Consider the following 115,343-nt stretch of genomic DNA (forward strand, 5'->3'; position numbering starts at 1 on the left):
TGCCTACTGCCGCAGCTATACTTACTGCGCCAATTATAGCCAGCGCCTTTTTATTTCGCTGCCACCACTCTGTGCTTGTTTTATACTTTGTTTGATGTGGCCTCCGGATAAAACTGTAGACGCTGCTTAAGTTGTAGGTAAACAAAGTTGACAGGAAAACAAACACGGCCATCGGCAACGAGATAGGTAACCCCGCCAACTTATAGGTTTCGATGGTAAGGCTAAAGGCGCAACAGGATATAAATACGCTGCTGTATACAATGCCGCCCAGCAATTGCTCTGCCAGTTGCGGCTGGCTTTTATACTTACCAGTTATACCTATGTGTTGGTTTTGCGCCATTACCTGCAATTACGCAACAAATACTGCGCGTGTCAAACTACGTAATAAAAACAAAAAGCCTGGCACAGGAAAACTCCCACACCAGGCTTTTACAGGAAAAGTATTTTTGTTACAGCGTCTGCACCTTCTTTGGCTCGCCAAATGTAGCATTGTAAAGCTCGATGCTTTCCTGAATGATCTTGTAAGCGTGCTCACGACCCAGGAATTGCTCCACGATAACTTCTTTGTGCTCCAGTTTCTTATAGTCTTCAAAGAAACGGCGCATCTCCAGCAATGTGTGTGGCGGCAATTCTGAAATATCATTGATGTGGCGCACCGACATATCGTTGTAAGCAACTGCGATGATCTTGTCATCTTCTTCGTTGTTATCGATCATCTGCATCACACCAATCACTTTTGCATCAATCAGGCACATAGGCTGTACATCAATCGAGCAAATTACTAAGATATCCAAAGGGTCTTTGTCGTCGCAGTACGTTTGCGGGATAAAGCCATAGTTAGCAGGGTAGTTAACTGATGAGAAAAGCACACGGTCAAGCTTGAGCATACCGCTATCCTTATCCAACTCATACTTTGCCTTCGATCCTTTTGGAATCTCAATTATTGCGGTTACCACTTCGGGAGCTTCATCGCCGTAGCTCACGCTATGCCATGGGTTGTTGTTCTCCATATTCTCCATTTTAAAAAAATTTAATTGCGCCGTCTTATCTCTCTTCTTCAGGCACTATGTTTATTTCATGTATTGTTGTAATGGTTGCCCTACGCTTCCGTTTGGCTCCTGTATATACAACCAGGAGGCAATGGTAGGGGCAATATCTGTTACTTTAGTTTCAATAGAACTTTCTCCTGGCTTTACATTCCAACCATACCATACTAGTGGCACGTGTGTGTCGTAATTGGAGTAGGACCCGTGTGTAGTTCCGGTTGGTTTTCCAGAGCCGTACCCTTCAAACCAGGCTGGGCTCAAGACCAGTACTACATCACCACTTCTGGATGGATAAAACCCGCGCTCTACGCGACCTAAAGCTCCACCAGCCCAGCTTGTAGTGGCAAGGCTTGACCCTGTTACAGCCCGCTCCACCTGAGGCAGCTGAATAACATACTCTGCTACCCGCTGCTGCACTTCGCTTAAAGGCAACTTCTTACTATCTATCAGCTTTCTGTTTAGATAAATCTGCTGGTTCATGTAACGCTCTATCCAGGCTCCCTTGCCATAAAGCTTGGTTAAATAATTCTGAACAGAGTCTTTGACAATAGCTGAGGTTGAAACGCCTGCAGGTACTTTATACTCTGTTAGGTAAGCTGGCACGTGCGCTGCACCATGATCAGAAGTCAGGAAGAATAGCACATTGCCAGCTCCTACTTCAGCCTCTATTTTATCAATCATATCCCCTAACTCACGGTCAAGCCTCAGAAATATGTCCTGCGCCTCAATAGAGTTTGGTCCAAAAGTATGGCCTACATAATCTGTAGTAGAGAAACTTACCGTTAAAAAGTCTGTATGCTTGCCTTTTCCTAGGTTTTCGCCTTTCAGAGCAGCTAGTGCGAAATCCCTGGTTATAGTGTTACCACCTGGTGTTGAGCGCAGCAACTCAAAACCCTTTTTTCTTATTGCTGGCAGGTTATGCGGGAATACCGGTTTATCTTCGCCTGATAATTTACCTTCCCACGGCATGTCATCTGCTGTACTCTCTGTATACTGCTCAATCGGCAACATGGTATTCCAGACCTGGCTCAGGTACTGATCCGGGTATTGCTGCTGGTTAAACTCCTGCACCCAAGCCGGTAACTCGCTTTTATAAAAAGTACTGGTTATAAAATATCCGTTCTCCGAATCAAACCAGTAGGCGCCATTTGCAAGATGCCCCGCCGGAAGTATAGAACCTCTGTCTTTTAGTGCTACCCCAATCACTTTAGAGCCCATATTGGTAGCCAACTTGAGTTCATCTGTGATAGTGGTTGTTACCATATTGGCTGGCGACATTTCACCTGCATCAGAGGTGCTGCCAACTGTTTTTACATTCTTATCCTCTGTACAGTATATTACCTTGCCCGTGTTTCTGTCGTACCAACTGTTGCCTACTATACCGTTCAAAGCTGGCTCGCTGCCTGTATAAATAGAAGCATGGCCTGGTGCCGTATAAGTGGGCACGTAACTGTAATGTGTATTCTTGAAGTTAAAACCTTTGCGCAGCAGCTTTTTAAAACCATTGTCGCTATACTTGTCCCAATACCGATACAGGTAATCATAGCGCATTTGGTCTACTACTATTCCTACTATAAGCTTTGGCCTGTTCAGATCTGTAAATGCAGTACCTTGCTGGCTACTAGCTGGTGTAAGTTGGGCTGGTTTTGTACAGGCGCTAAGCACGACAACCATTACAGCAGCCGCTTTCACCCATACTTTTACCTTTGTTAAGTCTTTAATCTTCATTGGTTTGATGTATACTTACTACAAATATAACATGCACTTATTTTAAAATGCCTGTTTATTAACTGTTGTAACTTAAATTTTTCAATTTGATAACAAGCAGCAGTAGTACTAATACAAAAAAGAAGCAGCGCCCACCTGATTGATGGGCGCTGCTTTATAAAGTTTCTTGCTCTTCTTATTTTGAAGCCAGAGCCTCTGCACCACCCACAATTTCCAAAATCTCTTTTGTAATTGCAGCCTGGCGCGTCCTGTTGTAGGTAAGCTTCAGTTCTTTCAGAAGTTCGCCTGCGTTTTCTGTTGCTTTGTCCATCGCAGTCATTCGGGCACCGTGCTCAGAGGCATTAGACTCTAAAACAGCTTTGTATACCTGAATTTTCAGCGATTTAGGGATCAGCTCCTGAATAATTTCTTCTTTGGAAGGCTCAAAAGTATAATCCACTAACATAGCAGAAGCGTTCTCCTCAGCTGGCTTCTCTTCCAATGGCAGGAACTGCTCTATCTGCACCACCTGTGTCGCAACGTTTTTAAACTCATTGTACACAAGGTCGATCTGATCAAATTGTCCTTTTGCAAAACCATCCATGGCATACTCAGCAGCTCCACGTACCGTATCAAAAGACAGGTTTGAAAAGACGCCTGTAAAATCACCATTTACATTGTAGCCTCTTTTCTTTAAAGCTTCAAGCGCTTTACGACCGATAGCTAGTATAGTAACGTTGCCAGCTGCCTGTTGCGCGCTATACTTTGTTTCGATCAGAGAGACAACGCCTTTTATGATGTTTGAGTTAAAAGCACCAGCCAAGCCACGATCAGAAGAAACAGCAATGATCAGAACTTTTCCTACGTCACGCTTCTCTGTGTATATATTTGTTACTGAACCCTCTGCCATCGAAGACAAATTGGTTAGTATACCGCCAAGGCGCTGAGCGTAAGGGCGCATACGCATGATATTATCCTGTGCACGTCTAAGCTTAGCAGCCGCCACCATTTTCATGGCTTTTGTTATCTGCTGCGTAGATGAGATGGATGTAATGCGACCTCTAACCTCTTTTAAACTTGCCATATTGTTGTTGCTATGAGCATAAATCAGGGGTTTACAGCTTAAACTACAAACCCCTGATCATTTAATCAGACTATTTTTTATATCTACCTGATACTTCTCTAGCAACCTGCTTGATTGTATCTGTAGTTGCATCATCTAACTTACCAGTTTTCAAAGCGCCAAGTACGTCACCATGCTGGGCACGCATTGTAAGAAGGAAGTCTTTCTCGAAGTTTCTAACCTCAGAAACAGGAACGTTATCCATCAGACCGTTTGTAGCGCAGTAGATAATTGCTACCTGCTCTTCTACAGATACAGGAGAATACTGTGCCTGCTTCAGGATCTCCAAGTTACGACGACCACGCTCGATGGTAAGTTTAGTTGCCGCATCAAGGTCAGAACCGAATTTAGCGAAAGCCTCTAGTTCACGGAACTGTGCCTGGTCAAGCTTAAGCGTACCCGCTACTTTCTTCATCGACTTGATCTGAGCAGAACCACCCACACGAGATACTGAAATACCTACGTTAATAGCAGGACGGATACCTGAGTTGAACAGGTTAGTCTCAAGGAAAATCTGACCATCCGTAATCGAGATCACGTTTGTTGGGATATAAGCAGAAACGTCACCAGCCTGCGTCTCGATAATTGGAAGGGCGGTAAGTGAACCACCACCTTTAACCAACGGACGAAGCGAATCCGGTAAATCGTTCATGTTCTTTGCAATCTCATCAGATGCGTTAATCTTAGCGGCACGCTCTAATAAACGAGAGTGCAGATAGAATACGTCACCTGGGTAAGCCTCACGCCCTGGAGGTCTTCTTAAAAGAAGAGACACCTCACGGTAAGCTACAGCCTGCTTAGAAAGGTCATCGTATACTACCAGCGCAGGGCGGCCTGTATCACGGAAGAACTCACCAATAGCAGCACCTGTAAATGGCGCGAAGAACTGCATAGGAGCCGGATCAGAAGCTGAAGCGGCAACAACTACAGTATAATCCATGGCTCCACCTTTCTCAAGCGCCATAACTACCTGCGCAACAGTAGATGCCTTTTGGCCAATAGCCACATAGATACAGAACACAGGCTCGCCTCTCTCGAAGAACTCACGCTGGTTCAGGATAGCGTCAATGGCAACAGCTGTTTTACCAGTCTGGCGGTCACCGATGATCAACTCACGCTGACCACGGCCGATTGGAATCATTGAGTCAATCGCTTTGATACCAGTCTGCAACGGCTCGTTTACCGGTTGACGGAAGATTACACCTGGTGCTTTACGCTCAAGTGGCATCTCATATAATTCACCCGCAATTGGGCCTTTACCATCAATAGGCTGACCAAGTGTGTTAACCACACGGCCAATTACACCTTCGCCAGCTTTGATAGAGGCGATACGGTTTGTTCTTTTAACGGTAGCTCCTTCTTTGATCTCGCTGTAGTCACCAAGCAATACGGCACCTACGTTGTCCTCTTCCAGGTTCAGAACGAGTGCCTGAAGTCCGTTCTCAAACTCTAATAGCTCACCAGACTGTGCTTTGGACAGGCCATAGATACGAGCGACACCGTCACCCACTTGTAGTACAGTACCAACTTCTTCCAGTTCTGCCTCAGAGCGGAAGTTTGATAGCTGCTCTCTTAATATGGCTGATACTTCGTCAGGTCTTACTTCTGCCATGATTATAGTTTATTAATGTATGGGTTGTCTTTGAATTCATTTCTCAGCTTGCGAAGGTTATTTTTCACAGAACTGTCTATTTGTTTATCACCTACTTTAAGCACAAAGCCGCCGATAAGCGATGGGTCAACGATCTCCTTTAATTGAATCTTTTGACCATACTCCGCCGCCAGCTTGTTTATTAACTGCTCACGTAGTGATGCTGTAAGTGGCAATGCGGATGTTACCTGCGCCTTAACAATACCTTTAATGGCATTGTACTGTTCCTCGAAAGAAGCAGCGATAAACTCCAGGTGAGATTCACGCTGTTTACGAGCTATTATGCTGAAAAATGCCAGCGTAAGCTCCTGCACCTTTCCTTTGAAAACTCCGTTCAAGATTGCCAGCTTTTTGTCTGGCTTAACTACCGGGTTTTGAAGCAACAGTTGAAAATCGCGGTTCTGAGAAACTACTGTTGCTAACAGCTGCATATCGCTATGCACTTGCTCCAGTATACCTTTCTCATTCGCCAGTTCAATCAGCGACTTCGCGTATCTGGAAGCAACTCTAAATTCTGACATAATGCTTGTTTATGATGCAGCACTTCCTTTCGGTTACGCCGCCATTAGATTCTTTTAGTTAAGCGTTACTTCACGGATATAATCCTCAGCCAGCGTTTGCTGTGCTGCCGGATTGCTAAGCTCTTTTCTCAGAATGCGCTCAGCAATATCAAGAGAAAGTGCAGCAGCCATGTTTTTCACTTCTGTGATAGCAGCACGCTTTTCGTTTTCGATTGCCTCACGAGCTTGCGCTATCATGCGGGCACCTTCTTCGTTTGCTTTGTTTTTAGCTGACTCTACAAGTGCATTACCGGCATCAGAAGCTTCTTTTAAGATTCTGTCACGCTCCAAACGTGCTTCTGCTAAAAGCTTCTCGTTATCTGCCTTTAAAGACTGGATCTCAAGCTTTGCTTTTTCAGCAGCGCTTAACGCATCTTCAATAGATGCTTCACGCTCATGAAGCGCCTTCATGATTGGCTTCCAAGCAAACTTAGCAAGCAAGAACAGAACAATCAGAAATGTTACTAGCTGCCAGAAAATTAGACCGATACCTGGGGTTACTAACTGCATTGTTTATTTTGTTAGAGAAATTGGTTCTGTTTTAAATAGTCTCGATTTTACTCTGGCAGACGAGCACCTTTTACTGCCTTAAACTACTTTTAATCTCATCGTCCGGACCATTCGTCCGGACGTGAGATTAACAAAAGCTTTAATTAGCCTTTGAAAGAGATTAACAAGCAAACTACCACACCGAATAGTGCAACACCTTCGATAAGGGCGGCCGCGATAATCATGGCAGTCTGGATTTTACCACCAGCCTCAGGCTGACGAGCGATAGATTCCATGGCAGAGCCACCGATTCTACCGATACCCAAACCAGCGCCTAGAGCTACTAGACCAGCACCGATACCGGCACCCATGATAGCTAAACCAAAATCGGTAGTCGCTGCTTGAAGCAAAAGAGCTAATAACATAATAGTAGTTATATAGAGTTAAAAAATAAAAATTCAGAATTAATGAGCTTCACCGTGTGCATGCTCGTCGTGGTGATGCTCTTCTACAGCGCCACCGAAATACATCGCAGACAAAAGGGTGAAGATGTAAGCCTGCAATAGCGCCACGAACAACTCCAGGAAGTTCATGAAGGTAGCAAACGCCACACTCAAAGGACCTACAGCAATGCTCTCGAAAATAAAGATCAAGCTAAACAGGGAAAGAATGATAATGTGACCTGCCGTGATGTTTGCAAAAAGTCGAACCATCAGGGAGAACGGCTTGGTGATGATACCGATTAACTCAACAGGTATCATGATAGGCGCCAACCATACCGGAACCCCAGGAGTTGCAAAAATGTGACTCCAGTAATTTTTGTTACCGCTAAACACAGTTATTAGAAGCGTGAAAGCCGCCAACACAAGTGTAACTGCAATATTACCAGTTAAGTTAGCACCACCTGGCATCAAACCAAGCAGGTTATTAAACCAGATAAAGAAGAAGATTGTAAGCAAGTATGGCATATAGCGCTCATACTTTGGACCAATGTTCGCCTTTGCGATTTCATCACGGATAAAGATAATGATCGGCTCGAAAAACGACTGCATACCTCTTGGAGCTTTGCCAGCGTTCTTCTTGTAGGAAGATGCAATGCTAAAGAACACAAAAAACAAGAGTGCCACACTAACAAACATGGAAGCCACGTTCTTGGTGATCGAGAAATCATACAATCCAGAGTAATCCGCTATAGACTCTCCCTCAGCATTAGCCTTATAAATGTGGCCATGCTCCATTACATAACCATTATAAGGCACTACATCATGAGCTTCGTTGTAGAAATTGCTTGATGAAAACACATTCACCTCTCCGTTATCCACCAGTATTACTGGCAAATAAAGAACTACACCATCTGCAAAATGCCAAGTATAATCATCTGCGATGTGATGCGTTATCATATCGCCTGGCTTAAACTCGCCGCCTTCTGCCGGTTCAGCAGCATGAGCCGCTATTGTTAAGAAGGAAAACAGTAAAACTAATAACTTCTTCATTAAGAGAGATTTAGAAACAGATTTTATAAAGCAAAGCCTTATTTTTGATCCTGCCTTTTCAAATTCGGGCGCAAGTTAGCCAATAAGCTGTAAATTTCAAACCCGGTAAATAGAAAATAAAACACAAAGAAGTTTAAAACAAACTGCAGTTCATTTTCCGAAAACAGATACACATATATAAATATCACAGCTATACTCAATATCATTCTAAAGCCCATCGAGCCGAAATAATAAAGCTGAAAATTATCCTCATCATAGCTGATGCCCAGCCTGCTAATATAAAATGTGCCGGCAGTAACAAGTATGAAAAATGCAAAGATGTACCATACGTACGTATGTAAAATTTGATCGCCGGTAAAGTATAAAAGAGCACCTGTAAGCATGCCAAGCAGTCCGGAGAAAAGGAAAAGATTTTTAATAAAATTCACGAAATCTATTTTTTATTAAGTGACAGAATAACCAAAACCATTGTTGCTACAACCGCTACAACTAAAAGTATAATCGTAAACCAAGGGTTCTGCGTCTGGAAATGCTCATCCAGCTTCATTCCTGCAAAGGCTGCCAGCACCATGGCCCCAATCATCTGAAATGCCAACCCAGAGTACTTTAGATAAGGTTTTATGTTATCCCCTTTTGGCTTTTTAGGCGGCGTTTCTTCTGGCATTTTCCTGCTGATTTTTAAACCGATGCGAAATTACTTCTTTTTTGCGAGCTTAGCGCACCACCCTGCTGTATCTTTTGTTACACCCAAAGGCACGCACCGCTTTTCATAGGATAATATCCGGCGGCTGCGCCTGAAACCAAATGTGGTTTTGTATAGTTCAAATAGCTGCTAAAGGCCTGGTTAGTTTTTCTATTGGTAGATTATTGTATTTTTGTATAAGTAATGCACCATACTTAGAAATTAACTTAATAGCAGCATTATGTACAGCACGAGCAAGCTATACTTTACAACATGCCCGTTACGTTTATACTTAAATTAAAGTACACAAACCTTCGCCCCTGACTTAACTTGAATAAGCAACTATTTTACTTGTACTTTCTTCTGGTTGGGCTTTTGCTGGCAGCCTGCTCAACAGAGCGTAAAAATCCTATCAGCAAAACGTATCATAACACCACCGCCCGCTATAACGGTTATTTTCTGGCAAAAGAGAAAATGAAAGCCATTGAAAGTGGTTTGATAGAGGGGATGCAGCATGACTATAACCAGGTGCTGCCTATTTACCCACGCCTCGACTCTACTACAGCCAATGCACTTGCCGCAGACCTGGAGGATGTAATCAAGAAAGCTTCTTTTCCAATACAGTACCACAAAAACAGTAAGTGGATAGACAACTGCTATATTCTGATAGGCCAGGCAAACTTTTACCAGCTAAATTTTGCTGAAGCCTCCCGCACTTTTAAGTATGTGAACTCTACGAGCAAAAATGCCAACGACAAGCACGAAGCTTTGGTGTGGCTTATGCGCTCTTTCCTGCAAACCGGCGAAATGGACAACGCCCAACAGGTATCTGAGTACCTCCGGAAGGAGCGCCTGAATAAAGACAATGCCCGTGAGTTATACTTGGCTCGCGCGCAGTACCACCGCATGCTAGGCGACACCGCTGCTGTAATCGAGAATCTGGCTTACTCTTTACCCAACTTTGAGGATAAAGATGAAGAGTCGAGGATCAGGTTTACGCTTGCACAGTTTTACCAGCTAACAAACAAAGACCAGGAAGCCTATAAGCAGTACAGCAAAATACTTCGCCGCAATCCCCCCTATGATCTTAGCTTTTTCAGTAGGCTATATATTGGCCAGGTATCGGAGCTTGAAGACAAGCAGGATACTGAGCGTATTGCCACCTACTATAAGAAGCTCCTGAAGGACGATAAGAACACCGAGTACCGCGATAAGATTTATTATGAGATGGCGCAGTTTGCGCTTCGCCAGCAAAACTATGCTAAAGCCTTAGATTACTTAGAGCAATCCCTAAGAACACCAGGCACGCTCCAAAACCAGAAAGCGTACAGTTATGTGCTGGCCGGCGAAATATATTTTGACAACCTGAATAAGTATAACCTGGCCGCCGCTTACTATGATAGCGCTACGCAAGTATACCCTAAAACAGCTTTAGAGTATGAGGCCGTAACAGAGCGCCGTGATATACTGGCAGACTTTGCCAAACAATTTGCCACCATTCAAACGCAGGATAGCTTGCAACAGCTAGCCAGAATGGGAGAAGCAGAACGCACGGCTTACCTGCAGCAGCTTATACAGCAAAAGGAGGAGCAACGGCAACAGGATTCGGCAAGGCAGGTAGCAATGGCTCAAAATGCGAACAGGCAAAACGCTGATGATAACAGAAACAGGCGCAACAATAATAACACCAGCTTGCAGGATAACACGACTGTTGGTGGCGTCTGGTATTTTGATAACCCCACCGCTATGGCATCGGCGAGATCGGAGTTTGTGCGCCGCTGGGGCGACAGGCCCCTGCAGGACTTCTGGCGCATACGTGCCCGTGGCGAGAACACTACCAACCAGGCAGAAATTGCACGTGCACCGGTAGCGGCACCAGAACAGCAAATGAGCACAGCAGAAAGGACGCAAATGCAGATGCAACAGTATCTGAAAGAAATTCCTTTATCTACCGCTGATCTTATGCGCTCAGAAAAAGAAGTAGAGGACGCCTATTTTAAGCTGGCTAACATTTACAGCCAAAAACTTCGCAATCCTGAAAAGGCAACCGAAACATTTGAAACCCTAATCAAACGCTTCCCTAACTCGGAGCATACCGCAGAGGCTTACTACAGTTTATACTTATTGTATGGCAAAGCCGGCAACCAAGAGCAGCAGCAAGTTTATTATAATAAGATAAAGCAAGTTTACCCAAACACTACATTTGCCCGCCTGGTAGACGACTCAGACTTTATGTCTAAAAATGCCGCTGATAACTTAAAGGCCCATGTGCTTTACGATTCAGCTTATAGTTACTACGAAGCTTACGAGTACAAACAGGCTACAGCGCTTTTAAACCAATTAGTGAGCCAGTACCCGCTAAACGATATTCCGGATAAAGTGGCATACCTGGAAGCGATGATAATAGCACGTACACAAAAGCCCGATGCTTTCCGCAGCCAGCTCACTCAGTTTAAAGCCAGGTATCCTAACAGCTCGCTTTTGCCTAAGGTAAACCAGTTGTTAGCTACCTACCAGGACCTGGAACAGAAAAACCTGTTGCGGCAGGAAGCTCCGGAAGCGCCTGCAAACAACCACTCTGCTGGCAACTTGAGTCCGGAAGAAAAAGTTAGCACGGAGATTGCTTCTACAGCCGTGGCATCAGCGGCAAAACCTGAGCTGCAAGCAGCAGGCAAAGGTGTTGCTACAGAAACAGCTTTGCCTGCTGTACCGGAAAAAGAGCAAACTGCTGCCATAAGCGCAAAGCCTGAACAAAATGCTGTAGCAGCCCCCGGTGATTCAGTTGAGCTACCGGTTCCAACAGCCCCTGCTGTAGACCCTATGGCTTACACAGCCGGTGCTGATTCCGCTTTTTATGTGGTATTGCTGTATCCAGCAGATGCACCTGCTTTTAAGGATGTGCTACCTAAGTATGAAAAGTATAATAGCACTTACTATAAGGCGCAGCAACTTAGCTTAGAGTCTGTTCATTTTTCAGATGAGAAGCACATGCTCGTGATGCAGTCTTTTCCGGATGCAAAGCAGGCACAGGCATTTAATGTAAAACAAAAAGCGCCTCAGTCCCCGATAGGTAGAATTAGAGGTGTAGAATTCGTTACCTTTGTTATTTCGTCTGCGAACTACCAGAAGTTCCTGCAGAAGAAGGACCTGGACACATACCTGACTTTCTTTAAAAACAATTATTAATACATGACTACGCGTCAAAAAACGGTTGAACCACAGAAAAGGTCTTATTACCCTAAAATTGCCACAACGCTTTGGGTGGTATTTCTGGGTGGCTTTGCTACACTTATACTTTATATATACGCGGTAAGTATAAACTTCCTGAACCTGTTTGGGGAGCTGCCCAATATGCGTACACTCGAAAATCCTAAAAGTGCCTTATCTTCTGAGCTGTACTCTGCTGATAATGCCATACTTGGAAAATACTTTAGAGAGAACCGTACGCCAATTGAGTACGATGACCTGCCAGAGAACTTTATCAATGCACTTATCGCAACAGAAGACGTGCGTTTTGAGGAGCATTCTGGTATAGACCCTGAGGCAATGGCGCGTGTAGCCGGCTCTATTATGATTGGCAGCTCGAAAGGGGGTGGTAGTACACTTACGCAGCAGCTTGCAAAAAACCTTTTCAAAACGCGTGGCGAGGATCTGAATAACGGAGTACTGAACGATGTGCCTGGCCTGCGTACACTTATCCATAAGACTAAAGAGTGGATAATGGCGGTTAAGCTGGAAAAGTCTTATACTAAAAAGGAAATCATGCTGATGTATCTCAACATTTTTGAGTTCGGCAGCAATGCTTTTGGTGTTGAATCAGCAGCTAAGACGTTCTTTAATAAAAAACCAATAGACCTGGAGGTGCATGAGTCTGCCGTTTTAGTAGGCTTGTTTAAAAACCCAAACTTCTATAGCCCGAAATTTAACCCTGAAAACTCGAAGCACCGCCGCAACGTGGTTATGTCGCAGATGGTGAAGTATGGGTTTATGACGGAGGAGGAGTATCAGCAGCTTAAAGAAAAAGACATCAAGCTTGATTACCGTGTAGAAAACCAGAACGTTGGCTTAGCGCCATACTTCAGAACTGAAGCAAGCAAGTTTTTACAGCAGTGGTGCCGCGAAAATGGCTACGACCTGTATGCCGATGGCCTCAAGATTTATACTACCATCGACTCACGTATGCAGAAGTACGCTGAGCAGGCAATGGAAGAGCACATGAAGGCGCAGCAAAAGCTTTTCTTTGAGCATTGGAAAGGCCGTAACCCTTGGATTGACCGCAACAACCAGGAGATTAAGAACTTCCCTGAAACGGCTATTAAGCGAACAGATCGTTATCGCCGGCTAAATGCCCGCTTTGACGGCAACCAGGACTCTATCAACTACTACCTGAACAAAAAGATACCGATGACGATCTTTAGCTGGGATGGTGAAAAGGATGTGGTTATGAGCCCTATGGACTCTCTTAAGTATTACAAGCATTTCCTGCAGGCTGGCTTTATGGCCATGGAGCCGCAAACCGGCCACATTAAAGCCTGGGTTGGTGGTGTAAACTATAAGCACTTTAAGTATGACCACGTAAAGCAAGGCGCTCGGCAGCCTGGTTCAACGTTCAAACCGTTTCTTTATACTGCAGCTATAGAAAACGGATATTACCCATGCTACGAAGTTATTGATACACAAGTATGTATTCCATTACCTGATGGAAACATGTGGTGCCCGAACAATGCCGACAACAAGTATAGTGGGCAGAAATTCACCTTAAGAAAGGCTTTGGCTGAGTCTGTTAACTCTATCTCTGCTTACCTGATAAATAAATTAGGTGCCGAAACACTTGTGCAAACTGCCAAGCGCATGGGTATTAGCACTCCCCTGGACCCTACGCCATCATTGGCTCTGGGTACAAGCGATGTAACCCTTTTTGATATGGTAGGCGCTTATGGCACCTTCGTGAATGGAGGTACTTGGGTGGAGCCAAACTTTATAACGCGCATAGAGGATAAGCATGGCAACGTAATCGCAGATTTTGCTCCTAAAACAGTTGAGGCACTTAGCGAAGAAACTGCTTACCTGATGGTGCACATGCTTAAAGCAGCTGCTGAGCCAGGAGGTACCGCATACTATGGATTGCGCCACAGAAACGGACTTAAAAATGAAATGGGTGCTAAAACAGGTACAACTCAAAATCAGTCTGATGCGTGGTTTATGGGCATTACGCCAAATTTAGTTGCAGGCACCTGGGTTGGAGGCGAAGACAGGTCTATTCACTTCCGTACAATTGCGCTAGGTCAGGGTAACAAGTTGGCAATGCCTGTTTATGGCTCTTTTATGCAAAAAGTATATGCTGATAAATCGTTGGACGTTTCGAAAGCTGCCTTTCCTAAACCTTTAACGCCTTTATCTGTAGAATTAGATTGTGCAAAGTATAACCAAGGTGTGAGAGTTGACTCAACGATGCAGGACGAGTTCCTTAACTTACCTACCCAAATAGACTTTGACGCTGAGATCTAATTATGATATTTTATGCCAGCAAACGAGAAGCTGAAGGAACAGATATCGCACCTACCCCATAAACCTGGAATTTACAAGTTCTTTGATGACAAGGGTATTATATATGTAGGCAAAGCGGTTGATATAAGGAAACGTGTGAGCTCTTACTTCAACCGCTCTGCCCAACACAACAAAAAGACACTTAAGCTTATCTCCCAGATAAAGCGCATAGAGTTCACTATAGTTGATACAGAGGCCGATGCTTTTCTGCTGGAAAACAATTTAATAAAGCAGTATCAGCCTAAGTATAACATTTTGCTTAAAGACGGAAAAACATATCCGTATATAAGCATCCTGAATGAGCGGTTCCCAAGGGTTATAAGCACCCGCAACAAGATCAACGATGGCTCCCGCTATTTTGGGCCATACCCTAGCGTTACCACTATGAACGTGGTGTTAGACCTGATCCGGACGCTTTATCCGCTGCGCACCTGTACTTACAACCTCTCTCCCGAGAACATTGCTGCTGGAAAATTTAAAGTTTGCCTGGAGTATCACATCGGCAATTGCAAAGGCCCATGCGAAGCTTTAGAGGATGAGACACAGTACAACCACTACATTTCGCAGATAAAGAATATACTTTCAGGTAACTTATCTGTTGCTAAAAACTACTTTAAAGAGAATATGGCCGCCGCCGCTGCCGATTATCAGTTTGAGCTGGCGCACCAGTATAAGCAGAAGCTGGATATGCTCGAAGACTTCCAAACAAGGTCTACAGTAGTTAGTAACACACTCACTAACATCGATGTATTCAGCATTACCAGTAACGAGCAATGTGCTTTTCTTAACTACCTGAAGGTGATGAACGGCTCTATTATACTTACACAGTCGCTGGAGATACAGAAGAAGCTTGAAGAAGAGGATACAGACCTGCTCGCCTCTGTTATCGTGCAGTTGCGCCAGGAGTTTGAAAGTACTTCCCGGGAGATCATTACCAACCTTGAAGTAAAATTGCCTCTAGATGGCATCACAGTTTCACAACCACAAATAGGAGATAAGCGGAAACTGGTTAACCTCTCGCTTAAAAATGCAATGTACCTGCGCAAAGAACGTGAAGGGCGACAGGAAAAAAACAGGGACTTAACCGACCAGCGTGAAATACGTGTGCTGGAGACGCTGAAAAAAGACTTGCGCCTGACCGAACTCCCGCGCCAAATCGAGTGCTTCGACAATTCAAATTTCCAGGGTGATTATCCGGTGGCCTCCATGGTATGCTTCAAAAACGGCAAACCTAGTAAAAAAGACTACCGCCACTTTAACATTAAAACCGTTATAGGAGCCAACGATTTTGAATCAATGTATGAGATTGTGACTCGTAGGTACAAACGCTTGCTCAACGAGAACCAGCCCTTACCACAGTTAATTATCATTGATGGCGGTAAAGGGCAGCTAAGCATGGCTGTTAAAGCGTTAAAAGACTTGAATATCTATGGCAAAATTGCTGTGGTTGGTATCGCGAAAAGGCTGGAGGAAATTTTTTATCCTGGCGATTCGCTTCCTTTGTACATTGATAAAAAGTCGGAGTCCCTTAAACTGATCCAACGCCTCCGCAATGAAGCTCACCGGTTTGCCATCACCTTTCATCGGAGCAAGCGCGATGCCGGAACTTTAAAGACTGAACTTACTGAAATTAAGGGGATTGGTACTACAACAGCAGAAGCTCTGTTGTTAAAGTATAAATCTGTAAAGAAGCTAAAGGAACTCTCTCATCAGGAGCTGGTACAAGAGGTAGGCAAGGCTAAAGCTGATATCCTTCACTCTTACTTCAGTTCTTCTCAAACGACTTCCTGATTTTAGCTTCATCTCTATACTGCTATAATAAGCATGATAGGCTATGATACTCTTGTATAACGCATGGATCCTACGCAAGTATGTTCATACATACTACTGCAGTACTTTTATACTTTACTCTGCTTTTATGAAGTTTTTGGTTACAAAAAAAGGCGACCTTTTCAGGTCGCCTTTTTTATTGAGATGTTTTTCTAATTAGTAGCTCCACAAGCTATACTCATACTCAATTAATGCTTCAGCAGCATTCTGAGCAGCAAGTAAGCCTTTTTTACCAGCTCCATAGATAGACGCTAAGTCGTTATCGCCAGGATTAGAAATTTTGCTTATGTATGAGCTGAACAACCACAAGTCAAAAGCATCTGAAAGATTCTTGTGCTGTGCATCATTCTGAGCATTATACCAAATAGCTACATCCGGGTTGTTGCGGAATACTCTTACCAGATCGCTCATCTTAAAACTTGCCACCGTTTGCTCAAATCCTAATGGGTTAAGCGTTGAAGGCACTTTAAGGCTGATCGTTTGGATGTCGTGATACATGCGCGAACGCTTTTTATCAAACACAACATTTTCCTTTAACTCCAGCAGGTACAGCTGCTTTGGCAGGTACTCGTTGCTTATAGGAGCAGCGTTACTAGTTGCATTAGTACCAAGTGCAGCTCCCCAGCCATCATCTTCCTGCGCGGGCTGGCCAAAACCAGCTGCAATTTCTTCCTCGCTCAGCTGCTCTCCTGATTCTTTCGGAGTCATGTTCGCTAAAAATTCTTCACGTGTGATAGGTGTGCTTACAGAATCGCTTCTGTAGGCAACCAACTCTCCGCTTTTTACAGCATCGATGATAACCTTAGTAATTTCTCTATTCTGAGAGAACATTGGTTTATTCTGCTTCTCACGTAAATCTATCTTGCGCCATACTGTCTTTTTAAACAGTACATCATGCTCTGGAATAGGTCTGGCTGAAGGATTGCTTGTTGCAGTAGTGGATACCTGCTGTGCCATGGCACCTACAGATAACATAATGCCTGCTGCTACACCTATTACTTTAACTAATTTCATACTCCTTATAATATTCGATTTTAATTAAGAGGAACAATAAAGTTTCCGTCTCCTGTTTTTGCATCTACAGCTTCACCTCTGTAATTAAGGCGTTTCACGTCCACCACTTCTATAACCACTCTATCGCCTTTAGCTGCTTTAGCTGCAAAGTTAGATAAGTTAGCAGTTGGGCCGTTAAATTCGCCTGATTCAATTGGTGAGTTGCCTCTTACCAGGTATGCCTTCCACTTTGTTACTCTATAACGTGCTTCGTTAGGTAATAATTGTTTAAAGCCTTCGTCTGCTACAGCTTGTATCTCTACTGATCTAATTGATTGAGCAGGAACACCGCGTCTAACATCGATTGGGCGGCCATTTACCAACGGCACAAGCTCTGGCTTAGGCATTGGTCTTACCTTGAATTTCTCAGCACCAATGGCGTTACCACCGCTGCTAACATTTATAGTAACCTCAGTTGAGTTAGGTATAATCGTTACCATACCCTTTTTAGCGCCTTTTATAGCTGATCCGCCGCTAGCAGAAAAGCTTGGGTCGTAAATTGCCCCTAACGCAGGAACCTGGATGTTAAGCTCGTTCGCGCAACCAAAGTATAATGCCTGTACAGCAGCTGACTGCACCTGAATTACTGGCTTAGCTACAATATACTTCTCCTCAACAGGGAAAGTCTTCTCTTCACCGTTCTGGTTGATTACGATTGTGCCTTTCCATGTTTGCTCAGAATTACCGTCAGCATCATAGTTAGAAGCAGAAGCAGTAAATTCTACTTGTCCTTTGCCATCTACTACTTTAACTGGCTTACCATTGTGGTACATAACCGGTGTAATCGCATCAGAAGAAGCAGCTATAAACATATCTGCTTTATACTTTGTACCAGCCGCTACAGTCTTTGATTCTGCACGGGCCATCGCAAATATCTTCTCAAATTTGATGATATCTGCACCAACCTGCTGCGCTAGTTTCTGTAATGCATCAGCTTCATACTTCAGTACTTCGTTTTCTTTCTGAGATAGTACAGCTAATGCTGCTACCAAAGGAGTTTCACCGAAGTTTAACTCAGCAAAGTCTTTATTCTTCTGCGTCTTGTCGTTTTTTGCTACAACGTCATCCTTACCATCATTCGCTAATTGGTCAGGAGTGTTCGGGTTGTACTGCTTCAGGAACTTAGCATATTTGTTAAGTTTATCCTTCAGCTCATAAGCTTTACCACTATTCTTATTGGCTGCTCCAATCATCATAATAGCAACCTTATCCTCACCACTTGGGTTAGCGTATTGGTTAGGGTCATCTTCGCTTCTACCGCCAGTTTTATCAACAAGCTCTTTTCTCAAGCCTCTGATATATTCCACCATTTCTGATGTTTGCTGACGTATCTCCTGTGCGTTTTTTAGAACACGCGCATCGTTGGCTCTGTTACCACCTTTATCGACTGCGTTCCTAATATTTGATAGAACACTAGCGTTATCTGTTACAGTTTTATCATTCACTCCCAACAAACTTTCGTCCAGGAACTGAAACTTTAACAGGATAGCCGAGTTCACTTGCAGGGCCAGAAGGGCGGTCAGTACAAGGTACATCATACCGATCATCTTCTGCCGTGGTGTCTCTTTTCCTCCAGCCATTTTATACTATTTTTACTGTTGTTTTCTTGTTGATTTAGAACTTCTGAAAGAATTAGCTACGCATAGCTGACAGCATGTTGCCATACACCGTGTTTAACGAGTGCAGGTTCTGCGTTAAGCGTGAAACTTCATCCTTAAATTGCTCTGTATCTTTGCTGGCATCAGTTAAGTTTTCCATGGCCATAGTCAGGTTACCATAGAACTTGTTCATGGCCTTCAGGTGGTTGTTTGCATCCTGAAGTTCCATTTCGTAAACAGCGTTAAGAGCACCTAAGTTTCTGGTCATGTCCTGAATCTGGTTGTGGTACTCTTTTGCATCTACTGTAGATCCTGCCATGTGAGATAGTGCCTCAGCAGTAGTAGCATAAGCTTTGTTCATGTTATCCAGCTGATCTGCTGCTGCTCTTACACGTAGTGTGTAATCCTGCGTTGCTGCAGTTGCCTGACTCATATCTGCTAGCTGAGCAGTAGTTTCGCTTAGTCTGTTTAAGCCTAATCCAAGGCTGTTGATAGTGTCTGGTGTGATGTCTGCATCACGCATCATATCATCCAATTTTCTTGTTAGAGATGCTCCTCCTGATACATTTGCAGTTGCTGGCACTAAGCCCTCTCCTGCATAATCATCAGCTAACTGAGGGTATACTCTAGCCCAATCTGGATCATGTGGTTGTGGCTGGAAAGCACTTAGGGCAAAGATTACAGCCTCAGTACCCAGACCCACAATTAGCATTATATCCGCACCTGCCCAGTGCTGTATTTTAAATAATGCTCCGACAATTACGACAGCAGCACCAAGGCCATACACTTTGGGCATTAATACGTCGTATAAAAAGCTGCGACCTTTAGCTTTACTCATTTTGTTTTCTAATTAATTAAGTGAACGATTGGATTGTTGGGTTTTGGAAATTAGGGTTGTATTAAAAATTTGGTATTATCTGAATTCTCTACCTGAAGATCTACCTAAGTAAATCATAGCATTACGGAAACCGATGAATGAACGGGCTGAATCCTGGTATTCGAAGTTACGCGTACCTGTTTCCAGGAAGTAAGCAATGTCTTTCCATGATCCACCTCTAACAACTTTACGCGGCTCGTTGTCATCATTGTATACTGGGTTCAAATCCCATACTACCGGAACTGAAGCGTCATAATAGGCATCTTCGCACCACTCGGCTACGTTACCTGCCATATCATATAAACCAAAGTCGTTCGGGAAGTATTGCGCTACCGGAGCTGTATAAACAAATCCATCGCTGTAATAGTCACCACGACCAGGCTTAAAGTTTGCTAATAAACATCCTTTACCGTTACGCAGGTACGGGCCACCCCATGGGAAAACCGACATATCGCGGCCACCACGTGCAGCATACTCCCACTCTGCCTCAGATGGCAAGCGGAACTTTGGCATCGGCGCACGGCCATCCTCTTCGTTTGCCTGGTTCTTCAGCTTAGTTCTCCAATCGCTGAAGTATTTTGCTGCAAACCAGTCTACACCTACAACCGGGTAGTCATCAAATGCAGGATGTGAAAAATAATATTCCATCAGGGGGTCGCCCATGTGGTATGTAAAGTCTTTTACCCAAACAGTTGTATCCGGATAAAGCTGAGTCATCACAAACTCTTCTCCTAACACATCTATCGAGTCTTGCACCATTACCTGGATAAACTGGCGGTACTCATTATTTGTGATTTCGGTCTCATCCATGTAAAAGCCACTAATAGTTACCTGCTTGTTCAGGTTGGCCATAGAAGCTGCTATATCCTGATCTGCCTGCCCCATGTGGAAAGTACCTCCTGGACAAGGCACCATACCATAAGGTATCTCCTGTGCATTGTAGTCCGGACGGTCATCCACCCCCACAAGGTCACCCTGTGGTCCTCTTCTTAGTCCACAGCTTGCAAGCAGTACTACCGCCAAAGCGAAGGAAGACAGCTTAAATAGTTTGTTCATAATGAGTAATAAAAAAGTAAATTTTTTCAGTAATATTAATTTAGTACACTTTTTCGAGCGTAGCAAATATAAAAGGTTTAACAACAATAAAAAAACAATTCAACTCGACACGTATTTATTATTTTTTAACGCCGTAATAAACTGATTATTATTGTACTGTAAACAATTTTTACCCTGTACTTTTTCAAGAAGGGAACTTCACCCTGCAGCTCTTCCTTATATTTTGTCTATCTGGAGAAGTTATAGCGCGGCGTACGTACCGGCGGCTTAAATCTGATTACTGGCTCCGGGAGCCTGTAGTTTACCATAACCTCGTGCGAAGTTGGGGCCTTAGCCTCGCGGTTAAAGGTAGTAAAATCAAACGCGTAACCCACTCTCAAAGCATTCTCCTGAAATAGTGACAATCCTATTAGCGCACTAACAGCTTCTTTGTGCCGATAATTCACTCCGGCCCAATATTTTTCACTATAAATGAATCTGGCGCCTGCATCAAAGGAAAAAGTTTCGGTGTCGTGTTTCAAAAGTACCGTCGGAGTGGCTACCAGCTCGTTGGAAACTGGCAAATTGTAACCTGCTGTTACATAAATGTGATTCTCTCCCAGGAATTTACCCGTGCCGGTGTTTGCAGAGTCAGCGAATTCGTATTGCGCTTTCAGAAGATTAGTAACGCCACCTCCTGCATAAAATGTTTCTGATTCGTACCACACTCCTGCACCTAAATCATACTTTGTGTCGGAGGTATTATATGGTACGCTTGGGTCACCTTCGTCAATCGCCCTATATCTCCCTTTCTTTATATTGTTCAAATTTCCTTGTACGCCTAAACCTAGCTTATTGTCTCCGATATTAATATGAAACGAGTAAGAAAGTGCGGCAGAGAGGAAAGTTGTGTTTGCAATTTTATCGCGCATCAGGCTTATTCCCAACCCGCCATGCAGCAACCTCACAGGCGTGTGCGCTGTCAACAGCAGGGTCTGAGGCGAGCCTCCATCATCAAAGGTTGCATCATACCCCAACCATTGGTACCGATATAAAGACATGATTTCTGGCCGATTTGTGATGCCGGCATAAGCCGGGCTGATTTGCATACCGTTAAAACCGTAGTGCGTAAACTGCGGTTGCTGCTGGGCCCATACCGTAGTCTGGCATATCAGCATAAGCAACAAGACGGGTAGGAGCTTTCTCATAGGCAGTTAGCAAGAAGGCAAGATTTTGTAACGGTGTACAGGCAGCTTAGGACCAAATATAGTTATTAAACGTTAAAACGCAAAAGCTAGTACATCGTGATAGATACTAGCTTTTGCGTTTTATAGTATGTAAAACAAAAATAAAAGTTACGTTTAGCCGCTTACTTTTTTGCTTCTTGCTTTTGCTGGTTCTGAATGTACACCTCAATAGCGCCCGTCATAGAAGGGGCATTCGGCATTGGCGCTTCTATATCCAACTCCAGGCCTGCATCTATAACTGCCTTTGCTGTAGTAGGCCCAAAAGCAGCAATACGGGTATTATTTTGCTTAAAGTCTGGGAAGTTGATAAACAAGGAGCTTATACCTGACGGACTGAAGAATGCAAGGCAGTCATACGTTACATCATCCAGATCAGATAAGTCGGCTGCAACTGTCTTATAGATAATTGCCTCCGAATGCTTGATCTTGTTTGCCTGTAAAAATTCAGGAATATCCTCTTTGCGGATGTTTGAGCATGGAAACAGGAAAGTCTCGTTCTTATGCTTTTTGATCACCTCGAAAAGGTCCTTAGCTGTTTTCTCGCCTACAAACAACTTGCGCTTGCGCAGCGTTATATACTTCTGAAGATAATACGCCGTTTGATCAGAAATACAGAAGTACTTCATGTCTGCAGGCATCTCTATCTTGCTTTCCTGGCAAATTCTGAAAAAATGATCTACTGCATTGCGGCTAGTAAAGATAATGGCTGTATGCGACAGGATATCCACTTTATCTTTCCTAAACTCTTTAAAAGGTACCGGTTCAACCTCAATGAAAGCTCTGAAGTCAACATCAATGCCATACTTTTCGGCAATGGATAAGTATGGTGAGTTCTCGGTAGTAGGCTGTGGTTGTGTAACCAGAATGCTCTTGATAGGAACCTTGTGTCTTTCAGGGTTTGCGCTTCCCTTTGCTTTACTCTCAGCCATATAATAAATGCGGTTATTTATACTTTCACCTGCTTAACTGCCGCAAATTGTGCTTTTAGAAGCTAAACACGATTAATTTCAGCACAACTGCCAGCGGAATTACTTCTGTGGCGCAAAGGTATGAAAATAAATGCAAATTTAGTACAGTAGCTTTCTTATTTACAGCCGCAAATACCCTGAGTACAGTTAGCAGTAACAGCAAAGACACCAGTATATTAGATACAAGCAATATAATTTCTGGTATAAATGCATTCATAGAAAGATACAATAGCATCACGAATGGCAGAAAAACACCAAGAAAAAGCAGGGTCTTGATAAACTCTCTGTACTGCAGCACAACCACTTCTTCAAGGCCAAAAATAAATGCCATAAACTTCAGGAAAAGATACTTCATCAACACGAACAAGAATATCCCTAAAGTATAAATGCCCACTTTGGTGGTTATGTTAGCCTCGGAAACCGGAAGCAGGCGGTTAAACAGGCGTATGTGCTGCACGTTGGTATGTATGGCTGCAATAAGCAACGCCATCGATAACGAGAAGGCAAGTATAAACAGGATGCTCGACCACGAACTGATTGGCTTGGCAAGCATGCCTTCATCAAGTTTGCTATTGCGTCCGCTACTCCTGATATCGAACAAAGACTGAAACTCTGCCGGGTAATTAATTCTTAGCCAGCCGTACATAAGCCCGATCAGGAGCAGAATGATTATAAAAGCATTTTGATTAACATACTCTCGTATTCTTAAAGGCAAAGGCCGCCGGACTGATTCGTTTTCCTGCCCAACACTTTGCACGTCGTTATAAAACCCTTTTACATTAGGTTGCTGTGCTGGATGCCAGACTGTAAGCAGCATTTTTCCATCTACAGGCTTTATGGCAGCCGTGTGCTCTGAAATGTTTAACCTGTAAGCAGCCGAAGAATCTGCTTTAAAAATTAACTGGTTGTTTAAGAAAACGCATAGATTTTGCTGGGCTACAAAGCCTATCCGGAAGGGCTGCGACGGCACAACCGTAACCCATTGGTGCAGCGCATGCTTTTCTGAATGCACAGCCGCCACGTATGGCACCAACTCCTGTGCGTCGGCATCATACACCAGCCACTCTGCTGTAAGGGCATTGTTCTGCTCCAAAGGCAGCACCTGTGCATCTGCTTTCGGTAAAAAGAAGAGCGTAGCAACAAATAAAAGTATAAGGTACAGGCAGCCTGCTTCAGGCCTTGGAAACACTCTCAGCACCACGTGATTTATAAATTCCTAAAACTATACTTAACAGCGCCGAGAATGCCAGCAATACCAGAAAAACATTCAGGCTACCCCAATGCCCGAAAAGCACTACAAATAAGATAACTATAATATTGATTGCAGCAAGCGTAAGTACTGTGCCCACCTGCGAGAAACCCATACTTAAAAAGTGGTGGTGGATGTGGTTCTTATCTGGCACAAAAGGAGAGATTCCTTTTAAGATACGGGTTATAAAAACTCGGATTGTATCAAAAAGTGGCACGAACAAAATACCTAGCGCTACGGAAGGGGCCGCTGGCACTACACGCATCTCAATAAACTGTATAGCCAGCACAGAAAGTATAAACCCGCAAAGCAAAGAGCCTGTATCACCCATAAAGATAGTTGCTTTATGGAAGTTGTACCGCAAAAAGCCCAATATACCTCCTACAAGGCAAAATGCAACTGCAGCATAATTACCGTAGGCCTCGCCACCATATAAGTAGAAGTAAACGCCAAAGGTGCTCGCAGCTATTACAACAAGCGTTCCGGCCAAGCCATCTAAACCGTCTATCAGATTGATTGCATTGGTTATGCCGATCACAACAATAAAGGTAAAGGCATAACTGGTCCCTATTTCTAGTTCTCCTACGCCAAATATTCCCTGAAAACTTGTCACCCTTATATCGGCCATAAATATCACAATGCCTGTTGCCAATATCTGCACCGCAAATTTCTTTAAGGCAGATATGTTGATCAGGTCATCTTTAAGGCCTATAAAGAACAGCATGATGCAACCAGCCAACAACTGCTGCACGCCATTGTTAAGGTCGGCAAAGATTGTGAGTGCCGACATAAAGCCAGCAAACATAGCCCCACCGCCTAGCCTTGGTGTTAGCTCGGCATGCACGGTGCGCCCATTAGGCCGGTCAAGTATGTTTTTTAAGTGCGCTACCCTAATAATGGAGGGCACAGCAAATATGGCAATTAAAAACGCCCAGCTGGATGCAAGTATAAGGGGTAAAAGTCTCTGATCCATATGATTTGGGACAGGCTAATGCAGCACTTTAAATTAAACTAATTAACATTACACCCTAAAAGGGTGCTTAGGTAGCCGAGCAATGTGGCAGTATATACGTTAGCGCCCTTGCTTAAGAATGCAGCACACCCTGTAGCTGAAGCAAGGCTATATCAATAAGGTTTTCTTCTTTAACTGAGTCAGGCACGAAGACAAACTTCTTGTCATAGATTTGCCTCTGCACATAGTAGCTAACCCAGTACTCGTTATTTATATGAAATATAGCCGGATCGATAGGCTCTATTTGCACCGAGCTTTTAGGCTCTACCCGCTCAAACATATGACGAAGTACGGATGTTTTTACTTCGTTGCCATCTATTACGCCGTAGCCCTTAGAAGTTATAAGTACATTTTCCAGCGGAAACGGGTTGTTATTAAGCAGGTAAACATCCCACGTGGCCTCGCCCAAATCGTTTGTTTTAGTAGCAATAGCTACAGCTATTCCTTCTACTGCTCCAAAGTCAATATCTTTTTTCATTTACGCTCTGTAATCTCCGCCTCAAATAAAGTGGCTATATGTTTTTTAAGTTTTTCCTCTACTTCTGCCATGTCCAGCTCATAACCAAGTTCGCGGGCCAGAGAAGTTACTTTTTTGTCAGAAATGCCACAAGGAACGATATTGTTAAAATAATCAAGATCTGTGTTTATGTTGAAGGCAAACCCGTGCATGGTAACCCAACGGCTGCATTTAACGCCCATCGCACAGATTTTGCGTGGGTTTACCTGTGCCTCATGGTCAAGCCATACCCCTGTAAGCCCTGCAATGCGGCCGGCATCGATGCTGTAATCGGCCAGGGTAAGTATAACTGCCTCCTCTAGCAGGCGCAGGTACTTGTGTATATCCGTAAAAAAGTTCTCCAGGTCTACTATCGGGTACCCTACAATCTGGCCGGGGCCATGGTAAGTAATATCGCCGCCACGGTTTATTTTGTAATAGGTGGCGCCTTTGGCCTTCAGGCCTGCTTCATTTAGAAGCAAATGCTCTTCGTGACCGCTTTTACCCAATGTGTATACATGCGGGTGCGAGCAAAAAAGCAGGTAGTTTGGTGTTTTAACCTGCTCCTCAGGGTCCGCTTTCCTGTTCTGCACTTTCAGTTCGAGCACACTCGTAAACAACTTATCCTGATAATCCCAGGCCTCTTTGTAGTCAATTAGCCCCAGGTGCTCAAACTGTATTTCTTTATTTTGTAACACAAGCGTATACGTTAAAGTTATAGCGGCATTTATCTCTTAAGCATACATTGATGGCCGCAAAGGCAGCAGCTTCATTTAACCTTAACGGAACTATTAAGTATAAATTTTATACTTTAAGTGGCTTAAAGCAGCTGCAGCTATATGTTTAAAACATAGACTTTTACTCATATACCAGTATTGGTAGTGAATTGAATCTAAGTTCGGTGCAAATTACAAGATTTAGATGGCATCTCAAACAAACGCTCATATAAGAACCGGCCAAAACGGCGAGCAAACAGCAGCAGCTTATTTAATCGAGCTTGGATACACCATACTTCAAAGGAACTACAGGCACAAAAGAGCGGAGATAGACATTATAGCACAACAGGATGACGTGCTCGTTTTTGTAGAAGTTAAAACCAGAACTTCCGCCACGTTTGGTTATCCTGAGATGGCAGTAAGCACCAAAAAAGAAGTGCAGTTACTTGCTGCAGCAGAGGAATACATTTATCAGACTGGTTGGGAAAAGGAGATACGATTTGACATCATAGCGATTACTTTAAGTCCGCAACTCGAAGTGCACCACATCATGGATGCCTTTCATTAACGCTGCGCCTGAGAGCGTTTGTCAAACTTATCTTTCTCGTAAACAAGTGTGCCGTGGCGGTCATACTCCTTTATCAAGTATGGCTCAAAGGGTTTGTCATAAGCTGTTTCAGGATATTGAAACTCGTAATGGCGGCGGCCTCTAAAATCGTAATGCTTTATCCAAACACCCACTTTTTTGCCTTTTTCATACTTGCCGGTCCACTCAACTTCTCCGTTATCATAAAAACGGTAGTAGGTACCCTGCACCTCGCCATACTCGTACGGCATTACTTCTTTTATCTTCTTGCCACCGTCGTAGTATGTTACCAGGGCATCGCGCTGAAATCCTTTATCAAAGTGCTGCTTGTTTGTCAGGATGCCTTCTTCGCCTCTTCTGTAGTTTTCCCAACGCAAATGCTTGGTGCCAATGTAGTAATATCCTTCCTCCACGGTATCATCGCCTATCTTTTTCATGTAAGGCCCGTGCAACACTTTGTATCGGTTATGGTCTACCTCGTCGGCGCTGGTGCGGTAAATAACTTTCTTTTTGGAGTCGAAATAATATTTTAACGGAGCATACGGGTTAGGCTCTTTGTGCACAGGCAGGTAACTAAAAGTTTCAATCTCTTCCCGGGAGCCACTTCCTCTTTTCACAAAGCCACGGCTAACTTTTTCGCCCATAAAGTAGCGCTTGCTGCGTTTCTTTTTGCGCTTCTTCTCTTTTTCTTCGGCTTTATCGCTCAGCAGGCTGGCATCCAGAACGGGAGCAGCAGTATCAGCAGCGGCTATGGCATTGGTTTTAGAGCTCTCTTTTAAGCGAGCCTGGTTTAAATGGTAATCGCTGTTCCATTTAGGTTGCCCACAACCGCCCAATGTTAAAAAACAAGCGCCTACAGCTAACAAAAAAACTAAGCGTACCGAATGCCTCATACTTAGTGCGAACGAGTAAATGGGTGAGTAGATGACAACAAATTAATTTAACGCCAACCCAGGAGTAAACCTGTTTATGCCTGAAAGTATAACGTAAAGATGAACATATTTTATATAGCAACCATAGTAATTGCACCTATAACTGTGTAGGGCTGCTGATAGTTTCACGCAGCAGCGCAGCCAAATAAAAAAGGCAGCGCCCTGCGGGCACCGCCTTAATATGGTAGGTATATATTTAATTCTCTATTCTTTGTCGATCAGCTCGAAGCTGCGCTTTACAAACGCCGTAAGCGAAGCTCCGGACAGCATGTTCTGCGACAGCAAAGCCAAGTCGAATGCCTGGCGCGCAATGCGCGGCCTGTTCTCTTCTTTGGCATTTAAAACACGCTGGTTCAGGCTGTGGTTAGCGTTAATAGTTACATTGTATGTGTCTGGCATATCACCCATAAACATCATACCGCCACCGCCTGTTTTGCTCATGTCTTTCATGCGGCGCATAAATTCTGGCATCGTAATTACTACCGGCGCATCGTCCGGCGACATAGGCGCAACCTCTACTACCATATTCTTATTATCTATAGCAGTTTCGTAGATGCCTTTCAAGTCTTCCTTCTCCTTGTCGTTCAGTACGCTTTCCTTAGCATCGTCACGCTCAATCAGCTTATCTATCGTTTCAGAATCAACACGCTTAAGCGTAGTCTTCTCCAGCTTCTGCTCCATCATACCGATAAAGTGGCTGTCAATCATCGTGTCCAGCTTCAGCACATCGTAACCACGGTTTTGAGCTGCCTCCACAAATGCATGTTGCTTGTCGGCATCAGTAGTGTAAAGCAGCACCAACTGGTCGTTCTTGTCTGTTTGGTTAGCTTGCGTCAGGGCTTTATACTCTTCTATAGTAGTATACTTACCGTCCACGTTCTGCAGCAACACAAAGTCCTTGGCTTTTTCATAGAACTTGTCGTCGCTTAGCATGCCATACTTCACAAACACATTAATGTCGTCCCAGTTTTTCTCAAACGTTTCACGGTCTTTCTTGAAGATGTCATTCAGCTTATCCGCTACCTTTTTGGTGATGTAGGTATTGATCTTCTTCACACTAGAATCAGCCTGCAGGAACGAACGGCTTACGTTCAGCGGAATATCCGGCGAGTCGATTACACCGTGCAGCAGCATCAGGAACTCAGGCACTACGTCTTTCACCTCGTCGGTGATAAACACCTGCCGTGAGTATAGCTGTATTTTGTTGCGCTGCAGCTCAAAATCGTTCTTGATCTTAGGGAAGTATAAAATACCTGTCAGGTTAAACGGATAATCTACGTTTAGATGGATCCAGAAAAGAGGCGCCTCCGAGAACGGGTAAAGTTCTTTGTAGAAGTTTTTGTAGTCTTCGTCTGTTAGTTCAGATGGCTGCTTTGTCCAGATTGGGTTTGGGTTGTTGATCACATTGCCCTCGAACTCTACCGCAACCGGCAGGAACTTACAGTATTTCTCAAGTATAGTACGGATACGTGCCGTCTCTAAAAATTCTTCAGAGTCCTGGGCTACGTGTAGTATAATGTCGCTACCACGGCTTTCTTTTTCTGCTGCTGTGATAACAAACTCTGTGCTGCCGTCGCAATCCCAACGCGCCGCCTCTGTGCCCTCCTGGTATGATTTCGTTATGATTTCTACACGCTCGGCCACCATAAAGGCAGAGTAGAAGCCCAAACCAAACTGCCCGATGATCTGATTTTTATCGCCACCGGTTTCTTTATAGCGCTCCACAAACTCCGATGCACCCGAAAATGCTATCTGGTTTATATACTTCTTGATCTCCTCGGCTGTCATACCGATACCATTGTCAGAAATGGTAATGGTTTTGGCATCCTTGTTTACAGACACCACTACTTTCAACTCGCCCAGGTCGCCTTTATACTCTCCGATAGAGGCCAGGCGCTTCATTTTTTGCGTGGCGTCTACGGCATTACTTACCAGCTCGCGCAGGAAAATCTCGTGATCAGAGTATAAAAACTTCTTAATGATCGGGAAAATATTCTCGGTGTGGATCGAAATACTACCTCTTTCTTCCATATTTATACTTTAAGGTTATGAATCTGCTTTTATATAGTTTACAAGGTGGCTTTCAAAACCTGTTCCATAGTTTTACAGCTGCTAATTCTGTGACAGGTTGTCATAATTTTTTCATGTCTGCTGCGGCAACATGCCGTAAAGGTCAATTTTTATGATTATAATTGACACATCGGTTTAAACCTAGCGCCACATCCTGACTCTAAGGAAGACCGTAAACGAATTGATTTGGAATTTAAACTGCCTTTGATTTAGTTGTATACTATAGGGTGAACCACTATCTGAGACATATCGCTGTGTTGCTGCTCCTGCTCTTTGGAAGAGTAATGGTGCCAGACGCGCTGTTGCTGGAACTGCACGGACACACGCATACGATACATCCGGAACACACCGACACACACAAAGCGCAGGTTGGCCAAAAGCACTCGCATTGCCCGGTAGAGGACCTCTTTGGTGCGCCTTACCAACCGGCGGCAAATCTTGTTGCATTCAAACCTGTTGTTCATACAGCTACTTACATGGTGCATTACAGCAGCAACTGGCATGGCACCACCTTACACAATGCCTCACTTCGGGGGCCACCTCTAGCTTAGTTTTTAGCGCCACCATGTTATAGTACCTGCTTTTGATGAAGCAGGTGGCTTTATACATGTATTACCTTAAACCTAACGTTCCGGTCTGGGATATGCTATTGGCATAGCACTAGTCTTAAAAGAGCGATGGCAACCTATCCAGGCTGCTATACTAGTATTGCTAAAACTAAAGTAGTGTTTATAACTATCCGACACATTTTAAAATATCCGGTGCTGGCCATTTTGCTTGCTGTGGCAGGCATGCAACCATTGCTGGCGCAGCATACAGACCCGGTCCCGTCTGGGCCTGTTGATGCGGCTACAGAACAAGACTGCGGCCTAACCATTTCGGGCAAGATACTGGACCACGACACGCGTGCCACGCTGATAGGAGCAACTGTGTATATCCCTCAGTTAGATAAGGCTTCCGTTGCCGATGCGTATGGCAATTACCACTTTCACCACCTGTGCCGGGGCACTTATACTTTAAAAGTAACCTACATCGGGTACGAAACAGAAAGCTTTACGCTGAAGCTCGGCGCATCAACAGTACGCGACCTGCAGCTGCATGTAGATGCCACCACGCTACAAACTGTAGAGATTACCGGCAGCAACTTAAAGGAGCAGGCACAGTCTTCGCAAATACTCTCGGGCAGAGAACTGGAGGAGACGCGCGGCCTTTCGCTTGCTGAGTCACTTAAGGGTCTTGCAGGGGTTACCTCCATTCAAACCGGCCCTACCATTTCGAAACCTGTTATACATGGCATGCACAGTAACCGTGTGCTATTGCTAAACAACGGTGTAAGGCAGGAGGGGCAGCAATGGGGCTCGGAGCACGCTCCAGAAATAGATCCTTTTGTAGCCAGCGAGATGAAGGTGGTAAAGGGAGCAGCTGGTGTTCGCTACGGAGCAGATGCGATTGGCGGCGTAGTGATCGTTGAGCCGAAAGCACTTCCTGACTCTGCCGGTATCGGCGGCGAACTAAACTTGGTAGGCACCACAAACAATCGCCAACTGGCAACATCTGCCACCCTAGAAGGCAGGTTAAAAACTGTGCCCGTAAGCTGGCGTGTACAAGGCACCTTTAAAAAGGCCGGCAACGCACGCACTCCGGATTACTACCTTGAGAACACCGGCTTTGAAGAGCGAAATTTCTCTGCAGGGCTTGGCTATAAAAAGGAGCGGTTTGGGGGTGAGTTGTTCTACAGCCAGTTTAATACTGAACTAGGTATACTTAAGGCTGCACACATAAAAAGCACTACAGACCTTTTATACGCCATTGAGAGGGGCAGGCCGGCAAACGCAGACGAGGTTGGCTTTACCTATGACATAGGCAGGCCGTACCAGGATGTGCAGCACCAACTGCTGAAGGCAAAAGCTTACCTGCTTACCGGGGAGGCCGGCAAACTAGAGTTTGTGTACGGGTTGCAGCGCAACCTGCGCCAGGAGTATGATGCCCACCGGGAGGGCCCAAGACCTGCCCTGGAACTTGATTTGATTACGCATACTACAGAAGCTATATGGGAGCATGCGCCTGTTGGCAATTTTTCGGGTTCGGTGGGTGTAAGTACCATCTACCAGAACAACACGTATGCGTACAGCGATTTCCTGCCATACTTTACAGGTATTACAGGCGGTGTTTTTGCTATCGAGACGTGGCGCAAAGATAAGTTACAGCTAGAAGCAGGCTTACGTTACGATTACAAGCATTTGCTGGTAAAGCGGCTCGTACAAAACCGCGACTTAACAAAACCTGAGTTCGACTTCAATAACGTGTCTGGTACGCTAGGGGCAATGTATGACGTAGGCTACCACCTTACCTTTGGCCTTAGTGCCACCTCGGCCTGGCGTGCCCCCAACGCGAACGAGCTATTCAGCGATGGAGTGCACCACAGCTCTGGTGTATACGAACTAGGTGATGCAAACCTAAAGTCGGAACAGGCTTACAACTTCGAGGCATCTGTGGATTACTTTGCAAATGCCCGCCTAAACGGAAAGCTGAGCGTGTACCATAACTTTATAGACAATTACATTTACCAGGCGCCGCTGCCAGAGCCAAAACTCACGATTAGCGGTTCGTACCCGGTATTTGAGTATAAGCAGGCAAATGCAACCTTTACAGGCGCCGATCTTAGCCTGGAGTATAATCTGCTGCCAAACCTTACGTTAGATTCTAAAACATCTATCGTGAGGGCAAGAAACACTACGGCAAACGACCACCTGATAAGTATACCCCCAGACAGGTTTGATAACAGCCTACGCTACGAGGCAGGCGACTTAGGCAGGTCAGGTATACTTAAAAATACATATTTTACCTTAGGTGGTGTATATACCGCAGCGCAGACCAGAGTGCCTACCAAAACCGATGAAGACTTTGCACCGGCACCCGATGTATACTTTCTTCTTCAGGCTGAGGCTGGCACTACAGTATACTTTGGCAGGCAAGCAGTTGAGTTCGGCATTACAGGAAACAACCTGCTTAACGCCCGTTACCGCGAGTATTTGAACCGCTTCCGGTACTTTGCCGACGACATGGGCCGCCTGCTTATGCTGCGCATTAAAATACCTTTAGATTTTAGCAAAAGTTAGTTTTTAACCGTTCACAGTTTTTAACAATTTTTACATCAATCAGAACATTAAACTTATGAAAAGATTATTCAGACCATATCTAGCTTTACTTGTAATGGGATCTTTGTTATTTACAGCTACATCATGCAGCGATGATGACCCGGAGCCAATAACAGAAGAGCAGGAACTGATAACCACACTAAAGATAACGCTTGTACCAGAAGGCAAGAGCCAGTCTGTTGAGGGCACTTACAGCGACCCTGACGGAGAAGGAGGCAACGATGCAACAGCCAATACTTTAAACTTAGAGGCTAATACTGTTTATAATGCCACCATAAAGCTTTTAGACGAAAGTAAAACACCTACGGTAGATCTGACAGGTGAAGTTGAGGAAGAAGGAGATGAGCACGAGCTGTTTTACGAGTTGCTGGAGAATCTGAATTTAGGTATAACCAAAACCGACATTGACAAAAACAACCGTCCGCTTGGCCTGAAAGCCAGAATCCAAACCAACGGAAGCAGCACCGGCAAGTTACGCATTACATTAAAGCACCAACCAGGTTTAAAAGGCAACACCAGCGATATAACCAAAGGTGAAACCGATGTACAAGCTACCTTCGATGTTGTAGTGCAATAACTTAACCGCACTTTATTGATTATCTAAACCTGCGCCACCTGCCTTTGATGTATGTTATCACAAACAAGATTAAAGCAGTTGTGTGTTAGCAAAATGCAGCCAACGTGGCTTAAGATAAACAACCGTAAAATTTAGACATATTTCTTAAAAGGGGCACTTATACTTAGGTGCTCCTTTTTTTGTCTGCGGGCAAGTAAAAGCGAGAGTTGGCATAATATAATCGCCTTATAATATTTAGCGGAATCAACCTTAACGAAATGCAGGCTGAGCTTGCTGTAGTCGTTACAGACACAACTCCGCTGGGCCTTCAGGCTAAATTCACGGCAGTTAAAGCAGGCATCGAAACGCTGCACATAAACCTAGACGCAGAAAAAAGACGGGGTAAGTCTTATGGGTGGCACGGTGTTTAATGCCTTATACTTTGTAGATGTACAGCGCTAAAGAAATGCTTACTACAGCAACAAGGGCAGCTATGTAGCTGACCTTGTTTGTTTTATACTTTTAGCCCCTTTGCCTGCAGGTCGTCTATTATTTTCTGCATTCGCTTTGCCTTTGTTTCCGGCCGTTTTGCATCCAGTACTGCTAAAACATATTCTTTCCGATGGGTAAAGGCCAATTTATCAAATATGCTCTCTACGCCAGCTTGTCTTAGGGCTTCTTGCATGTCATCAGGCACGATTACTGTTTTGGTTTTCCGGTCTATGCCTGGTAAATCTATGCCAAACACAGATGGCTTTGCACGCTCTGATGCACGCCTGTACCTGGCTGATGACCAAGTAGTATCCAACGAAACCAAGCGTGTAGACTCGTAACCAAGCACTGTTACTGCTTTCCAGCCGTCGTCGCGGCTAAGGTCTGTTTTTATACCTGATGATTTTTTAGGATAAGCAATCCAGAAAAGCACGTTAGGTTTAAGCAATGGCACTACTTGGGGCACAAATCGGTTCAGCTCTTCCACGTTGCGCACAAATAGCTGCACCGCTTCAAAAGCACCGGATTCAGGAACTTCAGTAGCGTTTTCATAAGTATATCCTTCACCCGCCAATACCTTCGCAAAGCCATCAGGCGCATTCAGGAGCAGCACATGGCTATCAGTTTTTAGCTGTAGTTTCTTTCCTAGTTCAGCCATACTATAAATAAAGTTTTACTTCCGGATCAAAGTCCTAATCTAATATAAAAGTAGCAGCAACGAAAGCATAGGTCATTCCTTTGCAAGTTATCAAGGACGGCTTCTACTTAACATCTACATCTTACTGATGGCACAGCGGCTATTGGGTTATGTTCGCCTTTATTGCCACTAAGCAATTTGCTATTAGCATCGAGGGCAACTGTTACTACTATTGTACCTGATAACGCACGTGGGCTGAGGAGCCGCAAACTGTCTCGCTCAGTTATTTAAAAGGCAGCGCTTTATACTTGGAGCCATCCGTTAGGCACAGGCGCTAATCGTCATTTACCCTCATAAAAGACCTCTGCAGGTTATTTGGATTATACAGAACCTATTTAAAGAGGCTATACTTTATAACATAGCCTAAATGATATATTTAAATTATTTTAATAAACTGATTACCAGAACTAAGCATTTACTAAATACAGCGGTTAAACAACAACCATAAGCCAGCACAGCAAGTATAACTATTTATATATGTTTCCTATAAATAATACTCGCTTATGGTTAAAACCTCTACTCTAAAAATTTCCGATTATATCTTATTACCTTTTTTGGCACTTACATTTGCTTTTGCATCTTGCTCCACGCACATAGACAAGGACAAGGACGCTACTGCAAGTACTGAAACTGTGGCTCCTCAAAAGCCTGCCGCTGTTACAGTAGCCGCTATAAAAAGGACATCTGATGAGGTATACTTCGACCTGATTGCTGAAACTAAAAACTGCCTCGGAGAAAATCTATGGTTAGGCGGTAAACTCGAAAGTACAGACAAAGTTGTACTTAGCAATTCAGGAGCATTCTCTAAAACCAAAGTGTTTACTGTTACAGAGCTAACCGCTACCGGGCTAAGCTCTAATAATGCCTATCAGGTAAACAGCAACAACACCTTACAGGCCAGGTACGACAACAAGGGCACCATTTACCTGCAGTTAAACGATGGACAGATGCAGCTAAAACCCTACCCAAGTGCAGACCCGATCATGGTAGCCTATCAGCCTAACCCTAATGATGGTTATTTTGATGGCACGCTTGGCCGCTGGAGTTGTAAATAAAACAGGCTTTAAATGAAAAGGGGCGACTTGCATCTGCAGGTCGCCCCTTTTCATTTCATACTTTAATCAATGTCCTCTTCGTCTGCATCATCACTTTCAAAACCCATTTCCTTCATCCGTTTGTCACTACTTTCTAGGGCGGCTTTCAGTTCCGGGTTATTTTCGATGCGCTTGCCAATTTCTGGGTTAAACATAATCTCCAGGATGGTTTTGAGGTAAGGCTTTGTTTCTGCACGCTGCTCAAAAGCTTCCTTATCTTTTTCGGTCATGCCTTTAATCCAACGCTCTAACTCAGGTTTTATACCCTGAAGCGCAGTCACCATTTCATCGTTAAGCTTATGCACCATGGTTACAGTCTTCTTATCATCTTTCTCGGCAAAGGCGGCTTTCAACCCATTAGCATACTTCTGCATGATCTTATCATACTTGGCTTCGGTAGGGTGCGTGTTTGCTGCACTTGCTACGGTTTGTAAAACAGATGCTGCAACTGGCTGCTGTAGCATTACCCCTAAGCCCATACCGGCACTTAAAAGGTAAAGAATTAATTTTTTCTTCATAGGTAGATTTTGTAAGCGGTTTTATTTAACTAAAGTAAGATATTTTTGAATCTTTAGCAAAAACAGGAGCAGGTATAGACTAAAGATATGGCACTATTTACTTTAGTATTTCTGTTATATAGCATCAAATTCGTAATTTTGAGAATGATTTTATACAACGTTACAGTAAGTATAGACAACCAGGTGGCCGATGAGTGGCTGCAATGGATGAAAAGTGTGCACATACCTGAGGTGATGGGTACAGGCTATTTCTTGGGGAACCAGATTTGCCGTGTAATGGAAGACGAAGATACAGGTGGCACCACCTATGCAGTACAGTATACCTGCCGAAGCGTAGAAGACCTGCTGGAGTACCAACGTGATCATTCGCCGGCATTGCAGCAAAAAGTAAACGACCGTTATGCCGGCCAGTATGCCGCATTCAGGACGATGCTGGAGGTTGTGGGCGTAAACGTAGAACGCAACGAGCAGGAGTAGTAACCATACTTAATAAGAAAGCCGCACCTGAGCAGTTTAACTTGCTTAGGTGCGGCTTTTATACTTCAGCTACTACTATACAGCTGTATAATTCAGTATCTGCTCCTCTGTCATGTTGCAGTTTATCCACTCACCATCTAAGTTAGCCCCTATCTTTTTATAGAAGGCAATAGCCGGCTCGTTCCATTCCAGCACCTGCCACTTAAAACGTTTGGCACCGGATAGCTTTGCTTCTTCTGCTACAGCATTAAAAAGCTTACGCCCAATGCCTGTGCGCCTGTACCACTCTGTCACCACCAAATCTTCCAGGAAAAGCATTTTACCTTTCCAGGTAGAGTAGGCGGTATAGTATAAGGCAATGCCCACAATACCATCCGCTGCCGTTTCAGCCACAAAGAATTTAAAAATCGGATTCTCACCAAAGCCATCGCGCTGCATATCTTCCAGCGTATTAGTTACCTCCTGCGGGGCACGCTCATAATCTGCCAGTTCCTGTATAAGGCCATGCACTTGCGGCAAGTCATCTATTGTTCCTCTGCGTATGTTCATTTCAATTGCGATTTCTGTATCTTAATTCTTTAACTCCCACTCCGTTTTCGCCTGCACCAGTTCTTTGCCGGTGTCCTGGCTGGTAAGTTTGTGCAAAAGTATACTTTCTGCTTCTCCCATGCCAGCCTCAGATAAAACGGTATCTCCTAGTATACTTTCGGCTTTATAAATGATGTCTACTTCCCGGAGGTGCTTTTCCAATACTTCGGTAGGCAGCGTATCGAGTATCCATTGCAGGTAGCGGGTGTTGGTAACGTGGCGGTTCAGGTCAATGTCGTGCCAGCGCACAGGCATTTGCTGCGCATGCTGTACATCCTGTAACTGCGGCAGTTTACCTTTTGCAAAAGGCAGCGGCTCCTGACCCGGCACTACTTCTACTTCCATTATAAAATCAGGCACCGACACCAGCTGGCGCTTTACCACATCCATTACCAGCCACACACTTGTTGCCTGCCCCAGCAGCTCCTTCTCTGAAGTATAAACCCTAAAGTCGCGGTGCAGAAAAACACGCTCTCTGCCAGATGCCCAGGTTTCTACGGTTATACTTTCGCCATGCTTCGGGTAGCGGAACATCTCTACCCGCATACGCTGCAGCACCCACGTCAGTCCATGCTCCAGCAGGTCATACATCGATATACCCAGGTCTTTGGTATTCTCCCAGGCTGCCTCCTGCATATAGCTAACTAGTGCCGGCATGGTGGCTAGGCCACGGTAATCTATTTCATTTGAGCGGACGGTAAAGTGGCTGGTACCGGGATATGATTTCATAGGTGTGCGCTGTGGTATAGTTGCAAAGTACGGAAGAATTAAAACAGATGCTGTCTTTTGCCTTCAAACAAAAAAAGCCGCGCTACCTGATGCAGGCGGCGCGGCTAAAGTATAAATGGCAGATTTATACTTGGCTGTTACTATTGATTAAGGTACGGGTTAACGCCCATGTTCTTATAAACAAATGCCCACGTGTCTGCCCACTCCTGAATAACTAGCGATGTTGGCTTACCGGCACCGTGGCCTGCACGCACATCTACCCTTATTAAGTAAGGATTACCCGGAGCGCCTTTGTCCTGCAGCTCAGAGATAAATTTGAATGAGTGCGCTGGTACTACACGGTCATCATGGTCGGCTGTTTTAACCATAGTAGCAGGATACCTCACACCTTCTTTAATGTTGTGCAGCGGCGAGAAAGTATGCAGGTTCTTAAACTGTGCCTCGTCGTCTGATGAGCCGTACTCCGGCACCCATGCCCAGCCTATGGTAAACTTATGGAAGCGCAGCATGTCCATTACACCAACAGCAGGCAGGGCTACTTTAGCCAGTTCAGGGCGCTGTGTCATAAAAGCACCTACCAGCAAACCACCGTTAGAGCCACCAGCCACAGCCAGCTTTTCAGATGAAGTATACTTTTGGTCGATCAGGTACTCGGCAGCCGCGATAAAGTCGTCGAATACGTTTTGCTTGTTTGGCGTCATGCCGGCCTTGTGCCAGTCTTCGCCGTACTCGCCGCCACCGCGCAGGTTTGGCATGGCATAAACACCTCCGTTCTCCAGCCACAGCATATTGGCAATGCTAAAGCCAGGTGTCATAGAAATATTAAAGCCACCGTAAGCGTACAGGTAAGTCGGATTCGTACCATCCAGTTTCAGACCTTTCTTGTGCACAATAAACATCGGTACTTTAGTCCCGTCCTTCGAAGTATAAAACACCTGCTTCGTCTCAAAAGCATCAGTATCTACATTAACCTCTGTTTTGCGGAACTGCGTTACCTTGTTGTTTGGCACATCGTAGCGGTAAATGGTTGGCGGGTAAGTAAAGGAAGTAAAGGTAAAGAACGTCTCCTTATCCTTTTGGTCGCCTCCAAAGCCGCTTACCGTGCCCAGGGTGGGCAGCTCCACTGTATTAAGTTGCTTGCCGTTCTGGTCGTATAATACCACCTGACTGGTAGCATCTTTCATGTAAGTGGCTATTATACGGCCACCTACTGTAGATACGCCCTGCATTACATTCTGCGACTCCGGCACCACTACTTTCCAGTTTGCCTCCTGCGGTTTCTTTGGGTCTATCATCACCAGGCGGTAGCGTGGGGCGTTCTTATTCGTCATCACTAACAGCTTGTCTCCGAAGTTATCCACCACGTTGTACTCGTTTTCAAAGCTATCTACAATTGGCTTGATGGTTGATTTTGGATCAGCCAGGTCCTTGTAGTATAAAGCGTTGGCCCCACTTGCACCTTCTGATACATTTAAGATCAGGAAGCGCTCATCATCTGTAGTCTGCCCGTAGAAGTTGCGAAGCGGCTTGGTCTTATCTTCGTAAACCAGCTGGTCCTGGCTCTGCGGCGTACCAATCTTGTGGTAGTATACTTTGTGGTACTCGTTCTTATTAGCCAGTTTATTGCCTTCAGTTGGGGCATCGTAGCGGCTGTAGTAAAAACCGTCTTTGTGCCAGCTTGGGCCCGAAAACTTTACCCACTCAATTTTGTCATCCAAAGTTTTGCCAGTAGCTGCATCCATTACCTGGTAGGTATTCCAGTCGGAGCCGCCGCTTGAGGTGCCGTATGCCACATACTTACCGTCTTTAGAGAACTGAAGTGCAGTAAGGGCCACGGTACCGTCGTTGCTCAGCTTGTTCGGGTCGAAAAATACCTTTGGCTCAGCCTCCAGCGTTTCCTGCACATACAGCACGCTTTGGTTCTGCAGGCCATCGTTCTTAAAGAAATAATATTTGCCACCTTCTTTGAATGGAGCGCCATACTTTGGGTAGTTCCAGATCTCGGTCAGGCGGCTCTTGATCTTATCTCTGAACTCGATGTCGTCCAGGTAGTTAAACGTTACCTGGTTCTGTGCCTCTATCCACTGGTCTACCTCTTGGTTATGCGTCTCCAACCAACGGTAAGGGTCGGCTACCTGTGTGCCGAAGTAATTATCAACGTGGTCTACTTTTTTTGTATTCGGGTAATTCAAGTTGCTCTCAGCTGTTGCAGTAGCTGCTACTGTAGTTTCTGTTGTCATGCCTGTGGCAGTTGTATCATTTTGAGTTGATTTGCAAGCCGAAACAGCTGTTAAGCCGCCGGCCAGCAAAATTGCTGTTGTCTTTCTCATAATCACTTTGCCTGTAGTTTTGTTTAGCGTTGAGTGTAGCAAAGAACTAATATACGCATTTTATGTATAAAGCCGTAGCATGCCATGATCCAGGTACGTGTTTCGGGCTCCGTTTATACTTTATAATCAAGTGTTTTAAACGAAAAAAATCTTAGAAGGCAGCGCATACAACAGATACTTATAGTCATTACTTTTGCGGGCCTTTATTTAAAGCGGAGGCTTCTGTAATTAACATAAACGATGGTAGAAGAAGAAGAGAAGTTGCTGCAAAAATTTGAGCAGATAGCCGATAGGTTATCCGATAAAGGCTATGCAATTGTAGATAATTTTCTGGAGGCTGATGAGGTGCGCAACCTGCTGGATGTACTGCAGCACCACCAGGAACAAGGTACGTTTAAGAAAGCTGGCATAGGCCCTGCAGAAAATGTTACCGTAAACAAGCAAGTACGCGGAGATTTTATTCGCTGGATAGAGCCCTCAGAGGCATTGCCTCCCACCCGGATTTTCCTGGACCGCATGCACGAGGTAATGCGTTACATTAACCGTACTTGCTTCCTGGGCCTGAAAGACTTTGAATTTCACTTTACGGTATACCCTCCCGGCACCGTTTACCAGCGCCACCTCGACCAGTTCAGGACAGACGACCACCGCCGCCTCTCGTTTATCTGCTACCTGAATGATGACTGGAAACCAGAGAATGGTGGCAACCTGCGTTTATACTTGCCAAACGACGATGGTTCTGAAGAAGAGGTCGATATTCTGCCAATTGCCGGCCGCCTTGCCTGCTTCAGAGCCGATATGATTCCGCATGAGGTATTGGCTGCGAACCGCCACCGCTACAGCCTTACCGGCTGGATGCTGGACCAGCTGAACGAGCTGACCTTCTTGTAGAGGCGCCAAAATTTGCACCTCTACAACTTATCATCAGCTGCACCCTTAAATCGTATTTTTAATGGGCGTTGCTGCCTTTGAGTTCCTGATCAGCACTACGTACTGGCAAGCTTTTATAATAGTAGGTTTATCATCTTGCACTTGTATGTTCTGGCCGGGCAACAGCACTTTAGTTAATGCCAGCCTGGACGAAGTACGGTAAGGCGAATTTCTACCATCTACTTTAAAGATTGAAACTGAATTCTTTTTCGTGAGTGCCTTCAGGTCTTTAATGCCATCTATAAAAACCATCGGCCCATCGCTGTTTACCCAGCTTGTAGTTACATAAGCCTTCCCGTCGCGCATAGCCTCTGGCATTACAATGGTCGGCATCATGTTCTCGCTGTCTAACGACATAATATTTAACGATACCACCTTGCCTTTAAAAGTGTTCATCTCATGCTGCAGCAGCGCCGCAAATGGCGTTCTGCCACCGCCTACCTGGTTTTGCATAGCGTGTGTGTATCCCCACATGCCGTAAAACTGATCATTTTGCCACCCATGCACCTCGCTAAGTTTATTCAGGTTTAAGTACATCACACTATCCCTGTTCGTGCTGCTTTGAACATACTGTACATTTTGCAGCACGTGCTTCAGCGCCTGTTGCTCAGCCAGCGGCAAGGCACCGGCAACCGTTTTAATTTGGGGCTGATGAGAAACCAGGTATGTGCGTAGTGTTTCTGCTTTTACAGTATCGTTGTTTACCAGCAGCTGCAGCGTATCAAGTGTGTTATCCGAGCCGGAGCTATACGTTGCCAGCAGTTCTTTCAGGTGGCGCTGCGTTACCTGCATATCCTGTATCTTATCTACACCTACAATTTGTATTTGCCTCGTGGCTGGTAATGTTTTGTTTAGGGCATAAATTTTCTTCAGTTTATCATAAAACTCTTTGTTCCCCCATTGCGCGTTATACTTCACCCAAGTATCAAAAACATAGCTCAGCAGCTTTTCATTTCCTGTTTGCAGGTACTTGTTCAGGAAGTAAGCCTGGCTATAGTCTACCTCTGCCAGGTAATGGGTTAATCCGGCTTTCTTGTTCAGGTGTTGCAGCAGTTTAAAATCCAGTTCCTGTGGCATGGCATACCCGTGCACCTCTCCTAAAAAGTATACCTTGTTCTGATGAAAATGCTCGTCAAAAATCTTGAAGTCATCCTCTGCGCTAAGGCTGATTTCCTGCATGTTTTGCTTTAAGTACTGTTGGTGTACGGCACTCTCGCCGCCTACTGCATATAAGGCAAAAGCAAAGTATGCGATGGCGCCAAGTATAAGTAGTGCAAAAGGGGCAAGTACAACAAAAAGGGCGATGCGTTTTAAGGTTTTTCTCATGGTTCTGTGTTTTAAGTTCTGCACCAAAAGTATGATGCAGTAAAACACGCCGCTTGCAAAAGGGCTTAAATGCAGCTTTTAGGGCTGTTTAGCAAACTTTGGGACGAATGACAACCTTTCTGGGGTGTTTAGTTTGCCAGGAACTGCTCTTTTACCAAAGGTGCATAAGCCCGTGACACCGGAACCGGCTCAGGCACTTTATCCAGGTATAATTTGTAGCCTTGCGCGTTGCCTGTAACAGCACTTACTTTATCAAGATTAACGAGAAAAGACCGGTGACAGCGGGCAAACATGGGCAGGCTTAACTGGTCCTGCATACGGCTAAGGCTGCTGCGCAAAAGGGTTTTAGTTAGTTTGCCGTTTTCCATGTGGAACACGGTGCAGTAGTTATCGCTGGAGGCAATATAAAGCAGGTTGTTGGCAGGTAGTATAAGTTTGTCTTTCCCGTTTTCAGCCAGCAACTCTACCTTAGTTTCTTCTTGTGTGGCAACAGGTATTGTTTGTTTTGCAGGAGTAGCCGGCGTACTGTATTTGTTGGAGAGGTAAGCATAGTTAAGCAGTATAAGTATAGTTGCCGGAAAGGCACCTACCATAAAGCAGACAACTACCATGTACATAATCTGCGTTAGCGAAAAAGGCATTTGCCCGGCAAAGTAACCATACACGACACAGAAAAAACCAGCCATTACAAAACCAGCCATGTTCCGGAGTATCTCTTTCCAGACTGTCCAGTTACGTTCTGCAAAAAAAGTCTTGAGTATACTTCGAGAAAGATGGAAATCCAGTAGACTTACAACTACGGCCACCAGTCCGTAGCCGGCAAGTATAAGCGTTTTGTAAGGGTGGTGCCAGTTATAACTCCCGAAAGGCTGAAACACAACAAGTATAAATGCGATCAGCACACCAGAAAGTATGGCCTGCAAAAGTGCCCTTGAATTGCGTGGGTCGCGTGCCGGGTAAGGTTGCCGAAGAAATGAAATCATACGGTAGCGCAGAATAACTTCATACCTATACTTGCCTTAGCCGCTACTGCGAAAAATTGATTTCGGTGCTGTCGCCGATATTCAGGCTGTGGCTGAAACCCCGGAAAGAGGCATCGCTGCCAATAATAGAGTTCTGCATAACGGCATAGCGCAACTCTGAGTAAGACCCAATAATGGAGTTGCTAAGTATGGAGTTCGTGATAGTGGTGTTATCGCCGATAGCCACATTAGGCCCGATGATGGAGTTTGTAATGTTACAGTCCTCGCCTATACTTACGGGTGGTATAATAATGCAGCCGGGGCAGCGCTCGCTGTAATCGTTTGTCCGGAAGCGAGGGCGGTTAAGCAAAGTGGCGTTGGCAGCCAGCAGGGTATCTTTTTTACCGCAGTCAAACCAATGGTCTACTCCCCAGGTTACCATTTTCTCGCCATGCTTGATCATGTGCATCAGCGCATCGGTTAAATGGTACTCGCCTTGGGTGCGTATATCCTCTTTAATAATGTGCGCTAACGAGGATATGAGTTTGGACGGATTTACTATTTTATAAAGGCCTACCAGCGCAAAGTTTGACTTCGGAACCTTCGGCTTTTCAACCACCTTCACTATAAACTCATCGTTGCCAACCTCAGTTACGCCGAACAACGATGGCTTTGCTACCTTTTTAACACCAAGCACCGAGGTGGGCGCATCTATAATAGGTTTCAGGTCTACATCTACAATGGCATCGCCCAGCATTATAAGCAGGTTGCTTTCATGCTCGTAGGTGTGGCGGGCAACCCACAGCGCGTGGCCAAGCCCTTCGCGTGGCTCCTGCACCACAAATTCTGCGTTTATCTGCGGGTACTTTCTTCGCACATACTGCTCTACCTTCTCGCCCAGGTAGCCAATAATAAAAACGAAGTCTGTGATACCGGCATCCAGAATTTTTTCGATGATGTGCCCAAGTATAGTATTATCCGCCACAGGCACCAACGATTTAGGCTGCGTGTGCGTGTGCGGCCTAAGCTTTGATCCAACTCCTGCTACGGGTATAACTGCTTTCATAGACTATACTTTTCATGCAATATATCTATTTTATGCTGTATTTTAAACTTTATCCTGCTTTAATACCGCATTAAATTACCCTAACCTATATCATTACAGCACCTGAAAAGCAATCATAACATAGTAATCTGTTAATTTTATCATATTTATTGCCTTTCACCAACGCAGGTTTATTAAATTCGTACTGATATAGCTTTCTACTGCTATTATCAACGTATAGTAATAACATATATACATACCATTCAAACAATGAAAAAATTATTCTTCTATCTTATCGGATTTGTCATCTTAGCTTCTCAATCATCGTGTGGCTACAATACTATGGTGCAGAAAGACGAAACCGTAGAGGCTGCATGGGCTAATGTGCAAAACTCCTATCAGCGCCGCGCCGACCTTGTGCCTAACCTGGTAAATACAGTAAAAGGTGCTGCAAACTTTGAGCGGGAAACGTTAACAGCTGTGATTGAGGCCCGCGCCAAAGCCACCAGCGTAAACATAAGCCCCGACAACCTGACACCGGAAAACCTACAGCGCTTTCAGCAGGCACAGGGCGAGCTGAGTGGAGCCTTAAGCCGTTTGCTTGTATCCGTGGAGAAGTACCCGGAGCTTAAAGCAAACCAGAACTTTTTAGAGCTGCAGGCACAGTTAGAGGGCACGGAAAACCGCATATCCGTAGAAAGGCGTAAGTTTAATGAGGCCGTTCAGGATTATAACACCACGGTACGGTCTTTCCCTAACAACCTGATGGCTGGCATATTCGGTTTTGAGCGCAAAGGCCACTTCGAGGCTGAAGCAGGTGCACAACAGGCTCCAACGGTAGAATTTTAAGTTCGCTACTTGTTGGCCGCTTTCAAGTAAAGGCGATCAACTCTCAACAATCAAACTATGCCAAGAGACATCATAACTCCTGCAGATGAGGAGAAGATATTAGCAGCCATACGCGAAGCAGAGCAGAACACCTCTGGCGAGATACGCGTGCACGTGGAAAGTAACTGCAACCAGGATGTGCTGGATCGGGCAACCGAGGTTTTCGCGGAACTGCACATGCACCAGACCAAGCTTCGCAACGGCGTGCTCTTTTATGTTGCCCTCGATGACCACCAGTTTGCTGTGCTCGGAGATGCAGGTATAAACGCAACCGTTCCCGACCATTTCTGGGAAGACATCACAGCACACGTAATCAAACATTTTAAACAGAAGCACTACGCCGAAGGATTGGCAGAAGGTATACTGATGGCTGGGCAACAGCTAAAAGCACACTTCCCATACGACCGGAAAGGCGATGTAAACGAACTGAGCGATGATATCTCGTTCGGAGACTGATAAACCATGAAGAAACTCTTTTTACTGCTGTATCTCTGCGTTTTCAGCGTACTGGCATTTGCCCAGAGCAGCGAATTCCCGCCTAAACCAAACCGCCTCGTTAACGACTATGCAGATATGCTGTCGGCGGAGGAGGAACAGGCGCTGGAGCAAAAACTCAGAAATTACAGCGACACTACCTCCACGCAAATAGCCGTAGTGCTCATGACCTCTATCGGAGGTTACGACCCAAACCAGTATGCTGCCGAACTCGGAGAGCGCTGGGGCGTTGGCAAGGGCAACTACGACAATGGCCTGGTTATACTTGTGGCAAAAGAAGAGCGTACCGTAACCATACAAACAGGGTATGGCCTGGAAGAGTATGTTCCAGACGCGCTGGCTAAAAGAATAACCGAAAGAACGCTGAAACCGGCTTTCTCAAGGGGGCAGTTTTACGAGGGGATAGACCGAGCCACCAGTTTAATTATCGACTTAGCCAGCGGCGCCTACCAGGCAGACCCGACTCTGGAAGGCGAAGGTGAAGGAGAAGGTGGCCCATCTTTAATCTTTATCATCATCATCGTTGTGCTGGTACTTATCATCATATCCAAGATGGGTGGCGGCGGAGGCCGGGGCAATAGGCGCTATGCCAGAACATTTGGCGGCCCTGTGTTTATCCCTGGCGGCTTTGGCTCGTTCCAGTCAGGAGGTGGTGTTTTCGGAGGCGGCGGAGGCGGAGGCTTTGGCGGCTTCGGAGGAGGTTCGTTTGGCGGCGGCGGCGCAAGCAGTAGTTGGTAACACCTCTCTAAAGTATATGCATTTAAGTGTTAAAAGGGCTGCAAGTATGTTTTTATACTTGCAGCCCTTTTATATTTCCGGCCTACTAAAGACGCAGCAATTTTATACTTTAAGCCATACAAACTCTGTTAGTCTTTACTTGATCTATGGTTTTGTAATCATTTTAAGTTAATCGGCGTTATACTGTTTTATCATTTCAGAAGAAGCAAAAGCAGGCAGAAAAGGTTAATGAAGTTATTCGGAGATAGTATAAAAGCAAAGGTTGTAGTTGGGTTTGGGCTTGCCATAAGTATGGTAATTGTCGCTATCTACTTTACTTACGCCAGCTTTACACAGCTTCTAAATTCTGTAGACGAGCTATCTAAACCTAATGTAAAGCTTTCGGGTCTGCACCAAACGCTGTCCACTATCTCGGCGGCAGAAAGCTCTATCCGGACCTATACGCTAACCACCAACGACCGTCACTTTAAATCTTACTTAAGCCACCTGGATACGATTGAAAGCCAGCTGGATACCCTGCGCACGCTAATGCAAGGCAATAGCAACGACATGGCAAAAATCGATTCTATTGCCGTACTGCTCAAGACAAAGCAAAGCAGCCTGCAACAATTTGTTTCGCTTAAAAAGGAGCAGCAGCGTTTAAATCTTTCCGATAAGGCCATGCGCCAGATTGCATCATCAGCCGAAGAAAAGCCGCTCTCAACTACTATCAGGCAACACACCACTACTACCATATCAGACAGGCTGCCAGCTATCAAAGAGCCTGCAGAAATAAAACCGCAGCCACAACCTGAACCTGAAGAGGATAAAAGGGGATTCTTCAGCAAATTGTTCTCTAAGAAAGAGAAGGAAGCTCAGAAATCTGCCGCACCGCCCCAGGTGATTATACCCGAAATAAACGTTACCCGGGAGATTGAAGTAGACACAAACAAACTACTAACGCCTGTTGCACAGCTGGCAAAAGTGCGCCGCATACTAAACGATGTAAAGCGCGAGGCTGAAAAGAAAGAGGCCATACTACAAGCCCGTGAACTTGCACTACTGCACCAGGACAAGCAGATAATGGACCAGATCCGGACAATGATGTACGAGCTGGAGCAACGGGAGCAGGCACAATCGGAGCTTAACCTGGTGCGTGCCCGCACAGAAGCCAAAAAAACATCCACTATACTTTTAATTGTAGGCATCATAGGTTTAGGCAGCGGCATAGCATTTATACTAGTTATTCTGCGCGATATTACTCTCAGCAACAACTACAAATCCAGCCTGATAAGGGCACAGAAACAATCGGTGCAGCTAGCGCGTGCTAAAGAGGCTTTTGTGGCGAACATGAGCCACGAAATGCGCACTCCGCTTAACGTTATACTTGGCTTTACACAACAGATGCGACACACGCCCCTGCAACAGCAGCAGCAGGAGCATGTAACGGCCATCAACAGCGCAGGCCAGCACCTGCTGCACATTGTAAACGATGTACTGGACCTGTCTAAGATAGAGGCCGGCAAACTGAACATCAATCCTGTGCCTTTTAGCTTAAAGCAGTTGCTAACAGAGCTAGAGCAAGCTTTTACCCTGAAAGCATCCAGCAAAGCTGTAAACTTTAGCTGCCAGATATCAGATACTATGCCTGATGCCCTGGAAGGCGATGTGCTACGCATAAAGCAAGTGCTTTTTAACCTGGTTGATAATGCCATTAAATTTACACACGAAGGCCATGTGCAGGTTAACGTTACACTAAAGAGCCAACGCCGCAGCCGCATTACCACCTGCATAACAGTAAACGATACAGGTATCGGTATTGACAAGGAGCGCCTGCAGCATGTGTTCGGAGAATTTAACCAGGCCGATGACTCAATACTGCGCAAGTATGGTGGCACCGGCCTTGGACTTTCTATCAGCAAGAAGTTAGTAGAGATGCAGGGAGGCACCTTAGCAGTTGCCAGCGAGACAGGCAAGGGTACTACATTTACCATGGTGCTGCCTCTACTGATGGCCAGGCAGGCCATAGAGGCACCAGCCAAAGCTATACTTGCGCCAAGCTCTTTTAACGGTTACACCGCTTTAGTAGTAGATGATGATGCATTTAGCCGCACCCTTTGTGAGTTAATGCTAAGCAGATGGGGCATGCGCGTGCTTCTTGCAAATGATGGCCACAAAGCGCTGGAACTTGTAAAGCAACACAAATTTGATGTTGTTTTAACAGATTTGCAGTTACCCGGTGTTAGTGGAAAAACTGTTTCCAGGGCTATCCGGAAGTATGATAAAAAAGTACCTGTCGTGGCTTTGTCAGCGAACATATTAAGCAACGATCCTGATTTTTTCAAAGGCTCTGCCATTACCGGCCATTTATTAAAGCCCTTCACCGAACTGGAGATGCACCAACTGCTGGCCAGGGTTCTGCCCGCCACCGTAACACCTGCTGTTTTTGATGATAGTAGTATAAACGCTGAACCCATAGAAGCAGATGCTGAAGAGCCTCTTTATACATTGGAAGAAACGAAGCGTTTTACCGGTACCGACTCTCAAATACTCGCGATGGTGCTAGAGGTGCTGCTAACAGACCAGGAACAAAATTTGGCAAAACTAAAGGAACATGCTGATGCTGCGGATTGGCAAAAAGTTGGAGCGGTCGCACACAAGATGATCACGGGCTTCAGGCAATTAAAAGCAGCTACTGTAGTGCCTCACCTTGAGGTGCTGGAACAGGTACTACATGTTTCGGATGCAGATACGTCGGCTTTACCAACAGCTGTAAAACAAGTACAGCTAAATGCCACCATAGTACTGCGCGCCTTGCATCAGGAATTGGAAAGTATAAAACAATTGGCAGAACAACAGGCTGTATAGAGTTTAAGCGTCTATATCGTAAATTTTAAGTTTGTTGTATAGCGTTTTACGGTCAATTTTCAGCAAGCGTGCCGCCTTCGATTTATTATACCGCACTTGCTCCAGCGTCTTTAGTATCAGCTCCCGCTCATTGCGCTCGGTTATACTTTTAAGATCTGTTTCCACATGGTCTGGCAGCACATTTATACTTGCATCTGCTGCTTTAGCCACAGGCACATAGTTCACTACCTCCGGCGGCAACACCTGCGTCGTAATCACATCAGCCTTGGTAAGCAAAACAGCCCGCTTAATTACATTCTTAAGTTCGCGTAAATTGCCTGGCCAACTGTAGTTAAGCAGAACCTCTTCGGCTGCGGTATCAAACCCTATAATGTTTTTCTCCAGTTCCTGATTTGCATGGTATAAAAAGTGCCGGGCAAAAAGCAGCACGTCTCCATTACGGGCACGCAAGGGAGGTATATTTATCTTAAACTCGTTTAGGCGATGGTAGAGGTCTTCCCGGAACTGGCCTTTGCTAATTGCCAGCGCCAGGTCTTCGTTTGTAGCGGCAATCACACGCACATTAACATCCATATCGGTGGTACTGCCAATTTTACGGATTTTACGCTCCTGCAGGGCACGCAGTAGCTTTACCTGCACCTCATAAGGCAGGTTTCCGATTTCATCCAAAAACAAGGTACCGCCATCGGCAGCCTCAAACTGCCCCTTCTGGTCTGCAAGTGCTCCAGTAAAGGCTCCTTTTACATAACCGAACAACTCGCTTCCGGCTAACTCTCTGGATAAAGTGCCGCAGTCTATCGCTGCAAATGGTTTGTGTCGCCGCTTGCTGTTCTCATGTATGGTGCGGGCAACATACTCTTTGCCTGTGCCACTCTCCCCCTCAATAATTACCGACAAATTGGTAGGCGCTACTAGCTGTATAAACTCCTCTATCTGGGCTGATTCAGGGCTTTGACCGTGCACGTACTCCGCGTTAGCAGATGGCTGTTGCTCCGGCTGCGCGTACGCTTTCTTTTTAAGGGCGTTTTGCACCAGCAGCAATGTCTCATCGGGGTTAATGGGCTTTGTAAGGTATTCCAAAGCTCCCATTTTAATGGCTCTTACGGCAGTTTTTATATCCGCGTAAGTTGTCATCAGGATAACAGGAGTTGCCGGCGATATCACTTTGATCATACTTAGCAATTCCAACCCATCTTTATCTGGTAACCTGAAATCAGTAAGCACTAAATCAAATGTGTGCTCTCGGAGCAATTTTAGTCCCTCTTCTGCGCTGTGTGCTTCTTGCACCTGGTACTGCTGTCGCTTCAGGAAAGCACTTAGCATCAGGCAAAAGGCGGGATCGTCGTCTATAACGAGTATATGTGGCATAAGGGCGGCAGAAAATTCGTATTACTTGCTCAAATAGCATATCCTTAAACAGCAATATGCTGCTTAAGGTTGTAAAACATTATTCTGGGTGGTTAGCTATACTATGTAGTTATAGTTTAATAAGGCTACTGTAAAATCGAAATGGGCTTAAAACAGAAAAAGCCCCCGCGCCAACGGAAGCTTTCTCTTTATAACTTATATATGAATGGCATTAGCCACTTAACTGGCTTATCTCAACAGCCTTTGTTACTAACAGCTATGCAACATTGTTGCAGCACGTAGGCATTTACAAAGGCTGGTAAAAATTTATGAGTTTCGCCAGCTCTTAGATCTCTGCTTCTACAGTCGATCTTAGCAAATCCTGGCGGGGCGTTGGGCTTCGCTGTATGCTGCGCCGGACTAGCCACAATTGCGGTTGGCCCATGTTGTGCAGCTGCAACAGCTAAAACACTTTTTTGTATCATAATTTATCAGTTAATGCTTTTTAAATATTCTAGTTCATGAGCCTTACTGTCGGCCCGAAACCAGCTTTCCGTTTCTATAGAAGCGGGCTACTGTTCTCTTACGCTCTGTATTGGTGAGGTATACTTCGTACATTGGCTTCGGGTCTGCTTGTTGAACAGAGGCTTTAACCATGTATACTTCGCTTACGTTCCATTCTCTCAACTCATTACTTTTCAGAGCTTGCTTTACAGCCTTTGGTAAATCATCTTTACCAATTTTCTCTTTGCCCGGCTCTTGAGGCACACCCTGCAGCGCACCTTCGGGCAATTGCGATGATGCCGCAAACGGAGCCTGTGCCTTTGCACCAGAAAAAACTCCAACTGCTACTAACACAATAACAAGAGCAAATATTTTATTCATAAATCTATCGGCTATCATCAGATTTGATTCTCTCTAAAGAAGAACCATGCCAAATAAGTTCACAAAAAATAAACTGCTTAAAATAAGCCAATTACAGCACAAATACTTCCCAAACCATAATTCCACATCAGCCTAAAAGTGTGGAAAAATTCTACACTTTGTGGGACAGTACCCCAATGTGTACTACCAACAACAGGTGCAGGTAAAACAATTTTCATTCTTTCCCTTATTTACTCTGTAAGCAATCTATTGCCAACACAGAACAAACACTATTAAAATTGATTAAATTAGCCGCATGAGTGAACCACGCAAGAAACTGTTTCTGCTAGATGCCCTAGCGCTGATATACCGTGCCCATTTTGCTTTCAGCAAAAATCCGCGCATCAACTCCAAAGGCATGAATACCGGTGCCGCCTTAGGCTTTACCAACACGTTGGTGGAGGTGCTGCAAAAAGAGAAACCTACCCACATTGGAGTGGCATTTGATTCGGCGGCAAAAACGTTCAGACACGACAACTTTGCTGCTTATAAGGCTAACCGCCAGGCAATGCCCGAAGACATATCATTGGCTATACCTTACTGCAAAAAAATTGTAGAAGCCTTTAATATTCCGGTGCTGATCATGGATGGCTACGAGGCCGATGACATTATCGGCACGCTTGCCTGCAAAGCCGAGAAAGAAGGCTTTGACGTGTATATGATGACACCGGACAAGGATTACTGCCAGCTGGTAACTGACCACATCTTTTTATACAAGCCGGCTTTTATGGGCAACGCCATCGAAGTACTGGATGTGCAGAAGGTGCTGCAAAAATGGGAAATTGAACGTGTAGAACAGGTAATAGACATACTTGGTTTGCAAGGCGATGCTGTGGATAATATACCAGGCATACCAGGCATTGGCGAGAAAACGGCTAAAACACTTATACAGCGTTTTGGCTCTGTAGAAAACCTTATTGCCAATGCTGACCAGCTTAAAGGGAAGCAGAAGGAAAACGTGGTTAACTTTGCGGATCAGGGCATGATGTCTAAAGAGCTTGCTACCATACACCGCGATGTACCGATTACTTATAGTGCTGAAGCGCTGCACTACGATGGACCCAACGAAGAACAGATAACCGAACTTTTTGCTGAGTTGGAGTTCAGGCAACTGGCACAGCGTGTATTGGGCCAGACCTTGGCAGCAGCTACTACTACCACAACTGCACGGCCTGCAGCTCGAAAAGGCAAGGCTACGTCATCTTCCCAAACATCCCTTTTTGATGGCCCTGCTACTGATGTAACAGAGGCAGAAGCAACAGGAGAAGCTATACCGGCAATGATGCGAAGTATAAAAACTACGCAGCAGGATTATCACCTCATTAACACACCAGAGCGGCGCGAGAGCCTGCTAAAGTACCTCTTAAAGCAAGACGAAATATCCTTTGATACTGAAACCACAAGTATAGACCCGATAACTGCCGCATTGGTGGGCATGTCTTTTTGCTACCGCCCTGGAGAGGCGTATTATGTACCTGTGCCGCACAACAACCTGGAAGAGGCGCAGCGCATTGTAGAGGAGTTTAAGCCTGTGCTGGAGTCTCCTAACATTGCCAAAGTAGGCCAGAACATCAAGTATGACATACTGGTGATGAAGAACTACAAGGTGGAAGTACAGGGGCCGATATTCGATACGATGCTGGCCCACTACCTGCTGGAGCCCGAAATGCGCCACAATATGGATGTGCTGGCCGAAACATACCTTAACTACAGCCCTGTGCCTATTACAGACCTTATTGGGGCGAAAGGTAAAAACCAGAAAACAATGGCCGACCTTGCTCCTGAAGATGTAAAGGACTATGCCTGCGAGGATGCTGATATTACGTTACAGCTGAAGTTATACTTTGAGCCGCTGCTGCAGGAGCAGGGCCTGATGAAGCTTTTTAATAATGTAGAGAACCCGCTGGTACAAGTATTGGCCGATGTCGAAAAGGAAGGCATAAGTATAGACTCTAATGCCCTTGCAGATATTTCGGAGCAGCTGGAGGCAGAGATTACTACTATTGAAAAGCGTATCTTTGAGATTGCGGGCGAGCAATTTAACATTGGATCACCAAAACAGTTGGGCGAGATACTGTTTGATAAGCTGGAACTGCACGGTAAATCCAAAATCAAGAAAACAAAAACCGGCCAATATGCTACCGGTGAAGAAATACTTATTAAACTGGCTGGCGAGCACGAAATTGTAAGGCTTATACTTGACCATCGCCAGCTTACAAAACTGAAGTCTACGTACGTGGATGCGCTTCCGCAGCTGGTGTGCGAACTTGATGGCCGCGTGCATACGTCCTTTAACCAGGCGGTGACTGCTACTGGACGCCTAAGCTCCACCAATCCAAACCTGCAGAACATCCCGATAAGAACGGAGAGAGGCCGTGAGATACGCAAAGCCTTTGTGCCGCGCAACAGCGACCACCTTATCATATCTGCGGACTATTCCCAAATAGAGCTGCGCATTATGGCTGATTTTAGCGGAGACCCTACCATGAAAGAGGCTTTCCGGAACGGACAGGATATCCACGCCTCTACGGCTAGCAAGGTGTTTCATGTGCCGCTGGAGCAGGTAGACAGCGAAATGCGCCGCAAAGCTAAAACGGTGAATTTCGGCATTATTTACGGCATATCAGCTTTTGGATTGGCAGAGCGCTTAGGTATACCACGCCGCGAGGCCGCCGATATCATTGAGGCATATTTCCAGGAGTTTCCGGCGGTAAAGGAGTACATGGATAACACCATTGAGAAAGCGCGTGAACTGGAGTATGCCGAAACCATTTTGGGGCGCCGCCGCTACCTCCGCGACATTAACTCCCGCAACGCAACGATACGCGCCTTTGCCGAGCGTAATGCTATAAACGCACCAATACAAGGCACAGCCGCCGACATCATCAAAATAGCCATGATTAACATAAATGAATACCTGAAGCAGGAGAAACTAAAAACGCGCATGATCCTGCAGGTGCATGACGAACTTTTGTTTGATGCCCCTAAGGAGGAGGTAGCGGTGGTGACGCCTAAAATTGTAGAGCTTATGACAAATGCCCTGCAACTTAGCGTGCCGATGGAAGTTGGCTTGGGCGTTGGCGAAAACTGGCTGGAGGCACACTAAGGATTATAGCTTTCAGGATAAAGGCATAATCAAAGTAAAGTATAAAACATCAGAGGCGCTCTTGAACGGAGCGCCTCTGATGTTTTATACTTTGACTAAGCCAGCTCCTGCAGCCATTGCTGCGCTATTTGGCGTGCTGTGGTGGTGGCTTCTTTGCCAGCTCTGAAAGCCTTTTTCCAGTCCCTGGACTTCGCCTCAAAAGTTGGGTCCACGAATTTCATTTTCCCCCTGCCATTATCTTTTAAAGCAGCATTAAAGTCAATGTCCTTGGTTTCGTTCAGAAACTGCTGCAACCGCTTTTTCACAAATACCTGCGCACTTGCCGGGTACTCCTTTTCCCACTTAACCATGTTTTCCTTGTAAGCTTCTTTCTCATAAGTATGGTTTTGAGCAGAGCCGGTTGCCAGCATCTTCACCATTTCGCTGTTAGGGTTTTCGTACTCCTTTAGCTGCGCCTTTAATGTTGCCAGAGATTCCGCCATCATTTTTTTCATCTCAGCGTCCATCTTCGCCATAGACTCCTCGGTGCTCTTTATACTTTTCTTCAGGTCTGTTACCATCTTGTTCCGTATGTCGGCTTCAGTCTCGGCAGGGGCGGGCTCCTGAGGCTTATGTTTTAGCCTTAGCGCCTCATACTCCTTCTTAAAGGCATCGCTTTGCGTGTGCTGTTTGGCATAAGCCATAGCGTCTTTCACAATGGCCGCCCTATCGCCTACAGCTATACTTTTAATATTTCGGGCAGCTGAGTGCGCTAAGTAACCTTCTAAAATGGATCGGGAAATACTTTGGTCAGCTTCGGTTTGGCTCATGCCCAGGCGCTGAAATACGGCCTCGGATACGCTGCGCGTGGTGAAAGAGAATAAGCCAATGCATACTATAAAAATAACAATGGCTGAGACTAGAGACAAAATGCCTCTTCCTGTGCTCTCTGTTGGAGCAAAGTAACTTCTTTTCATAGTTTTGTAGGTTTGGTAGTTATATATAAAAGACAAATTTATAAGTATAAATTTATAAATTATACTAACTAAGGATGCTTTTTAGCGAACGGAGGAAAACACAGGATAAAGCAAACAAAAAAGGCACCCCGGTTTGAGGTGCCTTTTTTATAACTTAAACTTCTGTTAATTACGGAAGTAAAACTGCTCTGTATTGTGTAACATCCACTTGAGGAATGCTTGCATTATACTTTGAGTTAATATTCTTGATGATCTCGTTAGCAACAATAGCATAGCCGCGTGGCGTTAAATGTACTGCATCTAAAGAGAATAGATTACCTGTGATAAACGTAGGGCTATAAGCTACACCGTTTTGCGCAAAACCACCTTTGATTGAGTTAAAGAAGGTGTTCATGTCAACTAATGCCAGGTTCTTTGCCTGAGCTGCTGCAGCTAGCTTATTGTTAAAGTCTACTGTAGCTGCTTTAACGGCTGCAACTTCTGCCTCATCAAGCACCTCGCTGTTAGCTAAAGGATTAAAAGGGCTGAAACCGTGAGGAATCTGATTTGTACCAACCGTTTCAGGCGTACCTACAGTTGATGTAAGCAGGATGTAATCCGTAGCTTTAGCCTCACGCATCTGGTTATCTTTATCAATGATGTAAAGCTTTGTTTTAGCTGCGGCCGCCGATTGCATGATCTGAGCAGTAGCCTTTGTTGTGAAGAAAGGCACAGCAGTTACATCTGGAATGTTGATAATGGCACCTTTTGCTGCGTTCTGCCCTACTAGCGCATTTACCATAGCATCCAGGTTAGACTGGAAGGTATTAGATGGAGTAATAGGAGCAATACCGCCTGAGGTAGCATATCCAAGTACGTCGTTATTGCCTAACCACATTGTAAAGAACGTCGGATTAGAAGCTGCAACTCTGTTTACGTATGGTAAAAGTGCGCCTGTTGGTGTAACGTCATCCGGCAAGATGCGCTCGTAGTATGGGTTAAAGCCCATAGGGTTGTTAAAACCATAACCAGGCGTACTAACATCAGCCATTCTGATGCCTGGTATGCCTAAATTGTTGATTGGCTCTAAGTATGGTGCAAGAAGCGGCGTTTTTCCGTCCTGGCCCATTCCTACAACAGCAAGATTTTCTCTAACAGGAGTTAAGGTTGGGCTTGTTGGAGATGCAAAACCTGTTAGCCTCAGGTAGCCAGAACCGTTGCGCTGTGCATCAGAGAATAATGGTTGCTTAAACTCACCGCCGCCAGCAAACGCAAACTGTTGCGCAAGTATAGCAGGGTAAGAGTTTAACTGCCCTTCCAGGTACAAGCCATTATCTTGGTATCCAGCTGTTAACGAGTTACCAACAGCTACATAATTCTCAAGATTTAACTCACCCGAAGACGGATTTGCTGAATCTATTTCTGGATCGCAGCTTGTTAAAAGCATACCGGCAGCTAATGCCAGCATACTTGATTTATAGAAAAACTTTTTCATGACTGTTTTGGGAAATTAGAAGTTGTAATTCAGAGCTAAACCAGGAATGTAAGCAACAGATTTGAATGTACCACTCACACCTCTTGAGAACTCAGCTGTATCTGTTCTTTCTTTTTTGTTGATGTAAAGGAAAGAAGCATCAACGCTGAACTTATCTGAGAAAGCGTAACCGATACCACCAGAAATACCACGAGAGTCAGCATCCGGTGTTTCAGGAGTTAAATATCCATCCTGCACAGGAGTCTGGTCGTAATAAGCACCTGCACGTAGCGCTAGTTTATCATTTAACTGATACTCAGCACCGATACGGTAAATAAAGGCGTCGTCGTAGTTTCTTGCACTCTCAGACACGTTAGAACCACCAACAGGCTGCGTGAAGTTAAAGCGAAGCGACTCGTATGCACTCCAGCCTACATGGCTAACATCGGCGGCCAAGGTAAGCTGCTCGTTAACTTTATAACCTAAACCAAGTGATAAAGTAGCTGGCAATGGCAGCATAGCCGAGAACTCTGTGCCTTCAGGGAAGTTGCCTCTTGCAGCAGCTGGCACGTTTGTGAAGAGTACATCACCGCCTTCTACTTCAAGCTCTATCTTAGAGCGATAGTCTATACCGATCGAGAACTTTTCAGTTGCCTGGAAGAAAGCACCAACATTTACACCGAAACCTGTTTTAGCACCGCCATCAAGCTCAATGCCGCCTTCTGCGCCCTGAGCGTTTTGCACAGGCAGTACACGCTGCAGATTTACAGCACCTGTAGCTACTACAAAGCCTACGCCTAAACCAAGTTTATCAGATACTTTGTAACTAACGGTAGGCTGGAAAAAGATAGCCTTCAAATCAATTTCGTTCAGACCGAAACGTCCGTTCCACTCTGTTCCCCAGTTTACACCGCTACCAAAAGGCGTATATACACCCAGGCCTACTGTTAACAGGTCATCTACTTTGTATGCCCCATAAACATGGAAGGGTGTACTGATGCCGTTATCAGCTTCAGTAGTGATGTTAGACTCTGAAGGCTTGTAAGCGATTTTAGAGCTTAGAGCACTTGCGCCGATGGTTATCCCATTCTGACGAATGAAGCTCATGGCACCCGGGTTAAAAAATATACTTGAAGTACCGGTTTCGATACCTGTACCTGTATGGCCCATACCGATCTGGCGCTGACTTGCCAGGTTAACCTGATATCCTCCGGCCATAGCTGTACCCGAGAGTAGTGCACTACCAAATAAGGCTAGTAATTTACTTTTCATATAACGCAATTTAGAATGTAGGGTGATAATACGTCTAAACAAATATATACATTTTTTATACTCGGCATACCGACTATCTCTGCTTTTTTCAAATATTTTTTAAAATGAGTCGAAAATCTTCTGTAGTCCATCTTGCAGGCTTGGTATTTAATACCTCGCCATCTATTACATAGCGCATACAAACCTGTGGCAGATCTGAAATATCACCCCGGACTCCGTGATTGGCATGTTAGCGGCCATAGCCCCACCAAGCAGGCTATACAGCCCAAAGCCATGGCAACTGCAAGTGAAGGAATTAACAATAGAGCAATATTTTCAGCCTTAGGCTTATCCAAAAGCTTTATTATACGTTAGGATATGCTCTTTAAGTTAATAAATATGTACGATGTTATAATAATAGGAGGAGGACCGGCCGGTTTGAACGCAGCTATGATTTTAGGCCGCTCTAGAAGAAAGGTGGTCGTATTTGACAGCGGCGAACCCCGCAACCGCTGGTCCAGGAGTATGAATGGCTTTTTGAGCAGCGATGGCATGAGCCCGGAGGATTTCATTAAAAAAGGACGCGCTGAACTGGCAAAGTATGAAGTAGAGCTTGTGGATGTTAAAGTAGAGTCGGCTACTTACAGCAAAGGCCAGTTTATTATAAGTGATGATGCAGGCAAAGTATACCACTCTAAAAAGTTGGTTCTGGCAACAGGATTAAAGGATAAGGTGCCGCCAATAGATGGCGTCGAAGACCTATACGGCAAAAGCGTGCACCATTGCCCTTACTGCGATGGTTGGGAAAGCCGCGATAAGGCTATAGCCGTGTACGGCAAAGGGCGCGATGGCATTGGCCAGGCACTCGCTATGAAGAACTGGAGCAGCAACGTTACCTTATATACAGATGGAGCCGGTAAACTAACAAGCCAAGACATAGCGTTGCTTGAGCGAAACGAGATAGCCTATGTAACAAAGAAAATTATCAAGCTGGAGGGCGAAGATGGCCAGTTAACGCATATCGTAACCTTAGGAGGCAAAAAATATGCACAAGAAGCCATGTTTTTCTCTACAGGCACAGAACAGCAATCTGGTTTAGGCACACAACTTGGCTGCGAGTTCACAAACAAAGGAGTTATAAAAACCCGCAGGCTTCAGAAATCAAATATTCCGGGCTTATTCGTGGCTGGTGATGCAGCGCGCGATATGCAGATGGTGATTGTTGCCGCAGCAGAGGGAGCCAAAGCCGGGGTAGCCATTAATATGGAGTTACAGCAGGAAGAGCGCAAATAAGCCTCTTCTTATGCTGCACCTATAGCTTGTTCGTTGGCACCTTTATCCTGTAAACCGGCAATAAGCATAGCGCTACCTGCCTCTACCGGCTGGAACAGGTGCTCTTTCAGGCAATAGCGGTAGCCGTGCACCAACAAGTGCATTTTAAGGTTTTCAACGGCTATGGGCTCGTTCTCGGCGGCATCGCGCACTTTAGAAAAAGTAACTTCGCTGGCATCAATAATAGTAACTACCCCTGGTCCAAACACCTCTACCTGGTTGCCCTCTTTAATGATGATGCCTGTTTCCTCGCTAAGCCCGATCCCGATATAATCCGGGTCGTGGGCTACAGCGTGGGCTAAGCGCCCAAACCGGCCTCGCTCTGCAAAGTGGGTATCAATGTATACTTTCTTTATAAAAGAGCAGCCGGTAGTGGTTTTCATCTCTCCTTTTATAAGAGAGTAGTGGCCATACCCATCGTAAATCATTTTATCAGACATGATAGCAGCACCTGCACTTGTGCCTGACACGATAATAGGTTCGTTGATATACCTGGTTCGCAATATCTCTAACAGCTTAGACCCATTCAGGAAACTTGCCAGGCGTACCTGGTCCCCTCCGGTAAAGAAGATGACATCAGCCTGTTTTATGCGCGCCAGGTTATCCTGTGTATCAGTAGGGTGCTCCTCATCAATGCGCATAAAGCGCACTTTATTGCAGCCTAGTTCCTCAAAGGCCTCTTTATACGCCTGCCCCGACTCTTCTGCCTCGGTGGCTGCTGTGGCTATCACCTCTATGTTGGAGGTTAGGTTACATATTTTAGAGTGTATTAATTTGATAAGGCCATCATCGTCTCCGCCTCCGAGTGCTATCAGCTTTCCTTTTACTTTGTTCATATGTTTTTACCCCTGAGATAGATTCGTTATACTTTAGAAGCCGGCCCTAAGTTGGCTTTTAGGCCAGGTATACAGCAGCCTGTGTTACAGATTATATAAATAGCACAAATAATCAAAGCAAGTATCCTACCGGCAGCTCCTGCTATACTTAAATGTTACGCAGTAGATACAATATAAAGTGCGTTCATTTTACTTACACTCTTTAGCTTAACTGCAGCAAAGGCCATGCTTATACTTTATGTTCGCTACCGAACATAAAAGTGTCCGCTGCCGGACATATCCTCTCGCATCAAACACAGATTAATTCATTTCAACTTACTGAATATCAGTACTTTATGAACATTGGCACGTAAAGTGTAATATTCCAATCAGAAATAAAAAATAATTTAGCGACACCAAGCAACCATTGTTCTAATGCCGCTATCTATTAAATCAGAAAGACATTATAAACCAGAACATTAAATCTTACTACTATGAAAATCATCATTCTTCTTTTCGTTTTTGTAATAGGTTTCGGAGCCAGCGTTAAAAAGCAGGCAAACGACATTAAAGAGCTAAACAAAAGAGCAGAGCTCAACGAGTTCAGAGCACATCCTAACCTGTTACCTGTTGTTGAGATAGTTGCAGACCGCATCTAACATAAAGCAGCTTTAAATTAATAGACTACCGTTTTAGCCACAACCCCACATACAACTATGAAACTCATTATTCTTTTATGCTTTATGTTAGGCACCTTTTGTTTTGCAGCTAAAGATGCCCTTAGCACCAGAAACACACAGCTTGTAAAAAGCGAGCAAATAGCATTAAAACCCACAGCATTTCAGACTGCTACCGGCACCCAGGTTATCTGTAAATTATAATCTGGGGCCGCAGTAGCCCTCGCTAACTGCCCCAGGCATGTTATCTTCAGCATTGGTTTTTGAGCAACTTATAAGCCAGGTACAGCCACAGGCTATTCTGAATGGCGCATGCAAACTGGCAGGAGCAGCAGTAATGTTATAAAACATACCTTTTATGCTTTTTATATGTTGATCTAAAAAGATAACTTTACGGACCAGTACTTGCTGAAACGCAGCCCGGTATTGCAAAAGGCTGTTAGCGCCAGGCAGCAGCACCCTGTTTATACATAAGCATTTAAGTGCCAACCCGCTGTTACAGGCAGTTGCTACACCAGGTATAAGACTTTAGATTTTAAACGATACAGGAAAAGGGCAAAACCCCTGTTAAAACCAACTTCTTTATTTAGCGCAGCTGGCAAAACATAGGTTAGATACATATTACTACTGCAAGCCCCAACTTGCAGGTCTGGGTAATTAAACAAACTTAAACAGAAAAATAAGTTAGGTATGCAAAGCTGCCGCTAAATAACGCTCTTTTCCTCAGGAAGCCCGGCCCCACCGGGCTTCTGCATTTTACAGGCAGTTAGCAATGCTCTATAAGGTTAGTTGTCCTTCTTTTTAAAGATATCTAGGATACTGCCGTTTTCCTGTTCCTTTTGGTTGCGCTTCTTCTTTTTGGAGTCCTGCTCTTTGTTACCGAAAGGCCACCAGCTCTTTTTCTCTTTCTTTTCCTTCACAATTACATACCTTACCGATATTCCCGACGACAGATCTACCCAATCAGCATGGTGTATGTGTACTGCCGGTTTAAGGTCTGCTGACAATAGTATGGGCAGGCCGTTTACTTTATACTCTAAGCCAAGTATGGCATCTGCGCCGGTAAACACACCACTATCTTTTAAGTTGCCTACGTGGGCACCGGCGCCAACATAATAGTTAAACCTTTTGCCAAGCAACGGGAAGTGCCACTCATACAAGGCTGTGCCGCTGTACTCGTTTGATCCAATTGTTGCTATACCTTCTATAGTGCCTTTCTCGTGCAGCTTCTGCTGTATAGATATTCCAAACTTATCGCTTTCAAATCGTGGCCCCAGGGCTGTTCTATACTTCTGGGCATATCCTGTTGCGAGTGCTCCGGTAATAAACAGTAAGGTAAGTAGTAATTTTCTGATCATTGTAAGTGCAAGTTGTTGCTGATATTCTAAGTATAAAGTTTTGCTGTGTTGGTAAATAAGTTAGTCAGTACACGGCCTGGTGCATATTTTAGCTGCCGTATATACAAGCTAACGGGGCAGCTGTAGCACAAAGCATGCCTGTTCTGCATCTGCCTTCATTTTTGTATCATCTGTGATGGAGAGATCGCGTTAAAGTATAACACCTAACGTAAACACCTTACATATCGTGTCTGTAACCGCGGTTGGATTTTTTAAGCGACAGTTTCTTCTTGCTTTCGAGCCTTTGCCTTACCGATGCTTTGGTGGGTCTTGATGCCTTTCTCTTTTTTTGCTGTGTGAGTGCCTGCCGCAGCAGTTCGTAAAACCGCTTTATACACAACTCTTTGTTCTGCAATTGGCTGCGCTCATCCTGGCAGACTACCTGCAGGTATCCCTCGTTGTTGATGCGGCCTGCCAGCTTCTCCTGCACCAGCGCTTTCTCATCGGCAGATAACAAGGCAGAGTTTTGCACATGAAACTTAAGCTCCACTTTAGTGGCCACCTTATTGACGTTCTGTCCGCCGGCTCCCCCACTTCTGGATGCCTGAAACTGCAATTCTTTTTCTAATTCTCTGGCTTGTAGCTGCACGATGCTATAACATTAAAGCGATTACCTGTATCCTACTTACGAAACCATACTTTAAAGTATAGCCGTACTAGGTATTACAAATTAACAATAAGTATAAAACATATACGATGAAAGAATTTACCAGCCATGCATATTCGGCAAGTGCGCTAAGCCATACTTCCTTATCCGGCAACTCCAAGCCACAACCAGCTAGCCTACATGCAGCGTGCGTTTTAAACAACTTAAACAGCGCTGCACTTTAAACCAACGTTACTATGAGAGAAAGAGACCTTTGGTACAAAAGAGCCGTTATCTATGCCCTGGATGTAGAAACATTTCAGGATTCTAACGGTAACGGGATAGGCGATTTTCAGGGCTTGATAGGGAGGCTTGATTACCTGGCTACACTTGGCATTACCTGCATTTGGCTGCTGCCTTTTTACCCCACACCTAACCGCGACAATGGCTATGATGTAATGGATTATTACAACGTAGACCCAAGGCTGGGAACATTAGGCGACTTTGCTGCTTTTATACGCGAAGCCAAAGAAAGGGGCATGCGTGTTATCGTGGATCTTGTCGTCAATCATACTTCGGACCAGCACCCGTGGTTCCAGGATGCGCGCCGCGACAAGAACTCAAAATACCGCAACTACTACACCTGGAGCACCGAAAAACCAGAAGACCCTGCTTACAAACCAGCTTTTAAAGGTTCTGAAAACAGTATCTGGAGTTGGGACGAAGCAGCACAGGCATACTACCTGCACCGCTTTTATGCACACCAGCCCGATTTAAACTTTAACAACCCCGAGGTGCGCAGAGAGATACATCACATCATGGGCTTCTGGCTTGCATTGGGCGTGTCCGGGTTCAGAATAGATGCTGCCCACATACTGGTGCAAAGCGATAGCGAAGACAGCACCGTAGATTTTTATGCTTTGATAGAGGACATGCGGGAGTATGTGAACCTGCACAGCCGCGATGCGATACTGTTGGCAGAAGCCTCTGGCCCGCCAGAGATAGTGGGCCGCTTTTTTGAGGGGGATGACCGCATGCACATGATGTTTAATTTCCTGCTGAACCAACATGTTTTCCTGGCGTTGGCGCGCGAAAAGGGCAGCTCAATCTCTAAAGGATTAAAAATGATGCCTCCCAAATCTTCTAACTCGCAGTGGCTAAACTTTTTGCGACACCACGATGAGCTTAACATTGAGGACCTGGAGCAGGATGAGCAGGAGATCATATTCAAAGCCTACGCCCCCAAAGAAGACATGAAAGTTTATGGCCGCGGCATACGTCGTCGCCTGGCGCCTATACTTGGTGGCAACCGCAAAAAGATAGAGCTGGCCTATAGTCTGCTTTTCAGCCTGCCGGGCACACCCATGATACAGTACGGCGCGGAAATAGGCATGGGAGATGACCTTAACCTGCCAGAGCGCAACAGCGTGCGCACCCCTATGCAGTGGGGGAACGAGCTGAACGGTGGATTTTCTAAAGCAGTAGATAAAGAGCTTATACGCCCGATAATTGACAAAGGCGAGTATGGCTACCAAAACGTAAACGTGGTGCAGCAGCAGCACGATGGCGGCTCTTTGCTAAACTGGATGGAGCGTGTTATAAGGTTGCGCAGGCAAAGTCCTGAATTCGGAGACGGCGAGTATACCATTCTGGAAACCAAAGACAGCCGCTTATTTGCCCACAGCTGCGAACTAGAGTATAAAACCGTTGTGGTGCACAACCTAAGCGGCGATACCTGCCAGCTATACTTAGCAGAGCTATGCGAAAACAATATGCACCTGGACGAAATCTTCGGCAATGCAGCTTATACTTTACCCAAAGACGGCAACGTGGACCTGGAGCCATACGGTTACCGCTGGTTCCGGCTGCACAAGCTACCCGAGGTAAAGAAAAAAGAAGCCAAAAAGAAGAAACAAAAAGAGTAACTATTTGACTAACAATACCAAAACAACTGCGTTAATGTAAAACACAAGTATAAGCGCAGGCATGAAATGGTCCTTAAACCTTGGTAGTATAGCAGGCATCAAAATTCTGGTGCATTGGACGTTTGTATTGCTGATTGCCTGGATCACCTTTTCGGAGGCGCAGCGGGGCAGCGATACAAACACCATCCTGCTGGCTATCGGTTTTATACTTACTGTTTTTTTGTGTGTGGTGTTGCACGAACTGGGCCATGCACTTACAGCAAAGCGCTTCGGTATCAAAACCAAAATGATAACCCTGCTGCCCATAGGAGGAGTAGCCAGCCTGGAGCGTATGCCTGAGAAGCCAAAGCAGGAGTTGCTCATAGCTGTGGCTGGCCCTGCTGTTAATGTGGCCATTGCGCTTTTACTTTGGCTAACCTTGCCCTCGTTGCAAAACATCCCCAACGAAGAGTTTTTTATCCGGATTACGCCTGCCAACTTCCTGTACTTGCTTTTATTTGTTAATGTGGTGCTGGTGGTGTTTAACGCCATACCTGCCTTCCCGATGGACGGTGGCAGAGTGTTGCGCGCGCTGCTTGCCTTTAAACTTGGCCGGGTGCGTGCCACGCAGATAGCAGCAAACCTGGGGCAACTGCTGGCAATCGGTTTCATATTTATCGGGCTGTTCTATAATCCATTCCTTATCCTGATAGGGGCTTTTGTGTTTTTTGGCGCCTATGCCGAAAACATGCTGGTGCAGCACCTGGACTACTTGCGCGGCCACAGCGTGCGCGAAGGTATGATGACAAACTTTGTATCCCTGGCCCCTTCCGAAACAGTAAAAGATGCCCTGAACAAACTGCTTATGGGCTCAGAGCACGAGTTTATCATAGAGCTGGAGGGCAAAGTAGTAGGCATACTTACCCGCATGCAGTTGATACAGGCTGTAAAAGAGGAACAATTAAATATCGCCGTTTCAGAGATCATGTCCCATGATTTTAGAACTTTTAACGTGCAAGATAAACTCTCGGAAGCCTATACCGAACTTCAGAAAACACGTGCTCCGCTCCTGCCTGTTTTGGAGAACGGCCGCCTGGCAGGTGTCATCAATACCGATAACATCAATGAGTTTATCATGATAAAATCTGCGCTCGCACATTAACAATTAACCGAGATTAATTTTCTGCCCGGCGCATTTACAAAGCTTTTCTCTCAGTTAGGCTTACTATTCATTTCTTGTGCCTCTACTTACTTTTTTACATATCCCGCCATCAACTACGAAAAATATCGTAATTAAAATTTCATTTTACGAAATCATTCGTATATACTTGTAGTGCAACTAAGCTGCAACCTTAACTATCTATAAACTATGACTTTGGAAAAAACACCTAAACCCACCGAATCTGAACTGGAAATATTGCAGGTACTTTGGCAACACGGCCCTAGTACTGTCCGGTTTGTGCACGAAGAGCTAAGCAAGAACAAAGAAGCTGGCTATACTACTACCCTGAAGCTGATGCAGATCATGGCTGATAAGGAAATGCTAGAGGTAGATAAATCGAGCCGTTCGCACATTTTTCATGCTGCCCTTGAGGAGGAGAAAACGCAACAGCAGTTGCTTGATAAGTTTCTGGATGCCGCTTTCAGGGGCTCGGCCAGCAAGCTGGTAATGCAGGCACTCGGCAACAGCAACACATCCAAAGCAGAACTAGACGAAATCAGAAACTTATTAGATAAACTGGAAGGAGGTAGCAAATGAACCACATCCTGAATTTATTTTCCGAAACCGTTGTGCAGGCCCTGGGCTGGACCTTACTGCACTCGCTATGGCAAGGCGCTTTGCTGGCTATCATACTTAGCCTGCTGATGCTGGTGCTGCACCGCCACTCCTCTAAAACACGTTATACTATAGCAGCAGGTGCTTTGCTGTTTCAGGTGCTCGTATCGGCTGTAACTTTTGATCATTATTACTTTCTGCCTGCCCCAGAAACAGCAGAAACCAACCTTGTTTTTGGGGCCTCCACAGCACCGGCAACCAGCGTGGCAGCTCCTGCATCGTTTTGGGAAGCACCTTTAGATACCGCCAAAGTATACTTTGAGCAACACATGCCTTTAATTGTTACGTTCTGGTTGATGGGCCTGGTGTTGATGGCGTTACGGTTTATCGGCGGGCTGGCTTACACCCAGCGCCTGCGCCACTATAAAACTACACCGCTCTCCGAAAAATGGCAGCAAAGGCTGGTGGCGCTACGCCAGGAGCTGGGCATGTCTAAAGTAGTGCGGCTGGTAGAATCGGGGTTGGTAAAGGTACCGGTGGCTATAGGCTATACTAAACCAGTTATACTATTACCGATTGGTGCTGTAACCGGCCTTTCGCAGGCGCAGGTAGAGGCTATACTTGCCCACGAGCTGGCACACATCCTTCGCCGCGATTACCTGTTCAACATCCTGCAGTCTATTGTAGACATTATCTTTTTTTACCACCCTGCCATGTGGTGGATATCTGGCTTGGTACGCGACGAACGTGAAAACTGCTGCGATGATATAGCGGTAGCTGTTTGCGGCAGTAACCTTACATATGCCCGCGCCCTTGCCGAGCTGGAAGCCATGCGCTTGCCAGCCGGACCGGCACTTGCCCTGGCTTTTGCAGGAAAGCGAGGCACGCTGATAAGCCGCATCAAACGCCTGGTAGGAAAACAATCCATGCGCCCAACTTTTGCGGAAGGTTTTATGGCTGCCCTGATCATGGTGGCTGGCCTGACAGCTTTTTCTTACGGTGCCATGGCCAGCTTAAAACAGCTTAACAACAAAGAAGTAGCCGCGCAGATAAAAGAGAATGCTACTACGTCAGCGCCAATGGCAACTAAAGCCGGCAACTCACCAATAACGTCGGCAAACCCAGACGACAACGAAACTAACGCCTACGCTTACAAAGCTCAGGACGGTGACGGCAAAACCAGAGACATTGTAATCATCAAAAACAAAAAGGGCAAGGTGACTGAGCTGTATGTAGACGGTAAAAAAATTCCTAAAAAGGACATTCCTAAGTATACCGAACTGGTAAACCAACGCTTGCAGGCAATTGAGAAAGCACCAAAAGCCACATCGGCAGAAGTTGAGAAAGAACTAAACGCAGAACGCCGTGCCGTAGCAAGGGCAAAAACAGCGCAGGAATCAAATAAAAGTATAACGCACACCTATGTTTATGCCGGCCCGATAGACAGCTTTGCCATTGCGCCACATCCTCCTTTGCCTCCTGTTCCTCCTATGCCACGTGGTCCGGTGCTTGCACCAGTACCGCCCATGCCACCCATGCCGCCCATGGCTCCTTTAGCACCATTCCCTAATGATAAAGATGCCCAGAAGCGCTATAAGGAGGCCATGAAAGAGCATGAAAAAGAGATGGCAAAACACAGCGCGCAAATGCAAAAGTATGAGGAAGAGGTGCGCAAACAGTACGAATCCGGTGCCATCAGTCAACAAGAACTGCAGCAGCAAATGCAACGCTATCAGCGCCAGGTAGAGGCACACGCCAAGCGCGCCGAAGCAATGGCTGTACGCCACCACGAAATGGCCCGAAAACACGAAGAAGCGGCACGCCAACACGAGGCCCGCACAAAGGCACTCAAAAAAGAAATGCTGAAAGACGGTCTTATCCAGAAAGAAACCGATAAGATTGGTATCAAGATTACAAAAGATAGCTTTTATGTGCATGGCAAAAAGCAAAGCCAGGAGTTGTTTGAGAAGTATAAAAAACTACTGAATGTAAACATTGACGGCGACGGCAGCTTTAAGTACGAATACACACACGACTAACTACTCTACTTCCACTTCTACCCTAACAGCCTGCCAGGTTTATACTTTGGCAGGCTGTTTATTTATAAATTACTGTGGCGTAATTGGATTTAAATCAAACTACTGTATCCTATTTCACATTATTTTGCGTAAGTATAACTCGCTGTAGTACCCTGTTATAGCTGCAGCACCTTTGCTCCACATTTATGACCCTTTCTGCAAGCATGATAAAACTATACGCAGCATCTGTGGTACAGCCTCGCATAAGGCTTGTTGTGCTACTAATTATCCTTACCTTACTTACTACAAACCTTTTCGCCGATAACGGGCAGCACATGGTTCCCATCTCCCTGCAAGAGCGCACGCGCCAGGCTGATATGGTGATTGAGGGCGAGGTGCTTTCCCAGAAATCGTTCTGGAACGTTGACCGCACCAATATTTATACTTCCCACATCATTCGGGTGTACAAGGTTTTTAAAGGCAGCGTACAGGAAAAGCAGCTGGAGCTGATCACGCAGGGAGGGAGCGTTGGGCTTAAAAAGCACATTCTGTCTACAGCACTTGAGTTATACAAAGGCCAGCAGGGGGTTTTCTTCCTGATGCAGGAAAAGGAGATACAGACAACTCCCGCTAACTTAGCCTTACGCACCAGAGCTTATGCCAGCCAACAGGGTTTTGTAAAGTATAACCTACAGGAGAATTCTGCCGCTGATGTTTTTAACAGCTATACTTCTGTGCAGCGCCTGTATGACGCTGTGCTGCAGCATACAGGCAACGCCTACCGCACCTTACAGGAAAACGAACCGCTGCTAAAAGCCATCGACACTAAAAACAGCAAATCTCAAACGCAAAATACGCAGCTTGTTCCTGTTATAACTAATTTTATACCAACAATCGCAACTGCTGGCACAGGAGCTATACTTACCATCAACGGCACAAACTTTGGCAACACCCGCGGTACTGGCAAGGTAGAGTTTCGCAACGCCGACGATGGCGGAAAAACATTTGTAGAACCCAGGCGCACAGATTATGTATCCTGGACAAATACGCAGATAAGAGTGCGCATACCCTCGCGCGGTGTTTCTGGTGGTACAGCAGGTTCCGGAGAGGTACGTGTAACCGCCCCAGATGGTAGTGTAATAAGTAGTGCCAATCCGATCACAATTGAGTTTGCCCATTTGAATGTAGTCTTATCCGGCGATAACATACAGTCATTTAAACCTTTGTTGCAAAACAAGAATGGCAGAGGCGGCTATACAGTACGTTTTGCACCCAGCCTGCAAAACAGGTCCGATGCCCAGGAAGGCTTTGTACGCGCACTTAACAGCTGGACCTGTGCCACCAATGTAAACTGGGAAGTAGGCGCCCCCACAACCATAGAAGCCGCCAACGACGACAATACATCTGTAATACGCTTTGCCGGCAATTCTACTTTTGGGCAGGAAGGCGTTTTGGCAAGCACCCTAAGCCGCTGGGAAGGCTTACGATGCGGCACCGATACCCTGTTTTGGCTTAGTGAGTTTGACATGGCCATCAACAGCAGCATCAGCTGGCAATACGGCCCCGGCCCGCCTGTAAACCGCCAGTTTGACTTTGAGACAGTAATGCTGCACGAACTGGGCCATGCGCACCAGCTGGGTCATGTTATTTTGCCACGTGCTGTTATGCACTTTGCCGTAGAGTCTCAGGTGCTTATCCGTGATTTAAGCGATGCCGATATTAGAGGAGGAAACCAGGTAATGGAGCAAAGCGTGGTGCCTAATGTATGCCAGGAACCGCCAATGGAAAGGAAAACAGACGGAGACTGTAATTTGGCACAAGAGGTTCTCACCTTTGAAGGAAGCTTTCAGGATGGGCAGGTAGTACTAAACTGGCAGACGCAGCAGGAACAGAACGTGAATTTTTATACTGTACAACGCAGCACCAACGGCACCGACTGGACAGACCTGACCGATGTAGATGCCACAGGCGCGAGCAAGTATACATACACCGACAATAACCCGCTTTCAGATATCAGCTTTTACCGGCTCAAGGTAGTTTACAACGATAATTCATCCAGCTTCTCGGCTCGCGTGCGTGTTATAGACCCTAGATCGCTGCGGGTGCTACGGGTATACCCTAACCCGATACCGCCAGATGTGTATAGCGTTAATCTGCTTTACCTGGTACAGGCAAGCACTACGCTATCCGTGCAGCTGTACAGCATCAACGGTAAACTTGTGCGTGATATCGAGTATACTTTATCTGATGTAAATGTGCCGATAGAACTCTCACTTGGCGACCTGGCTGCAGGCATCTACATCCTGAAGTGGCGGGAAAGAACTAATAACGGAGAGTTTAAAATTGTGAAGCTCTAAGCCTACCCAAAGCAAGAAGCCGGAGTTGCGTGTAGCACTTCGGCTTCCTGCTTTGGATCAAGTTGCATGCCTCCTGTTATGTTATCTCTATTTTCCTTTTCAGTTGCACCTCTTCCTGGCCCTTTGGCACCGTAATGTGCAATATGCCATCCTGGTAGCGTGCTTTGATATCGTCTTCGTTTATACTTTCCGGCAAATGGAAAGAGCGCCTGAAAGAGCTGTAGTTGTATTCCCGGCGTGTATAGTTATCATTATCCTCCTTGTTTTCTGACTCCTTCTGGCAACTGATTGTCAGTACACCTTCTGTTAAGTCAATGTTGAAATCCTCTTTTGCCATGCCGGGTGCGGCTACCTCAATGCTGTAGTCGCTTTCGTTTTCGCGGATGTTAGTGGCAGGCATATTGCCCATTAGCTGGCGTCCAAACTGTGCAGGCATCCGCATCAGGTCATTGTCGAAGAAGCGATCCACATCCCCAAAAAAATCAGAGAAAAAAGAGCGTGGTGCCACTCCTCGGTTTTTATCACGTGTTGCAGGTTTCATAGTTCACACTCCTTTCTTTAAGTAAAACATAATCAACACCTTGCGCATTGTTTTTACTTAATTTTACGAAATGATTATTAGCCAGTTACAGCTTTCAGAAGGAGAGATTCCCCTTCTGAAGGCTGCAAATGGTACACAAACAATGACGTTGCCTAATGCTATACAGCAAATTACACAGGCCTCCTCACAGGCAGTTGATTATGTTTTACTTAAATCAGAGGCACGTGGCTGGCTTCAAGAAACCTTTACCTGTAGGGCAGATGGTTGGAGCTTAAGTTTTCTAGCTTGGAAAGAGCGAATCGTAGTATACCTGCAAATTTGGGCTATTAAAATGTGCAGCACAAGGTATTTTAAAGCCTGTTTGTAACATCGTGTTTTACATACCAGCTACGTTGTCTAACATATTAAAATTGCCATACGCGATTAAAACGCAACACTTGCTTGTTTAAACACCTTTTTGGTGTAACATTCAGCTCCGCCAAAGTCGTTAATTTTATTAGCAGGTTTTTGCGTTTTTAAGATTGCTACCGTGACTGGTTTTATTCTTATCTTAAACTTATCTTTGATATAACTTCGCAACGATAAAAACCTCCGCTTACGCATGGCAACAAAAAGACGCAAGTTTACGCAGTGCCCTAACTGTGGCTACACACTTGAGGAGGTAAACAATTTCTGCCCCAACTGTGGCCAGGAAAACCATAACCTTAATGTACCGGTAAAACACCTGGTGGCTGAGTTTTTTGAGGGCACCATGCACTTCGACACTAAAGCGTGGAGAACACTAAAATACCTGATACTGAAGCCTGGTTTACTGACAGAGAAATTTAACATCGGCCAACGTGCATCTTATGTTCCGCCATTCAGGTTGTACGTTTTTGTCAGCTTAATCTTCTTTTTTGTACTGGCCCTTACCGCAAAAAACAGCGTGAATATACACCGAGAGGCCAACACGCAGCAAGTTGCACCTGGCACCACCAACCAAACTGATACACTTGCCCTTAAACAGATACAGCTTGAACAGGATAATGCCAGGGAGGCGCTGAAAGATTTACAAACTAACATAGATGACGAGGCGTTTACCGCAGCTTTTCAGGCAAAATTCGGAAAGTTTACCAGCCAAGGCGACGAATCAAAGCAAAAGCTGTTCAAGAATTTATCGTTTATGATGTTCCTGCTAATGCCTTTCTTTGGGCTTTTGCTGCACCTGTTTTACCGCAGGCAAAAGCGCAATTATGTAGAGCACCTGATGTTCTCAATTCACCTGCATACGTTTTATTTTATACTATTGGCAGTTGCCATGCTGCTCGGAGTAATGCTCCCTAACCTGGACCTGGGAAACATAGTGCTCTTCATTATGGCCCTGTATTTATACTTCGCCCTGCACCAGGTTTACAAGCAGTCTTATCTTAAAACACTTTTAAGCCTGATTCCCATTAGCATTATTTATCTGGTAACTTTAGGCATATTTTTCTTAGGCACCGTTTTCGTGAGCGTGCTGCTAACCTAAGCTTTTATACTTTTACCCTCATGACATTAACCGCCACCACCACCTGGGACAAACTGATCTCTAAAAAGCGCTTCGAAACAGCAGATAACAAGTATACTTCTGATGAATCGGTGCGAGGCGAGTTTCAGCGCGACTACGACCGCATAGTGTTTTCTTCTTCTTTTAGAAGACTGCAGAATAAGACACAGGTAATGCCTATGCCCGAAAGCGATTTTGTGCACACCCGCCTGACGCACAGCCTCGAGGCATCGGTGGTAGGACGTTCGTTGGGCCGTATTGTAGGCAAGAGCATATTAGAGCGTTACCCGGAACTAGCCCAGGAAAAAAACATTCAGGAAGCAGATTTTGGCGATGTGGTAGCGGCAGCCTGCCTGGCACACGACATTGGCAACCCGCCTTTTGGGCACTCCGGCGAAGATGCTATTTCGTCGTACTTTCAGAGTGAGGCAGCAAAGCCATACCTGGCAAACTTGACTGCCGCCCAAAAAGAGGATCTTTTCCGATACGAGGGCAACGCTGCCGGTTTTAGGGTGCTAACTTATACTTACCCCACGCATTGCAACATGACAGGCGGCCTTAGCTTAACCTATACCACGCTGGCTACCTTTACAAAATACCCCAAAGAGTCTTTGCCTGTAATTAAGGGCACCAAAAACACCAGCGAGAAAAAGTATGGTTTCTTTCAGACGGAGAAGGAGTGGTTTAACAACATTGCCAAAGAGCTGGGGTTACTTAAAAAGGGGCAAGATGGCGAAGTGTTTTACCACCGCCACCCGCTGGCTTTTTTAGTTGAAGCCGCCGACGATATCTGCTACCGTATCATTGACTTTGAAGATGGCCTGAAGCTAGGCTTGGTGCCGCAGGAGCAAGGCATGAATTTACTGCGCCAAATCCTGAACGATGACCCTAACCGTAAATCAACCCTAACCTTTTATGATTGGAAAGAGGAGATAGGTTATTTACGAGCCCGCATCATTGGCAAGCTGATTGATGAGACAACAGCCGTTTTCCTGCAGCACGAGCAGGAAATACTTGATGGCACTTACGATAAGCCACTTATCAATGAGCTTGCCTGCAAACCTATTCTGGATAGTATAAAAGACCTGTCGATCAGGTTAATATACCAGAACCGCCCTGTACTGGAAATAGAGGCTGCCGGCTTTGAAGTGTTGGGGGGATTGCTCGATGCAGGAGTTAAAGCCGTGTTCGAAAAAGATTCGAAGCACCACCGCAAACTGGCTGCACTTATACCACCACATTACCTGCTGTTACCCGATACCGCCACAGATTACGAGCGCATCATACATATTACTGATTTTGTAGCAAGCCTTACCGACCAGGCAGCTCTGGGGCTTTACCGCAAAATTAAAGGCATTGAGCTGCCTAAAATGTACTAGCCCAGGCGCATGTTAAAAGAAGACGCAAAAAGAGCAGACCTGCTACTGCTGCTGCTCAACCTGCCTAAGGCTTATCTTTTATCTAAACTAGGCTAAAACATGGAGGAGCAGGCAAAATGTACAAAGTATAACAGTATTGGCAAACACGCTGATGCTTTGCTGCTTTTACTTTTCTTTGCCTTTGCCGCTGCCATACTTTTCAGGGTGCAGATTGAGAGCACAGGCTACCTTAGCCCTGACTCAGTAGCTTATTTAGGACTAGCACAAAACCTGTTGGATGGGCATGGCTTTTATGTTCTAAATACTGAAACAAACAGCAGACAGTATTTCTCTACCTGGCCTGTTGGCTATCCTGTACTGATTTTTATACTATCTAAAACCAGCGGGCTGTCTGTTTTCTGGGCTTCTAAAGCGCTCAACTTACTTTTTCTGGGAAGCGGCTTTTTGCTGCTGCGTAAACTATGCCGCGCTTATGCGTTTATACTTGCTTCGGTATTTGGCGCTTATACGTTTATAGAGGTTTATAGCTTTACCTGGTCCGAAGCTCCATTTTTAATTGGTGTTTTGCTTTTAGCGTACCTGACCAATAAATCATTGCAAAAACCAGAAGCATACTTTTATGCGGGGTATATTTTTCTCCTTTGCTTGCTGCTTTTTCTAGTGCGTTATGTGGGGGCTTTCTCGTTTGGTGTGCCGGGGCTGCTGTGCTTATACTTTTTATACAAGCGGCACAGCAAAACAGGTATACTTTACGGAGTAGTTACCTTGCTTCTAACTATACTTGCTGGCTTATACTTATACAACAACTACAGGCTTAGCGGCTATACCACAGGCTTCGACAGGTTAGCGGCTCCCACAGAAAGTATAAGCGACTTTTTACAAATGCTGGCACAGGGCCTTAGCAACGAGTTCTTTATCATCCGGAAATACAGAAGCGCCAGCCAACCAGACTATCTGTTTTACGCAACTGCCCTGTTACAAATAGCTGTACTCGTTTATCTTTATGCCAGTATAAAGCCTACAGGCAGCTTTACCGGCAAGCTAGGTAAAAACAGCTTCGCACTTTGCTGCTTTGCCATTGCCGGCCTGTATTTTGTTGCCATACTTATACTTCGCCAACTATCTCACTTTGATGATCTGGATTACAGACTGCTATCACCGGTTATCTTCTTAGTGCTGATAGGCTTAGTTTATACTTTGGTTACCCTATCAGATGATATGCAAGGTGCTAAATGCGCGAAGTATGTGGTACTCTGTTTCTTTGTTTTATCGCTGCTACTCAACTTACCAAAGGAGTTCCTTTTAGCTCAGTTAAAGCACCTCATCTAAATCCCCAGCAAATCTGATCTATAGCCTGCACCAACATCTTTACATGCTGTGTTAGACCAACTTCATTCGTCTACAAAATCAGCGGGTTCATCTACATCAGCATCATTTTGGCAGAATCGGAACTGCTTATATAAATAATAATTCGCATCTTAGGCTCTAATGGTCTGATTTAAAAAACAACACAAGTTGATTTATTCCATTATTTAGTTTTTAGTATTCTCTTTAATAAACAAACACAATGAAACGCAAACTATTATTATGCCTTTTATGGTGTGCCTCCGGCTTTACGGCGATGGCGCAAAGCAAAGGCACCAAGATCGAGTTTACGGAGTATACCCTTCCGAATGGCCTGCACGTAATCCTGCACCAGGACAAGTCTACACCAAACGTAGCGGTATCGGTGCTATACCATGTGGGCTCTAAAAACGAGGTAGAAGGCCGCTCTGGTTTTGCTCACTTTTTTGAGCACCTGATGTTTGAGGGCACCGAAAATATTGAGCGTGGCCAGTACAGCTCGCTTGTACAGAAAGCCGGTGGTGCGCTTAATGCCAATACCTCTTTTGACCGCACTTATTATTACGAACTGTTGCCATCTAACCAGGTAGAGCTTGGCTTATGGCTGGAGGCTGAACGTATGAAACACGCTAAAGTGGACGAAGTTGGAGTAGAAACACAGCGCAAGGTAGTACAGGAAGAGAAGCGTGAGCGCATCGATAACCAACCTTACGGCTCCATGGGCGAAAACGTGTTTTCCCTGGCTTATACTAAGCACCCATACAAATACATGCCAATCGGCTCTTTTGAGGACCTGAATGCAGCCAGCATCGAGGAGTTCCGCGATTTCTACAAAACCTTTTACGTGCCTAACAACGCAACACTTTCTATAGCCGGCGATATTGACATCGAGGCTACGAAGAAAATGATTGAAAAGTATTTTGCTGCCATACCTAAAGGCACAAGAGAGATACCTCGCCCTAACATTACGGAACCTAAGCAAACTGAAGAGCGCCGCAAAACGGTTTATGATAACATCCAGCTACCGGCTGTTATTCAGGCTTATCACATTCCGGCACAAGGCACCGATGATTACTATGCACTTTCTCTGTTAACTACCTTACTTTCTGGTGGCGAGAGTGCACGTTTACCAAAAGCCCTTGTAGACAAGCAGCAGAAAGCTGTGGCCGCTGCCTCTATTCCATTCCCGACAGAAGATCCGGGCCTGTTCCTGACTTTTGCCATTGCCAACATGGGCGTAGAGGTTGATGACCTTGAAACAGCCATGAACGCCGAGATTGAACGCGTGAAAACAGAAGACCTGTCGGAGCGTGAATTCCAGAAGCTTCGCAACCAGGTAGAGAGCCAGTTTGTGCAGCAGAACAGTACTGTTGCCGGCCGTGCCGAAAGCCTTGCAAACTATGCCGTATACTTTGGCGATGCAAACCTGATCAATACAGAGTTGCAGCGTTACATGAAAGTAACCAAAGACGACATCAAGCGTGTGGCAAACGAGTACCTGACAAAGAACAACCGCGTAGTATTGCACTACCTGCCAAAGTCAGCCCAGCCGAAACAGTAGTTTTTTTTAGATAAAGGACGATTCAGACAAAAGACTTTATGACAAAAGACAAAGGATTTGATATGCTTTTGTAACGTCTTTTGTCCTTTGTCGAGTAGTTTTTTGTCAAGTCATAATTTACGAGACATCATGATAAAGAAATATTTTAGTACCGCATTTCTGGCGCTGGCGCTGGTATATGTAGCCCCTGCTCAGACAAAACAAACTCCCCCACCGCCAGGCCCTGCTCCTAAAATTGAGTTGGGCAAGTACGAGCATTTCACGCTTAAGAACGGCCTGAAAGTATACGTGGTGGAAAACCACAAGCAACCAGTTGTGTCTATGTCGTTGGTCTTGGACAGAGACCCGATTCTGGAAGGAGACAAAGCAGGCTACGTACAGGCCGCAGGCCAGATGATGCGTACCGGTACCACTAACCGCACCAAAGACCAGCTGGACGAGCAAGTGGATTTTATCGGAGCTACACTTAGCTTCTCATCCACAGGCTTTAATGCATCGTCGCTTAAAAAGCACCTGCCAACTTTACTGGATCTTACTGCTGATGCCCTGCTAAACCCTAAGTTTACACAGGAAGAATTGGACAAGATCAAAAAGCAGATGAAGGCCAACCTGGCACAGTCTAAAGACAATCCGGATGCCATTGCCAGCCGCACGCGCAACCTGGTACTGTATGGCAAAGATCACCCATACGGCGAGATAATGACTGACCAGACGGTTGATAACTTCACGCTGCAGGACATCCAGAACTACTACAACACTTATTATAAGCCGAACATCGGATACTTGGCAGTTGTAGGTGATGTTACACCAAAGGAGATGAAAAAGCTCCTGAACAAATCGCTTAAAAGCTGGAAAAAAGGCGACGTAAAAGAAGTAAAGTATGACCTGCCAAAGCAGCCATCGCAAACGCAGGTGGTGATTGTAGACCGCCCAAGCGCGGTGCAGAGTGTACTTACGCTAACTAACCCGATCGACCTGAAGCCAGGTGCTGAGGATGCAGTTGCTGCCTCTTTGATGAACAACATATTAGGTGGTGGCATGGATGCCCGCCTGTTTAAGAACCTGCGCGAAACCCACGGCTATACATATGGCGCTTACTCTGGTGTAACCAACGATGAGATACTGGGCCGCTTTACAGCCAATGCCAGCGTTCGTAATGCCGTTACCGACAGCGCCGTTGTAGAGTTCATGAACGAGCTGAACAAGATGCGCAGCCAGCGTGTAAGCGATGATGAACTGCGTGATGCGAAAGCTTTTGTAATGGGCAGCTATGGCCGTGGCCTGGAGAACCCTGCAACTGTAGCCGTTTACGCTATCAACACAGCACGTTACGGTTTGCCTTCTGATTACTATGCCAACTACCTGAAGAAAGTAGAAGCAGTTACCGCAGAGGATATCCAGCGTGTGGCGCAGAAGTATATCCAGCCAGATAAAATGTATATTCTGGCAGTAGGTAACGCCGGCGAAGTAGCTGATAAACTGCAAAAGTTTGACAAAGACGGTAAACTGGATTATTACAGCGCAACCGGAGAGGTAGTAGACCGTGCAGCCATGGGTGTACCGGCCGGCCTTACCGCTGAAACTGTTCTTGACAATTACATCAAAGCCATCGGTGGCAAAGCTAACATCGAGAAGTTAAAAGACGTGACTGTTACCAGCAACGCCAGCATACAGGGCATGCAGCTTACAATGGTGCAGCAGCAGAAAGGCAGCGATAAGTTTGCCATGCAGGTATCCATGAACAACAGCCCGATGCAGCGCGTGATCATCAACGGCGACAAAGGCAAGATGGAGGCTCCGATGCAGGGCATTAACCAGGAAATACCAAAAGAGCAGCTGGCAACACAAAAGCTAGAGGCTAACTTATTCCCTGTGTTGCAGTATGGCAAGCTAGGCATTACTACCAAGCTAACCGGTATGGAGAAAGTAGATGGCAAAGATGCCTATGCTGTAGAAGTTGCACAACCAAACGGACAGAAAGCAACGCATTATTTTGCTAAAGACAGCGGCCTTCGCCTGAAGGAAGTTAACAACCTACAGAGCCCGCAAGGCGTGATTACACAGACCAAGGTATACAGCGACTACAAAGAGGTGAATGGTGTAAAGTTCCCTTATGTAATTGAGACTACTGTTGGCCCGCAGGTGATCAAAGCTGAAGTGAAGAACATCGAAGTAAATAAGAACCTTAGCGACGATACGTTTAAGCTATAAGTATAAATTTATACTTTGAAAACAGAAGCGGCTAACCAATTGGTTAGCCGCTTCTGTTTTATACTTAGACTTCTGCAATTATACTTCCCACCATTGTTTTCTGTAAACTTGGTTAGCAGCGTGGCCTTGCAAGTATAATACACGCCTTTTCATTTACTGCTAGCTTTAGCATTAAAGAAGAGTCCTTTGCCATTTCGTACTGCTATTACTGCCTGGCTGCTATCTGGCGTAGCGAATCGCGCATTTCGGTTAGCAGCACTTCCTCTTTTGTAGGGGCAGGCGGAACAGCAGGAGCTGCCGCTTTTTTGCGCATCATCTTGTTCATCGCCTTAACAATCAGGAAAATAATAAAAGCGAGGATCAGGAAGTTAAGCAGTACAGTAATAAAATTACCCCAGGCAAAAACAGCACCTAACTTACGGGCTTCTTCCAGGGCAAGGCCGGCTGGCACATCAGACGAAAGAGGCACATAAAGGTTTGAGAAATCCATGTCGCCAATCATTTTGCCTACAAGTGGCATAATAAGATCGTTTACCACAGAGTTAACAAGTCCGCTAAATGCAGCACCGATAATTATACCGATAGCCAGGTCCATAACATTGCCACGCATGGCAAACTCTTTAAATTCTTTTAGCATACACTTCGGGAGATTTATATAAGGTTTAAATTATAAGATTAACCTGGCATAACTTTCTGTTGCCTCCTTGCAATCTTAAATCCCTCCTTAGCCTACCACACAAGCGCCTAGGACATACAGCAAACTAAATATAAGAATAAAAAGCTGTTTACAAGCACATTATAACAACATCCGTAGTTTGGCTTTTTTGCAAATGTCTGAATTCTGATCTGTATCCCTTTTAGAATAATTCCCCCTGCACCGGCTGCACAAACTTTTTAGGAGGCTTTAAATCAAAACCGCAAACTTTGTTCAGCTGCTGCACCAGGTATGCTTCCAGTTCCGGAGCCAGCGTGTTGTCAGGTTCGTGCACGAAGAAGTATAGCTGGCGCAAGCCATTGTCAAACCACTCTTTCAGGCGCTGCACCCATGCATCGATGCGGGTATAATCTGTTGGATGAAGGCCATTGCCCACAAAACGAACCATGGCAGCTGGCGTAGTCAGGCGCATGTGCAGCACGTCGCGGCGGCCAGCCACATCGGTTAGCACCGTACCTGCATTATACTTCTGCAGCACCTCAAAAAGCTCCAGGCTGGCCACGTTATCTACAAACCAATCAGGATGGCGCAACTCTACGGTAATGGGTATACTTTCCGGGATAAAAGCAAGGAAAGCCTCCAGGTCGGCCAGTTGGGTAGGGGCAAAGTATGGCGGCAACTGCAGAAAAGAACTACCCAGTTTATCCTCGAAACCGGCGATGGCCTCACAGAAAGCCGCTGTTACATCTTGCGTACTGCGCAGGGCAGCCTCGTGGCTTATGAGTTGCGGAAACTTGGGGCAGAACTTAAAGCCTTGCGGCACAGCGTTGCGCCAACGGTCTACGGTAGTGGGGCTGGGAATGTGGTAGTGCGTACTGTTAAGCTCTATGGTGTTAAACTGTTTGCCGTACCAAAGCAAAGATTCCTTTTCGGGCATACGTGGCGGGTATATCTCGCCTACCCACGCTTTGTTTACCCAAACCGGCAAACCAATGTATACCTGCGGCTTCACATAGTTACCTGATTGGCGCAGCAAAGGCAGCGTATCGGGGTGGTTTGGTGGCAGCGTAAAGTCAACGCCGCTTATATCTTGCAGCTTTCCGAAATCCATAGGTTTAAGCTTAGTTTCTAGCTATACGAAAATACAAAACCAGCAGGCAGTACAAACGAGGCTGCTCAGCCTGTGTTTTAGAAAAAGGCCAGAGGTTACCCGTTTTTGAGGCATAAACCTCTTGACTTGAAAAAAAATTTTGGCTATTTTTTATAGTATATTTTCTATACTTCCAACTCCCTAAAAACCAGCTTTAAAGTATATAAAAACGCTATTCTTCGCAAATCTGACCTATAGCAATTTTAGCACTCTTGCCTGTATCCCCCTACACATTATACACAATAAACGCGTAAAAGGCCTCGTTTGCAAAATATTCCGTAACTTTGCGGCTTCACCAACTATTATCGGATATGATAAATAATAGAAAGTGCTATCTATTGACCGTTTTAATTTTGTTATTTATTGGCGTAGGCCAACCTATTTTCGCACAAATCCAGGACATCCAAACCGGCGAGGCATCGTGGTATGGAAGTAAGTACCACGGCAGAAAAACCAGCAGCGGCGAGCGTTACAACAAGAACGATATGACTGCAGCACACAACACACTACCGTTTGGCACTAAAGTTAAAGTAACCAACATCGAGAATAACGAGTCTGTTGTTCTTCGCATCAACGACAGGGGCCCTTATGTAGGCGACCGCATTATTGATGTATCAGAGGTAGCTGCTAAAAAGCTAGACCTTCACCGGCAGGGAGTCGGAACAGTTAAAGTAGAAATACTTGAACTGCCCGGCGATTACAACCCTCAGAATGCTGGCTTCTACACCATACAAACAGGCGCTTATACAAGCGAAAAAAATGCCCAGATGCTTAGCCAAAAGCTAAAGGCCTTTGATAAAAACCTGACGGTAGAAATGATGGAAGACAAATCAAGAGGCAGAAAAGTACTTCGCATCAGAGCAGGCCGTTTCGAAAACCGCAAAGAGGCTGAAGCTTTTAATGACCTTCTGAAAGAAGAAGGACTTTCCGGATTAGTGAAAGAGGCATAACCTCAGAACAAGTAGATAAAAGCATATTAAGAAAAGGCGCAGACTTTAAGAAGGTCTGCGCCTTTTTTGCTTTCAAAGCATAATGGTTTCTGCTTTTAACTCTCACTTAAAGGCACATCATCATAAATTGTCAGCTACTACACCCACCCTTTTCTGTTGCGCCAACCACGGCAAAATGCATTGCATATCCCATTTTTAATATACTTTAACGGGCACTTGGTCTATACATTAGGCTGGTTCAGCTTTTTTAATAGTGCGATGCTTTGACGTGATATAGAATATTATTATACTTAGTTACCGAAACTAAACTCTTTTAAACCTTTAACTAACCTGCTATACTTTGAAAAGACGAAATTTTCTTGAACTATCGGCGCTTGGGTTCGGGGGCTTAATGCTGCCTTCTATCCCTGTCTTCGGCGATATCATATCGCCAGAGCGCTTGCTCGAAACCGTAGATACAGCCCTTAAAAAGCGGCTTGCCGACGTTGCGCTGAATACTGCCAAATCGAAGGGGGCTTCTTATGCCGATGTGCGCATTGGCCGTTACCTGCAGCAGTATCTATTCACTCGCGAAAAGCAGGTACAGAACATCGTAAACGCTGAGTCTTATGGTGTAGGCGTGCGCGTGCTGGCTAACGGCACCTGGGGATTTGCCGCCACTTCGGATGTATCGGATAAAGGCATAGCCAAAGCTGCTGAGCAAGCTGTAGCCATTGCCAAAGCAAACTCCAAACTACAGAAAGAGCCCGTGCAACTGGCGCCTGTAAAAGGCTACGGAGAAGTAAGCTGGAAAACGCCACTTGAGAAAAACGCTTTTGAGGTACCTGTAGGTGAGAAGGCCGACCTGCTGCTCGCTGCAAACGCGAAGGCGCTGGAGAACGGAGCCAACTTTGTAAACTCAGCCTTATTCCAGGTAAACGAGCAAAAGTATTTTGCCTCTACCGATGGTTCCTACATTGACCAGGACATTCACCGCATCTGGCCAAACTTTACGGTAACTGCTGTAGATAAGGCATCCGGTAAGTTCCGTACCCGCGAGGCGCTTAGTGCACCAATGGGCATGGGCTACGAGTACATGATCCCGAAGGCATCTGAAAAGATAAAAGGACCTGAAGGCACAGGCCTGACGGGCTACCGCTATGCTTACGACATGCTGGAAGACGCTGCTCTTGCCGCTAAACAAGCAAAAGAGAAACTAACAGCTAAATCTGTAGCAGCCGGTAAGTATGACCTTATACTTGACCCGAACCACCTGGGCTTAACGATACACGAGTCGGTGGGTCACCCGCTTGAGCTGGACCGCGTGCTGGGCTACGAAGCCAACTATGCCGGTACATCGTTTGCCACGCTGGATAAGTGGAAGAGCAAGAACTTTAAGTATGGCTCTGATAAGGTTCACATCTTTGCCGATAAAACGCAGAAAGGCTCGCTTGGCTTAGTAGGCTGGGACGATGAAGGCGTGAAGACAAAGCAATGGGACCTGATAAAGGACGGCGTGTTGGTAAACTACCAGGCTATTCGTGATCAGGCGCACATCATAGGAGAGAAAGAATCGCATGGCTGCTGCTACGCCGACAACTGGAACTCTGTGCAGTTCCAGCGCATGCCAAACGTATCGCTGGCACCAGGTAAGCAGAAGATGAACGTAGACCAGCTAATCTCTGGTGTAGATAAAGGTATTTACATTGCAGGCCGCGGCTCATACTCTATAGATCAGCAGCGCTATAACTTCCAGTTTGGCGGCACGGCATTCTACGAGATCAGCAAAGGCAAAATTGTGGGCATGCTGGAAGACGTGGCTTACCAGAGCAACACCCAGGAGTTCTGGAACTCCTGCGCCGGCTCCTGCGACGAAAGCGACTACCGTTTGTTCGGCTCGTTCTTCGATGGCAAAGGCCAGCCAAGCCAGGTAAGTGCGGTGTCTCACGGCTCTGCCCACACCCGCTTTAACGGCGTGAACGTGATCAACACAGCGCGTAAAATCTAACGATTTTTAGTTTAGAGTTAAAAGTTAATAGTCAAGAGTCTGAACAAGACTCTTGAACTAGAGCAATGTAGGAGAAGCAGTATAACGCAAAACCCTAACTAACTTTTAACTCATAACTCTCAACTCTTAACTATCAAAAGATGGCAATATTAACTAAAGAAGAAGCTCAGGCGATACTGAAGAAAGCGCTGGGTTTTTCGAAGGCTGACGAGTGTGAGATTACACTTAGCGGCAACAACGGTGGCAACATACGCTATGCCCGAAACGAAGTGTCTACCAGCGGTGCAGAAGAAAATTTATCCCTGGGTGTTGAGTCGCGTTTTGGCAAACGCTCAGGTGTGGCAACTATAAATGAGTTTGACGATAAGTCGCTGGAGAAGGTGATTCGCCGCTCTGAAGAGATTGCGCGCCTGGCCCCTGAAAGCCCGGAGTATGTGCCTTTGCTGGGTCCTCAGAAGTATATCACCGCAAAAGAGCACTTTGATACTACAGCTAAAATAGACCCGGCTTACAGAGCAGAGGCCGCTGCTAAAAGTATAAAAGCAGCCGCTGATAAAGGTCTTACTGCTGCCGGCTTTCTGGAGCACTACACCAGCTTTGTTTCGAAAATGAACAACAAGGGCCTGTTTGCTTACCATCCGTCTACTATAGTAGATTTTTCGGTAACGATGCGCACCGAGGATGGCACCGGTTCGGGCTATGTAACCCAGGATTTTTCTGACGTAAGCAAGCTTGATACAGGCAAAGCCTCTGAAATAGCGGCCCAAAAAGCAGCCACTTCGCGTAATGCCAAGGCATTGGAGCCAGGCAAGTATACGGTTATCTTAGAGCCAGCTGCCTCTATAGACCTGCTGCAGGGTATGTTCCGTGGTTTAGACCAGCGTAACGCCGAAGAAGGGCGCAGCTTCCTGAGCAAAGCCGGAGGCAAAACCAAGCTGGGCGAAAAGCTCGTGGATGAGCGTATCACGGTATACTCTGATCCTGCAAACCCTGAAATTCCGGGTGCCCCTTTTGCAGGCGATGGCCGCCCACGCGAAAAAACAACCTGGATCGAGAAAGGTGTTGTAAAAAACCTGTCTAACTCGCTTTTCTGGGCACAGAAAACAGGCGCGAAATCGTTACCAAGCGGCGGCGGTATGATCATGGAAGGCGGCAGCCAGTCTATCGAAGACATGATCAAAAATACCAAGCGTGGTATACTTGTAACCCGCCTGTGGTACATCCGCTCCGTAGATCCGCAAACGCTGCTCTACACCGGCCTTACCCGCGACGGTACGTTCTACATCGAAAACGGCAAGATCATGTACCCGGTTAAGAACTTCCGTTTCAACGAGAGCCCAATCATCATGCTCAACAACCTGGAGGCACTAGGTAAACCGCAACGCATCAACGGCAACCTTATCCCGCCAATGAAAGTGCGCGACTTTACATTCACCAGCCTTTCAGATGCGGTTTAATTGCTGCTGATTTATACTTCAGATGCCGTATGCAGCTTGCTGTGTGCGGCATCTGTTTTCTAACTACAACTCATAACTCTAAAACTCTTAACTAATTAAGTGCAACCCTTCACCTTTGTGCGCCTGCAGTACCGCTCCGGCAACTGGGATACTGACCCGCGTATGCCGAGCAATCTGCTGCACTCGCTTATCCAATACACCACAGTAAAGGTAAACGAGCAGGAGAAGGTAATTTCGTTGGAGAGTGCGGAGCTGTTTAACTACCCTTTTAGTTACCTGAGCGGGCACAAGCTGGTACAGTTTAACCAGAAGGAGCGGCAGAACTTTGAAACCTATGTAAAGAACGGCGGCTTTGTGTTTGTGGATGATTGTAACCACGACATCGACGGGCTTTTTGCCAAGTCGTTTGAGGAGCAGATGCGGCAGATATTCGGGCAGGGTGCATTGAAGAAGATTCCGAACAACCATAAGCTTTACCGCAGCTTCTTCTCCTTTGAAGATGGGCCACCAACCACCAGCTTTGAGCTTAACGGCTGGGGCGACGACCTGGTGCACGACTACTTAAAAGCTGTAGAGATAAACGGACGAATCGCTGTACTTTATAGCAACAAAGACTATGGCTGTGAATGGGACTACGATTTCAGGAACAAACGCTGGCTGGCCGAGGATAACACCAAGTTCGGAGTGAACATCATCATGTATGCGCTGACGAGCTAACAGCTTTTCTATCCCCGCCCTTGCTGTGTGTTTTCACCAGCAAGCGAAATGGCCGAAGTATTGATTGTTGGTGAAAACACCAACAATGGCAGAAAAACCAGCCGGCGAGGCGAAAAGCTGATTCGAAGCCAAGCAGCTGAAATAATAAGCGAAGGTTTCAACTACAAAGAAGTATAAGTCAAAGTATAAAATGACTGAACAAAACATAAACCACCTGCTCGGCAAGCTACCACAGCTAAAGCAGGAGATACAGAAAATAATTGTGGGCCAGGAAGAGGTACTAGACGAGGTGCTGATTACCATGATGGCTGGCGGACACGGCTTGCTGGAAGGCGTACCGGGCCTTGCCAAAACCTTGTTGGTGCGTACGCTCAGCAACGCGATGGACTTAGGCTTTCGCAGAATTCAGTTTACCCCAGACCTGATGCCAACGGATATTTTAGGAACTGAAGTACTGGAAGAAGACCATGCCACAGGCAAACGCTTTTTCAAGTTCAACGAAGGGCCGATCTTCTCGAACATCGTGCTGGCCGATGAGATAAACCGAACGCCGCCCAAAACGCAGGCGGCGCTGCTGGAGGCGATGCAGGAGCACGAGGTAACGTATGCCGGTAAAACATACTTCCTGCCGAAGCCTTTCTTCCTGTTGGCTACGCAAAACCCAATAGAACAGGCCGGTACTTACCCGCTGCCCGAAGCACAGCTGGACCGTTTCCTGCTGTTCATCAAAATAAAATACCCAACTGAGCAGGAGGAGCTAAATATTCTCTCCAGCACCACCGGCACGCGGCAGGCACAGGTGCAGCCTATACTTAGCGGCGAGGAGGTAATGCAACTGCGACAGCTGGTGCGCGAGGTAAGTATAAGCGACGAGCTTTTGGCTTTTGTAAACCAACTCGTACGTGCCACCCGCCCCGACAGCACAGGTATAGACTTTGTGAAACAATACTGCCGCTGGGGAGCCGGACCACGCGCCGGGCAGGCACTTATACTTACCGCCAAAGCCAGAGCTTTGCTACATGGCAGGTTTGCTGTTACTGCCGATGATATTAGAACAATGGCATACCCCGTGCTGCGTCACCGTGTGCTGGTAAACTTTGCAGCCGAAGCCGAGCGCATCACGCCAGACAGGGTGGTAGATGAACTGCTGCAAAGTATAAAGTTGCCGAAGGCGGTGTTGGTGTAGATGGTCCGAGCGAAGACGTTCGTGACTAACTATAGCAGGGGCCTCTAGCCTTTACTCTTTTGAGTTAAAAGCAAAGCGGATTGTCCCCTTGAGGGGACCGTAGGGGTGTAATCGTGCACGAGTATCAGTTATTAATTCAAAGTTAATATCAGCAGCTGTAAACACCCCTATAGTCCCCTCAAGGGGACAATCCTTGATAAAGTAGAGCAAACCAAAACAAGAAACAGATGGAAGAGACAGCAACTATAAAACTGACGGAGACGGGTACACAGCTCCTGAAGAAGATCGTGGGGGAGCGTATCTGTTACTTCTTTACCGATAGAGTAAAAGTAGAGGCAACCGGCGACAAAGTGCTGTACTGGGCTCCGGAATTTGCGCTTGGCCTTAAAACCAACCGCGGCGACCTGACCTTCATCAACATCAGCGCCGACTATAAACTTACGTCTGGTTCGTCTACCACCTACTATGAGTTTGCCATTGAAGAAAGCAAGATGCCGCTGCGCTGCGAGAAGCTATTGCAGTCGGGGCAATTCTCGGAGATAAAGGTGCTGTCGTCGCAGGTGCTGATGCTGGAAGTATACCAGGACTGGAACCAGGAGTTCGACGAAACCATACACTACGACGCAGCCATCGTGCTCTACACCGACTCCCGAAAGTATATGCTTAAAGTGCGCGAAGAGTTAGTTGGTGGAGTGGATGTAATATTGGATGAGACGGCTATAGAAGCTGAGCTAGTAGACTTGAAATTAAGGCAGAGTTTGGTGTAGGTTCATATTATATGAAGAAGAGAGGATTACGAAGATATTTCAGGAAATTAAAGCAACAGAAGTTGCCCGAAGACTTAGACTTTAGTGGTTCAGAACAATCTTGGTTTGACTTATACCACTTACACATAGATGACTTAGGTGTAGGCAATAGTTCTTGGAAAGCGAGAAAGCAGCATCTAGATGCTCTTTTTGAATTAGCTAAATGTGTAAGAGAAAAGTTAATAGCGTATCCAAAAAATTACCAATTCTGGATTGAAGTTGATGAAAGTGACAGCAGAGAAGATGCTATTTACATTCACACTCCAAATCCAAATGAAGATAATTTTCCAATTAGACTTGGGTTTGATGAAGGATTAGAAGTGAAAAACAACCAACTGCTTAGACATCTTGAGGAGAAAGATTATCTAATGGAAAAGAAGATAATGACCGACGCTGATGGAAGAGTAGGTATCACCTACTTCTTGTATAAAAAAGAATTAGGAATGGGAATTGAATGCTAAAGCAGTTAGAGTTCATTCTTTTATTTCAAAACTATCAATCCTAAAAACCCTAACCCTTGAGCACCCACAAATTCATAGACCCGAAGGTATTGGCTACCATAAAAGACCTGCCGCTGTTGGCTAAAACGGTGGTGGAGGGCTTTTTGGCGGGGCAGAACCAGAGTTTGCGGCGTGGGGCGGGGTTGGAGTTTAGCCAGTACCGTAGCTACCAGCCCGGCGACGACCTGCGCCAACTCGACTGGAAGATGTTTGCCCGCTCCGACCGCTATTACATACGCGAAGCCGAGGTAGACACCAACATTACGGTGCGGTTTATACTGGATGGCAGCGCCTCGATGGCACATGAGGACCTGAATGGTATCAGCAAGATGGATTACGCGCGGTTTATGGTGGCGTCGCTGGCTTACCTGGCAACTACACAAGGCGATGCGGTAGGGCTATACGTGCTGCACGAGAACCAGCTTATCAACCTGACGCCCCGCTCCGACAACATGCACCTGCAGCGCTTCTGGCACCAGCTGGCAGAGGTAAAGCCGCAGGGTAAGTTTCCGGGCATGGAGGTGGCGGCCAACCTGTTTGCAGACAGGCGGCAGAAAGAGCTAACAGTCTTCCTGTCGGATTTGTATGAGCATGAGCACGAGATAAAGGATTTACTATACAAACTGGGAGCACAAGGACACGAGCTGCTGCTGGCCCACCTGATGAGCCGCAACGAGTTAGAGTTTAGCTACAGCGGCACCCTCACTTTCGAGGACCTGGAGACAGGACAAACGCTACAGGTAAGCAGCGCTGCACAAAAGCAAGTCTACTTAGCCAAACAGCAGGAGTGGCTGCAAAACATAGAAAAAGACATGCGCAACCGCCACATCGCCTACGACAGGTTTGTTACCGACGAGCCGCTGGATAAGGCGCTGAGGGCTTTCCTGCAGAAACGGTTGCTGTATGGATGATTTTGAATGAGCGCATGAGTGAATAAAATAATATAAGGAACACACTCATGGTGCGAGCGTCCTCGCTCGTGACCTGCTATAGTTGGGCCTCCGGCCCAGTCGAGTTACAAACTCAACATCATCGTAAGGCACGAGTTGCAAACTCGCGCCAGCAAGAGGATTTAATTGTTAAATGTTGATGGATAATTGTTATCTCAAAAATGAAGCACAAGCATACATCTGTCATCTTGGAAAGATCTTGGCAGATGGGAGGTTAAGCCTTTGCTATTTGCCCACAAGATTCTTTCAGAATGACAGAAAAAACAACTTTATAACTTTTTAACTTTCTAACTCTCTTGTCTTTCCTCGCACCATACTTTCTCGTTGCAGCGTCGGCTATACTTATCCCGATCGCCATTCATCTGTGGAATAAACGGCAGGGGAAGACAGTAAAGGTAGGTAGTCTGCGTTGGCTGGAGGCGTCGGCGAGTAACCGTTGGAGTAGTGTAAAGCTGAGCAACTTCTGGCTGCTGGTGCTGCGCTGCCTTATACTTATACTGCTGGCCGTAGCCTTGGCGCAGCCGGTGTTTGAGCATCAGGCGCAAAAAAACAAAGGAACAAAGGCTATAGTAGTGGGCGAAGAGTTGCTTTATACTTCTGCCTTAAAACCCATCAAACCAACTATAGATTCGCTTTTGATGCGCGGCTATACTTTGCACACCTACACACCAAATCTGGAGCAGGTACCACAGGAAGAGTGGCAACAGATCGGTAACCGCACACAGGATAGTATAGTAACGGGCAAGTATAACTACTGGAGCCTTCTGCCTGCCTTGGCTGCAAAGTATAAACTGCCGCAGGATAGCGTATTGCTTTTCACATCAGACCAGCAGCAGTACTTTGCAGGCTCACGGCCCGAAATGCTTCCGCAGCACATACAATGGATCCCGGTTGCTACAGACAAAAGTATAACCTGGCTACAAGCTGCTATCCAATCCACACCCGACAGCCTCCTGCTTATACTTGGCCACAGCTCCCGCGAAGGCACCAGTTATAGCAAGTATGAAACGGCCTTATCAGCACGAAGTATAAACCTTGCCGGCAACCAACAACTGCAACTGCAACACCAGCAGGACACGCTGCTGGCCACCATCTCCGGCAACAGCAGCAAAGTAAAAGTACAGACAAAGCCGCTACAAATAGCCATACTTGCCGACGAAGCGCAACAGGCAGAGGTGCCCTACTTAAAAGCAGCGTTACAGGCCATCAGTAACTATACAGGTTTACCTGTTCAGGTTAAAGCTGATACTACAGGCGCAAACTGGGTTTTCTGGCTGCGCGATGATGAGCCGATGCCTCAAAGTATAAACCAGCAGGTAAAACAGGGCTTACAAGTATGGATGCAGCAGAATCAGAAGCCGCAAACTATAAAAACCAGCTTAACCGGAACAGGAGGCACAAGCATAAAAGTACATCAGCTTAGCCACTCGCTGCCACCGAAGCAAACCGAAGTATGGACTACCGCAAACGGAGAGCCTTTACTTTACTCCAAAACTGTAGGACAGGGCAAAATCTATACTTTCCGGAGCAGGTTTGCACCTGACTGGAGCGAGCTGGGCCAGAGTGCGCAACTGCCAGAGTTGCTATTACCCTTGCTCCTGCCGCAACCACAGGCAAGCCATGATTACCGGGCAGTAGACGAGCACCAGTTGGTGCCGTCAGCACGTGTACAGGCAGCACCTGTAAATTCTGAAAAAACTGCTCAGACACCGTTGCTCAAATGGTTCGTTCTGGCGGCTTTTGTGTTATTTTTGATAGAGAGAATTATCGCCAACAGGCGCAGCAAAGTATGATGGTAAAGCAAAGCATCCATATCTTACAGCGAATTCGCAGGCAGTACGTGCAGGCGAAGCTGTGGCTATATGCGCTTCAGGCTTTGGCAGCTATACTTGTGGCGGCGGCTATACTTTGGCGTTGGCAATTTGAAGCGCCTGTGTTAGCAGCAACGGCTGTAACTATAGTTGTGGCTGCCGTTTTATACTTTATACTTCGCTGGAGATCTGTTTCTAAAATAAACCTGCAGCACGTAGCCCGCCACCTGAACAGGCAGTACCCGCAGCTGGAAGACAGTACCGAACTGCTCCTCAACGAACCTGAAAATCTGCTGCAAAAGCTGCAGCAGCAACGTGTAACTCAAACACTCCAAGAGCTACACCCGGAGCAACAGAAAACCTTTACCCTGCGCAGCACTGCTACCTATGCTTTTCTGGGGTTAGCGCTGCTATTCTCAATCGGCATTTTATACTTACCTGCAAAACCGCTTGCCACATCTCAGCCCCAAAGTGTAAAGGTAGCGTTTCCGGATGCGCCGGTTGCCGCTGCTGATACGGCTGCTAAAATTGAGAATATCGAAATTTCCATTGCACCGCCACGCTATACAGGTAAGCAAGCCTACAAAGCCGAGAGCCCGAACCTGCGTGTAGAAGAAGGAGCCACCGTTACCTGGCACATCAGTACAAACAAGCCTGCACAATTGCAACTGGAGCTAAACGAGCAACGACCTACCAACTTTAAGAAGCAAGGCAACAGCTATACTTTATCGCGAAGCTTCAAAACAGCTGGGCTCTACACCATTAACTTGAACGGGCAGAAATCAACATTTTATACGTTGGAGATCATTCCTGATAAGGCTCCAACTATACAGATACAAAAGCCGGAGCAGTACACCGAAGTGCTTTTTGGGGAGCCACAGCGTGTAATGCTACAGGCCCAGCTTACCGACGATTACGGCATCCGCGAAGCAAACATGGTGGCCACCGTTACCAAAGGCACCGGCGAGGCCGTGAAATTCCGGGAAGAAAATATCAAACTAAATCTGAGCGGCAGCGCCAAAAACTATACGATAAAACAAACCTTGGACCTGCAAAAACTGGGTATGACCTACGGCGATGAACTATACTTTTACCTGCAGGCCTGGGACCGCCACCGCGGCTACACCCGTTCCGAAACATACTTTGTCCAGATAGAGGACACAACTTTAGTTGAATCGAGTTTTGATATGTCGATGGGTGTAAACCCGGTGCCGGAGTATTTCAGGAGCCAGCGCCAGATCATTATCGACACCGAAAAGCTGCTGAAAGAGCAGCAAAGCATAACCCGAACCGAGTTTGAAGAACGCTCCAACAACCTGGGTGTAGACCAAAAGCTGCTTCGTTTGCGCTACGGCAAATTTTTGGGCGAGGAGTTTGAGAGCGGCATTGGTCCGGGAGGCGGCATACCCGAAGGCGAAGAGCATTACGAAGGCGACGGCCACGATCACGAAGAGTTCGCAGATAAAAACAGCCCCGAAGCTCTGCTGGACCCTTACTTGCACAAGCACGACCAGGAGGAAGCAGCAACGTTTTTTGAGCCTGTAGTTAAAGCCAAATTAAAAGGAGCACTAGCCCAGATGTGGGAAGCAGAACTGCGCCTGCGCACACATAAACCCAAAGAGGCTTTGCCTCACGAGTATAAAGCGTTGCGCATGCTAAAGGATGTGCAGCAATCGCAGCGGGCTTATGTTGCCAAAACCGGTTTCGAGGCGCCACCACTCAAAGAACCAGAACTGCGCCTGACGGGGGAACTGAATAAGGTAACGCCGCTAAGCGAGCAGAGAAGTATAGCGGCAGAGAAGCAACTGCCTAACACCAGAGCTGCGCTGCAATGGCTGGCAAAGTATAAACAGACCGGAAAGTATAAGCCCGCAGATGCTGCCATTTTGGAGAAGGCAGGTCAGGAGCTGGCACAGCAATCATTCAATAAACCTGGCAGTAATTTGAAAGCTTTGCAGGATCTGAGGACGTTGATATCGGAGATGCAGCGCGGGGAAGTTTTATGTAAGTCGTGTTTGGTTTCTGTTGAGCGGGCATGGGTTGGTCTGTTGCCACCGGCCACGCAAACACCGCAGCCAGGGCAGACAGTACGAAGCAAGCTGGCGCAGGAGTATCTAAAGCGAATAAGGGAATAGCTTTTAAGTGAGCAAGACAAATAGAGAACGATGATTCAGTTCCAAACACATATCGGACTACTACGCTACCTGCCCGGTACGCACTACCTGGAAGTGCCACAGGAGGCGGTGCAGGCTTTAGGTACGCTGAACATTCGCCTGATCTGCAGGGTAAACGAAAAACTTACATTTCAATGCGGCCTGATGGCATTGGGCGAAGGAAAAGCCTACATCAGCATCAGCAAAAAACGTATGCAGCAGTTGGGTCTGAAACTAGGGGATAAAGTAGCGGTAACCCTGGAAAAAGACGATAGCCCTTTCGGTACCGAGGTACCTGAAGAAATGGAAGAACTGCTGCTGCAGGATGAGGAAGGGAACAGGCGGTTTCTGCTGCTAAAGCCGGCCATGCAGCGTTACATGCTCAACCACGTGTCGGGAGTTAAAAATCCGCAGCTGCGTGTAGACCGTGCCATTACCTTAATCGAGAACCTGAAAAAGCTGCCGGAGGGAAAAGAGGATTTTCGGGCCATGTTGGGCCTGCCTCCTCGCTAATACAATATGATGCAAATAACCTGGCTTATAGCAATACCTGTTGTGCTGCTGCTACTCTGGCTGGCATGGCGCAGACCTAACCGGCAGCGGCTGGCCCTCCGTTTGTTGGCAAGTGTAGTAGCCGGTGTTAGCATGGTAATGCTTGTTTTCCCACCAAGTACACAGCAGGCCATTAACCCAAGTGCGGCTATACTTTTAACCCAGGGCTATAACCAAGATACACTAGAGGCGCTGCTTGCTCGGCAGGAGGCAAAACCTTCTGTTTATACTTTAGGAGCTGAGGCAGACGATGCAACTCTACTAACAAACCTTTATACGTTGCGCCAGCAGCAGCCGGGACTGCAAACGCTGCACCTGTTAGGCTATGGACTGGAAGAGCAGCAATTAAAAGCGTTAGAAGGCGTGCAATTGGTACCGCACCTGTCAGAGGTGCCAGCTGGTGTAAGTGCGGTGCAATGGCCGCAGGAGGCAAGATTAGGCGAGGCTGTAACTATAGCAGGAAAGTATAAATCCGAAGGTAAAACCAAACTATACTTACAGGCAGTAGGTCAGCTACGCGATTCTGTGGAAATCAGCTCCGATAGCACTCACACGTTTAACCTGCGCTACATACCTAAGCAAACCGGCCGATCTGTTTATACTTTACTGGCTAAAACCGGGGCAAATACTGATACTTTGGGGCGGGTGCCGGTGCAGGTAACGGAGCAACAGCAGCTGGGTATACTTATACTTGCCTCTGCGCCGTCTTTTGAGTTCAAGTTCCTGAAGAACCACCTGGCAGCGCAGCAGCACAAAGTAGCCTATAGCGCCACCGTCAGCAAAGACATCAGCCAGAGCGAATGGGTAAACATGCCTAAAACAGACTTAAGTAGAATAAGCCCTAAACTGCTGCAGAACTTTGATGTAGTGATTACCGAGCTCCAGGCATTGCAAAGCATGAGTGCCGGCGAAAGAGCCATACTACAACATGCCGTTACAGAAGATGGACTAGGCGTGCTTACCATTGCCACAGCACCAGCTGCCACGAACAGCACCAGTTTCTTTACCGGCTTCCAGAGCAAACGGCTCTCGCAGCAGGACACCCGCAGCACACGCGCCAGCTGGCCCGGAAGTGAGGTAAGTATGAATGCTTCGCCTTATACTCTGGTAAACACAACAGCCATTAATAGTTTAGTATCTGAACAGGGAAGTAATTTGCTGGCAGGTGCAAAACGTGCAGGCTGGGGCAAAGTGGCTATGAGCTATATTCCGCAAACGTTTCCGTGGCAACTGGAGGGCAAAGACGAAGTATACGCCAGCTACTGGAGCTCCTTATTATCAGCCATCGCCAAAGAACAGGTAAAGGAGAAATTCTGGCAACTGGAAAAGCTACAGGTGCCGCAGCCAAACAAACCAGCTATACTTTCTTTCACAGATTATACGTTGACCAATGGTGCAGCCACTCCAACAGCAACTATAACCAGCTTAACCGATTCTATAAGTATAAACCTGCCGCTGGAACAACACGCGCATCAGCCTGAAAAGTATAACGGCACCTTCTGGCCCCACCGCAGCGGCTGGTATAAAGTAGAAACAGCTAATGCTGCACCATACTTCTTTTATGTGCAGGATGCTTCTAATTGGCAGTTCCAAAGTATAGCTTCGCGCAGAGTTGCTACGGAAACATTTATAGCATCGCAAAACATTACTCCTTCTGAGGTTGCTGTGGTTTACAAAGAAGAGCCTGTTTCGCTGATCTGGTTCTTTATACTTTTTGCCTTGAGCAGCGGATTTCTGTGGCTGGAGGAGAAGCTGTAACAGAAGCACGAACAGGTCAGGAGCGTGGAACAGTAAGAAGTATAAAAAGTGTTGCTTTAACAGCTGCATCTGAATAATACCTATAAAAGAGGGGGCTCAGAAAAAATCTGAGACCCCTCTTTTATACTTTGGCTTTACAGCTTATTTGGCCTGTGCTGTATTACCTATAATCTTAAACTCGGTGCGGCGGTTATCTGCGTGCATAGTTTCAGGGCAGGATACTCCATCGCTACACTTGTTAACCAGCTGTGTTTCGCCATAACCTTTTGCCACTAACCGGTCGCGGGTTATACCTTTCGATACAATATACTCCACAGCACTTTGCGCTCTTAACTGCGACAGCATCTCGTTATAACGGTGCGTTTGGCGGCTATCAGTATGCGAGCTTAACTCTATGCGGATGTGCGGGTTGTCTTTTAAAGTTTGTACCAGCTTATCAAGCTCTTTTGCAGCCTCCGGTTTGATGTCTGCCTTATCCAGGTCGTAGTAGATGTTTTCGAGTACGATTGGTTTGTTTGGCGTGTCACGGTTAAACACCATCTCTACCTTAACAGAATCTGTGGTAAGGCGGCAATCCGGCGATACAGAAATGGTTTGTGTCAGGTAATTTGGCTTGGAGCCTCTGATAATGTAATTCCCGCCACCAAACACCGGAAATGTAAAGTTACCGTTTGCATCAGACCGTACCTCCAGCGGTTTCCCATCGCCGCCCACTTCTGTGATCTGCAGGAACACGTCGGCTACGGCTAGTTCTTTTTTCTTGCCCCTGTTAACTCGCTCGGCTACAAACTCAATGGTTTTACCGGTTATGGTACATGGCAGTCGGTTTTCCCTGAACGTAAAAATATCATCAAACCCGTTACTCGCCAATCGCCCAGACGACAGAAGCCCGGTTTTGCCGGCAGCATCTACCTGTATGCCAAAGTCATCATGCGATGTGTTTAGCGGGTACTTCAGGTTTTCCACTTTACTACAGTTTTTATGCGTGCCTATGGCTTTAAAAATATCAAGGCCGCCCATGCCAATGTGCCCGTCAGAGGCAAAGTATAAATTACCGTCTTCGCCTAAACTTGTAAAGCTTTCGCGGCCTGGCGTGTTTATAATATTACCTGCGTTTACAGGCTTACCCCACGAGCCATCAGCTTGCAACTCGCTAAAGTATACATCTGTTTCCCCGAAACCACCTGGCATGTCTGACACAAAGTATAAAACCTTACCGTCAGGAGTTATAGCCGGATGCCCAATAGAGAACTCGTCGGTGTTGTTATACTTAAATGCTTTTACCTTGTCCCATTTATCGCCTTTGCGCTTAGCAATGTAAATACCGTGGCGATTGGTGTGGGTGCTGTTTTCGCTGCCCTTAAACCAACTGGTCGGGTCGGGGTTCGATTTGGTGGCGTTACGCTTTACTACATGCGTGCGCGTAAAGTACAGCGTTTGGGTTTCGTTGTGGTAGTCTGCAGGGCCGTTGTGGTAAGTTGTGTTGATATTAGACGGCAACGGCGCCGGGGCACTCCAGGTGCTGTCGCTGGTGGCTTGGGCAAAGTACATTTGGATGTAGCCATTGCCTGTCCAGGTATTTCTGGCTGCCTGCTTACGACCATCTAACCTGTCTGATGCAAAGTATAAACCGCCTTCCTTTTTCACAGGACTGAAATCTGCCCCCTCGGAGTTAAGTGTTTTTTGCTTTTGCACCAGGTAAGCCTTCGGTTTAGCCATCCATTTCATAGCTGTATCGCAGGATGCGGCCATGCGTTCTGCCTGCGCAGCCTGTCCTGGTACTTTGCGGCTAAACTCCTGGAACAGCAGCTTTGCTTTGGAGTAGTTGCCATTCCGTTTGGCAGACTCTGCGTAAAGGTAAATGTTTGTAGGATCGGCGTTAGGGAAGTTAACTACCTGCGCATACCAGAATTCAGCCTCCTGGCTATTGTTAAGTATGCGGTAACTGTCTGCAATGCGCTGTACTACTGCTATGGTTGGTTCGCCGCTGTCAAGTATCTTTTTATATGCTTCCAGGGCGAGGGTAAACTCAAAATTATTAAAGTGCTTGTCGGCCTGCTTCATATCCTGTGACAGCACAGCAGTTTGCACCCCTGTTACAAACAGCAACAGAAGTAAAGCCAGGCGTAATCGTAATTTCATATTAGGGTGGTATTATAAATTTCGAGGCGTCAGGATACGGCCACCTTGCTTTTTAAAGAAGGAGTAACCCAGCGATACCTCATGGCTTGAGTAGTTGTTCAGCTCGTTTAAGCTCATGTCGTAAGAGTAGCCCACGCGCATTTTAGAGGTAACATACAGCTGTACCAGCGCAGCAGCGGCATTACGCTTCGACAGTTGTTTCATTTCTGCGTTTGCGAACATCGGCATCGAAGTACGATACGACCCTCCTACCCAAAAACGATCCCCAAAAAGCAGGAACGTGTTCAGGTCTATGTTTGTAGGGCTATGGAAATCCTCTTTTATCAGTATGCTTGGCTTAACGCGCATGTTGCTGCTAAGGTCAAACATATAACCCGTTGACAGGAAATAATGCCTGCGTGGAGTCGTGATAACTAAATCGTCGCTTTTAAAAGGAATTAAGTTTGCGGCAGTTAAACCAGCAAAATAACGTTCTGTGTTAAAGAATACACCCACCTTAGCATCTGGCAGTATTTTAGATTCGCTCCCTTGCGGTATGGCTGCATCCGGCACCTGGCTCCCTTGCCTGAGCATGGTGCCATCCAGTTTATACTGTGCCGCACCCGCCGACACCCCGAATGCCAGTTTGCTATACTTGCTCATATTAAGGCGCACCGCCAGGTTGGCATATGCTCCTGTATGGCTTTGCGCGCCCAGTTTATCATTTACCAGATAAGCTGCCCAACCAATGCTTGCGTTGCTTGTGGGGCCATCCACACTTAATGTTTGCGTAGTCGGGGCGCCCTCCAGGCCCGTCCATTGGCTACGGTAGGTGGCATTGATGTTAAGTATACCTTTACTACCCGCATAGGCAGGGTTTATAACCAGCTCATTAAAGATGTACTGGGTATACTGTGGCGCCTGCTGGGCTGTGGCCACATGCGCAGTCAGCATGATGAGCAGCAGCCATAATTTGTTCCATCTGTTTGTTTTCATAAGTATTACCTAACAATCATCACGTAACCCTTAAACATTTTATCTGTTCCGTCGCAAAGCTTGGCTCGTACAATATAGTAATAAGTACCCTCACTTAATCCGTCGCCGTTCCAGTTATTTTTATAAGATTTGGCTTTAAATACCTCGTTGCCCCAGCGGTTAATGATGGTCAGATCATTGTCTGCATACTTGTCAAGGTTTTTAACTGCCCACGTGTCGTTGTTGCCGTCGTTATTCGGCGAGAAAACATTCGGGAACTCCAGTTCGCCGTTAGCTCTGTCTTTATCAGGCACAATACTGATAGGCTCGCTGGTGCAAGTGCCGTTGTCAACAGTTACCGAAATTGAGCCTGTGTTCTCGTTTGCAACAACAACTATTCTGTTTGTGCCCTGCCCCGAAACAATTGTCCAGCCTGTTGGTACTGTCCAGTTGTAGGATTTTGCTCCTGCTACAGTTTCAACTTCGTATACCAACCCATCGCATGCTGTGCTCTTATCCAGAATAACAGTTGGCGGAACAAGCACCTGAATGGATACATCAATGCTAACACTCTGGCTTATACCACAACCGTTCTTTGCTGCTACTGCAATAGTGCCTGGTTTCTTTCCGGCCACTACAGTTACTTCGGTTGTGCCCTGCCCTGATACAAGTGTCCATCCATCCGGAAGTGTCCATTCGTAAGACGAAGCGCCTGCTGCTGCACTTACCGTGTAGGTTACGGTACGGCCCGAGCAAACATCTGTCAAGCCTTTTATCGCACCCGGTGCAGCCGGTACATTGCTAACTGGCTTAACCTGCAGTTCTGCTGCTGTGCTCGCCCCGCAGCTATTTTTTGCTGCTACTTTTACTGTTCCGGCTGTTGTAGTGGCTTGCACAGTTATAGTGTTGGTGCCTTGGCCTGCGGTAATTGCCCAACCTGCCGGTACCGTCCAGTTATAACTCAAGCCAGCCACGTTCGTCACGCTGTACGTTATTGTAGAGCCGTTACAAGGGTCAGCTGATCCAACAATAGCAGTTGGCTGCGCTGGCACCCTGTTTGGGTTTACAGTTAAAGTTTGTGCCGATCCGGTGCCGCATGGGTTGCCCGCTGCAACTGTCACCTCACCGTTTTCAGAACCTGCCGTTACAATAATCTCTGTTGTGCCCTGTCCCGAAACGATTGTCCAGCCTGTTGGTACTGCCCAAGTATAAGTTGTGGCACTTGTCACCGGCTCGATGCTATACTTTAAGCTTGTCTGCCCCTGGCAAAAACCAGTTGCAGGACCTTTTATACTTTGTGGTTTTGGCAGGTTTGTCTCTAATGGTGCCACCCAAAGGGTACTGGCGCTGCTGCTATTGCCGCAAGCATTAACTGCATATACTTTTATAATGCCGATGGTAGTGTTGCTGGCTTGCACCTGCACACTAGTGGTGCCCTGCCCCGAAACGATCGCCCAACCTGCCGGCACCTCCCAAGTATAAGATGTAGCACCTGCAACCGGCAAGATGCTGAACACAGAGGGTTGACCGGTACAAACAGCACCTGTACTGCTGATAGGTCCTGGTGCTTTTGGCTTAGTAGTAGATATAGTTACGTCTTTGCCGATAGTGGTGCTGCCGCACTCATTTTTTGCGGTAAGGCTAACAGTTCCGGCTGTTGAGTTTGCCTTTACTGTAATCTCTGTTGTGCCTTGCCCTGAGATGATTGTCCAGCCCGCAGGCACAGACCACTCGTAAGAACTCACATTAACGCCTGCATCTACTTTAAAAGTAGCTGTGTTATTACTGCACACATCCGGCGCGCCCTGCACAATCGTCAATCCGGTTGGTCCTTCTTTAGTAGGTTTTACAGCCAATGCCTGGGCTTCGCTGTTTCCGCAGTTATTTGTTGCCACTACAGATACATTACCGGCAGTTTCGCTGGCAATTACTCTTATAGATGTGCCATCCTGCGACACGATCTGCCAGCCTGCAGGCACCGCCCACGTATAGCTTAGGGCTGTTGCCACTTCCGTGATGCTAAAAGTATACTCTTTGCCAACGCATGGTATAGTAGAACCCTTTATCGGGCCTGGTTTAGCCGGAGGAGTATTTGTAACAATGGCGGTGAGCTGTGTTTCGCTGGTTACACCGCACACGTTTACTGCCTGCACCGAGATTGTAGCACCCACGCTACCAGCATTTACAGTTATACTTGTGGTGCCTTGGCCTGAAACGATAGTCCAGCCGTTATTTACAGTCCAGCGATAAGATGACGCTGTTGCAACTGGGTTGATGTAGTATACCAGGTTCTTCTGGTTTGTACATACTGACTCAAAACCGAATATAGCTTCTGGTTTAGCAGGCGGCGACGGCACAACCTTAACATCCATACTTGCTTCTGATCCAATGCCACAGTCGTTGATTGCCTTTACAGAAACCTTGCCTTCTGTGGCACTAGGTGTGATGGATATACTGGCAGTTCCCTGGCCTGAGTTAATAACCCATCCTGCCGGCACAGTCCAGGTGTAGTTGGTAACACCTACCATTGGTGTTACGCTGAACACAGCTCCAGGCATATCCTGGCATACTTCAGCGGGGCCGGTTAGCGTGGTGATAGGCCCTGGCACGTCTGTCTGAGGTGTCACATCTAACTCCCTGGCGATGCCTATGCCGCAAATATTGCTACCTGTTACGATGATCTTGCCTTTTTCGGTACCAACGGTTACGGTTATACTTGTGGTGCCTTGCCCGGAAAGTATGGTCCAGCCATTTGGAACTATCCAGGTATAGTCGGTAGCGCCTGTTACATCGTCAATGGAGTAGGTTCCTGTGCTGTTGGCGCAGCCATAATGCTTACCACTAATCGGGCCGGGCATGGCCGGGGCACCTTGTGTTGGCTGCACAGGCTTGATGCTTGCGCCACTTGGCCCGCATTCATTTACTGCTCTTACTGTAATCTCGCCGCCGCTTGTGCTGGCATTAACAGTTATACTTGCCGTACCCTGGCCAGCGATGATCGCCCATCCATCAGGCACAGTCCAGGTATAGCTTTTGGCACCAACTACTGGCGCCACAGTATAAACCAGTCCTTTTTCGTTGGCGCAGGAATTCAGGGTTCCTGCAATTTCCCCTGGGGTATCTGTAGGAGAGAGTACCGGCGTAACCGTCATGGTTTGCGCTTCGCCTTCGCCGCAGGCATTGGTGGCTTTTACGGTAACGCTACCGTACATTTTACCAACCACAACTGTAATAGTGTTTGTATTTTGGCCAGAAATAATCTGCCAGTCGGCAGGCACAGACCAGATATAGCCTGTTGCACCCGGTGTTGCATCTATCTCGAATGTGGTATTGCTGCCAACGCAACTGTTACTGTTACCTCGTATAGCTACATTTATCGTCGGCACTTCCGTGGCAACATCAACCATAAAGGTTTGTGCCTCGCTTGATCCGCAGGTATTTGATGCTGTTACTGTTACAGGGCCACTTGTAGCTCCTGCTGTAGCTGTTATCTCTGTGGTACCTTGCCCGGAGGTCATAACCCATCCGTCTGGCAACGACCAGGTATAGCTAAGGGCATTCTCAACAGGCGCTATCTTATATACCAATCCCTCTGTACCAACGCAAACCTCATTTATGCCGCTTATAAGTCCCGGTTTTACAGGAGGATCTGGCAACGGTGTTACCTCCAAAACCTGAGCCGGGCCTTCGCCGCATATATTGCTCGCTTTTACAGTTATCTGTCCTGGCTGGGTCCCTGGCCTAACACTTATACTTGTTGGCCCTATTTGGGTAAACTGCCATCCGGCCGGTACGCTCCAGATAAACTTAGAGGCGCCCGCTACCGGTGCAATACTATAAGTATAGCTTGCGTTACGGCATACTTCTGTTGGCCCTGAAATGCTGCCTGTTTCAGGAAGAAGCACACAGTAGTTAAGTATCGTGGAGTTGTTGATGAGGTCTTCGTCAATGTTATCGCCTTCTACAACGGCACGCACAAAGCCAAAGCCTGATTTGTTAAGTTTTACGCTTAGTGTAAGTGTAACGCTCTCTTTGTAAGCGATGTTTCTGATGCGCCACTCACCCGTTGCAGGGTCAAATGTTGTTCCGCTTCTGCTGCTGCTGTGGTTAAGCAACTCGCCAACAAAGGCAATGGTCCGCACATAGGCATCGCCTTCATCTGACGGGCCATTGTTGGTTACTTTAAAGTAAAATGTTACTTCTTCGTTGTTTTCGTACGATTCCGTTCCTGTCGCACTCGCGCTCATGCTAATCTCGATCATCAGATCGGAAGGCGTATTAAGAATTGCCTGATTCAGGTGCAACTCATTTTCCAGAGATATTAAGCGCCCCTGCAGTCTTGCGCCGTCATTTACGGTAATAGTACCCCTAGAAATAAAGGTACCCTCAATTATGGCATTTTTACCAACAGTTATATTCCCGTTTACCACCCACAATATATTACTTGTGGCAGCCTTGTTGCTGTAGTCGATTACAGTATTGCTAGGTATGTTAAGATCTCCGTTGATTTGGTAAATGTAGGTTGGCTTTGATTTTCCGGCATCGCTCAGAGAGATGTTTCCAGAAAATGTGGCATCGCCATTTACTTTGTAAACGCCGGGAGCAAAATTTATACTTCCATAATTGTTGTTTGGTGCAAGTAGCTCAAAGGGAAGAATAAAGGCATTGTCATAGGCTAACCTGGCATCTAGCAGGGCATTTTTAGCAGCACTATTGTTGATATCGGGGGTGCGTACCGAGATACCCGGCGGAAATCCGATTATCGATCCGTTTGCAACTCCAAGGTTTGCGTTTACAACTGTGTTGCCAGTACTAGTAACCTTTTTACTAGCCAGGGCATTGTAGTTATAAGCCGTCCCGAAAGAGGGAATTTGCTGTGCGGAAGCAAGAAAAGACGGAGCACAAAGGCATACTACAAAGAGTATAACTTTTCCTAATAAGCTTCTCATTAAGTTGTTTGTAAAAGTGTGCTATATAGACTTTATTTTTATAAATCTGGTACAACTAATATAGTATTGCCGCCTGCACTTAATTGGTTCTTTAAATCCTCTGCAAGTCAATTACTCCGTTTATTTGGTGCAATTAGCCAAAACAAAAAACCATAAAAACAATTAGTATAATGCTAAATCACTAGTTGTGACTGTTCGGTCTCCTAAATTTTATTTTTTTTTGATACAATCCAAATAATATCTGAAAAATAAAATTTATCTTCTTAAAATTTCCATAATTAAGTTTATAGAAAACTTAATATTTAGCTAATACAATTTTAAAAAGTAAAGCAGAGACACTAAAGCACCAATAAAAAATTGAATTATTCTAATACCGCAATTCCTATTAGCGCACAAAGGTAATACTCTGTCAAAGAGTTACAAACAATTTCAAAAAATAACTAAAGAGGAAAAAGATCCCAAAAGTTCAATTTAATTGCACTATCAGCGCGAAGTAAATTAAACCGGAAAGATATGTTTGCTATACTAAGCTGAACAGCGGCATAGCGACAGGAAATTAAACAATTAAATTATATTTATATTACCATATCCATTGCGGACAAATAATTCGCCTGTTGTTAAATAACTTAAAGCCAACTACTACCTCATGTGTGCCTGCACTTACCTGGTTCAGGTTAGAAGACGTAACATCATATGAATAAGAAACATCCAGCAACGGACTTATGTAAACCCCTACCATAGCCACTAATGCATCTTCGTGGCGGTAAGAAGCACCTGCCCAAAACTGCCTGTTATACAGCACACGCACATTCGCATCCACAGATACTGGGCTGGGACTAGCCATTTTAACCATCACCGAAGGCACTACATCCAGCCTGTCGGTAGGCGAAAAGCGATAGGCTCCTGTAATAAAATAGTGCCGCTGCAGGTCTAATGTCGGGTTACGGCTGCCTTCCGGCTGAAAACTTCCCACGTCTTCAAGTAGCTGCGCTCCTGCCACCCCCAAAGAAAAAGACTCCGAGTATATCCAAAGCCCTAAGCTAAGGTCGATAACATTGTTGTTAAAGCTGCCACCTCCAATCAACGGGTCGTTGGGGTTTGTAAACTCCAGCTCGCTTGCGTTTATGCTATTTCTGATAAGTCCGACTGCAGCCCCTGCCGAAGCGTTTATACTTCTGGTTAAAGGTAAATGATAGGCATAGGAGCCTGAGATACCGGTGCGGCGCAACGGCCCCGTTTTATCAGTATGGAAAGCGACTCCGACTCCATGGTGTGCCAGCGCCCTGGTATACTTTGTGCTGGCTGCCCCCTTGTTTAAAGGCGTATGGGCTGTAACGTAAGATGTAACCGGGGCACCATCCAGGCCAACCCATTGCCGCCTGTGGCTTATCCGGATATCGGCATAATCTTCTATGCCTGTAATAGCTGGGTTAAGCAAGTAATTGTTAACCATATACTGGCTGTATTGCGGGCGCTGCTGCGCTTTTGCCTCTATTGCCAAAGCGAAAAGTATAACTAGCAGGAAAAGCAGGCTTTTGTTCATCAGTTAGCGGATAATAGTTACGTGCCCCGAAATCGGCTTTTCAGACCTGTTCAGGTAAATCATGTAGTAATAGGTAGCCACAGGCAGATCTTCGCCATTATGGGTGCCATCCCAAGGCGTGCCGTAGCCGTTAGAGGTAAAAATGATATTACCCCACCGGTTAAACACTTCCACTCTCACATCCGGGTAATTCTCAATGTTGCCGATCTCCCAGATCTCGTTTACGCCATCTCGGTTTGGTGTAAAGGCATTCGGAATGATAAGGGCTGGTATCACCTCTACCGTCACTTCGTCTATGTCCACGCAGCCTTCTGCAGTTGTAACTGTAACAGTATAGGTTGTTGTCTCTGTAGGGCTGGCCACCGGGTTAGCCACATTCGGATCACTTAGCCCTTCAGCAGGTTCCCATAGATAAGTTTCCCCTCCCGATGCCCGTAACTCTGTTGTTCTACCCTGTATAATGGTTACATCTTCGCCGGCATCAGCTTCTGGTGTTACAACAGTTACCGTAGCCGTCGTACGGCTGCTGCTGGCACACCCGCTCGCACTTACAGCCTGCACAAAGTACACAGCCGATTGTGTTAGAGTCGGGGTTTGGAAAGTAGTGCCGATAAAAATGGGAGAGCCGCCTGTAGCCACATCGTACCACTCATAAGTTTCGCCGTTCGGGTTAGAGATCGCTAGCGTGGCAGATCCTCCGACGCAGGCCGTTGCGTTTCTAACCTCTAGCGCAGGTGCAGCCGGAACGGGTATAATAGTGATCTCCACAACTGCAGAAGTATCGGTACAGCCCGCAGAGCTGGCCAGCCTCCTGAACCATGTGCTTTGATTTAGGGCAGCAGGTGTGTAGTTTTGACTTGTATTGTCGCCAGCTGCGTTCACAAAGCCTGCTGTGGCACTTATAGTACTGCTCTGCCACAGGTAAGTATATGCACCAGTACCACCGGATGGCGCGCTGCCTGTTAACTGCTGCGGCTGCGAACCTGCACACACCGTCTGGTTGGCAGATATGGTGTTTCCAGTAACGCCTGGGTTTACGGTTATCTGTACAGCCTGACTAACATAGCTTGCACAAGCGGCTGAGGAAACAGTCCTTCTGAACCAGGTGGTGCGCGTTATAATACCTGGCGTATAGCTTTGACTAGTGTTGTTTCCTGCTGCCGGTGTAAAGCCTGTAGCACCATTGGTCGTGCTGCTTTCCCAGAGATAAGTATAAGTGCCTGAACCCCCGGTTGGCGCAGAACCTGTAAGTGGTGCGGGTGTTGTTCCGCGGCATACTTCCTGGTCTGCAGAAATAGTGTTATCTCCAAGCTCAGGATAAACTGTTATTTTGATTGCTTCTGAGATAGCCGTACAACCGCCCGATGTGACAGTACGCCTGAACCAGGTATCCTCAGCCAGGTTGGCCGGCTGGTAATTTTCTCCGTTGTTGGCCCCAGGAGCAGGAGCAAAGCCTGATGTGGCACTTTCTGTACTTACCTCCCATAAGAAAGTATAAGGCGCACCTCCACCGCCTGTCGGCCTTGATCCCGTTAATAAAGCCGGTGTTTCGTTGGCGCATATCTCCTGTGCCTCGCCTATAGTATTTGATGTGGCAGGCACCGGATCAACAGCTACAATCTCTACTACATTACTCGTATCGGCAGAGCAGCTGCCTGAAACCACAAGCCTTCTGAACCAGGTGGTGGTGGTAACAGGAGCAGTAGGTGTATAATTTAGTGTATTGTTTACGCCAGGCGCATCAGTAAAGCCGGTGTTGGCATTGGTTGTGCTTATTTGCCATGTAAAGCTATAAGGGGTGCTGGTATCGCCGCCGGTAGGCGTGCTACCCGTTAAGGCGGCAGGCACCTCTCCCTTACACGTGTTGCGCACCGGGTCTCCCTCCACAAGGTTATTTGTAACCGCAGGTACTACCCTGATTGCCACCGGCGTGCGTGGCCCAATGCATACCACAGAGTTAGCTGTATCCAGGGCTGCTACATAAAATGTAATGTCGGCTGTAAGGGTAGGCGTAGAGAATGTCGCGCCTGTAAAAATGGGGAGAGCGTTGGGATCATCCGAATCAAACCAAACATAATTAGGGCCAGGACTGGTAGGCGTAAGCGTAACAATATCTCCGGCACAGGCTACACCAGGGGCCTGTATAGATGGCCTGGCTGGCTGCTGAAGTATAATTACCTCCTGCACGGGCGCACCTTGCCCCCCCATGCTGCTGTAGATATCGTCGGAGCTGCCGCACTCGTTTACAGCCTCTACGGCCACAGTATACTTCCCGGGGGTGGTAAAGTCATACTCAAAATCGAATGTATCGGAGTTAAATGTGCGGGTAACGCTTGTAGGGCCGGTAATAGTAATAGTAACTGTTACTTGCTCGCCCAGGTTTTTATCTATAAACAAGCCTGTGCCTGAAAAACCTCCTGCCCCGCTGCTGCTGTAATCTATTGTAGTAGGCCCACACGAGGTAATGCTTTCCGGCAACTGCACCTGCGGCCAACCCACCACCACCGACTGTGAAGTAGTGTCGCTGCCACAGCTGTTCTCAACTATCAGCTCTATGTTATAAACACCAGAAACTGTAAACTTAAATACCGGATCTTTGGATGTGAGCGTGCCTGACTCGAGTTCATACCCCTGGTCAGGCTGGATGGACCATTTATAGGAGAGGTTCCCGCCTGAAGAGCTGTCGGCTGGCGTAACTAAAACAGGCACGCAAGGCGGTATCTGGTCTTCCTCTACTCTTTGCTTTTGGTCTATGGTAAAGTTGGCCGTTGGCTTTTTGCTTACATTAAACTCCCTTTCGTAGATAACCTCGCACCCGTTTCCGGCAACGGCCCTGATGGTGATCGGGTAAACGCCAATCGTGTCGTAGGCAGTAGGGTTGGAGATCGGGAAATTACCCGGAGTATACTGCTCTTCATCGCCATTGCCCCAGTTTACAAAGTATGTTCTGATATCGCCTAAGTATGGCGCGACTGTCTCGTTGTTGATTACTGCAAAAACTTCAATGTCTTCATCTGCAATGGTATCAGGCAAGCAAATCTGGAAGTCGTTTTCTTCTGAGAAGTCAACTTCCGGCTCGTTTCTTACCGTAATGACCTGCCGAACTGTGTCTGACTCGCAACCTGTTTGGTTGGTGGCTATAACTCTTGCGGTAAAATTTGTTGTACCCACTCCCTTAGACACGTAAGTATGGCCCACTTCAGGCCCACGCGCTGTAGCACCATCCCCGAAAATCCAGGTATAAACTACAGCAGGCTGCGGGGCGTTGACGGAGAATGTAAGCGGTGTGCCGGAGCATTGCTGCCCCGTAGGACTTACCAAAAAGTTAGGGGGAGCAGGAAGCACGTTTATAGCTATCTCTGTAACTGATGAAGTATTTTCCTGGCAATCGGTACCCGAAACCCGCACCTGGTACCTGCCGGCCTCACTCACAGTTATATCATTGTCTGTCTGTCCATTCAGCACAGTACCATCGCGCAGCCACACATAAGTTAAGCCTGTTCTGGTGTTGGCTCTAAGTATCGTTGTTTCTCCCTGGCATAAAACTGTTCTGCCTTCTACTGTAATGGTGGCATTACAAAAGGGAGCTCCTCCCTGGGCTTTAACGGTTACACTTGTAAGCATAACCAGGCTCAGTATCAGAAATGCGGTGTACAGATGCTTCAGCAGAAGATGCATTTAAATGTGATTATAGGGTGACTTCAAAGCTCCATCAGCTCAGTTTACATTACGATAACTCTATATATTCAGATTCAATTTTGATTATATTAAGATCAGAAGACCCGCGAATAACCAACAGAAGGTGTTTGGGGAGGGTGTGCCCACTAGAAGAGAACCAGAGGCAGGCGCACAATCACCCATTACCTCTATTGATAAAACCTTAAAAAGGTTACACTACAGCTTTATTATTTACCAGTTATTATATCATTTAACGATCTGCCAAGATGCAAATTGCATGAGCGTACATCCATTACCCTATAAAAGGCAAAAGCCCTGCAACCGAAGTTGCAGGGCTTTTGCCCATTACTGTTTTACTTTTTTTAAAAGGCTTACTTTGCTAAAACCAGTCTTTGCACAACCTGTAGTTTATCAGCTTTGATGTGCACCAAGTATAAACCTACCGGCAAATGCGACAAGTCTATTGCCTGCTGCCCTACCAGGATACCTGTTTCTTTGCTGTAAATTACCTGTCCCAGCGCATTAACGATGATTACCTGCACCTGCTTTAGTGCCTGCTGTGTATGCAGCACTACCTGACCAGTTGTAGGGTTAGGAGAAATAACAACGCCCGCCTTTGCTGCATCTACCGCCACAGCGTTTGGCTGCAATGTTACCTGCAGCGCCTCTGAGTATTCTGAAAAACAGTCTTGCTCATTTTTCACGCGTACTTTGTAAAACCCTGGCTTGCTAATAGTTATACTTTGCGCAGTTTCACCAACTAGTCTCTCATCGTCTTTAAACCACTCGTAAGCAGCACCAGCTATACTTGCCGTTAACTGCGTTGCATCCTGCGCTATACTTGGCTTAGCAGGCACAGCGGTTACTGTTACAGTCACATCATCTTCGTAAGTGCAGGTGCCATTGGTTGCTGTTACACGATAAGTATAAATACCCGGTACTGTTAAGGTAACATTCGGGTTAGCCGCTGTAGCATCAGAAAGGCCTGTAGCCGGAGCCCAGGTATAAGTATAATCTGCAGCTGCAGCTGTACCGACGGCAGTTGCCATACTTGCACAAACTGTTTTATCTTCACCTGCTATACCTTCTAATGGGTTTTCGTCGCAGTCTACAGCCGGTGCAGCAGCGTAAAGCCCTACATCATCAATGTTCCAGGTCTCTTTTTCACTATTGGTCATGATAACCAGTTTAGCTTTTACTGACGATGTACCGTTCGGTATAGAAACACGAAGTATGGAGGGAGCATCTTCTACGCCAAGCAAACCTGTAGTCGTAAATATCTTTTCTGTTGGCACGCCGGCAGTAGCTGCAATCACAGCTTTTCCATTCATGCCGTACTGGATGTTGTTTGCGTTAGTGGTGCCGGTAATCCGTATCTCCGGGGTAGTGCCAAAATCTGCTCCGTTTAATGCCACGTATACTTCAAAAAAATCAGAATTCTCGATGCCATTGCCTGAAGTAGTAGCTACCGAAGAGTTGTAAAGCTCCAGGTACACATCCTGCCTTCCAGTTATATTTACATCGCTAAAAATCACGGTATTGGTTGTGTTGCTTGTTTGCAAGCTAGCCCCGCTGCGCAAGCGCTGCCCAGATGGGTAACCTGTGTTTTCATCTGATTTGCTGAAGCCCGAGGTTACTTCCCAGCCATCGGTTGCGGTGGTATTGAATGTTTGCATGGTAACAAGGCTGCCATCGCCAACCGGAGGGGCCGTTACCGCAGTAGCAGTTGTAACCGCGTAGGCTGGCGCACCTGCCACAGCGTATACTTGCCCATTTGAGCAGCTTTCGAATATTTGCGCATAATACGTTGCGTCTGGCTCCAGGCCTGTTAAAGCTATACTGGTACCTGTGCCGGCATATACTAGCTTGCTTCCGTCGGCCAACGTGTTAGCTGACGTGTAGTTTGCGTTAGCGCCGCTATATGCAGTACCGTCTGCAGGCACAAACGCTACAGGGCCCCCTTTCCGCAGCACAACTATTCTACCGTCTCCGGTACCGTTTGCCCAGCTTAAGGTAAAGCTGGTTTGCATAATATTGGCTGCTGCGATGGCTGTTGCCACAGCTGGGGTGCCGCTACAAGTATAATCCGGAGTGGTGGCTGATACAGCAGGCGCGTTAGTGGTATTGTATTCTTCAGAAGATGCGCAGTATTCAAACACCTGCACATAGTATGTTTTGTTTGCAGTTAAGCCTGTAACTGTTACGCCAGAACCGCCGGCGCTATGCACTACTTTATGACCGTTTCCTTTTTCTGCTGCTAAAGTGTAGTTAGCATTTACACCTGTGTAAGTGCCTGTAGGAGTAAAGTTAACGGCTGCACCCTCTCTGATAACTACCAGTCGGCTGTTGCCGCTGCCGTTTGCCCAGCTAAGGCGCAGCGAGGTGGTGGTAAGGTCTGTGGCTACAAGGTTTGTAACCTGCGTGGCAGGCTCACAGGTTACTTGCTTAAAGCCCCATGCCGAAGCTACCAGATCAGGATAATCAATGTATGGGTTTCTATTGCCCTGCGCTTTCTCAACGCGGTTGTTTCGCTCTACCTCGCGCGCATCTACGGGGTCTTTCAGGTGCCACTGGTAAAGCGTGTTTATATCTGCAACAGCTGTGATACTGTTTTTGCCACTATCGAATCTCTCGTTGGCGTGCATGGTGTAGAAGTAGAAAACTGCTCTTGCAAGATTCCCTTTATGGTCTTCGCGTGGCTCATACTTACCCGGGCCATCTTCGCTGTACTCATCTATATTAGTGGTTGGGATAGATGATTGCGACGATGTTCCGCGCACCCACTTAGTTGTTTGGTTATCAGGAATCTCTGCAAAAGGATCGCTGCCACGGTCTGAGTTCCAGGTATCGTATGTTGGGAAGAGGTGGTGAATGTCAGAACGCATACGCACCGCCTCATCAAACCAAGATTGTGGCACCGTATGCTCGCAGTTTATTCGGCCTACATCGGCTGTGGAGGTCGCTGTTTCGTTGTAGGGCTTGCTTACCTTATAACCGGAATAAACACAGGTAACTTCATTGTTATAGTTATCGATGTAATTATACATGCGGCCACGGGCAGTACCATAATCAAGTACAGTACGTTTGCCTTCGTACCAATTAACGCGTAGCCATGTTCGAAGCTCTTCACCGGCAAGGTGTGAGGGGGGCGCAGTTTGTGCATTAGCATATTGCCCGAATAGCAGCAATGCCAATACAATGCGTAAAAGTATTTTCATAAAAAGACTGGTTGGTTGATTTTGCGGCAAAACTAACTAAATCCAACTCACCTGATACTATATAAGGATTATATAATTGTTACCCCTGGTACCTACTGCCTTTTGTATTGTATTTTCTTTAAATGAGCACAATATTAGACCATCCAAAAGCAAAAGGCCTGATCCAATTCTGAATCAGGCCTTGCAAAAGAGGCGTTCAATGTACCTTTTAGATTTAATTTTCTGGTAGCCAGCTTAAAGGGGCCACGGCTATTTGTTTGAAAGCGCCTTACCTTTTAACCAGGTTTCTGCTTCAGGTCTGTTATCGAACAATGCCGCTTCAAAAGCTTTCAGCTCTTTATGAAATTTGGCCGCTGAGCTGTCTCCAAAGCTTTCGGGGGTAGTTATCATAGCAAAATGCTTTAAGCCTGCCGCGGCTGCTTTAGGCGCCCACTCATATATCACCCAATCCAACGAATGGTCCCAGGTACCTAAAATCAAACGTGTGTCGTTAAGCACACAGTTGAACTCTGCCTGCTGCATAACTTCTATATATGCCCCTGCACCCGTTTTAATATTATCGGCAGTTAAATATCCCATCCAGTTCACGTGCACCCATCTGTTCCGGGTATCTGCCTCGATGGTTAAGAACACTCTGCCAAAGGCGTTCTTAAGTTCTTTTTTCATAAGCTAAAAGTTGATTTATATGCTTGAAAGGTTCAAAATAACAACAGCTTGCATTTGCGTTTTGTTCTTTTTGGGCAATGTATTAAGCAGCCAAATTTACTATTCATACTGTTATACTTTATAAAAAGCTCCTATTTTTTGTGTTACAGGATAAAGGCTGCCCCAAAGTTTTAGTATAAACCAACGCGTAAAAATTAAGTTCATAAAGTACATTCTACTTAAAAATCCTTTACTAAGGCCATCTATCTCCTTGCCATTTCTGAAAAACCGCATATTAACATGCTGTTAACCCCTTAAAATTTATGCGTTTACCCTTTGCATAAGCCATTAACAATATTTCGGTGTTATTGACACACTATTAATTTAGATTTAGTCTAAATAATTTTGCCTGCTTCGCTTTTCATCATACATTTGCAATAATTTAAAATTGTTCTAAATAACATTAGCGTTGTACATGAATTCTTTCAAGGCGTTCTCAATTCTTTTGGCTTTCGTTTGCTGTTGTACTACTGTGCAGAGCCAGAACTTAGAGACAGCAAGTGTTTTCGGAAATGTACATACAACCTCAGGCGATGCTTTAGCCGGGGTAACGGTAGTGCTGCTAAACACAAATTCAGGCACTACTACAGACGCGAATGGCCAATATAGGATTTCAGCCATCGCACCGGGAAGTTATACTTTAGCTATCAGTTTTCTTGGTTTCGAGACGCAGCAAAAAACCATACAGCTTAGGGCAGCCCAAAACCTGGAAGTAAACATTGCTTTACAAGAAAAGTCTTTTGCGATAGAGGGAGTGGAGGTAATTGGCAAGTCTGCCACCACAAAAGTAAACGAACAAGCTTACGCTGTTACTGCCATCTCTACCAAAGAACTACAAAACAGCACTTCCGATGCTAAAGAAGTGCTAAACCGGGTGTCGGGCGTAAGGGTGCTGGAAGAAGGTGGTTTAGGATCCAGGGCAAGCTTCAGTTTGAATGGCTTTTCGGGAGACCAGGTAAAGTTTTTCCTGAACGGCTTGCCAATGGATAATTTCTCGTCATCGCTTAGCCTGAGCGACATACCCGTTAATACTATAGAGCGAATTGAAGTATACAAAGGCGTGGTACCCGTTTGGTTAGGAACAGATGCCTTGGGCGGTGCTGTGAACATTATCACAAACAAAAAAGATAATTACCTGGATGCATCTTACGCTGTCGGTTCTTTTAACACGCACCGCCTGTCGCTGAACGGCGCTTATACCAACCCTGCCAACGGCTTTACCTT

The 115,343-nt window shown here is 46.1% G+C and carries 91 protein-coding genes (2 of these 91 cut by a window edge); 43 read left to right on the forward strand and 48 right to left on the reverse strand.

Annotated features, from left to right (window positions below):
• The 10 genes from Q1A23_RS00255 to Q1A23_RS00300 all read right to left on the reverse strand — a co-directional run.
• On the reverse strand, positions 1-340 hold the 5' end (the start) of the coding sequence (locus tag Q1A23_RS00255; protein ID WP_299817792.1) for a hypothetical protein. It extends 563 nt beyond the left edge of the window; only the first 340 of its 903 coding nucleotides appear in the window; the start codon lies at positions 338-340; its stop codon lies beyond the left edge, outside the window.
• Between the two features lie 109 nt (positions 341-449).
• The gene (locus tag Q1A23_RS00260) at positions 450-1,010 is read right to left on the reverse strand and encodes an inorganic diphosphatase (protein ID WP_299818820.1); all 561 of its coding nucleotides are present in this window, start codon (positions 1,008-1,010) and stop codon (positions 450-452) included.
• Positions 1,011-1,070: 60 nt separating this feature from the next.
• Positions 1,071-2,774, reverse strand: a complete 1,704-nt coding sequence (gene pafA / locus Q1A23_RS00265) for an alkaline phosphatase PafA (RefSeq protein ID WP_299817794.1) — start codon at positions 2,772-2,774, stop codon at positions 1,071-1,073.
• 175 nt (positions 2,775-2,949) lie between these two features.
• Positions 2,950-3,837, reverse strand: a complete 888-nt coding sequence (gene atpG / locus Q1A23_RS00270) for an ATP synthase F1 subunit gamma (RefSeq protein WP_299817796.1) — start codon at positions 3,835-3,837, stop codon at positions 2,950-2,952.
• A gap of 70 nt (positions 3,838-3,907) precedes the next feature.
• Positions 3,908-5,488 (reverse strand): F0F1 ATP synthase subunit alpha, encoded by a 1,581-nt coding sequence (gene atpA, locus Q1A23_RS00275; protein WP_299817798.1) that lies wholly within the window; start codon positions 5,486-5,488, stop codon positions 3,908-3,910.
• A 2-nt stretch (positions 5,489-5,490) separates the two neighbouring features.
• Complete coding sequence (gene atpH, locus Q1A23_RS00280; RefSeq protein WP_299817800.1) at positions 5,491-6,048, reverse strand: ATP synthase F1 subunit delta; 558 nt, start codon at positions 6,046-6,048, stop codon at positions 5,491-5,493.
• Between the two features lie 54 nt (positions 6,049-6,102).
• A complete protein-coding gene (locus tag Q1A23_RS00285) occupies positions 6,103-6,597 on the reverse strand; it encodes a F0F1 ATP synthase subunit B (protein WP_299817803.1) in 495 nt (164 codons plus the stop codon).
• A gap of 143 nt (positions 6,598-6,740) precedes the next feature.
• Complete coding sequence (atpE, locus tag Q1A23_RS00290; protein ID WP_299817806.1) at positions 6,741-7,001, reverse strand: ATP synthase F0 subunit C; 261 nt, start codon at positions 6,999-7,001, stop codon at positions 6,741-6,743.
• A gap of 39 nt (positions 7,002-7,040) precedes the next feature.
• Positions 7,041-8,069 carry a F0F1 ATP synthase subunit A gene (gene atpB, locus Q1A23_RS00295; protein WP_299817809.1) on the reverse strand — a complete coding sequence of 343 codons (1,029 nt, stop codon included), beginning with the start codon at positions 8,067-8,069 and terminating at the stop codon, positions 7,041-7,043.
• Between the two features lie 433 nt (positions 8,070-8,502).
• Positions 8,503-8,733, reverse strand: coding sequence for an AtpZ/AtpI family protein (locus Q1A23_RS00300; protein WP_299817812.1), 231 nt, complete (start codon positions 8,731-8,733; stop codon positions 8,503-8,505).
• Positions 8,734-9,102: 369 nt separating this feature from the next.
• Here Q1A23_RS00300 and Q1A23_RS00305 point away from each other — a divergent pair, with 369 nt between their 5' ends.
• From Q1A23_RS00305 to uvrC, 3 genes are read left to right on the forward strand one after another with little or no spacing between them, the layout of a single operon-like run.
• The gene (locus Q1A23_RS00305) at positions 9,103-11,937 is read left to right on the forward strand and encodes a tetratricopeptide repeat protein (RefSeq protein WP_299817815.1); all 2,835 of its coding nucleotides are present in this window, start codon (positions 9,103-9,105) and stop codon (positions 11,935-11,937) included.
• 3 nt (positions 11,938-11,940) lie between these two features.
• The gene (locus tag Q1A23_RS00310; RefSeq protein WP_299817818.1) at positions 11,941-14,259 is read left to right on the forward strand and encodes a transglycosylase domain-containing protein; all 2,319 of its coding nucleotides are present in this window, start codon (positions 11,941-11,943) and stop codon (positions 14,257-14,259) included.
• A gap of 12 nt (positions 14,260-14,271) precedes the next feature.
• Positions 14,272-16,089: an excinuclease ABC subunit UvrC gene (gene uvrC, locus Q1A23_RS00315; RefSeq protein WP_299817820.1), complete on the forward strand. Its 1,818-nt coding sequence runs from the start codon at positions 14,272-14,274 to the stop codon at positions 16,087-16,089.
• A 195-nt stretch (positions 16,090-16,284) separates the two neighbouring features.
• Here uvrC and gldN read toward each other — a convergent pair whose 3' ends face one another.
• The 10 genes from gldN to lipB all read right to left on the reverse strand — a co-directional run bounded on the left by gldN (position 16,285) and on the right by lipB (position 26,361).
• On the reverse strand, positions 16,285-17,142 hold the full coding sequence (gene gldN, locus Q1A23_RS00320) for a gliding motility protein GldN (RefSeq protein WP_299817823.1): 858 nt from the start codon (positions 17,140-17,142) through the stop codon (positions 16,285-16,287).
• Between the two features lie 20 nt (positions 17,143-17,162).
• Positions 17,163-18,761, reverse strand: a complete 1,599-nt coding sequence (gldM, locus tag Q1A23_RS00325) for a gliding motility protein GldM (RefSeq protein ID WP_299817825.1) — start codon at positions 18,759-18,761, stop codon at positions 17,163-17,165.
• Positions 18,762-18,813: 52 nt separating this feature from the next.
• Positions 18,814-19,617 (reverse strand): gliding motility protein GldL, encoded by an 804-nt coding sequence (gene gldL / locus Q1A23_RS00330; RefSeq protein WP_299817828.1) that lies wholly within the window; start codon positions 19,615-19,617, stop codon positions 18,814-18,816.
• A gap of 75 nt (positions 19,618-19,692) precedes the next feature.
• Positions 19,693-20,712 carry an SUMF1/EgtB/PvdO family nonheme iron enzyme gene (locus Q1A23_RS00335; protein ID WP_299817831.1) on the reverse strand — a complete coding sequence of 340 codons (1,020 nt, stop codon included), beginning with the start codon at positions 20,710-20,712 and terminating at the stop codon, positions 19,693-19,695.
• Positions 20,713-20,939: 227 nt separating this feature from the next.
• The gene (locus Q1A23_RS00340; RefSeq protein WP_299817834.1) at positions 20,940-21,899 is read right to left on the reverse strand and encodes a type IX secretion system membrane protein PorP/SprF; all 960 of its coding nucleotides are present in this window, start codon (positions 21,897-21,899) and stop codon (positions 20,940-20,942) included.
• A gap of 161 nt (positions 21,900-22,060) precedes the next feature.
• Positions 22,061-22,867: a uroporphyrinogen-III synthase gene (locus Q1A23_RS00345; RefSeq protein WP_299817837.1), complete on the reverse strand. Its 807-nt coding sequence runs from the start codon at positions 22,865-22,867 to the stop codon at positions 22,061-22,063.
• A 55-nt stretch (positions 22,868-22,922) separates the two neighbouring features.
• Entirely contained in the window at positions 22,923-24,104 is a 1,182-nt protein-coding gene (locus Q1A23_RS00350; RefSeq protein ID WP_299817839.1) for a DUF4271 domain-containing protein, read from the reverse strand.
• Positions 24,079-25,128: an MraY family glycosyltransferase gene (locus Q1A23_RS00355; RefSeq protein ID WP_299817842.1), complete on the reverse strand. Its 1,050-nt coding sequence runs from the start codon at positions 25,126-25,128 to the stop codon at positions 24,079-24,081. The genes Q1A23_RS00350 and Q1A23_RS00355 overlap by 26 nt, the downstream gene beginning before the upstream one ends.
• A 112-nt stretch (positions 25,129-25,240) precedes the next feature.
• Entirely contained in the window at positions 25,241-25,645 is a 405-nt protein-coding gene (locus Q1A23_RS00360) for a hypothetical protein (RefSeq protein ID WP_299817845.1), read from the reverse strand.
• Positions 25,642-26,361: a lipoyl(octanoyl) transferase LipB gene (gene lipB / locus Q1A23_RS00365; RefSeq protein ID WP_299817848.1), complete on the reverse strand. Its 720-nt coding sequence runs from the start codon at positions 26,359-26,361 to the stop codon at positions 25,642-25,644. The genes Q1A23_RS00360 and lipB overlap by 4 nt, the downstream gene beginning before the upstream one ends.
• A gap of 223 nt (positions 26,362-26,584) precedes the next feature.
• Between lipB and Q1A23_RS00370 the strand changes: the two genes are divergently transcribed.
• The gene (locus tag Q1A23_RS00370) at positions 26,585-26,947 is read left to right on the forward strand and encodes a YraN family protein (protein WP_299817851.1); all 363 of its coding nucleotides are present in this window, start codon (positions 26,585-26,587) and stop codon (positions 26,945-26,947) included.
• On the opposite strand, the gene Q1A23_RS00375 is transcribed toward Q1A23_RS00370, so the two are convergent.
• Positions 26,944-27,858, reverse strand: coding sequence for a hypothetical protein (locus Q1A23_RS00375; protein WP_299817853.1), 915 nt, complete (start codon positions 27,856-27,858; stop codon positions 26,944-26,946). The two genes, Q1A23_RS00370 and Q1A23_RS00375, sit on opposite strands and share 4 nt — an antisense overlap.
• A 243-nt stretch (positions 27,859-28,101) precedes the next feature.
• Positions 28,102-29,928: a molecular chaperone HtpG gene (htpG, locus tag Q1A23_RS00380; RefSeq protein ID WP_299817855.1), complete on the reverse strand. Its 1,827-nt coding sequence runs from the start codon at positions 29,926-29,928 to the stop codon at positions 28,102-28,104.
• A 266-nt stretch (positions 29,929-30,194) separates the two neighbouring features.
• On the opposite strand from htpG, the gene Q1A23_RS00385 reads away from it, so the two are divergent.
• The 4 genes from Q1A23_RS00385 to Q1A23_RS00400 all read left to right on the forward strand — a co-directional run bounded on the left by Q1A23_RS00385 (position 30,195) and on the right by Q1A23_RS00400 (position 34,112).
• Entirely contained in the window at positions 30,195-30,518 is a 324-nt protein-coding gene (locus Q1A23_RS00385) for a hypothetical protein (protein WP_299817858.1), read from the forward strand.
• 126 nt (positions 30,519-30,644) lie between these two features.
• Positions 30,645-33,086 carry a TonB-dependent receptor gene (locus Q1A23_RS00390; RefSeq protein WP_299817860.1) on the forward strand — a complete coding sequence of 814 codons (2,442 nt, stop codon included), beginning with the start codon at positions 30,645-30,647 and terminating at the stop codon, positions 33,084-33,086.
• A gap of 55 nt (positions 33,087-33,141) precedes the next feature.
• The gene (locus Q1A23_RS00395) at positions 33,142-33,702 is read left to right on the forward strand and encodes a hypothetical protein (protein ID WP_299817862.1); all 561 of its coding nucleotides are present in this window, start codon (positions 33,142-33,144) and stop codon (positions 33,700-33,702) included.
• A 257-nt stretch (positions 33,703-33,959) separates the two neighbouring features.
• The gene (locus tag Q1A23_RS00400; RefSeq protein ID WP_299817863.1) at positions 33,960-34,112 is read left to right on the forward strand and encodes a hypothetical protein; all 153 of its coding nucleotides are present in this window, start codon (positions 33,960-33,962) and stop codon (positions 34,110-34,112) included.
• 83 nt (positions 34,113-34,195) lie between these two features.
• Here the strand turns inward: Q1A23_RS00400 and Q1A23_RS00405 are convergent, their stop codons facing one another.
• Positions 34,196-34,831, reverse strand: a complete 636-nt coding sequence (locus Q1A23_RS00405; protein ID WP_299817865.1) for a YdeI/OmpD-associated family protein — start codon at positions 34,829-34,831, stop codon at positions 34,196-34,198.
• A 593-nt stretch (positions 34,832-35,424) separates the two neighbouring features.
• On the opposite strand from Q1A23_RS00405, the gene Q1A23_RS00410 reads away from it, so the two are divergent.
• Positions 35,425-35,925 carry a hypothetical protein gene (locus Q1A23_RS00410; RefSeq protein WP_299817869.1) on the forward strand — a complete coding sequence of 167 codons (501 nt, stop codon included), beginning with the start codon at positions 35,425-35,427 and terminating at the stop codon, positions 35,923-35,925.
• A 62-nt stretch (positions 35,926-35,987) separates the two neighbouring features.
• On the opposite strand, the gene Q1A23_RS00415 is transcribed toward Q1A23_RS00410, so the two are convergent.
• Positions 35,988-36,482: a hypothetical protein gene (locus tag Q1A23_RS00415; RefSeq protein WP_299817872.1), complete on the reverse strand. Its 495-nt coding sequence runs from the start codon at positions 36,480-36,482 to the stop codon at positions 35,988-35,990.
• A 144-nt stretch (positions 36,483-36,626) separates the two neighbouring features.
• On the opposite strand from Q1A23_RS00415, the gene Q1A23_RS00420 reads away from it, so the two are divergent.
• A complete protein-coding gene (locus tag Q1A23_RS00420; protein WP_299818823.1) occupies positions 36,627-36,959 on the forward strand; it encodes a DUF4286 family protein in 333 nt (110 codons plus the stop codon).
• A gap of 75 nt (positions 36,960-37,034) precedes the next feature.
• On the opposite strand, the gene Q1A23_RS00425 is transcribed toward Q1A23_RS00420, so the two are convergent.
• The 3 genes from Q1A23_RS00425 to Q1A23_RS00435 all read right to left on the reverse strand — a co-directional run bounded on the left by Q1A23_RS00425 (position 37,035) and on the right by Q1A23_RS00435 (position 40,606).
• Positions 37,035-37,508, reverse strand: a complete 474-nt coding sequence (locus tag Q1A23_RS00425) for a GNAT family N-acetyltransferase (protein ID WP_299817875.1) — start codon at positions 37,506-37,508, stop codon at positions 37,035-37,037.
• 21 nt (positions 37,509-37,529) lie between these two features.
• Positions 37,530-38,276: an acyl-ACP thioesterase domain-containing protein gene (locus Q1A23_RS00430; RefSeq protein WP_299817878.1), complete on the reverse strand. Its 747-nt coding sequence runs from the start codon at positions 38,274-38,276 to the stop codon at positions 37,530-37,532.
• Between the two features lie 140 nt (positions 38,277-38,416).
• Entirely contained in the window at positions 38,417-40,606 is a 2,190-nt protein-coding gene (locus Q1A23_RS00435) for a prolyl oligopeptidase family serine peptidase (protein WP_299817881.1), read from the reverse strand.
• Between the two features lie 240 nt (positions 40,607-40,846).
• Here Q1A23_RS00435 and Q1A23_RS00440 point away from each other — a divergent pair, with 240 nt between their 5' ends.
• Complete coding sequence (locus Q1A23_RS00440) at positions 40,847-41,497, forward strand: 2OG-Fe(II) oxygenase (RefSeq protein ID WP_299817884.1); 651 nt, start codon at positions 40,847-40,849, stop codon at positions 41,495-41,497.
• A gap of 45 nt (positions 41,498-41,542) precedes the next feature.
• Here Q1A23_RS00440 and Q1A23_RS00445 read toward each other — a convergent pair whose 3' ends face one another.
• The 3 genes from Q1A23_RS00445 to Q1A23_RS00455 all read right to left on the reverse strand — a co-directional run bounded on the left by Q1A23_RS00445 (position 41,543) and on the right by Q1A23_RS00455 (position 44,890).
• The gene (locus Q1A23_RS00445) at positions 41,543-42,862 is read right to left on the reverse strand and encodes a hypothetical protein (RefSeq protein ID WP_299817887.1); all 1,320 of its coding nucleotides are present in this window, start codon (positions 42,860-42,862) and stop codon (positions 41,543-41,545) included.
• A gap of 128 nt (positions 42,863-42,990) precedes the next feature.
• On the reverse strand, positions 42,991-43,845 hold the full coding sequence (locus tag Q1A23_RS00450) for a LytTR family DNA-binding domain-containing protein (RefSeq protein ID WP_299817890.1): 855 nt from the start codon (positions 43,843-43,845) through the stop codon (positions 42,991-42,993).
• A gap of 43 nt (positions 43,846-43,888) precedes the next feature.
• Complete coding sequence (locus Q1A23_RS00455; protein WP_299817893.1) at positions 43,889-44,890, reverse strand: sugar phosphate nucleotidyltransferase; 1,002 nt, start codon at positions 44,888-44,890, stop codon at positions 43,889-43,891.
• Positions 44,891-45,139: 249 nt separating this feature from the next.
• On the opposite strand from Q1A23_RS00455, the gene Q1A23_RS00460 reads away from it, so the two are divergent.
• The 4 genes from Q1A23_RS00460 (at position 45,140) to Q1A23_RS00475 (ending at position 49,837) form a co-directional block, all read left to right on the forward strand.
• Positions 45,140-45,718, forward strand: coding sequence for a LemA family protein (locus tag Q1A23_RS00460; protein ID WP_299817896.1), 579 nt, complete (start codon positions 45,140-45,142; stop codon positions 45,716-45,718).
• A gap of 57 nt (positions 45,719-45,775) precedes the next feature.
• On the forward strand, positions 45,776-46,213 hold the full coding sequence (locus tag Q1A23_RS00465; protein ID WP_299817899.1) for a TPM domain-containing protein: 438 nt from the start codon (positions 45,776-45,778) through the stop codon (positions 46,211-46,213).
• A gap of 6 nt (positions 46,214-46,219) precedes the next feature.
• Positions 46,220-46,990 (forward strand): TPM domain-containing protein, encoded by a 771-nt coding sequence (locus Q1A23_RS00470; RefSeq protein WP_299817901.1) that lies wholly within the window; start codon positions 46,220-46,222, stop codon positions 46,988-46,990.
• Between the two features lie 228 nt (positions 46,991-47,218).
• On the forward strand, positions 47,219-49,837 hold the full coding sequence (locus tag Q1A23_RS00475; RefSeq protein WP_299817904.1) for an ATP-binding protein: 2,619 nt from the start codon (positions 47,219-47,221) through the stop codon (positions 49,835-49,837).
• A 3-nt stretch (positions 49,838-49,840) separates the two neighbouring features.
• Here Q1A23_RS00475 and Q1A23_RS00480 read toward each other — a convergent pair whose 3' ends face one another.
• Together Q1A23_RS00480 and Q1A23_RS00485 are read right to left on the reverse strand one after the other, a co-directional pair.
• A complete protein-coding gene (locus tag Q1A23_RS00480) occupies positions 49,841-51,205 on the reverse strand; it encodes a sigma-54 dependent transcriptional regulator (RefSeq protein WP_299817907.1) in 1,365 nt (454 codons plus the stop codon).
• A 507-nt stretch (positions 51,206-51,712) separates the two neighbouring features.
• Positions 51,713-52,069 carry a hypothetical protein gene (locus Q1A23_RS00485; protein ID WP_299817910.1) on the reverse strand — a complete coding sequence of 119 codons (357 nt, stop codon included), beginning with the start codon at positions 52,067-52,069 and terminating at the stop codon, positions 51,713-51,715.
• 295 nt (positions 52,070-52,364) lie between these two features.
• On the opposite strand from Q1A23_RS00485, the gene polA reads away from it, so the two are divergent.
• The gene (gene polA, locus Q1A23_RS00490) at positions 52,365-55,214 is read left to right on the forward strand and encodes a DNA polymerase I (protein ID WP_299817912.1); all 2,850 of its coding nucleotides are present in this window, start codon (positions 52,365-52,367) and stop codon (positions 55,212-55,214) included.
• Between the two features lie 95 nt (positions 55,215-55,309).
• Here the strand turns inward: polA and Q1A23_RS00495 are convergent, their stop codons facing one another.
• The 3 genes from Q1A23_RS00495 to Q1A23_RS00505 form a co-directional block, all read right to left on the reverse strand.
• Complete coding sequence (locus tag Q1A23_RS00495) at positions 55,310-56,170, reverse strand: hypothetical protein (RefSeq protein WP_299817915.1); 861 nt, start codon at positions 56,168-56,170, stop codon at positions 55,310-55,312.
• A 169-nt stretch (positions 56,171-56,339) separates the two neighbouring features.
• Complete coding sequence (locus Q1A23_RS00500) at positions 56,340-57,644, reverse strand: SGNH/GDSL hydrolase family protein (protein WP_299817918.1); 1,305 nt, start codon at positions 57,642-57,644, stop codon at positions 56,340-56,342.
• 15 nt (positions 57,645-57,659) lie between these two features.
• Complete coding sequence (locus Q1A23_RS00505; protein ID WP_299817921.1) at positions 57,660-58,895, reverse strand: outer membrane protein transport protein; 1,236 nt, start codon at positions 58,893-58,895, stop codon at positions 57,660-57,662.
• A gap of 378 nt (positions 58,896-59,273) precedes the next feature.
• Between Q1A23_RS00505 and Q1A23_RS00510 the strand changes: the two genes are divergently transcribed.
• Positions 59,274-60,167 carry an NAD(P)/FAD-dependent oxidoreductase gene (locus tag Q1A23_RS00510; RefSeq protein WP_299817924.1) on the forward strand — a complete coding sequence of 298 codons (894 nt, stop codon included), beginning with the start codon at positions 59,274-59,276 and terminating at the stop codon, positions 60,165-60,167.
• Positions 60,168-60,175: 8 nt separating this feature from the next.
• Here the strand turns inward: Q1A23_RS00510 and Q1A23_RS00515 are convergent, their stop codons facing one another.
• Positions 60,176-61,042 carry a cyanophycinase gene (locus tag Q1A23_RS00515; RefSeq protein ID WP_299817927.1) on the reverse strand — a complete coding sequence of 289 codons (867 nt, stop codon included), beginning with the start codon at positions 61,040-61,042 and terminating at the stop codon, positions 60,176-60,178.
• Between the two features lie 473 nt (positions 61,043-61,515).
• Between Q1A23_RS00515 and Q1A23_RS00520 the strand changes: the two genes are divergently transcribed.
• Complete coding sequence (locus tag Q1A23_RS00520) at positions 61,516-61,680, forward strand: hypothetical protein (RefSeq protein WP_299817930.1); 165 nt, start codon at positions 61,516-61,518, stop codon at positions 61,678-61,680.
• Between the two features lie 803 nt (positions 61,681-62,483).
• Here Q1A23_RS00520 and Q1A23_RS00525 read toward each other — a convergent pair.
• Positions 62,484-63,056, reverse strand: coding sequence for a hypothetical protein (locus Q1A23_RS00525; protein ID WP_299817933.1), 573 nt, complete (start codon positions 63,054-63,056; stop codon positions 62,484-62,486).
• A 217-nt stretch (positions 63,057-63,273) separates the two neighbouring features.
• Positions 63,274-63,684: an alternative ribosome rescue aminoacyl-tRNA hydrolase ArfB gene (arfB, locus tag Q1A23_RS00530; RefSeq protein ID WP_363322011.1), complete on the reverse strand. Its 411-nt coding sequence runs from the start codon at positions 63,682-63,684 to the stop codon at positions 63,274-63,276.
• 254 nt (positions 63,685-63,938) lie between these two features.
• Between arfB and Q1A23_RS00535 the strand changes: the two genes are divergently transcribed.
• The 5 genes from Q1A23_RS00535 (at position 63,939) to Q1A23_RS00555 (ending at position 71,737) form a co-directional block, all read left to right on the forward strand.
• Entirely contained in the window at positions 63,939-65,606 is a 1,668-nt protein-coding gene (locus tag Q1A23_RS00535; RefSeq protein WP_299817936.1) for an alpha-amylase family protein, read from the forward strand.
• 61 nt (positions 65,607-65,667) lie between these two features.
• Positions 65,668-66,747, forward strand: a complete 1,080-nt coding sequence (locus Q1A23_RS00540; protein WP_299817939.1) for a site-2 protease family protein — start codon at positions 65,668-65,670, stop codon at positions 66,745-66,747.
• Between the two features lie 207 nt (positions 66,748-66,954).
• On the forward strand, positions 66,955-67,344 hold the full coding sequence (locus Q1A23_RS00545) for a BlaI/MecI/CopY family transcriptional regulator (protein ID WP_299817942.1): 390 nt from the start codon (positions 66,955-66,957) through the stop codon (positions 67,342-67,344).
• Entirely contained in the window at positions 67,341-69,401 is a 2,061-nt protein-coding gene (locus Q1A23_RS00550; protein ID WP_299817945.1) for a M56 family metallopeptidase, read from the forward strand. The genes Q1A23_RS00545 and Q1A23_RS00550 overlap by 4 nt, the downstream gene beginning before the upstream one ends.
• Positions 69,402-69,604: 203 nt before the next feature.
• Positions 69,605-71,737, forward strand: a complete 2,133-nt coding sequence (locus Q1A23_RS00555) for an IPT/TIG domain-containing protein (RefSeq protein WP_299817948.1) — start codon at positions 69,605-69,607, stop codon at positions 71,735-71,737.
• 76 nt (positions 71,738-71,813) lie between these two features.
• Here the strand turns inward: Q1A23_RS00555 and Q1A23_RS00560 are convergent, their stop codons facing one another.
• On the reverse strand, positions 71,814-72,278 hold the full coding sequence (locus tag Q1A23_RS00560; RefSeq protein ID WP_299817951.1) for an Hsp20/alpha crystallin family protein: 465 nt from the start codon (positions 72,276-72,278) through the stop codon (positions 71,814-71,816).
• Between the two features lie 70 nt (positions 72,279-72,348).
• Between Q1A23_RS00560 and Q1A23_RS00565 the strand changes: the two genes are divergently transcribed.
• The 6 genes from Q1A23_RS00565 (at position 72,349) to Q1A23_RS00590 (ending at position 80,298) form a co-directional block, all read left to right on the forward strand.
• On the forward strand, positions 72,349-72,645 hold the full coding sequence (locus Q1A23_RS00565) for a hypothetical protein (protein ID WP_299817953.1): 297 nt from the start codon (positions 72,349-72,351) through the stop codon (positions 72,643-72,645).
• 234 nt (positions 72,646-72,879) lie between these two features.
• Positions 72,880-73,785, forward strand: a complete 906-nt coding sequence (locus Q1A23_RS00570; protein WP_299817956.1) for a DUF3667 domain-containing protein — start codon at positions 72,880-72,882, stop codon at positions 73,783-73,785.
• Between the two features lie 20 nt (positions 73,786-73,805).
• The gene (gene dgt, locus Q1A23_RS00575; RefSeq protein ID WP_299817959.1) at positions 73,806-75,182 is read left to right on the forward strand and encodes a dGTP triphosphohydrolase; all 1,377 of its coding nucleotides are present in this window, start codon (positions 73,806-73,808) and stop codon (positions 75,180-75,182) included.
• Between the two features lie 99 nt (positions 75,183-75,281).
• The gene (locus Q1A23_RS00580; RefSeq protein WP_299817962.1) at positions 75,282-76,511 is read left to right on the forward strand and encodes a hypothetical protein; all 1,230 of its coding nucleotides are present in this window, start codon (positions 75,282-75,284) and stop codon (positions 76,509-76,511) included.
• A 238-nt stretch (positions 76,512-76,749) separates the two neighbouring features.
• Positions 76,750-78,087 (forward strand): pitrilysin family protein, encoded by a 1,338-nt coding sequence (locus tag Q1A23_RS00585; protein ID WP_299817965.1) that lies wholly within the window; start codon positions 76,750-76,752, stop codon positions 78,085-78,087.
• A gap of 129 nt (positions 78,088-78,216) precedes the next feature.
• Complete coding sequence (locus tag Q1A23_RS00590) at positions 78,217-80,298, forward strand: pitrilysin family protein (protein WP_299817968.1); 2,082 nt, start codon at positions 78,217-78,219, stop codon at positions 80,296-80,298.
• 205 nt (positions 80,299-80,503) lie between these two features.
• On the opposite strand, the gene mscL is transcribed toward Q1A23_RS00590, so the two are convergent.
• Both mscL and Q1A23_RS00600 read right to left on the reverse strand, forming a co-directional pair.
• The gene (gene mscL / locus Q1A23_RS00595) at positions 80,504-80,935 is read right to left on the reverse strand and encodes a large conductance mechanosensitive channel protein MscL (RefSeq protein ID WP_299817971.1); all 432 of its coding nucleotides are present in this window, start codon (positions 80,933-80,935) and stop codon (positions 80,504-80,506) included.
• 220 nt (positions 80,936-81,155) lie between these two features.
• Entirely contained in the window at positions 81,156-82,064 is a 909-nt protein-coding gene (locus Q1A23_RS00600) for a DUF72 domain-containing protein (RefSeq protein WP_299817974.1), read from the reverse strand.
• Positions 82,065-82,414: 350 nt separating this feature from the next.
• Between Q1A23_RS00600 and Q1A23_RS00605 the strand changes: the two genes are divergently transcribed.
• The 13 genes from Q1A23_RS00605 to Q1A23_RS00665 all read left to right on the forward strand — a co-directional run bounded on the left by Q1A23_RS00605 (position 82,415) and on the right by Q1A23_RS00665 (position 96,930).
• On the forward strand, positions 82,415-83,053 hold the full coding sequence (locus tag Q1A23_RS00605; RefSeq protein WP_299817976.1) for a septal ring lytic transglycosylase RlpA family protein: 639 nt from the start codon (positions 82,415-82,417) through the stop codon (positions 83,051-83,053).
• A gap of 340 nt (positions 83,054-83,393) precedes the next feature.
• Entirely contained in the window at positions 83,394-85,040 is a 1,647-nt protein-coding gene (locus Q1A23_RS00610; RefSeq protein ID WP_299817979.1) for a TldD/PmbA family protein, read from the forward strand.
• A gap of 140 nt (positions 85,041-85,180) precedes the next feature.
• On the forward strand, positions 85,181-86,497 hold the full coding sequence (locus tag Q1A23_RS00615) for a TldD/PmbA family protein (RefSeq protein ID WP_299817982.1): 1,317 nt from the start codon (positions 85,181-85,183) through the stop codon (positions 86,495-86,497).
• A 99-nt stretch (positions 86,498-86,596) separates the two neighbouring features.
• Entirely contained in the window at positions 86,597-87,214 is a 618-nt protein-coding gene (locus tag Q1A23_RS00620; RefSeq protein ID WP_299817985.1) for a DUF4159 domain-containing protein, read from the forward strand.
• 48 nt (positions 87,215-87,262) lie between these two features.
• A complete protein-coding gene (locus Q1A23_RS00625; RefSeq protein WP_299817988.1) occupies positions 87,263-87,391 on the forward strand; it encodes a hypothetical protein in 129 nt (42 codons plus the stop codon).
• Positions 87,392-87,404: 13 nt separating this feature from the next.
• Positions 87,405-88,400: a MoxR family ATPase gene (locus Q1A23_RS00630; RefSeq protein WP_299817991.1), complete on the forward strand. Its 996-nt coding sequence runs from the start codon at positions 87,405-87,407 to the stop codon at positions 88,398-88,400.
• 227 nt (positions 88,401-88,627) lie between these two features.
• On the forward strand, positions 88,628-89,167 hold the full coding sequence (locus tag Q1A23_RS00635; RefSeq protein WP_299817993.1) for a hypothetical protein: 540 nt from the start codon (positions 88,628-88,630) through the stop codon (positions 89,165-89,167).
• 11 nt (positions 89,168-89,178) lie between these two features.
• A complete protein-coding gene (locus Q1A23_RS00640; RefSeq protein ID WP_299817996.1) occupies positions 89,179-89,667 on the forward strand; it encodes a hypothetical protein in 489 nt (162 codons plus the stop codon).
• A 56-nt stretch (positions 89,668-89,723) separates the two neighbouring features.
• Complete coding sequence (locus tag Q1A23_RS00645) at positions 89,724-90,617, forward strand: DUF58 domain-containing protein (protein ID WP_299817999.1); 894 nt, start codon at positions 89,724-89,726, stop codon at positions 90,615-90,617.
• 335 nt (positions 90,618-90,952) lie between these two features.
• Positions 90,953-92,449, forward strand: a complete 1,497-nt coding sequence (locus Q1A23_RS00650; RefSeq protein WP_299818002.1) for a BatA domain-containing protein — start codon at positions 90,953-90,955, stop codon at positions 92,447-92,449.
• Positions 92,446-94,602, forward strand: a complete 2,157-nt coding sequence (locus tag Q1A23_RS00655; RefSeq protein ID WP_299818005.1) for a DUF4175 family protein — start codon at positions 92,446-92,448, stop codon at positions 94,600-94,602. Before Q1A23_RS00650 ends, Q1A23_RS00655 begins: the two co-directional genes overlap by 4 nt.
• A 30-nt stretch (positions 94,603-94,632) precedes the next feature.
• Positions 94,633-95,133, forward strand: a complete 501-nt coding sequence (locus Q1A23_RS00660; protein ID WP_299818008.1) for a DUF1905 domain-containing protein — start codon at positions 94,633-94,635, stop codon at positions 95,131-95,133.
• A 6-nt stretch (positions 95,134-95,139) separates the two neighbouring features.
• Positions 95,140-96,930, forward strand: coding sequence for a hypothetical protein (locus Q1A23_RS00665; RefSeq protein ID WP_299818011.1), 1,791 nt, complete (start codon positions 95,140-95,142; stop codon positions 96,928-96,930).
• A gap of 141 nt (positions 96,931-97,071) precedes the next feature.
• On the opposite strand, the gene Q1A23_RS00670 is transcribed toward Q1A23_RS00665, so the two are convergent.
• From Q1A23_RS00670 to Q1A23_RS00700, 7 genes are all read right to left on the reverse strand, one after another.
• Positions 97,072-99,072, reverse strand: coding sequence for an OmpA family protein (locus Q1A23_RS00670; RefSeq protein WP_299818014.1), 2,001 nt, complete (start codon positions 99,070-99,072; stop codon positions 97,072-97,074).
• Positions 99,073-99,084: 12 nt separating this feature from the next.
• Positions 99,085-100,047: a type IX secretion system membrane protein PorP/SprF gene (locus tag Q1A23_RS00675; RefSeq protein WP_299818017.1), complete on the reverse strand. Its 963-nt coding sequence runs from the start codon at positions 100,045-100,047 to the stop codon at positions 99,085-99,087.
• Between the two features lie 5 nt (positions 100,048-100,052).
• Positions 100,053-104,975, reverse strand: a complete 4,923-nt coding sequence (locus Q1A23_RS00680; RefSeq protein WP_299818020.1) for an ice-binding family protein — start codon at positions 104,973-104,975, stop codon at positions 100,053-100,055.
• A gap of 580 nt (positions 104,976-105,555) precedes the next feature.
• Positions 105,556-106,518: a type IX secretion system membrane protein PorP/SprF gene (locus tag Q1A23_RS00685; RefSeq protein WP_299818024.1), complete on the reverse strand. Its 963-nt coding sequence runs from the start codon at positions 106,516-106,518 to the stop codon at positions 105,556-105,558.
• Positions 106,519-106,521: 3 nt separating this feature from the next.
• Positions 106,522-110,196 carry a gliding motility-associated C-terminal domain-containing protein gene (locus Q1A23_RS00690; protein ID WP_299818026.1) on the reverse strand — a complete coding sequence of 1,225 codons (3,675 nt, stop codon included), beginning with the start codon at positions 110,194-110,196 and terminating at the stop codon, positions 106,522-106,524.
• A 371-nt stretch (positions 110,197-110,567) separates the two neighbouring features.
• Positions 110,568-113,414: an endonuclease gene (locus Q1A23_RS00695; protein WP_299818029.1), complete on the reverse strand. Its 2,847-nt coding sequence runs from the start codon at positions 113,412-113,414 to the stop codon at positions 110,568-110,570.
• 249 nt (positions 113,415-113,663) lie between these two features.
• Positions 113,664-114,080 (reverse strand): STAS/SEC14 domain-containing protein, encoded by a 417-nt coding sequence (locus tag Q1A23_RS00700; RefSeq protein ID WP_299818031.1) that lies wholly within the window; start codon positions 114,078-114,080, stop codon positions 113,664-113,666.
• A gap of 454 nt (positions 114,081-114,534) precedes the next feature.
• Here Q1A23_RS00700 and Q1A23_RS00705 point away from each other — a divergent pair, with 454 nt between their 5' ends.
• Positions 114,535-115,343, forward strand: partial view of a TonB-dependent receptor gene (locus tag Q1A23_RS00705; RefSeq protein WP_299818034.1) — the beginning only. It continues 1,579 nt past the right edge of the window; 809 of the gene's 2,388 nt are visible here — the first part of the coding sequence; it begins with the start codon at positions 114,535-114,537; its stop codon lies beyond the right edge, outside the window.

Source organism: uncultured Pontibacter sp. (assembly GCF_947492645.1).
Lineage (GTDB): Bacteria > Bacteroidota > Bacteroidia > Cytophagales > Hymenobacteraceae > Pontibacter.

Coding starts and splice junctions, on each gene's coding strand:
- Q1A23_RS00260 (WP_299818820.1), bottom strand. CDS start 1,010: ATGGAGAACAACAACCCATGGCATAGCGTGAGCTACGGCGATGAAGCT.
- pafA (WP_299817794.1), bottom strand. CDS start 2,774: ATGAAGATTAAAGACTTAACAAAGGTAAAAGTATGGGTGAAAGCGGCT.
- atpG (WP_299817796.1), bottom strand. CDS start 3,837: ATGGCAAGTTTAAAAGAGGTTAGAGGTCGCATTACATCCATCTCATCT.
- atpA (WP_299817798.1), bottom strand. CDS start 5,488: ATGGCAGAAGTAAGACCTGACGAAGTATCAGCCATATTAAGAGAGCAG.
- atpH (WP_299817800.1), bottom strand. CDS start 6,048: ATGTCAGAATTTAGAGTTGCTTCCAGATACGCGAAGTCGCTGATTGAA.
- Q1A23_RS00285 (WP_299817803.1), bottom strand. CDS start 6,597: ATGCAGTTAGTAACCCCAGGTATCGGTCTAATTTTCTGGCAGCTAGTA.
- atpE (WP_299817806.1), bottom strand. CDS start 7,001: ATGTTATTAGCTCTTTTGCTTCAAGCAGCGACTACCGATTTTGGTTTA.
- atpB (WP_299817809.1), bottom strand. CDS start 8,069: ATGAAGAAGTTATTAGTTTTACTGTTTTCCTTCTTAACAATAGCGGCT.
- Q1A23_RS00300 (WP_299817812.1), bottom strand. CDS start 8,733: ATGCCAGAAGAAACGCCGCCTAAAAAGCCAAAAGGGGATAACATAAAA.
- Q1A23_RS00310 (WP_299817818.1), top strand. CDS start 11,941: ATGACTACGCGTCAAAAAACGGTTGAACCACAGAAAAGGTCTTATTAC.
- uvrC (WP_299817820.1), top strand. CDS start 14,272: ATGCCAGCAAACGAGAAGCTGAAGGAACAGATATCGCACCTACCCCAT.
- gldN (WP_299817823.1), bottom strand. CDS start 17,142: ATGAAATTAGTTAAAGTAATAGGTGTAGCAGCAGGCATTATGTTATCT.
- gldM (WP_299817825.1), bottom strand. CDS start 18,761: ATGGCTGGAGGAAAAGAGACACCACGGCAGAAGATGATCGGTATGATG.
- gldL (WP_299817828.1), bottom strand. CDS start 19,617: ATGAGTAAAGCTAAAGGTCGCAGCTTTTTATACGACGTATTAATGCCC.
- Q1A23_RS00335 (WP_299817831.1), bottom strand. CDS start 20,712: ATGAACAAACTATTTAAGCTGTCTTCCTTCGCTTTGGCGGTAGTACTG.
- Q1A23_RS00340 (WP_299817834.1), bottom strand. CDS start 21,899: ATGAGAAAGCTCCTACCCGTCTTGTTGCTTATGCTGATATGCCAGACT.
- Q1A23_RS00345 (WP_299817837.1), bottom strand. CDS start 22,867: ATGGCTGAGAGTAAAGCAAAGGGAAGCGCAAACCCTGAAAGACACAAG.
- Q1A23_RS00355 (WP_299817842.1), bottom strand. CDS start 25,128: ATGGATCAGAGACTTTTACCCCTTATACTTGCATCCAGCTGGGCGTTT.
- Q1A23_RS00360 (WP_299817845.1), bottom strand. CDS start 25,645: ATGAAAAAAGATATTGACTTTGGAGCAGTAGAAGGAATAGCTGTAGCT.
- Q1A23_RS00370 (WP_299817851.1), top strand. CDS start 26,585: ATGGCATCTCAAACAAACGCTCATATAAGAACCGGCCAAAACGGCGAG.
- Q1A23_RS00375 (WP_299817853.1), bottom strand. CDS start 27,858: ATGAGGCATTCGGTACGCTTAGTTTTTTTGTTAGCTGTAGGCGCTTGT.
- htpG (WP_299817855.1), bottom strand. CDS start 29,928: ATGGAAGAAAGAGGTAGTATTTCGATCCACACCGAGAATATTTTCCCG.
- Q1A23_RS00390 (WP_299817860.1), top strand. CDS start 30,645: ATGGCAACCTATCCAGGCTGCTATACTAGTATTGCTAAAACTAAAGTA.
- Q1A23_RS00395 (WP_299817862.1), top strand. CDS start 33,142: ATGAAAAGATTATTCAGACCATATCTAGCTTTACTTGTAATGGGATCT.
- Q1A23_RS00400 (WP_299817863.1), top strand. CDS start 33,960: ATGCAGGCTGAGCTTGCTGTAGTCGTTACAGACACAACTCCGCTGGGC.
- Q1A23_RS00405 (WP_299817865.1), bottom strand. CDS start 34,831: ATGGCTGAACTAGGAAAGAAACTACAGCTAAAAACTGATAGCCATGTG.
- Q1A23_RS00415 (WP_299817872.1), bottom strand. CDS start 36,482: ATGAAGAAAAAATTAATTCTTTACCTTTTAAGTGCCGGTATGGGCTTA.
- Q1A23_RS00420 (WP_299818823.1), top strand. CDS start 36,627: ATGATTTTATACAACGTTACAGTAAGTATAGACAACCAGGTGGCCGAT.
- Q1A23_RS00425 (WP_299817875.1), bottom strand. CDS start 37,508: ATGAACATACGCAGAGGAACAATAGATGACTTGCCGCAAGTGCATGGC.
- Q1A23_RS00430 (WP_299817878.1), bottom strand. CDS start 38,276: ATGAAATCATATCCCGGTACCAGCCACTTTACCGTCCGCTCAAATGAA.
- Q1A23_RS00435 (WP_299817881.1), bottom strand. CDS start 40,606: ATGAGAAAGACAACAGCAATTTTGCTGGCCGGCGGCTTAACAGCTGTT.
- Q1A23_RS00440 (WP_299817884.1), top strand. CDS start 40,847: ATGGTAGAAGAAGAAGAGAAGTTGCTGCAAAAATTTGAGCAGATAGCC.
- Q1A23_RS00445 (WP_299817887.1), bottom strand. CDS start 42,862: ATGAGAAAAACCTTAAAACGCATCGCCCTTTTTGTTGTACTTGCCCCT.
- Q1A23_RS00450 (WP_299817890.1), bottom strand. CDS start 43,845: ATGATTTCATTTCTTCGGCAACCTTACCCGGCACGCGACCCACGCAAT.
- Q1A23_RS00455 (WP_299817893.1), bottom strand. CDS start 44,890: ATGAAAGCAGTTATACCCGTAGCAGGAGTTGGATCAAAGCTTAGGCCG.
- Q1A23_RS00460 (WP_299817896.1), top strand. CDS start 45,140: ATGAAAAAATTATTCTTCTATCTTATCGGATTTGTCATCTTAGCTTCT.
- Q1A23_RS00465 (WP_299817899.1), top strand. CDS start 45,776: ATGCCAAGAGACATCATAACTCCTGCAGATGAGGAGAAGATATTAGCA.
- Q1A23_RS00470 (WP_299817901.1), top strand. CDS start 46,220: ATGAAGAAACTCTTTTTACTGCTGTATCTCTGCGTTTTCAGCGTACTG.
- Q1A23_RS00475 (WP_299817904.1), top strand. CDS start 47,219: ATGAAGTTATTCGGAGATAGTATAAAAGCAAAGGTTGTAGTTGGGTTT.
- Q1A23_RS00480 (WP_299817907.1), bottom strand. CDS start 51,205: ATGCCACATATACTCGTTATAGACGACGATCCCGCCTTTTGCCTGATG.
- Q1A23_RS00485 (WP_299817910.1), bottom strand. CDS start 52,069: ATGAATAAAATATTTGCTCTTGTTATTGTGTTAGTAGCAGTTGGAGTT.
- polA (WP_299817912.1), top strand. CDS start 52,365: ATGAGTGAACCACGCAAGAAACTGTTTCTGCTAGATGCCCTAGCGCTG.
- Q1A23_RS00495 (WP_299817915.1), bottom strand. CDS start 56,170: ATGAAAAGAAGTTACTTTGCTCCAACAGAGAGCACAGGAAGAGGCATT.
- Q1A23_RS00500 (WP_299817918.1), bottom strand. CDS start 57,644: ATGAAAAAGTTTTTCTATAAATCAAGTATGCTGGCATTAGCTGCCGGT.
- Q1A23_RS00505 (WP_299817921.1), bottom strand. CDS start 58,895: ATGAAAAGTAAATTACTAGCCTTATTTGGTAGTGCACTACTCTCGGGT.
- Q1A23_RS00510 (WP_299817924.1), top strand. CDS start 59,274: ATGTACGATGTTATAATAATAGGAGGAGGACCGGCCGGTTTGAACGCA.
- Q1A23_RS00515 (WP_299817927.1), bottom strand. CDS start 61,042: ATGAACAAAGTAAAAGGAAAGCTGATAGCACTCGGAGGCGGAGACGAT.
- Q1A23_RS00520 (WP_299817930.1), top strand. CDS start 61,516: ATGAAAATCATCATTCTTCTTTTCGTTTTTGTAATAGGTTTCGGAGCC.
- Q1A23_RS00525 (WP_299817933.1), bottom strand. CDS start 63,056: ATGATCAGAAAATTACTACTTACCTTACTGTTTATTACCGGAGCACTC.
- Q1A23_RS00535 (WP_299817936.1), top strand. CDS start 63,939: ATGAGAGAAAGAGACCTTTGGTACAAAAGAGCCGTTATCTATGCCCTG.
- Q1A23_RS00540 (WP_299817939.1), top strand. CDS start 65,668: ATGAAATGGTCCTTAAACCTTGGTAGTATAGCAGGCATCAAAATTCTG.
- Q1A23_RS00545 (WP_299817942.1), top strand. CDS start 66,955: ATGACTTTGGAAAAAACACCTAAACCCACCGAATCTGAACTGGAAATA.
- Q1A23_RS00550 (WP_299817945.1), top strand. CDS start 67,341: ATGAACCACATCCTGAATTTATTTTCCGAAACCGTTGTGCAGGCCCTG.
- Q1A23_RS00555 (WP_299817948.1), top strand. CDS start 69,605: ATGATAAAACTATACGCAGCATCTGTGGTACAGCCTCGCATAAGGCTT.
- Q1A23_RS00560 (WP_299817951.1), bottom strand. CDS start 72,278: ATGAAACCTGCAACACGTGATAAAAACCGAGGAGTGGCACCACGCTCT.
- Q1A23_RS00565 (WP_299817953.1), top strand. CDS start 72,349: ATGATTATTAGCCAGTTACAGCTTTCAGAAGGAGAGATTCCCCTTCTG.
- Q1A23_RS00570 (WP_299817956.1), top strand. CDS start 72,880: ATGGCAACAAAAAGACGCAAGTTTACGCAGTGCCCTAACTGTGGCTAC.
- dgt (WP_299817959.1), top strand. CDS start 73,806: ATGACATTAACCGCCACCACCACCTGGGACAAACTGATCTCTAAAAAG.
- Q1A23_RS00580 (WP_299817962.1), top strand. CDS start 75,282: ATGGAGGAGCAGGCAAAATGTACAAAGTATAACAGTATTGGCAAACAC.
- Q1A23_RS00585 (WP_299817965.1), top strand. CDS start 76,750: ATGAAACGCAAACTATTATTATGCCTTTTATGGTGTGCCTCCGGCTTT.
- Q1A23_RS00590 (WP_299817968.1), top strand. CDS start 78,217: ATGATAAAGAAATATTTTAGTACCGCATTTCTGGCGCTGGCGCTGGTA.
- mscL (WP_299817971.1), bottom strand. CDS start 80,935: ATGCTAAAAGAATTTAAAGAGTTTGCCATGCGTGGCAATGTTATGGAC.
- Q1A23_RS00600 (WP_299817974.1), bottom strand. CDS start 82,064: ATGGATTTCGGAAAGCTGCAAGATATAAGCGGCGTTGACTTTACGCTG.
- Q1A23_RS00605 (WP_299817976.1), top strand. CDS start 82,415: ATGATAAATAATAGAAAGTGCTATCTATTGACCGTTTTAATTTTGTTA.
- Q1A23_RS00615 (WP_299817982.1), top strand. CDS start 85,181: ATGGCAATATTAACTAAAGAAGAAGCTCAGGCGATACTGAAGAAAGCG.
- Q1A23_RS00625 (WP_299817988.1), top strand. CDS start 87,263: ATGGCCGAAGTATTGATTGTTGGTGAAAACACCAACAATGGCAGAAAA.
- Q1A23_RS00630 (WP_299817991.1), top strand. CDS start 87,405: ATGACTGAACAAAACATAAACCACCTGCTCGGCAAGCTACCACAGCTA.
- Q1A23_RS00635 (WP_299817993.1), top strand. CDS start 88,628: ATGGAAGAGACAGCAACTATAAAACTGACGGAGACGGGTACACAGCTC.
- Q1A23_RS00640 (WP_299817996.1), top strand. CDS start 89,179: ATGAAGAAGAGAGGATTACGAAGATATTTCAGGAAATTAAAGCAACAG.
- Q1A23_RS00655 (WP_299818005.1), top strand. CDS start 92,446: ATGATGGTAAAGCAAAGCATCCATATCTTACAGCGAATTCGCAGGCAG.
- Q1A23_RS00660 (WP_299818008.1), top strand. CDS start 94,633: ATGATTCAGTTCCAAACACATATCGGACTACTACGCTACCTGCCCGGT.
- Q1A23_RS00665 (WP_299818011.1), top strand. CDS start 95,140: ATGATGCAAATAACCTGGCTTATAGCAATACCTGTTGTGCTGCTGCTA.
- Q1A23_RS00670 (WP_299818014.1), bottom strand. CDS start 99,072: ATGAAATTACGATTACGCCTGGCTTTACTTCTGTTGCTGTTTGTAACA.
- Q1A23_RS00675 (WP_299818017.1), bottom strand. CDS start 100,047: ATGAAAACAAACAGATGGAACAAATTATGGCTGCTGCTCATCATGCTG.
- Q1A23_RS00680 (WP_299818020.1), bottom strand. CDS start 104,975: ATGAGAAGCTTATTAGGAAAAGTTATACTCTTTGTAGTATGCCTTTGT.
- Q1A23_RS00685 (WP_299818024.1), bottom strand. CDS start 106,518: ATGAACAAAAGCCTGCTTTTCCTGCTAGTTATACTTTTCGCTTTGGCA.
- Q1A23_RS00690 (WP_299818026.1), bottom strand. CDS start 110,196: ATGCATCTTCTGCTGAAGCATCTGTACACCGCATTTCTGATACTGAGC.
- Q1A23_RS00695 (WP_299818029.1), bottom strand. CDS start 113,414: ATGAAAATACTTTTACGCATTGTATTGGCATTGCTGCTATTCGGGCAA.
- Q1A23_RS00700 (WP_299818031.1), bottom strand. CDS start 114,080: ATGAAAAAAGAACTTAAGAACGCCTTTGGCAGAGTGTTCTTAACCATC.